We start from the raw sequence: 112,819 nt of genomic DNA, 5'->3' as shown, positions 1-112,819 counted from the left end.
GAAGCGGACGGGGCCGTCGGCGAGCGCGGCGACCGGCGGCAGGAACCGCATCACCGTGCCGGCGTTGCCCACGTCGACCGTGGCCGGACCGCGCAGCCCCGCGGGCAGGACCCGCCAGGCCTCGCCGCTGCCGCCGGGACCGCCGCCGACGGACGAGCTGGAGGACACCGTCTCCTCGATGCCGACGCCCATCGCGCGCAGGGCGCCCGCCATCAGCAGCGTGTCGCGGGAGCGCAGCGGGCGGCGCAGCCAGCCCGGCTCGGAAGCCAGGGCGGCCAGGACGAGCGCGCGGTTGGTGACCGACTTGGACCCCGGCACGTGGACCGTCGCGTCGACGGCTCCGCTCGCGTGCGGGGCGGGCCAGAGGGCGGTGTGGGCGGAGTTCACGGGCATGCGCCCACTTTAGTCTCCGCGAGGACGGGCCGACGTCAGCCGTTTCGGCGCTGCAGCCCCCGAAACACGCCTTAGAGCCCGAGCAGCCAGCGTCCGCCGCCCAGCAGGGAGCACAGGCTCACCGCGTGGAACAGGAAGAACCACAGGGCGGCCGGCACATGGGTCAGCCGGGACAGCTGGTCGGCGTCCGAGTCGCCCGCCCCGCCGCGCGCCCGCTTCGCCTGCAGCTCGAACGCCGGCCGTACGCCGCCCAGCAGCAGGAACCACACCACCGCGTACGCGAACGCCGCCTGGACCTGGGGTCCCGCCAGCCAGGACACCATCAGGAACGTGCCGCCCGTGACGATCACCGTCAGGGCCCCGTAGGCGTTCCGGATCATCACCAGCATCGCCAGCAGCAGCGCCGTCGCCGCCCACAGCAGCAGCGTGATGCGGCCGGCGCCCAGCAGCGCCGCGCCGCCCAGACCGAGCAGCGGGGGAGCGGTGTAGCCGGCGGCGGCGGTGAGGATCATGCCGAGGCCGTGCGGCTTGCCCCGGCTGACGGTCAGACCGCTGGTGTCCGAGTGCAGGCGTATGCCGGTGAGCGTCCGGCCGGTCAGCAGCGCGACCAGGCCGTGGCCGCCCTCGTGGGCGATCGTGATGGCGTTGCGGGAGATACGCCACAGAGTGTGGGGGACGACTATGGCGAGGGCCGCGCCCATGGTGGCCAGCACCACCCACAGATCGGGGTCGGGCTGGGTGCCGGTGAGCCGGTCCCATAGGTCGGGCAGCGCGGTTATGGCGGTGCTGTCCATATTCCTTGGTGGCTCCCTGTCGTCGTCGGAGTCTGGCAGTGTGGCACGTATGTGCGGACGGTATGCAGCGAGTCGCAGGCCCGAGGATCTGGCCGGAATCTTCGAGATCGAGAAGTGGGAACCCGAGGAGACCCTGGAGCCCGACTACAACGTGGCTCCCACCAAGGAGGTCTACGCCGTCCTGGACCGTCCCCTGAAGGACGTGGCTGACCCGCGTCCGGTTCGCCAGCTGCGCAAGCTGAAGTGGGGACTGGTCCCGTCCTGGTCGAAGAACCCCGAGGGCGCCGCCCGGATGATCAACGCGCGCGCGGAGACCGTCCACGAGAAGCCGTCCTACCGCCGCGCCTTCTCCTCCCGGCGCTGCATCCTGCCCGCCGACGGCTACTACGAGTGGGTCACCGGGCAGCAGGAACGCGACCTCGAGGTCGAGGGGAAGAAGAAGCGGCCCCGCAAGCAGCCCTACTTCGTGCTGCCGGCCGACGGCTCGGTCTTCGCGATGGCCGGGCTCTACGAGTTCTGGCGGGACCGCACCCTGCCGGACGAGCACCCGCTGGCCTGGTGGGCGACCTGCTCGGTGATCACCACGGAGGCCGAGACCGGACCGCTGGCCGTCGCCCCGGCCGAGGGACCCGGCTCCCTGTCCGACATCCACCCCCGGATGCCCCTGATGCTCACCCCCGACCGCTGGGACGCATGGCTGGACCCCGCCCGCACGGACGTCGACGACCTGCGCGCGCTCCTCGCGCCCCCGCCCACCGGGCTGATGCGCGCCTACCCCGTCGCCACGGCCGTCAGCAACGTCCGCAACAACGGACCGGAGCTGCTGAAGGAGCTGGAGGGGCCCGAGGAGGGCACACTCTTCTGACGTGACGAACGACGCGACGAGCGACAAGACCAACGACGTGACGAACGACGTGACGAGCGACGGGACGACCCGCCGGCGGACGACCGAGACCGTCCCCACCGACGCCGGCGAAGCCCGCATCACCTGGTGCCACGCCGAGAACGCCCGCCTCCTGCTCGCCGTGAGCCACGGCGCAGGCGGCGGCATCGAGGCGCGCGACCTCAAGGCCCTCGCCGCCGTCCTCCCCGCGCACGGCGTCACCGTCGCGCTCGTCGAGCAGCCCTGGCGGGTGGCCGGCAAGAAGGTCGCGCCCGCGCCGAAGACCCTGGACACCGGCTGGCGCGGCCTCTGGCCCGCGCTGGCCGCACCCGGACTGCCGGTGGTCTCCGGAGGGCGCAGCGCCGGGGCCCGGGTGGCCTGCCGTACCGCCGCCGAGCTCGGCGCGCACGCCGTGCTCGCCCTGAGCTTCCCGCTCCACCCGCCGGGCCGGCCGGAGAAGTCCCGCGCGGGGGAACTGCTCGGCTCCGGCGTTCCCACCCTGGTCGTCCAGGGCGGCAGCGACCCCTTCGGGAAGCCGGCCGAGTTCCCCGGGGGCGCGTACGAGCTGGTGGAGGTCCCGTATGCGGACCACGGCTTCGCTGTGCCCAAGCTGGCGGTGATCTCGCAGGACGAGGCCGTGGCGGTCGTCACGGACGCGGTCGTGAAGTGGACCGGCTCACTCGGGTAAAGCTTCGGGAATGCCTGGGCGGCCGGCGCTGTTGTGCGGGACGTACGTGCTGGAGACCAGCACCGACGTCGTAGGAGAGGAAGTCCGCCGCATGGGTTCGACCATCTTCCCGACCCGCAGCAGCCGCACTGACCTGGACTGGACGGTGCTGCACGCGGCCAGGACCGCCCCGGTTCGGGCGGCGGGCGGACCGGATCGTCGTCTATCCTCCGATTCGAGTGAGGCCGCTCTCGGTCTCACGAGAACGCTTGAGGAGGTGGGTCAGGTCACTGGGACCGACGCAGGGACCGATCACGGCCAGGCGGAGCAGCCCGAGGGCCAGGGCGGCACGGGTGCGGAGACGGCCGCGGAGCGCAGCGCGCGCTTCGAGCGGGACGCGCTCGAGTTCCTCGACCAGATGTACTCGGCCGCGCTGCGCATGACGCGCAACCCGGCCGACGCCGAGGACCTGGTGCAGGAGACGTACGCCAAGGCGTACGCGTCCTTCCATCAGTTCCGTGAGGGCACCAACCTCAAGGCCTGGCTCTACCGGATCCTGACCAACACCTTCATCAACTCCTACCGCAAGAAGCAGCGCGAGCCCCAGCGCAGCGCCGCCGAGGAGATCGAGGACTGGCAGCTGGCGCGTGCCGAGTCGCACATGTCGACCGGTCTGCGCTCGGCCGAGTCGCAGGCGCTGGACCACCTGCCCGACTCGGACGTGAAGGAAGCGCTCCAGGCCATCCCCGAGGAGTTCCGCATCGCCGTGTATCTCGCGGACGTCGAGGGCTTTGCCTACAAGGAGATCGCGGACATCATGGGGACCCCCATCGGTACGGTGATGTCCCGGCTGCACCGGGGCCGCCGCCAGCTGCGCGGCATGCTCGAGGACTACGCCCGTGACCGCGGACTGGTCCCGGCCGGCGCCGGAGAGTCGGACGAAGCGAAAGGTTCGGACTCATGAGCTGCGGAGAGCCGCACGAGACGGACTGCGGTGAGGTCCTCGACCATCTCTACGAGTTCCTCGACAGTGAGATGCCGGACCTCGACCGCGACAAGTTCAAGCAGCACTTCAGCGAGTGCTCGCCGTGCCTGGAGAAGTACGGGCTCGAAGAGGCCGTGAAGAAGCTGGTCAAGCGGTGCTGCGGCCATGACGACGTGCCGACCGACCTGCGCTCCAAGGTCATGGGCCGGATCGAGCTGATCCGATCCGGCCAGGCCGTGCCCGAGCACGACGTGACGGTCACGCCCCAGGAGTCCTGACCCCGGCGTCCTGACCCCCAGGCCTCCCACGAGGAGGCCGTGCCGTCACCCGAATGTGCTAATCGACGGGTGATGAGCCCCCGTTGCCGTCCCTCGCCGCCCTAGGCTCCGGTGCCCGGACCAAGGTGTGGTCGGGGGAGGGCGACATGGAGGCAGTTCCGGCGCGGGCGCGCGGCTACGTCGTCTGCGCCGCCTTCGGCGCCCTGCTCTGTCTGACGCCGCCGCCCCTGGCGTGGACGCCTTGGTGGACGGTCCTGCCGCTCGCCGCGCTCTACGCCGGCGGGGAGCGGATCGCCCGCCGCCGGTTCGCCGGCGCCTTCTACCCCGTACTGCTCGCCGGGGCCTTCCTGCTGCCGCCGTCCGCGGCCGCGCTCGTGCCCCTCCCCGGGGCGCTCTGCTCCCCGGACGGGCGGCACCCCTCCCCGCTGCGGCGGATCCGGCGGGCCGCCCACCTCGCGACCGGAGTGTGGGCCGCCGCCTGGGTCCACCGGGCGCTGGGCGGAGCCGAGGCGGTCGTGGACGCGGACCTCCCCGCGGCCCTCGCTCCGGCCGGGGCCGCCGTCTTCGTGTTCTGCCTGGTGCTCGCCGCCGCGGACGGCAGGACGCCAGTGCCCCGGCAGGCGACGTTCGCCCCGTCGCGACGCCCGGCACTCCCCCGGAGGGGGGACCCCCGTCTCGCCGCACCGGCCGAAAGTTCGAGTGCATCCAGTACGAGGACTTCCGGCCGGCACGCCGAGAGCACGCACCGCAGTGACACAGCCGCTCCGCGGCGGGCGCTCCTTCACGGGCGAACATCGCCTGCCGCGGCACAAGCGCCCGCCGAACGGCTGCCGCCGCGCCCGCCGGCACGGGGGCTGTTCCTGCGCTCCCTCGCCCCCGTAGGGGTGCACGGGCTCGCCGGGCTGATGATGGCCCTGCTGTGGCGCAGCCCCTACGGGCCGGTCGCCGCGCTGCTCGTGCTGTTCCCGATGGGCGTGTCCTGGTGGGTGTTCGCCCAGTACCACCAGGAGCGGACCGCCCATCAGGCGACCATCCGCGCACTGGTGCAGGCCGTCGACATCAAGGACGGCTACACCCGCGGGCACAGCGAACGCGTCGGACAGGCCTCGATGATGATCGCGCGCGAGCTGGGGATGGACGAACAGCGCGTGGAGACCCTGCGGTTCGCCGGAATCCTGCACGACGTCGGCAAGCTCGGCGTCCCCACGCGGCTGCTGCGCAAGAACGGGCCGCTGACGCCCGAGGAGCGCCGCGTCATCGAACTCCACCCCGAGTACGGGCACGAGATCACCCGGGGCATCGCCTTCCTCGGCGAGGCCCGCTCGGCCATCCTCCACCACCACGAACGGATGGACGGCAACGGCTACCCCTACGGGCTGGCGGGCGCTCAGATCCCCGAGTCGGCCCGGGTGGTGGCCGTCGCGGACGCCTTCGACGCGATGACCTCCACCCGCAGCTACAGCCGGGCCCGGCCGGTCGCCGCGGCCCTGGAGGAGCTGAACCGCTGCGCGGGCGAGCACTTCGACCCCCGGATGGTGTCCGCCCTGACCGAGGTGATCACCCGCGAGGGCTGGCACCCGGTGGTCACCGCCGACACCCCCCACCCCCCGCAGCAGCAGCCGTCGCCGCCCTCCGCAGTCGACACCGCCTCCACCACGACCACACCCCCCGCCCCCGTCCCGGCCCCCGGCCGGTCCGGCGCGCCTCAGACGGAGTCGCGGTGAAGGGCACCCGGTGGTATCTCGGCGTGGTGCGGACCGGGGCCGCGCTGCTCGTGGCGGGCTCCCTGTTCGTCACCCTGCGCGCCGGCGTCGAGGAGCGGGGCGTCGCGCTCGCGTTCGGGGCGCTCGTCGCCGTGGGGGAGTCGGCGCTGCCCCGGTGCCGGCCGCGCTCGCCGGGGCTGCGGGAGGGCGCGCCGCTCGGGGCCGCCGGCTCGCTGTCGTACGCGCTGCTCGGGGAGCACGCCGGGCACGCCACGCACCACGGGCTCGCACAGGCCGTCTCGGTGGTGGCCGCCGCCTCGCTGCTCGGCAGCGTGCCGCGCATCGCGCGCGGGGAGGGACCGGTCCTCGACCACCTCGCCCGGCGCGTGCTGGCCGTCGGGTTCGCCGCCGCCTGCTTCCAACCCCTTTACAACAGCGGGGCGTTCGACACCTGGAGCGGTCCGGCGTACGCGCTGCTGCTGCTCGCGCTGCTCGTCCTCACGGTCCTGTGCGAGGCGCTCCTCGTCGCCGTGCTCGCCCACGCCCGCACCGGCTGGCCCCTCGCCCCGCTCCTGCGCGACGAACTGCGCGGCCTGCCCGGGATCGGGACCGCCGTGTGCGCGACCGGCGCGGTCATGGCGCTCGCGGTGGCCGTCGTCGGACTGTGGGCGCTGCCCGTTTTCTGCGTGCCGCTGCTGCTCACCCAGCTGTCCCTGCGCCGGTACGCCGCCGTGCGCGCCACCTACCGGCAGACCATCGCCTCCCTGGCCCGCGCCACCGAGATCGCCGGCTGCACCCCGCACGGGCACGCCCGCCGGGTCGCCGCCCTCAGCCAGGCCGTGGGCCGGGACCTGGGGCTGACCGAGCCCGAGCTGACCGTCCTGGAGTACGCGGCGCTGATGCACGACATCGGGCAGCTCAGCCTCGTCGATCCGGTCCCGGCGGGCGCCACGGCCGGGCTGCCGCCGGACCGGCAGCGGCGGATCGCGCTGCTCGGCGGGGCCGTCGTCCGCCAGACCGGGGCGGGCGAGCTGGTCGCGACGGTCGTGGAGCGGCAGGCCGACCCCTATCCCGAGCAGCCGCCCGCCGCCCGGATCGTCCGGGTGGTCAACGCCTACGAGGAGAAGGTGCGCGACGCCGGGCCGGGCGGCCCGCTGTCCGCGCTGGAGGAACTGCGGCTGGGCACGGGCGGGGAGTACGCGCCCGAGGTGGTCGAAGCGCTGGCCAGAGTGCTGTCCAAGGGCTGTCTGACCCTGCCCTTCCCGGGGTAACCCATGGGTAATGAGCGTCCTCGCAGCCACACGTGGTTGGATGCGAGGGACAGGGTGTCCGGGGGCACCGGCCAGCCCACACCACGGAACTGGCAGGCGGGAATCGTGAGGATCTTCGGCAAGGGACGGCACCGGCCCTCCGCCTCCTGGCGGCAGGCCACCGACCGGGCGTTCACGCTCATCGGCGACGGCCGGTACGAGGACGCGGGCGCGCTGCTGACACGTGCCGCCGACCTGGAGCCCTGGCTGTCGGAGTCCTGGTTCAACCTCGCCCTGCTGCACAAGTTCCGGCACGACTGGGAGCAGGCCCGCACGGCCGGTCTGCGCGCGGTCGCCCTGCTCGACCGGGAGACCGGGGCCCCCGACTGGTGGAACGTCGGCATCGCGGCCACCGCGCTCCAGGACTGGCCGCTGGCCCGGCGCGCCTGGCAGGCCTACGGGCTGCGCGTGCCGGGCGACCTGACCGGCTCCGGCGAGCCGGTCGGCATGGAACTGGGCAGCGCGGCCGTACGGCTCTCGCCCGAGGGCGAGGCGGAGGTGGTGTGGGGGCGCCGGCTGGACCCCGCCCGCATCGAGGTGCTGTCGATCCCGCTGCCGTCCTCCGGGCGGCGCTGGGGCGAGGTGGTGCTGCACGACGGCGTCCCGCACGGTGAGCGGACCACGTCCACGGGCCACGCGTACCCGGTGTTCGACGAGATCGAGCTGTGGGCCCCCTCCCCGGTGCCCACCTGGGTGGTGCTGCTGGAGGCGGCGACGGAGGCCGACCGCGACGCGCTGGAGCAGCTCGCCGCCGACGCGGGCTTCGCCGCGGAGGACTGGTCGTCGTCGGTGCGGCTGCTGTGCCGGACGTGCTCGGAGTCCCGGATGCCGTCGGACGAGGGCGACGGCGAGCACCTGGACCCGCACGACCACAGCGAGCCGGGGCACCCCGGGCCGCTGGGGCACCGTACGGACGGGCAGCTGTGGGTGCCGGAGCGCGAGTGCGGGGTCGCGGCGCCGGCCGGGCTGGTGAGGGGCTTGCTGGACGGGTGGGTCGCCGACAGCCCCGATTCGAGGGACTGGCGGGATCTCGAAGAGGTTTGCTGATCCCGGCTCCCGGCTGCGGGCCGTGCGTGGCGGCACGCCCACGTACCCTGTATTCGCAACTTCACCCCGGTTTTGAGGAAGGCATCGTCGGTCATGGCGCAGCAGGACACCGATCAGCAGCACACGGGCGTGCTCCCCGTGGACGACGAGGGCTTCGTCATCGACACCGAGGAGCCGGAGGAGCGCGAGCGGGCCTGGTGCGAGGCGGGCACCTCGCGGCCGATCACCGTCGTCGGCAACCCGGTGCTGCACAAGGAGTGCAAGGACGTCACCGAGTTCGGCGAGGAGCTGCAGCAGCTGGTGGCGGACATGTTCGCCTCGCAGCGCACCGCCGAGGGTGTGGGCCTGGCGGCCAACCAGATCGGCGTCGACCTGAAGGTCTTCGTCTACGACTGCCCCGACGACGAGGGCGTGCGGCACACCGGTGTGGTGTGCAACCCACGGCTCGTCGAACTGCCCGCCGACAAGCGCCGGCTGGACGACAGCAATGAGGGCTGTCTGTCGGTGCCCACCGCGTACGCCCCGCTCGCCCGGCCGGACTACGCCGAGGTGACCGGCCAGGACGAGAAGGGCAACCCGATCAAGGTGCGCGGCACCGGTTACTTCGCTCGGTGTTTGCAGCACGAGACCGACCACCTGTACGGCTACCTGTACATCGACCGTCTCTCCAAGCGCGAACGCAAGGACGCCCTGCGGCAGATGGCCGAGAACGAGCCCCGCTACCCCGTGGTCGCCAACGACTGAGCGACACCGCCCCGCACGAGACGCCTGGCCGAGATCTTCTCCCGGTCGGGCGTCGTTCGTATGTACGTCGGATGTTCGATCGCTTATGCACATCCGCTGATCCATAACCAGTCACGCCGGGGCGTATACGCGGCAGGTTGGGGGAGTGAATGAAGCAAATCCGTTCCCAGAGCGGTCAGTCGTAGTGCTGAATGGGGAGTGCGGGGATACGCAACGGCGCACGCCCGGCACGGCGGGAGGGGTGTGCGTCACCGGCGGCTGAGAGGGGTTGTTCGTGCCAGCTTTCCCATACAGCACCACAAACCGCACCGCAGCGACGGGGACCGCCGTCGCGGTTCCGCCGTCGCTCTCCCTCCCGGTGGTCGAGGCGGAGTTTTCGCGGCGGCTGCACCCGTATTGGCCCCGGCTGCAGGAGAAGACACGCACATGGTTGCTGGAAAAACGACTGATGCCGGCCGACAAGGTCGCGGAATATGCCGACGGCCTGTGCTACACGGATCTGATGGCGGGCTACTACCTCGGGGCCGGTGACGAGGCGCTCCAGGCCATCGCCGACTACAGCGCCTGGTTCTTCGTCTGGGACGACCGGCACGACCGCGACGTGGTCCACGACCGGGCCGGCGCCTGGCGGAAGTTACGCGTCCGTCTGCACGCCGCCCTGGACTCCCCGGCCCGCCACCTGCACGACGACGACCCTCTGGTCGCCGGACTCGCGGACAGTGCGGGCCGGCTCTTCGCCTTCCTGCCGAGGACCTGGAACGCGCGGTTCACCCGGCACTTCCACACCGTGATCGAGGCGTACGACCGGGAATTCAGCAACCGCGTCGAGGGGCGCGTTCCCACGGTCGACGAATATCTCGCGCTGCGCCGCCTCACCTTCGCCCACTGGATCTGGACGGACCTGCTGGAACTCGCCGCGGGCCGTGAACTCCCGGATCAGGTGCGCAAACACCCCGCATTCCGCCGGGCCGCCCTGCTGAGTCAGGAATTCGCCGCCTGGTACAACGACCTCTGCTCACTTCCCAAGGAAATAGCGGGAGATGAGGTCCACAATCTCGGGATCAGTCTCATAACCCATGAGGGGCTGACTCTGGAAGAGGCGGTGGAAGAACTCAGGCGACGCGTCGAGGAATGTGTGTCCGAGTTCCTCGCCACCGAACACGAGGTCCTGTCCCTGGCCGATCGGCTCGCCGACGGGACGGTTCAAGGGAAGGAATTGAGCGTCACCGTCCTGGCCTGTCTGGGAAACATGCGGAACTGGTTCAGTTCCGTCTACTGGTTCCACCACGAGTCCGGCCGGTACCGGGTCGACAACTGGGACGACCGGTCCACGCCCCCGTACGTCAACAACGAAGCGGCAGGTGAGAAATGACCGTCGAATCGATGAAACCCGAAACCCCGGAGACGGCCGGGACCCCCGGGACGGACGGCGTGCCGGCGCCGGCTGAGCCGCCGCTGGCGGGCGGCGGGGTCCCGCTGCTCGGCCACGGCTGGCGGCTCGCCCGCGACCCGCTGGCCTTCATGAGCCGGCTGCGCGACCACGGCGACGTCGTCCGCCTCAAACTCGGCCCCAAGACGGTGTACGCCGTCACCGCGCCCGCCCTCACCGGGGCGCTCGCCCTCAGCCCCGACTACATCATCGCCGGGCCCCTGTGGGAGTCCCTGGAGGGCCTGCTCGGCAAGGAGGGCGTGGCCACCGCCAACGGCCCGCTCCACCGGCGTCAGCGGCGCACCATCCAGCCCGCGTTCCGGCTCGACGCCATCCCCGGCTACGGGCCGGTCATGGAGGAGGAGACGCACGCACTGGCCCGGCGCTGGCGGGACGGGGACGCGGGCGAGACGATCGACTGCACCTCGGAGTCCTTCCGCGTCGCGGTGCGCGTCGCCGCCCGCTGCCTGCTGCACGGGCACTACATGGACGAGCGGGCCGAGCGGCTGTGCGGGGCGCTCGCCAGGGTCTTCGAAGGGATGTACCGCCGCATGGTGGTGCCCCTCGGGCCGCTGTACCGGCTGCCGCTTCCGGCCAACCGCGAATTCAACCGCGCCCTGGCCGATTTGCATCTCCTGGTGGACGAGATCGTCGCCGAACGCCGGGCATCCGGCCAAAGGCCGGACGATTTGCTGACGGCATTGCTCGAAGCGAAGGACGACAATGGGGACCCCATCGGAGAACAGGAGATCCACGACCAGGTCGTCGCGATACTGACCCCGGGCAGCGAAACCATCGCGGCCACGATCATGTCCCTGCTGCTGGTCCTCGCCGACCATCCGGAACACGCGGACAAAGTACGCGAGGAGGTCCACGCCGTAACCGGAGGCAGGCCGGTCGCATTCGGCGACGTACGCAAGCTGACGCACACCAACAACGTGGTCGTCGAGACCATGCGTTTGCTTCCGGCCGTATGGATTCTGACGCGGCGGGCGGTCACCGACACGGAACTCGGCGGGTATCGCATTCCGGCCGGGGCGGACATCGTGTACAGCCCCTACGCGATCCAGCACGACCCGCGCTCCTACGAGCGGCACCAGGAGTTCGACCCAGACCGCTGGCTTCCGCAGCGGTCGAAGGACATCCCCAAGTACGCGATGCGGCCGTTCAGCGTGGGCAACCGCAAGTGCCCCAGCGACCACTTCTCGATGGCCCTGCTCACCCTGGTCACCGCGGCGCTCGCCACGGGGTTCCGCTTCGAGCAGGTCCCCGGGTCCCGGCCTCAGCCCAGGGTCGGCATCACCCTGCGTCCCCAGGGCCTGCGGCTGAGGGCCGTGCCCCGCTGAAAGGCACGCGCAGGCCACCCGTGAGCCACCGGCGTGCGCTCACGCGGCCTCGGGGCCGCGGAACGTGCGCCGGTAGGCGTTGGGAGTGGTGCCCAGTGCCCGCACGAACTGGTGCCGCAGCGCGGCCGCCGTGCCGAAGCCGGTGCGCCAGGCGATCGCGTCGACCGTGTCGTCCGTCGCCTCCAGCAGACGCTGGGCGAGCAGCACCCGCTGCCGCAGGATCCAGCGGTAGGGGGTGGTTCCGGTCTCCTGCTGGAAGCGGCGGGCGAAGGTGCGCGGCGACATGTGCGCGCGGGCCGCGAGCTGCTCGACCGTGACGTCCTCGTCGAGGTGCCGTTCCATCCAGACCAGCACCTCGCCGACGGTGTCGCAGGACGAGCGGGGCAGCGGCCGTTCGATGTACTGGGCCTGGCCGCCGTCCCGGTGCGGCGGCACGACCATCCGGCGGGCGATCCCGTTGGCGACCTCGGGCCCCTGCTCCTTGCGCACGATGTGCAGACAGGCGTCGATGCCGGCGGCCGTGCCGGCCGAGGTGATGACCGGCTCGTCGTCGACGTAGAGCACGTCCGGCTCGACGGTCGTGCGCGGGTACTGCCGGGCCAGCTGCTCCGCGTGCCGCCAGTGCACCGAGCACCGCCGGCCGTCCAGGAGCCCGGCCGCGGCCAGGACGAACGCGCCCGAACAGACGCTGAGCACCCGGGTGCCCCGGTCGACGGCCCGGCGCAGCGCGTCGAGCAGCTCGGGCGGGAACTCCCGGGCGGCGTAGGTCTCCCCGGCCGGCACGGCGATCAGGTCGGCGCTCTCCAGCCGCTCCAGGCCGTGTTCGGTACGCAGGGTGAAGCCCGCGTGGGTCGACAGCGTCGGCCCCTCGGCCGAGGCGACCGCGAAGTCGTAGACCGGCAGCCCGTCGTCGCTGCGGTCGATGCCGAACACCTCGCAGACCACGCCGAGTTCGAAGGGGTGCACACCGTCGAGGAGGACCGCGGCCACGTTCTTCAGCATGCGGCCAGTGTCCCCCGGAACCCGGCCGGAGGGGACGGGAAGTGGCAGGAAATCGAAGTCATGCGGCAGTCCTGCCACTGTCAGGAGTGTCAGCCGCGCACGATGCTTACCTCATGAACGCACTCACCGCTTACCTCCCGGTCCTCGTCCTGTTCCTCCTCCTCGCGGGTCCGGCGCTCGTGGGACTGGCCCACGAACGCCGGATCGACCGTCAGCTGAAGGGTCAGAAGGCTCAGAAGTCTTCGTCGAGGTCGACCGTGCCCTCCACGGCCACCTGGTACGCCGAGGCCCGGCGCTCGAAGAAGTTGGTCAGCTCCTGAACGCCCTGGAGCTCCATGAAGGAGAAGGGGTTCTCCGAGCCGTACACCGGGGCGAAGCCGAGCCGGACCAGCCGCTGGTCCGCGACGCACTCCAGGTACTGGCGCATCGAGTCGGTGTTCATGCCCGGCAGGCCGTCGCCGCACAGGTCGCGCGCGAACTGCAGCTCGGCCTCGACGGCCTCCGACAGCATGTCGGTGACCTGCTGCCTCAGCTCGTCGTCGAAGAGCTCCGGCTCCTCCTTGCGGACCGTGTCCACCACGTCGAACGCGAAGCTCATGTGCATGGTCTCGTCGCGGAACACCCAGTTGGTGCCGGTGGCCAGACCGTGCAGCAGACCCCGGCTGCGGAACCAGTAGACGTACGCGAAGGCGCCGTAGAAGAACAGGCCCTCGATGCACGCGGCGAAGCAGATCAGGTTCAGCAGGAAGCGGCGGCGGTCGGCCTGGGTCTCCAGCCGGTCCAGCTTCTCGACTGAGTCCATCCACTTGAAGCAGAACCCGGCCTTCTCCCGGATGGAGGGGATGTTCTCCACCGCCGCGAAGGCGGCCGCCCGGTCCTCCGGGTCCGGGAGGTAGGTGTCCAGCAGCGTCAGATAGAACTGGACGTGCACGGCCTCCTCGAAGAGCTGGCGCGACAGGTACAGGCGCGCCTCCGGGGAGTTGATGTGCTTGTAGAGCGTCAGCACCAGGTTGTTCGCCACGATCGAGTCGCCCGTCGCGAAGAAGGCGACCAGCCGGCCGATGAGGTGCTGCTCGGCCGGCGACAGCTTCGCGAGGTCGGCCACGTCCGAGTGGAGGTCGACCTCCTCCACGGTCCAGGTGTTCTTGATGGCGTCCCGGTAGCGCTCGTAGAAGTCCGGGTAGCGCATGGGGCGCAGAGTCAGCTCGAAGCCGGGGTCGAGAAGGTTCTGGGTGGTCATCACTGGCAGGCCTCGCAGGACTCGGGGTTTTCCAGGGAGCAGGCGACGGCGTCTTCGGCGGGCGTCTGCTGGACGGGGACGGTCTTCGCGGGGCCCTGGGAGCCGGCCGCGCGGGCGATACGGGTCGCCGGGCGCGAGCGCAGGTAGTACGTGGTCTTCAGACCCGACTTCCACGCGTACGCGTACATCGAGGAGAGCTTGCCGATCGTCGGCGTCTCCAGGAACAGGTTCAGCGACTGCGCCTGGTCCAGGTACGGGGTGCGGGCGGCGGCCATGTCGATCAGGCCGCGCTGCGGGATCTCCCACGCCGTGCGGTACAGAGCGCGCACGTCGGCCGGGATCCACGCGAACTCCTGCACCGAGCCGCCCGACTCGCGCAGCGCCTCACGCGTGCGGGCGTCCCAGACGCCCAGCGCCTTGAGGTCCTGCACCAGGTAGGAGTTGACCTGGAGGAACTCGCCGGACAGCGTCTCGCGCTTGAACAGGTTGGACACCTGCGGCTCGATGCACTCGTAGACGCCCGCGATCGAGGCGATCGTCGCGGTCGGCGCGATGGCCAGCAGCAGGGAGTTGCGCATGCCGACGGAGGCGATCCGCTCGCGCAGGGCCGCCCAGCGCTCCGGCCAGGTGAACTCCACGCCGTAGTGGTCGGGGTGCAGCACCCCGCGTGCGGCGCGGGTCTTGTCCCAGGCGGGCAGCGGGCCGTTCCGCTCGGCGAGGTCGGCGGAGGCCTCGTACGCGGCGAGCATGATCCGCTCGGCGATGCGCGTGGAGAGCGCCTTGGCCTCGGGGGAGTCGAAGGGCAGCCGCAGCTTGAAGAAGACGTCCTGGAGGCCCATCGCGCCCAGGCCCACCGGACGCCAGCGGGCGTTGGAGCGGCCCGCCTGCTCGGTGGGGTAGAAGTTGATGTCGACGACGCGGTCGAGGAAGGTGACCGCCGTGCGGACGGTGCCGTCCAGCCGCTCCCAGTCGATGTCGCCGGTCGCCGTGTCGACGAACGCGCCCAGGTTGACCGACCCCAGGTTGCAGACCGCCGTCTCCCCGTCGTCGGTGACCTCCAGGATCTCCGTGCACAGGTTGGAGGAGTGCACGACGTGCCCCGGCTCCGCCGTCTGGTTGGCGGTGCGGTTGGCGGCGTCCTTGAAGGTCATCCACCCGTTGCCGGTCTGCGCGAGGGTGCGCATCATCCGGCCGTACAGCTCACGGGCCGGGATGGTCTTCTTCGCCAGACCGTCCGCCTCGGCCTTGCGGTAGGCGGCGTCGAACTCGTCGCCCCACAGGTCGACCAGCTCGGGCACGTCGGCGGGGGAGAACAGCGACCACTCGGCGTCCGCGTTCACGCGGCGCATGAACTCGTCCGGGATCCAGTGCGCCAGGTTCAGGTTGTGCGTACGGCGGGCGTCCTCACCGGTGTTGTCCCGCAGCTCCAGGAACTCCTCGATGTCGGAGTGCCAGGTCTCCAGGTAGACCGCCGCCGCGCCCTTGCGCCGGCCGCCCTGGTTGACGGCGGCGACCGAGGCGTCCAGCGTCTTCAGGAACGGGACGATGCCGTTGGAGTGCCCGTTGGTGCCGCGGATCAGCGAACCCCTGGAGCGGATGCGGGAGTACGACAGCCCGATGCCGCCGGCGTGCTTGGAGAGGCGGGCGACCTGGTGGTACCGGTCGTAGATGGAGTCCAGCTCGTCCAGCGGGGAGTCGAGGAGGTAGCAGGACGACATCTGGGGGTGCCGCGTACCGGAGTTGAAGAGGGTGGGGGAGGACGGCAGGTAGTCGAGGCGGCTCATCAGGCCGTACAGCGCGGCGACTTCGTCGACCGCGCGGGGGGTGTCGTCCTCGGCGAGACCGGCGGCGACGCGCAGCAGGAAGTGCTGGGGCGTCTCGACGACCTTGCGGGTGATCGGGTGGCGCAGCAGGTAGCGGCTGTGCAGGGTGCGCAGCCCGAAGTAGCCGAAGCGGTCGTCGGCCTCCGTGTCGACCAGCGCGTCGAGGCGGCGGCCGTGGAGGCGGGCGAACTCGGCGGTGCGGTCGGCGATCAGGCCCTCGCGGTGGCCCACGGCGATCGACTCGGTGAACGAGGTGACGCCCTGGGAGGCGGCCTCCGCGCGGATGCCGATGGTCAGCAGCCGGGCGGCCAGCCGGGAGTAGGCGGGGTCCTCGGAGATCAGGCCCGCGGCGGCCTCCGTGGCCAGTTCGCGCAGCTCCGCGAGGACCTCCTCGTGGCTGCCCCGGGCGGAGCGGCCGCGCAGCGCGGCGGCGGCGACCCGTCCGGGGTCGGCGGCGGGCAGGTCGGCGGTCAGCTCGGTCAGGGTCCGCAGCAGTGCGGCGCCGGGACCGTCGTCCTCCACGGGGGTGACTGCTGAAGCCGGACCGGCTGGCGCGATGGTCACGTGGGGCTCTCCCTCGCTCGGCGGGGCCTGGCGGAGGGCAGGGGGCGGCACACGAGCGCGCACGGCGTCGCGTCCACCGGCCCACTCCGCGAGGCCCGGACGTCGGGCGTCCGGACCGGATGGGCCGGACGCGCTGCCGGCAGGTCCTCGGACTGGACTGGCGTGCGGTGAGGCACGAGTACACCGTTGCGGGACAGTTCCGGATTCGCACCGGATTCCCCTGCGGCGACAGCGAGCACGAGCATACATCTTGTGCTCGCCCGCCACGCCACCCCCAGATGTTGTGTCGTGGCGGCTCCAGAGCGTCAGCCGGCAGGTGAGGAGAGTGATCCGTCCGGGTGGCGTGCGGATTCCGGCGGGGCCGGAGAAGGCGAGCGCCCCCGCCCCGGCACCGCTGCCGGGGCGGGGGCGCTCGCCCCGCGTCAGTGGCTCGTACCCGCCGTCGCCGGCGGGAGCTCCACCTGCACGCCCGGGTCGCCCGCGTCCGCCGTGTAGTCCGCCGGGGACGTCTCGTCGACGCCGTCGGGGGCCTTCACTGCCTTCAGGACGAACGTCAGGACCACCGTGACGACGACGTTGAGCACGAACGCCGTCAGACCGATGTAGCCGATCTCGCCGATGCCGGGGATCTCCTTGGCGGAGCCGCCGAAGTGCTTCTGCGTCGGGGAGGCGACGCCGTACGCGGCGAAGGTGCCGTAGACCATGCCCACCGCCCAGCCGGCGAGCAGCGCCCACCGGTGGAACCAGCGGGTGAACAGACCGCCGACCAGGGCCGGGAAGGTCTGCAGGATCCAGATGCCGCCCAGCAGCTGGAAGTTGATGGCGACCGTCTTGTCCATGGTGAGGACGAAGACCAGCGCGCCCACCTTCACCAGCAGGGACACGATCTTGGAGACCCGCGTCTCCTCCTTCGGCGTGGCGTCCGGCTTGATGAAGTCCTTGTAGATGTTGCGGGTGAACAGGTTCGCCGCCGCGATCGACATGATCGCCGCCGGCACCAGCGCGCCGATGCCGATCGCCGCGAAGGCCACGCCCGCGAACCAGTCCGGGAACATGTCCTCGAACAACTGCGGGATCGCCAGCTGCCCGTTGGTGACCTTGACGCCGGCCGCGATGGCCATGAAGCCCAGCAGTGCGAGCAGCCCCAGCATCAGGGAGTACAGCGGCAGGATCGTGGTGTTGCGCCGGATCACCTCTCGGCTGCGCGAGGACAGCGTCGCGGTGATCGAGTGCGGGTACATGAACAGCGCCAGCGCGGAGCCGAGGGCCAGCGTGGCGTACGTCCACTGGCCCGCCTCGGTCGGCACCAGGGCCCCGCGGGGCTTGCCGGTCGCGGGGTTGGTCTGGCTGAACGCGTCGCCCGCCTTGGCGAACACCTCGTCGAAACCGCCGAGTTTGATCGGGATGTAGATGATCGCCACCGCGATGACGATGTAGATCAGCGTGTCCTTCACGAACGCGATGAGCGCCGGGGCCCGCAGTCCCGAGGAGTAGGTGTACGCGGCCAGCACGCCGAACGCGATCAGCAGCGGCAGGTCCTTGACGAACCAGTTGGTGTCCTCGCCGCCGCCGACGCCCATCACGTCCAGTACGGCCTGGATGCCGACGAGTTGGAGCGCGATGTACGGCATCGTGGCGAGGATGCCGGTCAGGGCGACCGCCAGCGACAGCCCCTTCGAGCCGAACCGGCCGCGCACGAAGTCCGAGGTCGTCACGTACCCGTGCTTGTGGGACACCGACCACAGCCGCGGCAGGAAGGTGAAGATCAGCGGGTACACCAGGATCGTGTAGGGCACCGCGAAGAAGCCCGCCGCGCCCGCCGCGTAGATCGCCGCCGGGACGGCGACGAAGGTGTACGCGGTGTACAGGTCGCCGCCCAGCAGGAACCAGGTGACCCAGGTTCCGAACGACCGGCCGCCCAGGCCCCATTCGTCGAGGCTGTGCTCGTTCTCGGCCTTGCGCCAGCGCGCGGCCAGGAAACCCATGACCGTGACGGCCAGGAAGAAGAAGATGAAGACGGCGAGCGCGACGCCGTTCACGCCGTCGTTCACTTCGCCGCACCCCCGTCCCGGCTCCCGCCGGCGCCGCGGGAGCGCTGGTCACGCTGCCACAGCTTGTACGCGGTCATCGTGAGCGCGGTGGAGATCAGCACCCACAGCATCTGGTACCAGTAGAAGAAGGGGATCCCGGCGACCGCCGGTTCCACCTCGGCGTACGAACCGACCCACAGCATCGCCACGAAGGGCGCGAACAAGCAGAGACCGATGACGACGCGCACGGGCGTCACCACAGGACCTCTCGACACCTCTGGGGCTTCCGACATTCAGGCGACTCCGTCCCCTTGTTGATCACCTGTGCAAACGCGCAGGCAATGTAGGTGACGGATAAAGCCCAGCGGAAGACCCCGTCCGGATATCGGTCCCAGTCTTCCCGCGGCGCCCGCGATCAGTCCTGCGGCCGCTTGAGCCGTGCGACGAACTTGTAGCGGTCTCCCCGGTACACCGAGCGCACCCATTCCACCGGTTCGCCCTCCTTGTCCAGGGAGTGCCGGGAGAGCATCAGCATGGGCAGCCCCACGTCGGTGCCGAGCAGACCGGCCTCACGCGGTGTGGCGAGGGAGGTCTCGATGGTTTCCTCGGCCTCGGCGAGACGGACGTCGTAGACCTCGGCGAGCGCGGTGTACAGGGACGTGTACTTCACGAGCGAGCGGCGCAGGGCCGGGAAGCGCTTCGCGCTCAGGTGGGTCGTCTCGATCGCCATCGGCTCGCCGTTGGCCATGCGCAGCCGCTCGATGCGCAGCACGCGCCCGCCCGCGGTGATGTCGAGCAGGCCGGCGAGGGTGTCGTCGGCGGTGATGTAGCCGATGTCGAGGAGCTGCGAGGTGGGTTCGAGACCCTGGGCGCGCATGTCCTCGGTGTAAGAGGTGAGTTGCAGCGCCTGGGAGACCTTGGGCTTGGCGACGAACGTGCCCTTGCCCTGGATGCGCTCCAGCCGGCCCTCGACGACCAGTTCCTGCAGGGCCTGGCGCACTGTCGTGCGCGAGGTGTCGAACTCGGCCGCGAGCGTCCGCTCGGGCGGCACCGGCGTGCCGGGCTCCTGCGTCTGCGTCATGTCGAGCAGGTGCTTCTTCAGGCGGTAGTACTTGGGCACGCGCGCGGTGCGGACGGTCGCCCCACCCTCGTTCTCCGCACTGCTGACGTCGGTGCTCATGGCCTGCCTTCCGGCTCCGGATGCGGGTCGCATCTGATGCGGCGACGCCGCGCCGTGCGCCGCGTCGATCCGTGATCCCTCTGTATACCGTCGCGACCCTTGCTGGTCTAGTCCATACGGCAAGTGGTCTAGCGGCTCAGCATGCCATGCGAGCCGTGTTTTCAAGGGCTTCTTACTTAAAGGTTCCTTCATATGTAGGTCCCATAACGGCTGGTCAAACGCTTTTCCGCCACCCTTGACACCGCTGTGGGCCTGCGCCAGGCTCGGCGCACTGGTCTACACCATTGGTCCAGGTCCCGGCCCCACGTTCACCACGGGAGGCAGGGGGGTTCGCAGCATCCCTGAGGAGGGTGGCGTGAAGCGCAAGCTGGCAGCCGCGATCTGCATCGCGGGCATGACGGTCTCCGTCGCGGCGTGCGGGGACGGCAAGGACAGCGGGGCGGACAAGGGATCCGAGGCCGGCGAACTGACGGTCTGGCTCACGGTCGACGCCCAGAACAACTGGCCGGACCTGGTGAAGGCCGCCGACGCCGCCGTGGCGAAGAAGCACCCCGGTGTGAAGATCACCCACGAGTACTACGGCTGGCCCGACAAGAACGCCAAGCTCGACGCGGTCCTCGCCACCGACAAGACCCCCGACGTGGTCGAGATGGGCAACACCGAGATGCTCGGCTACATGGTCAAGGGAGCCTTCGCCCCGCTCGACGCCTCCGCGTTCGACAACTCCTCCGCCTGGCTGGACGGCCTCAAGGCCTCGGTCTCCTACGAGGGCAAGACCTACGGCGTCCCGTACTACGCCGGCGGCCGCGTCGGCAACTGGCGCAAGGACCTCTTCGCCTCCGCCGGAGTCAAGGCCGCCCCCAAGACCTACGCCGAGCTGACCGCCGCCCTGGACAGACTCCAGAAGAAGGAGGGCGGCAAGTTCAGCGCCTGGTACCAGCCCACCCGCGACTGGTACGCCGCCATGTCCTTCGTCTACGACGCCGGCGGCTCGATCGCCGTCGAGTCGGGCGGCGAGTGGAAGGCGAACCTGTCCTCCCCCGAGTCCGTCAAGGGCCTCACCGAGTTCAAGAACGTCGTCGACAAGTACATGCACGGCGACAAGACCAAGGACGAGTCCGACCGCTACATCGTCTACGGCCAGGGCAAGTCCGGCATGATCTTCGGCGCTGCCTGGGAGGGCGCGACCGCGGAGGCCCCCGAGAACGACAAGAGCGGCAAGCTCAAGGGCAACCTCGAGAACTTCGTGATGCCCGGCCCGTCCGGGAAGAACCTCCCCGTCTTCCTGGGCGGCTCCGACCTCGCCGTGCCGGTGAAGTCCGACGCGCGGGCCCTCGCCGCCGAGTGGATCAACGCCTTCACCGGACCCGCCGGCCAGAAGGGCCTGATGGCCAAGGGCAACCTGCCCAACAACAAGACCGACCTCGCCACGCTGAAGAACGACGCGGCCACGGCGGTCCCGGCCACCGCCGCCGAGTCCAACTGGTTCGTCCCGATGGCCCCCGGCTGGGGCCAGGTCGAGAAGGCCCAGATCCTCCAGACCATGCTCCAGAGCATCGGCACCGGCAAGAAGACGGTCGAGGAGGCCGCGAAGGAGGCGGACGCCGCCATCGACAAGGTCATCAACACTAAGTGACCGGCGAGAGCGGGGCCCCGCCGCCGGGCAGCGGGCGGGGCCCCGCCTCAGTACGACCGAGGGACCGCTGAGGAGCGCGCCGATGAGTGCCGCAGACACGACCACCACCGCCAAGGCGCCGCCGCCGCGCCAAGCGCCACCACCGCCGGCCGTCGCCGAGCAGCCGCCCGCAGGACGCCGATCCGGCACCGCCGCTCCCTGGCTGCTGCTCGCGCCCTGTCTGCTGGTCCTCGCCCTCGTCATGGGCTATCCGCTGGTCCGCCTGGTCACCCTGTCGTTCCAGAAGTTCGGGCAGTCCCAGCTGTGGGGCTTCCAGCCCGCGGAGTCGGTCGGCTTCGCCAACTTCACGAACGTGCTGGACGACGGGGAGTTCTGGCAGGTCGTCGTCCGCACGGTCGTCTTCGCCGCCGGCTGCGTGATCTTCACGATGGTCGCCGGCATGCTGATCGCGCTGCTGCTCCAGCGGGTCTCCGGCTGGGTGAAGACCCTGGTCAACATCGCGCTGGTGGCCAGCTGGGGGATGCCGATCATCGTCGCCACCACCGTCTTCAAATGGCTCTTCGACGCCGACTACGGCATTCTCAACGCGCTGCTCAGCAAGCTGCCCGGCGTCGAGCTGATCGGCCACAACTGGTTCGCGAGCGGGCCGCAGGGCCTGGCCGTGATCATGCTCCTGGTGGTGTGGGGAGCCGTGCCCTTCGTGGTGATCACCCTGAGCGCCGGTCTCACCCAGGTCCCCGCCGAGCTGGAGGAGGCCGCCCGGCTGGACGGCGCGGGCTCGTGGGGCGTCTTCCGGTACGTCACCCTGCCCGTCCTCAAGCCGATCATCGTGATGCTCACGACCCTGTCGGTCATCTGGGACATGGGCGTCTTCCCACAGGTCTTCGTGATGCGCAACGGCCACCCCGAGGCCGAGTTCCAGCTCCTCACCACCTACTCCTACGACCGCGCCTTCGTCGTCAACGACTACGCGCAGGGCTCCGCGATCGCCCTCATCACCGTGGTCCTGCTGCTCGGTGTGGTCGCCGTCTACATGCGTCAGATGCTGAAGATCGGAGAGGTCGAATGAGCAGCGTCACCGAGACGCGCCGGAGGCCGAAACTCGGCTGGAACCTCCTCGGTCTCCTCGTCTTCGCCGTCGCCGGCTTCCCCGTCTACTGGATGCTCAACACGGCGTTCAAGCCCGCCAAGGACGCCATCGACCCCGACCCGAGCCTGCTGCCGACCGGGCTGACGCTCGCCAACTTCGGCCGGGCGCTGGACATCTCCGACTTCTGGGGCCCGGTCGGCCGCAGTCTGGTCGTCTCCCTCGCGGTCGTGACCATCGGCATCGTGGTCGGCATGCTGGCCGCGCTCGCGATCTCCCGGTTCGCCTTCCGCGGCCGCAAGATCGTGATCGTGGGCATCCTCGCGGTCCAGATGGTCCCGCTGGTCGCCATGATCATCCCGGTCTTCCTGCTGCTGAACGACCTCGGCCAGTACGACCGGCTGACCGGCCTGGTCGTCACCTACCTGACCTTCGTCCTGCCGTTCACCGTGTGGACGCTGCGCGGCTTCATCGTCAACATCCCCAAGGAGCTGGAGGAGGCCGCGATGGTCGACGGCTGCTCCCGCACCGGCGCCTTCCTGCGCGTCGTCTTCCCGCTGCTCGCCCCCGGCATGGTCGCCACCTCGGTCTACGCCTTCATCCAGGCCTGGAACGAGTACCTCTACGCCCTGATGCTCCTCAGCCAGAAGAACCAGACCGCGACCGTCTGGCTCGGCAACTTCACCACCAAGCACGGCACCGAGTACGCCCCGATGATGGCCGGCGCCACCATGATGGCCGTACCCATCGTCGTCCTGTTCCTCCTCGTCCAGCGGAAGATGGCCGCGGGTCTGACCGCGGGCGCCGTGAAGGGATGACGCCCCGATGACGACACTCACGAGCGGCACCGACGCCCTCACCCGGGACGCGCTCACCGTCCTGCAGCCCGGCTTCCCCGGGACCACCGCCCCCGACTGGCTGCTCCGCCGCCTCGGCGAAGGCCTCGCCTCGGTCGGCCTGTTCGGCCGCAACGTCGCCTCGCCCGGGCAACTGGCCTCGCTGACCGCGCGGTTGCGGGCAGAACGCGAGGACGTGATCGTCGCGATCGACGAGGAGGGCGGTGACGTCACCCGCCTGGAAGTGCGGACCGGCTCCAGCTTCCCCGGCAACCTCGCGCTGGGCACGGTCGACGACGTGGAACTGACCCGGGAGGTGGCCCGGGAGCTCGGCCGCCGGCTCGCCGACTGCGGGGTCACCCTCAACTGGGCCCCGTCGGCGGACGTGAACTCCGACCCCCGCAACCCGGTCATCGGCGTCCGCTCCTTCGGCGCCGACCCCGACCTGGTCGCCCGGCACACCTCCGCCTATGTCACCGGCCTGCAGTCCGCGGGCGTCGCCGCCTGCGCCAAGCACTTCCCCGGCCACGGCGACACGGCCGTCGACTCCCACCTGGCACTGCCCCGCGTCGACGCCGCCCCCGAGGTGCTGGCCGGGCGTGAGCTCGCCCCCTTCCACGCGGCCGTCGCCGCCGGCAGCCGGGCCGTGATGAGCGCCCACATCCTCGTCCCCGCCCTGGACCCGGACCGCCCGGCGACACTGTCCCGGCGCGTCCTGACCGATCTGCTGCGCGGCGAACTCGGCTACGACGGCCTGATCGTCACCGACGGCATGGAGATGCGGGCCGTCGCCGCGACGTACGGGATCGAGCGCGGCAGCGTCCTCGCGGTCGCGGCCGGCGCGGACGCGATCTGCGTGGGCGGCGGCCTCGCCGACGACGCGACGGTACGGCGCCTGCGCGACGCCCTCGTCACGGCCGTCCGCGCGGGAGAGCTGCCCGAGGAACGCCTCGCGGACGCGGCGGAACGGGTGCGGGCGCTGGCCCGCTGGACGGCTTCGGCGCGGGCCGTGCCCCCGTCCCCGCGGGAGGTGACGCGCGCCGGCGTCGGCCTGGACGCGGCCCGCCGCGCGCTCCGCGTCACCGGGGCGGAGGGCTTCACCCCGCTCACCGAGGCGCCTTACGTCGCCGCCCTCACCCCGGTCGCCAACATCGCCGTCGGCGACGAGACGCCCTGGGGCCTGGCCGCGGAACTGGCCCGGCTGCTGCCCGGCACCCGGACGGGCGGCTTCACCGGCGAGGACGCGGGGCGGGCGGCGTCGGCGGCGGCGGGGGAGCGCCGGATCGTCGCCGTGGTGCGCGACGAGCACCGCCACCCCTGGATGGCGAAGGCCCTGGACGCCCTTCTGGCAGCCCGCCCGGACACGATCGTGGTGGAGATGGGCGTGCCCCAGTCCCCGCCGCGAGGAGCCCTCCATGTGGCCACCCACGGAGCGGCGAGGGTGTGCGCCCAGGCGGCCGCCGAGGCCCTGACGGGCCCCCGCTGACCGGGCGGCAGGGTCAGATCCCCTGCCAGGACGGCTTGTCGGCGTAGGTGTGGCGGAAGTAGTCCGCCAGTTTCAGCTTGGACGCCGCGGGCTCGTCCGCGACCACCGTGGCGTGCGGGTGGAGTTGCAGCGCGGAGGCCGGGCAGACCGCCGCGAGCGGGCCCTCGACGGTCGCCGCCACCGCGTCCGCCTTGCCCTCGCCCGTGGCCAGCAGCACCAGATGCCGTGCCTCCAGGATCGTCCCGATGCCCTGGGTGATCACATGGTGCGGGACCTGCTCGACGTCGCCGCCGAAGAAGCGCGCGTTGTCGATCCGGGTCTGCTGGGTCAGCGTCTTGATCCGGGTGCGCGAGGCCAGCGAGGAGCACGGCTCGTTGAAGCCGATGTGCCCGTCGGTACCGATCCCGAGCAACTGCAGATCGACCCCGCCCGCCTCGGCGAGCGCCCGCTCGTAGGCCTCGCACGCCCCCGGCACGTCCTCGGCCGTGCCGTCGGGGCCGAGGAACGCGTCCATCTCGATGCCGAGCGGCTCCAGCACCTCCCGGCGCAAGACCGAACGGTAGGACTCCGGGTGGTCGGCGGGCAGCCCCACGTACTCGTCGAGCTGGGCGATCCGGGCCCGCGAGGCGTCCACGGCTCCCGCGCGCACCTTCGCCGTCAACGCCTGGTAGACCGGCAGGGGGGTGGAACCGGTGGCCACGCCCAGCAGGGCGTCGGGTTTGCGCCGCAGGAGTCGCGCCATGGCCTCGGCGATGAGCTCGCCGCCCGCGGCGGCGTCCGGAACGATGACTACTTCCACGCTGGGCCTGCCGTTCTGGGGAGATCTGACGTGGTGTGACATGTGGTTTAGACCAATTTATCAGAGGGGCGTGCCGCGCGACACGGCCGCGAGGGGTGCGTCCGGAGAAATTGCCCCGCACATCCGGCCCGCTCGGGAACCCGCACAGGCTAGGCTGCGGGGTGGGCACACCATTGCCACAGCTTCCGCCTTCCCCGCACAGGAAGGCGGACCGAGGACCGGAGCTCTCTGCCCTGACTGCCCCGGATCCTCACCTTCGGCCGACCGGGACCGCACACCCCAGCGGCCGAGATTGCTCCGGGCTGCGGTGCCGGGAGGGTTGAGGGTCCCTCCCAGGCGCCGCGGCCCGCGGGTGTTTTCCGGGCCCTCCACTCCCGCGGGTACGCTCGCACACGTGCCCTCCATGAACGAACTCGTACGCCAGCACACCGCACTCGACGACTCCGACCTCGAGTGGCTCCACCTGCTGGTCTCGGAGTGGCAGCTGCTCTCCGACCTCTCCTTCGCCGACCTGGTCCTGTGGGTCCCCACCCGAGACGGCACCCGCTACGTCTCCGTCGCCCAGATGCGCCCCAACACCGGCCCCACCTCCTACCAGGACGACATGGTCGGCCACCTCGTCCCGCGGGGCCGCCGCCCCCTGCTGGACGCCGCCCTCGACGAGGGCCGGATCGTGCGCGAGGGCGACCCGGAGTGGCGCGAGGAGGTCCCCGTCCGCGTCGAGTCGATCCCGGTCCGGCGCGACGGCCGCGTCCTCGGCGTCATCGCCCGCAACACCAACCTGCTCACCGTGCGCACCCCGAGCCGGCTGGAGCTCACCTACCTCCAGAGCGCCTCCGACCTCGCACAGATGATCGCGGCCGGCGCGTTCCCCTTCCCCGACCAGCAGATGGACATGGACGCCGCGCCCCGCGTCGGCGACGGACTGATCCGCCTGGACGCCGACGGCATCGTCCAGTACGCCTCCCCGAACGCGCTCTCCGCCTACCACCGGATGGGGCTCGCCTCCGACCTGGTCGGCCAGCACCTCGGCCGGACCACCGCCGAACTCGCCCCCACCCGCGGCCCGGTGGACGAGGCGCTCGCCAAGGTGGCCAGCGGCTGGGCGCCCCGCGAGTTCGAGATCGAGGCCCACGACGGCGTCATCCAGTTCCGCGCGATCCCCCTCAAGCCCAAGGGCACCCGCATCGGTTCACTGGTCCTGCTCCGGGACGTCACCGAACTGCGCCGGCGCGAACGTGAGTTGATCACCAAGGACGCGACCATCCGGGAGATCCACCACCGGGTGAAGAACAACCTCCAGACGGTCGCGGCCCTGTTGCGGCTCCAGGCCCGGCGCATCGAGTCGGAGCGGGGGAGGGAGGCCCTGGAGGAAGCGGTCCGCCGCGTCGGCTCGATCGCCATCGTCCACGAGACGCTGTCCCAGAACCTGGACGAGCGCGTGGAGTTCGACGAGATCGCCGACCGCGTCCTCGCGATGGTCGCGGAGATCTCCCCGGGCAAGGTCGTCGGCCGGCGCACCGGGCGCTTCGGCATCCTGGACGCGGAGGTCGCCACCCCGCTGTCCATGGTGCTCACCGAGATCCTCCAGAACGCCCTGGAGCACGGCTTCCGCGAGGGCGAGACCGGCACGGTCGAGGTCACCGCGGTGCGCGGCGGCACCACCAAGGAGGCCCGCCTCCTGGTCACCGTCCAGGACGACGGCGTGGGCCTGCCCGCCGGGTTCGACCCGCACACCTCGGGCAACCTCGGCCTGCAGATCGTACGGACGCTGGTGGAGGGGGAGTTGGGCGGCGCCTTCGACATGGTCCCGGCGCCGGAGCGCGGCACGCGGGTGATCCTGGACATCCCGGTGCAGGCGCAGAAGTGAGCTGCCGGGGGTGAACTCCCCCCTGGGTGGGCGCTGCTGACGGAATGTGAGCGCCCTGAACCGCACTGGCCGTGCACAGCAAGAAGCCCCGGACCGCTCAGGGGTCCGGGGCTCGAATGCTCGTTGCCAGCTTGTGCTGCGCATCGGGGGTACTGCGCGCTGCGGCTCGGGGGCGGGAGAAGCGTACGCGGTGTACGCGCCGCCAAGCTCAGGCTGTGCGGGGCGGGTGTTGTCAGGCGGAGGCCTGACGGGCCCGGTTGCGGGCGGCGCGGCGCTTCATGGCACGGCGCTCGTCCTCGCTGAGACCACCCCAGACGCCGGAGTCCTGGCCGGACTCGAGCGCCCACTGCAGACACTGCTCGATAACGGGGCAGCGACGGCAGACGGCCTTGGCTTCCTCGATCTGCAGCAGCGCAGGACCGGTGTTGCCGATGGGGAAGAACAGCTCGGGGTCTTCCTCGCGGCAAACGGCGTTGTGACGCCAGTCCATGGCTGCTACCTCTCCTTGGTATTACGTGCAGGTTGCTTGTGAATGTGAACGCTTTCACGAATCCCTCAACAAGTGAAGGGCCACCAGCCGGGTTTCCCCGGCGTGGGTCCTGGTGTTTGTAGAGGGGTTCCGGTGATCAGTGGATGCCGGTGTTGCGGGCTGTCCCGATCGCCACGTAGAGACTCGCAAACCTCAGCGGCGGATACAACCCCTTCCGGAAAGTTTTTTTTGATTCCTCGGTGTCGACTAGGTCACAGCCGTACTTCCATGGGGTGGATCCTGGCCTAAACGTTCGAGTGAAAGGACTTTAGCCAGTTCTGCTCACACAATCACACGCAGTGCACGGCGTACGCCTGTGAACGTCACGCTGGTTCGCAGCCCCAGGTGGTCACCGTCCATCTGCAGGGGCAGAGGCGCCTTCGAATGCAAGGTGAAGCGGTCCAGATCGTGCAATGAGACGGCGTGCTTGCCATGGGGGCCCCGCTCGGGGGACGAAGTGAGCAACTGGGTGCCATACCGGACAACCGCGGCGGTGGACAGACGGCTGAGACCGAATACGTCGAGCCCGCTGTCGAACGAAGCCTTAGGCGACGCGTACACCGGGCGATTGCCCAGATAGGTCCACGGAGCCGTGTTGCAGACGATGGACAGCACCAAATCGGTCACCGGATCCGCGCCCGGCCGTTCCAGAGTGATCGTGCCGTGCCGGCGCTGCGGTTCGCCGAGAAGCTGGCGCATGGCCTGGCGCACGTAAAGAGCGTGTGTGGATTTCTTGCCGCGTTCGCGGTGCTGTTCCACACGGCCCACGACCCCGGCGTCGAATCCGAGCCCGGCGTTGAAGGTGAACCAGCGGGCCGGCACCGCCTCGTCCTCGGTACCCGGGGTTCCGGAGGTCAGGCCCAGGCCGACCGTGCGCTCCCTGCCCTCGCGCAGCGCGTCCAGCAGTACGCCGGTGGCCTCCACCGGGTCGTTGGGCAGGCCGAGGGCGCGGGCGAAGACGTTGGTGGAGCCGCCGGGGACCACGGCGAGGCCGGGCAGGCGCTCGGGAGCGGGCCCGTCGTGCAGCAGGCCGTTGACCACTTCGTTGATCGTGCCGTCGCCGCCCAGGGCGACGACCATGTCTATGTCCTCGCTGCGCGCCGCCTGCCGTCCGAGATCCCGGGCGTGCCCGCGGTACTCGGTGGTGACGGCGTCGAGTTTCATCTCGCTGGCGAGCGCGTGGATGAGGACGTCACGCGTCCGTGCACTGGTGGTCGTTGCAGCCGGATTGACGACGAGAAGTGCACGCATGGTCCGCAGCGTACCTACTGGGTGGTACCGGGGCACAGGCCGATCAAGGGATCGGTGAGAGTTCCCGCCGTGACCCTCACCACGGGCCCGGGTCCGCCGCGGATACGCTTCGGGGGTGAGTGGTGAGCAGAAGCCCGTCGTGCCGGAAACCGCAGGCCCGCGCCCGCGTCGTCTGACGTATGCCGCCGGCCTCGTCGCCCTGGAGGGATTGGCGCTGCTCGTCGGCGGGGTGTGGATCCTCGTCCTCGGGGTGGCCGGCGATCCCGACGACCGGAGCCAGGCGGTCACCGGCGGGGTGACGCTGGCGGTGCTCGCGCTGCTGCCGCTGCTGGCCGCCCGCGGGCTGCTGGGCCGCCGGGGCTGGAGCCGGGGCCCGGCCGTGATCACGCAGATCCTGGCGCTGCCCGTCGCCTACAACCTGCTCCAGGCCGAGAGCATGGCGATCCCGGCGGGCATCGCCCTCGCCGTCGTCGCCGTCTCCGCTCTCGTCCTGCTCGTCAACCCCGAGACGACCCGGGCCCTCGGGATCCGGGGGCCCGGCAAGAACGCCGGTGGCGGCGACGAGGAGAAGTAGTCCTCACTCCTCGACGAGGAGCTTCTCCCGCAGCTGGGCCAGTGTGCGCGCCAGCAGACGCGAGACGTGCATCTGCGAGATGCCGACCTCCTGCGCGATCTGCGACTGCGTCATGTTCCCGAAGAAGCGCAGCAGCAGGATCCGCTTCTCGCGGGGCGGGAGGTCCTCCAGGAGCGGCTTCAGCGATTCCCGGTACTCCACGCCCTCCAGCGCCTCGTCCTCCGCGCCGAGCGTGTCGGCGACCGCCGGGGACTCGTCGTCGGTGTCGGGGACGTCCAGCGACAGCGTGGAGTAGGCGTTGGCGGACTCCAGGCCCTCCAGCACCTCCTCCTCCGAGATCGCCAGCTTCTCGGCCAGTTCGTGGACGGTGGGGGAGCGGCCGTGCAGCTGCGACAGCTCGGCGGTCGCCGTCGTCAGCGCGAGGCGCAGCTCCTGGAGCCGGCGCGGCACCCGCACCGCCCAGCCCTTGTCGCGGAAGTGCCGCTTGATCTCGCCGACCACCGTCGGGGTCGCGTACGTGGAGAACTCCACGCCGCGGTCCGGGTCGAAGCGGTCGACCGACTTGATCAGTCCGATGGTGGCGACCTGGGTGAGGTCGTCCAGCGGCTCGCCGCGGTTGCGGAAGCGGCGGGCGAGGTGCTCGACGAGCGGCAGGTGCATGCGGACCAGCCGGTTGCGCAGCTCCGCGTACTCCGGGCTGCCGTCCTTCAGTCCGCGCAGCTCGACGAAGAGCGCCCGCGCGCCGCTGCGGTCCTGCGGCTCGCGCTGGTGGGGCTCGCGGCGCTGAGGCTCGTGCCGCGCGCCTGGCACGCCCTGTTCGTCGTCTCGCTCGTGCTCGCTCATCGTCCCGCCCGTCGCCCTCTGTCGAGCCTTTGTCTCAGCCCGGCCGGGGGTACCCCCGATCCGCCTCTCCCGAGACGGCTCCTGCACGGCACCGCCCGCCAGGCCGGCCCCCGCGGAGGGCTGGTCGTCCTCCGGATGCGGCCGTGCCTGCTCGGGAATGCCGTCGACACCCATGCGCCGGGAGCCGTCCGAGGAGACAGGCGCCCCGGCGCCCTCGGCAGGCAGCCCCCGTGTGCCGCGCTCTTCGTCCCGCACCGGCCCGTCCCCGTTCCTCACGCCGGCCCGGGTCCCGCGCCGCGTTGTTTGTAGAGGCTGATCGAAACGGTCTTGTCCTCGTCCACGGCGGAGGAGACCTTGCCCGCGAGGGCGGACAGCACGGTCCAGGCGAAGGTGTCCCGCGAGGGGGCGTGGCCGTCCGTGGTCGGGGCCGAGACGGTGACCTCAAGTGAGTCGTCGACCAGGCGGAAGACACAGCTGAGGACGGAACCCGGCACGGCCTGCTGGAGCAGGATCGCGCACGCCTCGTCCACCGCGATGCGCAGGTCCTCGATCTCGTCCAGGGTGAAGTCCAAACGGGCCGCGAGGCCGGCCGTGGCCGTCCGCAGCACCGACAGGTAGGCACCCGCAGCCGGCAGCCGGACTTCCACGAAGTCCTGGGTCGCGGGCTCGCCTGCGATCTGGGACACCCTCACCTCCAAGGTGGTACAAGCTTTTCAGGGCCGAGGGTCACCCCCCGGGGTAACGCGTGTGTGGTGCAGCGGTGACGCTATCGCGCTCTCAAGTCTCCTGTCCCGGGACCCCAACCCCATGGCGTCACTCACAGTAAACCTGTGAACACGCTCCGTGTCTAGGGGTCTGCCCGGCCCAAATGGGAACAGGGCGCGCCGGGTTGACGTACCCATGCGTCAGATGCTCGAACCGTACCCGCTGGACGGCCCGGCCGCCGAGGGGCGGATCGGGCCACGACCTGCGAGGTTCGACGGGCATGCTGCGCTCACACGAGGACGTGGTCGACGAAGCACCAGCGCCAGTTCTCACCCGGTTCGAACGTCCGCATGATCGGGTGGCCCGACTCCTTGTGGTGCTCCGTCGCGTGGCGGCCCGGCGAGGAGTCGCAGCAACCGACGTGCCCGCACGTCAGGCACAGCCGCAACTGCACCGGGTGGGTGCCGTCGTGCAGGCACTCCGGACAGGTCTCGCCGAGCGGGTCCGGTGGGGGGTGCGGCAGCGCGTCGGCGTGCGTGCACTGTTTCATGATTGCCAGGTTACGACGCGCGCGCGGGCGACCGCGCGGAAAATCGAGGGCGGGACGACATGGACGTGATGCCACTGCTGTTGCTGGTGGCGGGCAGTGCGGCGATCGCCGGGGCGGCCCGGCGCACCCCGGTGCCCGCCCCGCTGCTCCTGGTGGCGGTCGGCCTGGCCGCGTCGTTCGTGCCGGGCGTCCCCGACTACACCCTCGACCCGCACATCGTCCTGCCGCTGCTGCTGCCCCCGCTGCTGTACACCTCCGCCACCGACAGCTCCTACCTGGACCTGCGCGCGCAGCTGCGGCCGGTGGCGCTGCTCTCGGTCGGATACGTCCTGTTCGCCACGGTCGCCGTCGGCTACGCCGCCCACCTGCTCATCCCCGGCCTGCCGCTGGCCGCCGCGCTGGTGCTGGGCGCGGTGGTCGCCCCGCCGGACGCGGTCGCGGCGACCGCGGTGGCCCGCAGGCTCGGACTGCCCTCGCGGATCACCACCATCCTCCAGGGCGAGTCCCTGCTGAACGACGCCACCGCGATCACCGCCTACAAGGTGGCCCTCGCGGTCGTCGTCGGCACGGGCGCGTCCTGGGCCGGCGGCATCGAGGAGTTCCTGGTCGCGGCGGTCGGCGGCACCGCCGTAGGGCTCATCCTGATGGTGCCGCTGCACTGGCTGCGCACGCACCTGAAGGACCCGCTGCTGCAGAACACGCTGTCCCTGCTGATCCCGTTCGTCGCGTACTCCGCCGCCGAGCAGTTCCACGCCTCCGGCGTCATCGCCGTGGTCGTCGTCGCCCTGTACCTCGGCCACCGCGCGTGGGAGGTCGACTTCGCCACCCGCCTCCAGGAGGAAGCGGTGTGGAAGATGGTCGCCTTCATCCTGGAGTCGGCGGTCTTCGCCCTGATCGGCCTGCAGCTCCAGGTCGTCCTGAAGGGGCTCGACGCGTACGAGGGCCCGGACGCCGCCTGGTACGCCGTCGCCCTCTTCCTCGTCGTCGTCGCCACCCGCTTCCTGTGGGTGTACCCGGCGACCTTCCTGCCGCGGCTGCTGTCGGCGCGCATCCGCGCGCGTGAGGAGAACCCGACCTGGCGGGGACCGATCGTCATCGCCTGGGCCGGCATGCGCGGCGTGGTCTCCCTCGCCATCGCCTTCTCCATCCCGCTCACCATCGCCCACGGCACGGAGCCCTTCCCGCACCGCAACCTGATCCTCTTCCTGACGTTCACCACCGTCATCGGCACCCTGGTCGTGCAGGGGCTGACCCTGCCCCCGCTGATCCGGCTGCTGAACTTCCCCGCGGTCGACCCGCAGGCCGCCACGCTCGCCGAGGCCAACGCGCAGGCGCAGGCCTCCCGGGTCGCCGAGGAACGCCTGGACGCCCTCCTCGCCGACGAGCGCAACGCCCTCCCCCCGCCCCTCGCCGACCGTCTGCGCATGGTCCTGGAGCGCCGCCGCAACGCCGTCTGGGAGCGCCTCGGCCAGGTCAACGAGGTCACCGGCGAGACCGTCGACGACACCTACCGCCGGCTGTCCCGCGAGATGATCAGCGCCGAACGCGAGGTGTTCGTCCGCCTCCGCGACAGCCGCCACATCGACGACGAGATGCTGCGCACGCTGCTGCGCCGGCTCGACCTGGAGGAGGCGGCCGCCTTCCGCGAAGCGGGATGACGTCAGGCGGGGAACGGGGAGCCCGTGACCACCGCCGTGACCTGGGCGCCACGCGGGAAGGCGCCCTCCTCCGCGAGGGCGGTCAGGGCGTACAGCGCCTTGGCGACGTAGAGGCGCTCGACCGGCAGGGCGTGCCGTTGCTCGAAGTCGTCGGCGAAGGCGTCGAGGGCGGCCGGCACGCGCGCGTAGCCGCCGAAGTGGAAGCGCTCGTCGAGCCGCCACCGGCCGCGCGGCCCGCCGAACGCCTCCGCCTGCAAGGCCCGGACCTCGTCGCCGAGGAAGCCCCCCTTGAGGACGGGTATGCCCAGCGCCGACTGGCCGGGACCGAGGCCGGCGGCCAGCCCGGCGAGGGTGCCGCCGGTGCCGCAGGCCAGGGCGACGACGTCGCCGCGCCCCCGCAGCTCCTCGCCCAGCGCCAGGCAGCCGCGGACGGCCGCCGCGTTGCTGCCGCCCTCGGGGACGACGTAAGCGTCCTCGGCGCCGACGGCGCGCAGAAGGGCCGTGAGGGCGTCCGGCTCGTTCTTGCGGCGGTAGGCCGCCCGGTCGACGAAGTGCAGCCGCATCCCGTCGGCGGCGCAGCGGGCCAGGGAGGGGTTGAGCGGGCGGTCCGCCAGCTCGTCCCCGCGCACCACCCCCACCGTGGGCAGGCCGAGGAGCCGGCCGGCGGCGGCCGTGGCCCGCAGATGGTTGGAGTACGCGCCGCCGAACGTCACCACCGTCCGCCCCCGCGCCGCGGCCAGGTTCGGCGCCAGCTTGCGCCACTTGTTGCCGATCAGCTCCGGATGGATCAGGTCGTCCCGCTTGAGCCGCAGCCGCACTCCGCGCCGGGCGAAGCGCTCGTCGGACACCTCCTGCACGGGCGAGGGCAGCCGGGGGCGCAGCGCGGCGGGATCGAACGGAAGGGAGCTGGTCACCAGGCCATTGTCGAACATCGTTCGGGCGGAGAAAGCGCTCTTCCCAGGCCCCCGGTGATCCATTCCCCCTCGTTCGTGTAATAGCACGAGCACCCTGCGTGATGGAAGGCTTGCGGACGAAACAGTGCATCGGCGCATCACGGCGTCCGTGCATGACCGGGAGGGCAATTCCTTATGTCGGTAGGCGAAGAGGTCCGCGCCGAGCAGGGCAAGCCGCAGCAGAGCCTCGGCACCGCGGCCGCGCGGAACCTGGCCACCACGACCAAGTCCGCACCGCAGATGCAGGAGATCAGCTCCCGCTGGCTGCTGCGGACGCTGCCCTGGGTGGACGTGCAGGGCGGCACGTACCGGGTGAACCGGCGACTGACGTACGCGGTCGGCGACGGCAGGGTCACGTTCGTCAAGACCGGCGACCGCGTCGAGGTCATCCCCGCCGAACTGGGCGAACTGCCGGCGCTGCGCTCCTACGAGGACGAGCAGGTGCTCGGCGAGCTGGCCCAGCGCTGCCGCCAGCGCGAGTACGCCCCGGGCCAGGTCATCGCCTCCTTCGGCAGCCAGACCGACGAGGTCCATCTGCTGGCGCACGGCAGGGTGGAGAAGATCGGCACCGGCCCCTACGGCGACGACCAGGTCCTCGGCGTCCTCGCCGACGGCGCGTACTTCGGCGACCAGGCACTCCTGGACGGCGAGTCCATCTGGGAGTACACCGCGCGCGCCGACACCACCTGCACGGTGCTGACGCTGACCCGCGCCGACTTCGAGCAGGTCGCCGAGCGCGCCGACTCCCTGCGCGCGCACCTGCGTTCGCTGCTCTCCATCCCCGCGCAGCAGACCAACCGCTACGGCGAGAAGTCCGTCGACCTCGCCGCCGGCCACGCCGGAGAGGCCGACATCCCGCACACCTTCGTCGACTACGACGCCCGGCCGCGCGAGTACGAACTGAGCATCGCCCAGACGGTGTTGCGCATCCACACGCGGGTGGCCGACCTCTACAACCAGCCCATGAACCAGACCGAGCAGCAGTTGCGGCTGACGGTCGAGGCGCTCAAGGAACGCCAGGAGCACGAGCTCGTCAACAACCGGGAGTTCGGACTCCTGCACAACTGCGAGTACGACCAGCGGCTCCAGCCGCACGACGGCGTGCCGAGCCCGGACGACCTGGACGAACTGCTCAGCAGGCGGCGCGGGACGAAGATGCTCCTCGCCCACCCGCGCACGATCTCCGCGATCGGCCGCGAGCTGAACAAGCGGGGGCTCGTCCCCGAGACGATCGACATCGCCGGCAACCGCATCCCGACCTGGCGCGGGGTGCCGATCTATCCGTGCAACAAGATCCCGGTCACCGAGGCCCGGACCAGCTCGATCATCGCGCTGCGTCTCGGCGAGCAGGAGCAGGGCGTGATCGGGCTGCGCCAGTCCGGCATCCCGGACGAGATCGAGCCCAGCCTGTCCGTGCGGTTCATGGGCATCAACGAACAGGCGATCATCAAGTACCTGGTCACGGCCTACTACTCGGCCGCGGTGCTGGTGCCGGACGCGCTGGGCGTCCTGGAGAACGTCGAGATCGGCCGCTGGCGGTGACCACGCCGGCCCTGACGCGCCGGGGGCGGGGGCGTCCGGGGGGCACGCGTTGCGCGGCCGTAGCGCCGCCACCGTCCGCGGACCCTGCGAGGGGGACCTCATGACCGAAGTGACGGAGACCAGGCCCCATCCGGGCGGGGCACGGCAGCGGCGTTCCTCCGCCGCGAGCCGGCCGGGCGGCGGCCCACCGGGCGTGCCCGGCGCCGCACCGGCGGCCGCCGCCGAGGGGCAGGAGGCGGCGGCGATCCTGGAGGACGCGCGGGCCGTCGTCGACCCCGCCCTGCGCACGGCACTGGAATCGCTGCCCGGCTCGATGCGCCGTATCGGGCTCTACCACTTCGGCTGGGAGCACGCCGACGGCACTCCGGCCGCGGGCAACGCCGGCAAGGCGATCCGTCCCGCGCTGGTCCTCGCCGCGGCCGCCGCGCTCGGCGGCCCGGCGGCCCGTGCGGCGGCCGTCCGCGCGGCCGCCGCGGTGGAACTGGTCCACAACTTCACGCTGCTGCACGACGACGTGATGGACCGGGACGCCACCCGCCGGCACCGCCCCACCGCCTGGACCGTGTTCGGCGACGCCGACGCGATCCTCGGCGGGGACGCCCTCCAGGCGCTCGCCCTCGGCATGCTCGCCGAGGACCGGCACCCGGCGTCACCGGCGGCCGCCGCCCGCCTCGCGGCCTGCGTGGTCGAACTGTGCGCCGGGCAGCAGGCGGACACGGCGCTGGAGAAGCGGCACCCCACCGAGGTCACCCTCGACGAGGTGCTCGTCATGGCCGAGGCGAAGACGGGCGCGCTGCTCGGCTGCGCCTGCGCGATGGGCGCGCTGTACGCGGGGGCGTCCGGGGAGGACGTCGAGGCGCTGGACTCGTTCGGCCGGCAGGCCGGGCTCGCCTTCCAGCTCATCGACGACGTGATCGGCCTGTGGGGCGACCCCGGGCGCACCGGCAAGCCGGCCGGCGCGGACCTGGCCGCCCGCAAGAAGTCCCTGCCCGTGGTCGCCGCGCTCACCTCGGGCACCCCGGCGGCCGCGGAACTGGCCGAGCTGTACGCGAGGCCGTACGACCCGGCGGACCTGGAGCGCACCACGCGGGCCGTGGAGCGGGCCGGCGGGCGCGAGTGGGCGCAGGAGCAGGCGGCCGACCGGATGGCCCGGGCGATGTCCGAGCTGGCCCGGGCGGTCCCGGAACCGGAGTCCGCGACGGGCCTGCTGTCCCTGGCGGAGTTCGTCACCCGGCGCAGCACCTGACGGCGGGAGCGGTGCCCGCCGACACCTACTCACGCCGGCGGGAACCGTCCTACTCTGAGGACATGGACAGGGAAAACCACGTCTGTCCCGACTGCGGGCAGGCCGTAGACACCGTCGTCCGGCGTCACAAGACGCTGGGCGCCTGGGTCCCGCGATGGGTAGCGGGTCCGTGCCGCAACCCCGGCTGCGCGTCGTACGAAGAGGGAGGCGTCGAACTGCACGGTCACCCCGAGAACACTCACCCCACCTCCGAACCGGACCCGGCCGACACTCCAACGGCCCCCACGACCTGACCCGATATCCGTCACGTCCGACCACCGCCGGGCTCGCGTACACGCGGGGCCCGGCCCTCACGTCTGGGGGTCGCGGGCGGTCAGGCAGTACAGCCCGCCCGCCGGGTCGCGCAGCACCGTCCAGTGCGGGTGGACGGCGACGAGGGTCGCGCCGAGCGCCTCGTGACGGGCGCGCACGGCGTCGATCCCGCCGCCGCACGCCAGGTCGAGGTGCGCGGACACGTCCCGCTCCTCGCCGAGCCGCTGGAGCAGGATCCTGATCGGCAGGCCCGCGGGCGGGGCGACCACATGGAAGCCGGGCAGCGAGCCCGGCCGGGACGTCCAGCCCTGGTCGGCCAGGAGGCCGCTCCAGAAGGCGACTTCGGTGTCGTAGGCGGACGGCGGGACGTCGACGCAGACCTGGTCCAGCCGGCTGCCGGCCACCGCGGGCGGCCGCGCGGACTCCCCGTGCCAGGGCACCGCGCAGAACAACTGCCCGGCGGGCGACCGCAGTACGGACCACCCGTCGTGCGCCGCGACGGTCTCCGCGCCCGACGCGCACGCCGCTTCCACGAACGCGGGCACGTCCTCCGCGCAGAAGTCGAGATGCGCCCCGCCGTCACCGCCGGTGACGCCCTGCGCCTTCACACATGCGTCGGCGCCCTCCGGGAGCAACGTGACGAACTCGCCGTCCTCGCCGCGCGGCGGGGACACCCGCGTATCCGTGACGGCGGCCCAGAAGGCACACGCCCGCTCGAAACCCCCGGCGGGCCGGTCGACGAAGGCGTACGTCCAGCGGACGAGGGCGGCGGGAGCGAGTGAACTCATCCGCCGATCGTAGATCGGCACGTGAGCGGCCCCACACGACCGCACCCGGACCGCGAAGGACGCCGGATCGGCGCCCCGCGGACCGGGTGCGGTCACGAAGACTCTGCGACGACAGCGGTCGGGCGCAGGTCGAACGGCGTGATCGTCAGATCAGGCCTTCTTGGTCTCCCAGAAGATGCGGTCGATCTCGGCGATCAGCTCCAGGGCCTTCTCGCCGGTCTTCGGGTCCGTGGAGGCCTTGGCGGCCGACAGGGCCTTCAGGGTCTCGTTGACCAGCTCGTGCAGCTGGGGGTACTTCTCGAAGTGCGGGGGCTTGAAGTAGTCGCTCCACAGCACGGAGACGTGGTGCTTCGCGAGCTCGGCGCGCTGCTCCTTGATGACGGTGGCACGCGCCTGGAAGTGCGGGTCGTCGTTGGCGGCCATCTTCTCCTGCACGGCCTTCACCGACTCCGCCTCGATGCGGGCCTGGGCCGGGTCGTACACGCCGCAGGGCAGGTCGCAGTGGGCGCTGACCTTCACCTTGGGGGCAAACAGGCGGGAAAGCATGGAGCGTTCCTTCCTCGTGATCGTCTTCTCAGGTGGGACATTACTCCTCGCCGGACAGGTTTTCGCGAGTGCCCCCTAGGGCTTGGGACAAAAGTAGGAGGCGGGACCGAGACTGGTGGGGGAACAACCAGGGGAGGTGCCGGGATGCCGGAGCTGTCGCGTGAGACCGAGCGCACGAGGGCGGCCGCGCCCTTCGGGCTGGCGGAGGTGACCGGCCCGTCGATGGTGCCCACGCTCCGCCACGGCGACCAGCTGCTGGTGCGGTACGGGGCCAGGGTGAGGGCCGGTGACGTCGTCGTGCTGAGGCATCCCTTCCAGCAGGACCTGCTGGTCGTCAAGCGGGCCGTCGAGCGCCGCGCGGGCGGGTGGTGGGTGCTCGGGGACAACGCCTACGCCGGCGGCGACAGCACCGACTACGGCGCCGTGCCCGACGAGCTGATCCTGGGCAGGGTGCGGTTCCGCTACCGGCCGCTCGGGCCGGATCAGCGCTCGCCGCTGGCGCTGGTGCGCTGGGCGCTCTCCGCGGCCAGGCCGGTGCCGGCCGGCCGGTCGGCCTCCAGGCGCTTGCGGGCGCGGTAGGCGGCCACGTTGGCGCGGGTGGCGCAGCGGTCGGAGCAGTAGCGCCGCGAGCGGTTGGTCGAGGTGTCGAGGTAGGCGTTGCGGCAGGGCGCGGCCTCGCACAGGCCGAGCCGGTCGACGCCGTACTCGGTCAGGTGGAAGGCCAGGCCCATCGCGGCGATGGCGGCGTAGCCGGCGGTCGCGTTGGAGGGGTGGTCGGCGAGGTGCATGTGCCACAGCGGGCGGTCGTCCTCGTCCCGGGTGTCGTGCCCGGAGATCTGGGGGCTGACCGGGAACTCCAGCAGCAGCGAGTTGAGCAGGTCGACCGCGAGGGTCTCGTCGCCGGCGTCGGCCGCCTCGAACACCGCGCGCAGCCGTCCCCGTACCGCGCGGAAACGGGTCACGTCCGCGTCGGTGGCCCGGCGGGCCGCCGACCCGTTGGCGCCGAACAGGTCCCGGACGGCCTGGACCGAGGTCAGCGAGTCCTTGCCCTGCGCCGGCGCCTCGCTGTTGACGAGACGGACGGCGTAGTCCGAGTAATGGGCCAGTTCCACTTGTAGTCCTTACGGGAGGGCTCTATGGTCGTGGTGCGGTCAGGTAACGACTGATCGTGCTTTCAGGGTATTACGTGTCGACCGACGAGGGGGCTCTCATGGCCATGGACACCGGGACCGACTGGCAGCGCTGGCAGCAGAGCTGGGACCGGCAGCAGGAGTGGTACATGCCGGACCGGGAGGACCGCTTCCGCGTCATGCTCGACATGGTGGAGGCGCTCGTCGGAACCGCCCCGCGCGTCCTGGACCTCGCCTGCGGCACCGGCACAGTCACCGCCCGGCTGCTTGCCCGCTTCCCCGACGCCACCAGCACCGGCGTCGACCTCGACCCGGCCCTGCTCACCATCGCCGAGGGCACCTTCGCCGGCGACGACCGCGTCGGCCTCGTCACCGCCGACCTCAAGGACCCGCACTGGACGGCGAAGCTGCCGTACGACTCCTACGACGCCGTGCTGACCGCCACGGCCCTGCACTGGCTGCACAGCGAACCCCTCGCGGAGCTCTACGGCCGGATCGCGGGACTCGTCCGCGACGGCGGCGTCTTCATGAACGCGGACCACATGATCGACGACACCACGCCTCGCATCAACGCCGCCGAACGGGCCCTGCGGCACGCCCACATGGACCGGGCCAAGGAGGCCGGCGCCGTCGACTGGGCCCAGTGGTGGCAGCTCGCCGCCGCCGACCCCGTCCTCGCCGGACCCACCGCCCGCCGCTTCGAGATCTACGGCGAGCACGCCGACGGCGACATGCCCTCCGCCGCCTGGCACGCGCGCGTACTGCGCGAGAAGGGCTTCGCCGAGGCCCGGCCGGTGTGGTGCTCGCCGTCGGACACCCTGCTGCTCGCCCTCAAGTAGGACCCCGCACACGCGAAGGGGGCGGTACGAAGGATCTCGTACCGCCCCCTCACCCGGGTCGGGTCACAGCACCTTGGACAGGAACGCCTTCGTCCGCTCGTGCTGCGGGTCCGTCAGGACGTCGCGCGGGTTGCCGGACTCGACGACCACGCCGCCGTCCATGAACACCAGGCTGTCGCCGACCTCGCGGGCGAAGCCCATCTCGTGGGTGACGACGACCATCGTCATCCCGGACTCGGCGAGGTCGCGCATGACGTCGAGGACGTCACCGACCAGCTCCGGGTCGAGGGCCGAGGTCGGCTCGTCGAACAGCATCAGCTTCGGGTCCATCGCCAGCGCGCGGGCGATGGCCACCCGCTGCTGCTGGCCGCCGGAGAGCTGCGAGGGGTAGTTCCCGGCCTTGTCGGCCAGACCCACCCGGTCCAGGAGCTGCGTCGCGCGCTCCTTGGCCTGGGCCCTGCTCGTGCCCTTGACCTGGACCGGCGCCTCCATCACGTTCTCCACCGCCGTCATGTGCGGGAAGAGGTTGAACCGCTGGAACACCATGCCGATGTCCCGGCGCTGCAGCGCGACCTCGCTGTCCTTGAGCTCGTGGAGCTTGTCGCCCTTCTGCCGGTAGCCGACCAGGTTCCCGTCGACGTACAGACGGCCGGCGTTGATCTTCTCCAGGTGGTTGATGCACCTCAGGAAGGTCGACTTGCCGGAACCGGACGGGCCGATCAGGCAGAACACCTCGCCGGACTGGACCTCCAGGTCGATGCCCTTGAGGACCTCGACCGCGCCGAAGGACTTGTGGACGCCCTCGGCCTTCACCATCGCGGTCATGCCACGCTCCTCGATCCGAACAGGTTCGCCTTGATCTTCTGGAAGACCGTCGGCGGCAGGCTCCGGCTGGAACCCCGCGCGTAGTAGCGCTCCAGGTAGTACTGGAAGACGCTGAACACGCTGGTCATGACCAGGTACCAGATCGACGCGACGAAGAGCATCTCCATCACGGCGTACGACTGGGAACCGATCACCGAGGTCGAGCGCAGCAGTTCGTTGTAGGTCACCGCGTACACCAGCGCCGAGGTCTTCAGCATGTTGATGAACTCGTTGCCGGTGGGCGGCACGATCACCCGCATGGCCTGCGGGATCACGATCCGGCGCAGCGTCTTGCCGTGGCTCATGCCGAGCGCGTGAGCCGCCTCCGTCTGCCCCTCGTCGACGGCCAGCAGGCCGGCGCGGCAGATCTCGGCCATGTACGCGGCCTCGTTCAGGCCGAGGCCCAGCAGGGCGCACATGAACGGCGTCATGACGTCCGTCATCTCGTCCTTGTAGATCGGACCGAGGTTCAGGATCGGGAAGATCAGCGCCAGGTTGAACCACATCAGCAACTGGACGTAGACCGGGGTGCCGCGGAAGAACCAGATGTACAGCCAGGCCACGCTGTTGGTGACCGGGTTCTTCGACAGCCGCATCACGGCCAGCAGCACGCCCAGCGCCACGCCGAGCACCATGGACAGGAGGCTGATCAGCAGCGTCCGGCCGGCGCCCGCGATCACGGTCGAGTCGAACAGCTTGTCGGACACCGACTGCCAGCGGATGTCGCCGTGCGCGAAGGCGTTGACCAGCAGCGCGAGGAGTGCGAGAACGACGACGGCGCTGACCCAGCGGCCGTAGTGGCGCACGGGTACGGCCTTGATGGCCTCCGGCGGGCCGGCGAACGCCGAGTCCTTCGTCACCGGAGGCTGGTCGGCCGGCGGTGCGCCCGCGGCGGACTTGTCGAGCTTGTCAGTCATGGGGACTGCCCTTCAGTGGTGCTGGGGTCTTACTTGCCGCCGTTGATCTGGGCGGCCTTGATCGCGCCGCTCTGGGCGCCCCACTTCTCCAGCACCTTCTGGTACGAACCGTCCTTGATGATCCCGTCGACGGCCTCCTTGAGGGCGTCGCGCAGCTGGGTGTTCTGCTTGTCGACGACGATGCCGAAGGGGCCGGCGTCGTACTGCTCGCCGATGACCTCGAAGGCGTTGCCGCCGTCGGCCTTGCGGGCCATGTCCACGGCGACCGGGTAGTCGTTGACGCCGGCCACGGCGCCGCCCGACTTCACGCGGGTCTGGGCCTCGGTGTCGTTCTCGAACGACTCGATCGTGATGGCCTTCTTGCCGCCGTCCGTGCACTTCTTGGACTGCGTCTTCAGGGCCTCCTCGTAGGTGGTGCCCCGCTGCACGGCCGCCGTCTGGCCGCAGAGGTCCTCGATGGACTTGATGCCCTTCGGGTTCCCCTTCTTGACGTAGACGGCGGTGCCGGCGGTGAAGTAGTCGACGAAGTCGACGCCCTCGCCCAGCTTCTTGCCCTTGTCGTCCAGGCCCTCCTGGCGCTGCTTGTTGTCGGTGATCGACGACATGGCGATGTCGTAGCGGCCGGTGTTGACCGCGGTGATCAGACCGTCGAAGGAGCCCGAGGTGAACTTGAACTCGACACCGAGCTGCTTGCTGAGCGCGGCGGCGATGTCGGGGTCGACGCCCACGATCTTGCCGCCCTCGACGTACTCCATCGGCGCGTACTCGGCGTTGGTGCCGACCTTGATGACGCCCGCGTCCTGGATCTTCTTCGGCAGCTTGGCGAAGAGGGGCGCCGTGCTGGCCTTGCCCGAAGCGTCTACGTCGCCGCTGCCGCTGCCGCCGGCGGTCTGGTCACCGCAGGCGGTGAGCAGCAGGGCGCCCGCGACCGCGAGGGAACCGACCGCGGCTAGCCGGGTGCGCGCGGCGGTGGTAGGGCGGATGGAACGTGCGGACATGGTGAGTGCCTCCGGCGGATGGAATGGAGATGCCGATGGGTCGACGAGAACACACACCTTCGGGTGTCGCGACCTCGTGTGATTACCGCATCTTGCCATTCGGACTGCGCCATTCGAGGGGGCGGCTATGTCAAAATCGGATAACGGGCGACCCCCGAACCGCATCAGTCCGGTACATCACGGCCGCGCTGGGCCGCACCTTCTCCTGGAATCTATTCCTCCGGCCGAAAGATCTTCGGTTCATCTCACGATGCGGTCGTCGGAGATACGGCGTGTACGCCGACTTGAGTGCGTGTCAAGAGTTTGTCCGGTCCTCGCCCTCGGGTTTCGGCATGAGAGCCATGTCACTGAGATGATCACCGAGGGCCCGCCGGAGCGGTCGGCGGCGTGCGGTTGTCGCTGTGACGTGCGAGGGCTGTGGGACTCCTGCAAGATGCGGCATGTGACCTTGCACGGATTGGACTCGTCCTGGGGCGCATCCGTCCGGTAAGAAGGTTCTTCACACCCCTCATCCGGGGCTCAGGGCGCGTGTGCGGCGCGCCCGACGCGCAGGCCCGTACGTATCACCGCCTGGGACCTGTGCGATGCCCGCCCACTTCTCAACCAGGAGTGGCCACCCTCATCCATGAACACCTAAGGGGTAAGACACAGTGGCAGCGGAGATCGTCAATCCTCGCAGCGAAAGCGAAGCGGACAATACGGCCACGGAGGGCGGTGCGGAGCCCCTCGACTCGTTCGATCCGGCGTTCGCGCTGCACCGCGGCGGCAAGATGGCCGTGCAGGCCACCGTCCCGGTTCGCGACAAGGACGACCTGTCCCTCGCCTACACTCCCGGCGTCGCTCGCGTGTGCACCGCGATCGCGGAACAGCCGGAGCTGGTGAACGACTACACCTGGAAGTCGTCCGTCGTGGCCGTCGTCACCGACGGCACGGCGGTCCTTGGGCTCGGTGACATCGGGCCCGAGGCGTCTCTTCCGGTGATGGAGGGCAAGGCGATCCTCTTCAAGCAGTTCGGCGGTGTCGACGCGGTCCCGATCGCGCTCGCCTGCACGGACGTCGACGAGATCGTCGAGACCGTGGTGCGCCTCGCGCCCTCGTTCGGCGGCGTCAACCTGGAGGACATCTCGGCGCCGCGGTGCTTCGAGGTGGAGCGCCGGCTTCAGGAGGCGCTGGACATCCCGGTCTTCCACGACGACCAGCACGGTACGGCGGTCGTGACGCTGGCGGCGCTGCGCAATGCGGCGCGGCTGAGCGGGCGGGCCATCGCCGACCTCAGGGCCGTCATCTCGGGCGCCGGCGCGGCCGGTGTCGCCATCGCCAAGATGCTGGTCGAGGCCGGCATCGGGGACGTCGCGGTCGCCGACCGCAAGGGCGTCGTCTCGGCGGACCGGGAGGACCTGACCGACGTCAAGCGCCAGCTGGCCGGGTTCACCAACAAGGCGGGGCTGACCGGCTCGCTGGAGGACGCGCTCGCGGGCGCCGACGTCTTCATCGGCGTCTCCGGCGGCACGGTCGCCGAGGAGGCGGTGGCCTCGATGGCCGAGGGCGCGTTCGTCTTCGCCATGGCCAACCCCAACCCCGAGGTGCACCCCGAGGTCGCCCACAAGTACGCGGCGGTCGTCGCGACCGGGCGGTCGGACTTCCCGAACCAGATCAACAACGTGCTGGCGTTCCCGGGCATCTTCGCGGGCGCGCTGCAGGTGCGGGCGTCCAGGATCACCGAGGGCATGAAGATCGCCGCCGCCGAGGCGCTCGCCGGCGTCGTCGGCGACGACCTCGCCGCGGACTACGTGATCCCGTCGCCGTTCGACGAGCGGGTCGCCCCCGCCGTGACCGCGGCGGTCGCCGCGGCCGCGCGGGCGGAGGGCGTGGCCCGTCGCTGACGCGGCTTCCACGGACGGCCCCGCCCGCATGGGCGGGGCCGTCCGGCTGTGTGCGCCCCTCCCTCGGCGAGTTGGCAAGAGGGCATGTCTCACAGCGGCGTCCGGTTTCGCCCGCCGGGCGCGGACCCTATCGTCGGCTGCATGTTCGCCGTCTACGCCGCTCGCATCGATCGTGACCAGCCGCTGAACGGACTGGAGTCGGGGGAGCGCCCCGCCCCCGAGCGCCGGCCCGGCTGGAGCACCGTCAACGTCCGCGCCGCCTCCCTCAACCACCACGACCTGTGGTCCCTGCGCGGGGTGGGCCTCGCCGAGGACAAACTGCCGATGATCCTCGGGTGCGACGCCGCCGGCGTCGACGAGGACGGCAACGAGGTCGTCCTGCACTCCGTGATCGGGCAGACCGGGCACGGCGTCGGACCCGACGAGCCCCGCTCCATCCTCACCGAGCGCTACCAGGGCACCTTCGCCGAGCAGGTCGCGGTGCCGACCTGGAACGTCCTGCCCAAGCCGAAGGGGCTCTCCTTCGAGGAGGCCGCCTGTCTGCCCACGGCCTGGCTGACGGCCTATCGCATGCTCTTCACCAACGCCGGCGTACGGCCCGGTGACTCCGTGCTCGTTCAGGGGGCCGGCGGCGGGGTCGCCACGGCCGCCATCGTGCTCGGCCGGGCCGCCGGGCTGCGCGTCTTCGCGACCAGCCGGGACGAGGCCAAGCGCAAGCGTGCGCTGGAGCTGGGCGCCGTCGAGGCGCTGGAGCCGGGCGCACGGCTGCCGCAGCGGGTGGACGCCGTCATCGAGACCGTCGGCGCGGCCACCTGGTCCCACTCGGTGAAGTCCCTGCGGCCCGGCGGCACGCTCGTGATCTCGGGCGCGACGAGCGGGGACCGGCCCTCGCACGCCGAGCTGACCCGGATCTTCTTCCTGGAACTCAAGGTCGTCGGCTCCACGATGGGCACCAAGGAGGAACTGGAGGACCTGCTCGCCTTCTGCGCCGCGACCGGCGTCCGCCCCGTCATCGACGAGGTCCTTCCCCTCGACCGAGCCCGCGAGGGCTTCGAACGCCTCGCGTCCGGCGACCTGTTCGGGAAGGTCGTCCTCACACACTCCTGACTGACGCTGAAGCACCCCTTGTGTGTCAACCACGGTTGACACACCTCTCGTGTCAACGTAAGTTGACGGCATGACCGAAGCAACGGATCTCGCCGCACGCGCCGGCGACCGCGATCCCCGGGTCGGACTGCGCGCCGTCGCCGCCCTGCGCAGGCTGCTGGAGCAGCTGGAGGCGGTGCAGGTGCGCAGCGCCCGCGACCAGGGCTGGTCGTGGCAGGAGATCGCGGCGGAACTCGGCATCAGCAGGCAAGCCGTCCACAAGAAGCACGGGAGGCAGTGATGTTCGAACGGTTCACGAAGGACGCCCGGGACGTCGTACGGGACGCCGTCGAGCAGTGCCAGGACTCGGGCGTGCGGACGGTGGGCGCCGAGCATCTGCTGCTCGCCCTGCTGGACCGGACGGCGAGCCGGGGATCGTTCGCACTGACCGCTCTGGGGCTGACGGAGGAGCGTCGGAGGTCCGTACGGCTGGCGCTGGAGGAGGCACGGCGCAGGGCGGGCCTCTCCCGGGCCGACGCCGACGCCCTCGCCGGCCTCGGCATCGACGTCGCGGAGATCGTCTCCCGGGTGGAGGAGACCCACGGCGTCGGAGCGATGGCCGGTGGGCGCCGGGGCGGTTCAGGCGCCGGCCGGAGCGGGCGTCCCCGCTTCGGCCGCGACGGCAAGGACGTCCTGGAGCAGTCCCTGCGCATCGCCCTGGCCCACCGCGACCGGCACATCGGCGACGAGCACCTCCTGCTCGCCCTCACCGCCCGCCCCGGCCCGCCCGCCGAGACCCTCGCCGACCACGGCGTCACCCACGCGGCCCTGACCCGGGTCCTCTACGGCGGGAACCAGGCCCAGGCGGGCTGAACGAACCGCCGCCGTCTCCCGGCCCCCGGTGCTCAGGGCTTCGGGATCCTGAGAGCGGCGCCGATGTGGGCCGCCGCCGCTGACAGGTGGCGGCGGGCCAGCCGGAGCTGGTCGGGGGTCACGCCGTTGTCACGCGCCGCGTCGCGGATGTCGTCGCGGAAGCGGTCCAGCAGGCGCTCCAGGTCGCGGGCCGGGTCGCCGCCGGCCTCCTCGTGAGCCCAGGCCGGCTCGTACTCGGCCGGGAAGTCCTCCGGCGTCTGCGAGTACGCCGGAGGCGCGGTCGCGGTCTCCTTGCCGGCGCGGCCGAAGCCGAAGTCGCGCCCGAACTCCCTGCCGTAGTCCTTGCCGAACTCGCCGAACTCCTTGGCCAGTTCGGTCAGGCCCTCCCGCACGCCCGTCGGCCAGTCGCCCCGGGCGAAGTGGCTCTGGACCTGCTCCTGGACGCGCCGCGCTATGCGCTGCACCTCCTCCTGGGCCTGGGCGCGGGCCTTGTCCTGGGCCTCCTTGGCCTGCCGTTGGGCCCGCTGGGCCTCCTCGCGGGCCCGGCGGCTCTCGTCCTTGGCACGGCGGGCCTGCTCCTTCCACTCCTGCTTGGCCCGGCGCATCTCCTCCTTGGCGGCCCGCCACGACTCGTTGTCGCCCGGGTACGCGTGCGCGTCCCCGCCGGCCGTCGGGTCGCGCCGGGCCTCGGTGGCCGCCGCCCGCATCTCGCGCCGCAGATCGCCCGCGGCGCCGCGCACATCAGCACGGATCTCCGCGGCGAGCTCCGCGACGGACTCGCGGATCTCCAGCTCCAGGTCGGCCAGCTCACCGCTGCGGTCGGCCAGCTCGGCCCGCCCGGCGTCGGTGATGGCGTACACCTTGCGGCCGCCCTCGGTGGTGTGGGTGACCAGGCCCTCGGCCTCCAGCTTGGCCAGCCGGGGGTAGACGGTGCCCGCCGACGGCGCGTACAGCCCCTGGAAGCGCTCCTCCAGGAGGCGGATCACCTCGTAGCCGTGGCGCGGGGCCTCGTCCAGAAGCTTCAGCAGGTAGAGGCGGAGGCGGCCGTGGGCGAAGACGGGGGGCATGTCAGAGCACCTTCTTGTCGGTCGTGCTGTCGGCCGGGGCGTCGGAGGAGTCGTCCGAGGGGGGCGAGGGCGCGTCACCCGGGCCGGAAGTCGCATTGTGCCCTGTGCGGGGCTCGGAGCCGTCGGGTGACCCGGCGGCGCGCCCCTGCGTCGTCCCGGAGTCCTCCTCCGCCTCCCAGGGGCCGTCCTCCTCGGCCGCCGGGCGGCGCAGCAGGGCGATCGAGCCGGAGACCGTGGTCGCCTTCAGCCTGCCGCTGCCCGCGCCGAGCCGGCCGGTGATCCGCTTGGCGCCCCACTGGCCGCTGACCCGCAGGTCCTCGAAGGCGTTGGACACCGTGCCGCTCGCCGTGTTCGCCTCGACCTCGGCGTCCGCCGGGTGGGGCAGCCGGATCGCGATCTCACCCGAGACGCTGGTCAGGCCGATGTCGGTGGGACGGCTCGCGGGATCGAGGTCGACGATCATCGACCCGCTCACCGAGTCGGCCTTCACCGAGGAGCCCGCCTCCACGACGGTCAGGTCCCCGGAGACCGAGTTGAAGCGCAGATCGCCGGTGAGGGCCTGAGCCTCCACGCTCCCGGAGACGGTGTCCGCGCGCACCGGCCCGGTCAGCCGCACCAGCGTGGTGTCCCCGGAGACGCCCCTCACCTCGGTGCGTCCGTCGATTCCGGAGACGACCGCCCCGGCGCTCACGGCGCCCACCTCCACGCGCGTGCCCGCCGGCACGGCGAGCGAGACGACGGCGCTGCGGCGCCACCCCTTGCGGTCGAGCCACTTGAGGAACCCCTTCCAGGGCAGGTCCTCGTAGGCCACGGTCAGGATGCCGTCGCGATGGGTGACCACCAGGGGTGGTCCCTCGATGTGCGACACCTCCAGGCGGGCGGGACCGCCGTCGTCCGTGCCCACGACGTTCACCGTGCCGTTGACCACGCGTACGTGCAGCTCGCTGACCGGCTCGTCGAAGGCGAGCTTGCGCGGCTCGGCGACGGACCACTCGGACATGGCAGACCTCCCAGGCATGGGACAGAGGCGGGTGACACGCCATATCGCGTCTCCCTCCAAACACGATATATCGCGGTCACGGAAAGTCAAGACACACGAAAGGGGCGCCCCGAAGGGCGCCCCTGGACGAGGACGGCGGCGAACCGAGGACGGCGGCCGCCGGCCGGACCTACTCATCGTCCTCGTCGAACTCGTCGTCCAGCCGCGCCAGCCAGGTCGCCAGACGCTCCACCGGCACCTCGAAGTCGGGGTTCAGGTCCACGAACGTCCGCAACTGCTCGGCGAGCCACTCGAAGGTGACCTCCTCCTCGCCGCGCCGCTTCTCGAGTTCTTCGATGCCACGGTCGGTGAAGTACATGACGAGTGCTCCGTGTGTCGGTCGCAGGGAGGGGACAGCAAAAGGATAGGCGGCCCCCGCCGGCACGCCGAAGGGCGGTCTTCGGGGACCTGCACGCCGCACAGCGGCCTCCGGACCCGCACGCCGGAAGGCCGGCCTCCGGGCCCGCACGCCGAAGGGCCCGCCCCGGAAGACTCCGGGGCGGGCCCTTCGACCTGTACGGCAGGGCGTTCAGAGGCTCACGCCTCGAACACCTCGCGCACCAGCTGCTCCTGCTCCGCCTGGTGCCGCTTGGCCGAGCCGACCGCCGGCGACGAGCCGTGCGGGCGCGAGATGCGGCGCAGGCGCTCGCCGTGCGGGACGTCCGCGCCGACGGCCAGGTCCAGGTGGTCGATCAGGTTCAGGGCGATGAACGGCCAGGCGCCCTGGTTGGCCGGCTCCTCCTGGGCCCACAGGTACTTCTCGGCGTTCGGGTACTTCTTGATCTCCGCCTGGAGCTCCGCGCCCGGCAGCGGGTACAGGCGCTCGATGCGGATGATCGCCACGTCCGTCGCACCGCGCTTCTGACGCTCGGCCTCCAGGTCGTAGTACACCTTGCCGGCGCAGAAGACGACCTTGCGGACCGCGGCCGGGTCCACCGACGCGTCGCCGATGACCGGGCGGAACTGGCCCGTGGTGAACTCCTCCGCCTTCGACGCGGCGGCCTTGAGGCGCAGCATCGACTTCGGGGTGAAGACGACCAGCGGCTTGTGGTGCGGGTTGTGCACCTGCCACCGCAGGAGGTGGAAGTAGTTCGACGGCAGGGTCGGCATCGCGACCGTCATGTTGTTCTGGGCGCAGAGCTGCAGGAACCGCTCCGGGCGGGCCGACGAGTGGTCGGGGCCCTGGCCCTCGTAGCCGTGCGGGAGCAGCAGCGTGACGCCGGAGGTCTGGCCCCACTTCTGCTCCGCCGAGGAGATGAACTCGTCCACGACCGTCTGCGCGCCGTTGACGAAGTCGCCGAACTGCGCCTCCCACATCACGAGCGCGTCGGGACGGGCCAGCGAGTAGCCGTACTCGAAGCCCATCGCCGCGTACTCCGAGAGCAGCGAGTTGTAGACGTTCAGGCGCGCCTGGTCCTCGGAGAGGTACATCAGCGGCGTGAACTCCTCGCCGTTCTCACGGTCGATGATGACCGCGTGGCGCTGGCCGAACGTGCCGCGCTGGGAGTCCTGGCCGGCCAGGCGGACCGGGACGCCCTCCAGGAGGAGGGAGCCGACGGCGAGGGTCTCGCCCATGCCCCAGTCGATGGTGCCGTCCTCGACCATCGACGCACGGCGCTGGAGCTGCGGCAGCAGCCGCGGGTGCGCGGTGATGTGGTCGGGGATGTTGACCTGGGACTCGGCGATCCGCTTGACGACCTCGGCGGAGACGGCGGTGTTCACCTCGACCGGGAAGTTGTCCTGCCCGTCGCGGGAGTCGACGGCGACCGGCTGCGCGGTGGCCTCGCGGACCTCCGTGAAGACCTTCTCCAGCTGGCCCTGGTAGTCCTGGAGGGCCTGCTCGGCCTCTTCCAGGGTGATGTCGCCGCGACCGATGAGGGACTCGGTGTAGAGCTTGCGCACCGAGCGCTTCTTGTCGATCAGGTCGTACATCAGCGGCTGGGTGAAGGCCGGGTTGTCCGACTCGTTGTGACCGCGGCGGCGGTAGCAGATGAGGTCGATCACCACGTCCTTGTTGAACGCCTGGCGGAACTCGAAGGCCAGCCGCGCGACGCGGACCACGGCCTCCGGGTCGTCGCCGTTCACGTGGAAGATCGGGGCCTCGATCATGCGGGCCACGTCCGTCGCGTACATGGAGGAACGCGAGGACTCGGGGGCCGCGGTGAAGCCGACCTGGTTGTTGATGACGATGTGGACCGTGCCGCCGGTGCGGTAGCCGCGCAGCTGCGACATGTTCAGGGTCTCGGCCACCACGCCCTGGCCCGCGAAGGCCGCGTCGCCGTGGAGGGCCACCGGCAGGACGGTGAAGTCCGTGCCGCCCTTGTTGATGATGTCCTGCTTGGCGCGGGCGACGCCCTCCAGGACCGGGTCCACCGCCTCCAGGTGGGAGGGGTTCGCGACCAGGGAGACCTTGATCTGCTCGCCGTCCAGGCCGGTGAAGGTGCCCTCGGCGCCCAGGTGGTACTTCACGTCGCCGGAGCCGTGCATCGACTTCGGGTCGAGGTTGCCCTCGAACTCGCGGAAGATCTGCGCGTACGACTTGCCGACGATGTTGGCGAGGACGTTCAGGCGGCCGCGGTGGGCCATGCCGATGACGACCTCGTCCAGGCGCGACTCGGCGGCCGAGTCGATGACCGCGTCCAGCAGCGGGATGACGGACTCGCCGCCCTCCAGGGAGAAGCGCTTCTGGCCGACGTACTTCGTCTGCAGGAAGGTCTCGAAGGCTTCCGCGGCGTTCAGGCGGCGCAGGATGCGCAGCTGCTCCTCGCGCTCCGGCTTGGAGTGCGGGCGCTCGATGCGGTCCTGGATCCACTTGCGCTGCTTGGGGTCCTGGATGTGCATGAACTCGATGCCGGTGGTGCGGCAGTACGAGTCGCGCAGCACGCCGAGGATGTCGCGCAGCTTCATCAGGGACTTGCCCGAGAAGCCGCCGACCGCGAACTCGCGCTCCAGGTCCCACAGCGTGAGCCCGTGCTCGGTGATGTCCAGGTCGGGGTGCTTGCGCTGGCGGTACTCCAGCGGGTCGGTGTCGGCCATCACGTGGCCGCGGACCCGGTAGGAGTGGATCAGCTCGAAGACGCGGGCGGCCTTGGTGACGTCGTCGTCGTGGCTGGCGTCGATGTCCTTGAGCCAGCGGACCGGCTCGTAGGGGATGCGCAGGGCCTCGAAGATGTCGTCGTAGAAGCCGCTCTCGCCGAGCAGCAGGTTGGCGACCTGGCGGAGGAACTCGCCGGAGGCGGCGCCCTGGATGACCCGGTGGTCGTAGGTCGACGTGAGCGTCATGACCTTCGAGATGCCGAGCTTGTTCAGGGTGTCCTGGGAGGTGCCCTGGAACTCCGCGGGGTAGTCCATGGAGCCGACGCCCATGATGACCGACTGGCCGGGCATCAGACGCGGCACGGAGTGGACGGTGCCGAGGCCGCCGGGGTTGGTCAGGGAGACCGTGACGCCGGTGAAGTCGTCCATCGTCAGCTTGTTGTCGCGGGCGCGACGGACGATGTCCTCGTAGGCCTGCCAGAACTCGAAGAAGTTCAGCGTCTCGGCCTTCTTGATGGCCGCCACGACGAGCTGGCGGTCGCCGTTGGGCTTCACCAGGTCGATGGCCAGGCCGAGGTTGACGTGCGGCGGCTTGACGAGGGTCGGCTTGCCGTCCTTCTCGCCGAACGACCAGTTCATCGACGGCATGGCCTTGATGGCCTGCACCATCGCGAAGCCGATCAGGTGCGTGAAGGAGATCTTCCCGCCCCGGGCGCGCTTGAGGTGGTTGTTGATGACGATGCGGTTGTCGAACAGCAGCTTCACCGGGACCGCGCGCACGGACGTGGCCGTGGGCAGCTCCAGGGAGGCGTTCATGTTCTTGGCGACCGCGGCGGACGGGCCGCGCAGCGTCACGTACTCGGGTCCCTCGGAGGAACCGGCGGACCCGTCGGCGGGAGCGGCCTTCGCGGCCGGCTTGGCGGCCGGCGCGGCCTTGGCGGGCGCCGGAGCGGCCTTCGCCGGAGCCGCGGCGGCCGGGGCGGCGGCGGGCTTCGGCGCGGCGGCCGGGGCCGGCGCGGGAGCCGGGGCGGCGGGAGCCTGGGCCTGGGCCGGGGGCGTGGTGGTGGTCCCTGCGGCCCCCGCGGCCGCAGTACCCGCCGGAGCCGGAGCGCTGGCGGCCCCCGGCTTGTAGTCGGCGAAGAAGTCCCACCAGGCACGGTCTACCGAGTTCGGGTCCTGGAGGTACTGCTGATAGATCTCGTCGACGAGCCACTCGTTCGGACCGAACGCGGCAGCGGGGTTCTTACCCGCTTGGTCTGCGTCGGTCGAGATGCTCGAGTTACTGGGGGACTGTGGCGACACGGCGGCAACCGCCCTCTTCCGCTTCACAAGGTGATGGACAGCGGGAATAAAGGCTACGCCCCTCGGCGGGTGAAGGTCAGGCCGGGCTGCCGCATCGTCACGTAAGTCACATCTTCAAGCGTGTTTCAGGGGTTGAAACGGCGGGAAACAAGCGCAGTTGCGCTGCAAAAGGAAACGTTTGAAGCAGGGTGCGCGCACCGACCGCGCGACCCTCAGGCCGGTCCTTCACGAACCCCGGGCCCACCCGCGCCGACCTGCGTCGGCGCATGCCTGATCGCACCGGTCCGGCTCGCCGCCACAGGGGCGGCGGCAGCGGGAAACGCCAGTGGATCTTGTGGCTCCGGTCGGCACTTTACGTCAACTTGGCAGAGAAGGCTCTCCCGGAAGAGTGATAAGAATCCGGCAACCACGCTCGGATTCGGCCACTCCGATCCGGCCTCCGTGAAGATCGACCGCCCAGCGGGCGATCGCCAGTCCCAGTCCCGTGCCGCCGTCGCTGCCCGGACCGTGCGGCCGGCTGACGGCGCCCCGGTTGAAGCGCTCGAAGACCCGGTGCCACTCCGACCGCGGAATGCCGGGCCCCTCGTCCAGCACCTCCAGCTCCAGCGACTCCGGCAGCGGGCCCCGGCGCGCCCTGACCGTCACCCGGCCGTGCGGCGGACTGTGCTTGACCGCGTTGTCGATGAGGTTGGCGACGACCTGGTGGATGCGCTCCGGGTCCGCGTGCGCGGTCAGCTCCGGCGGGGTGACGTCCAGGTGCAGATGGACGTCCGTACGCGTGTGGCTGCCGCCCGAGCCCATCGTCGCGCGCGCGGAGGCCACCATGTTGGCCTCCTTCAGCACTCCCGACAGATACGGCCACACCTCGAACCGCCGCCTGCGCAGCGGCACCACGCCGTTGTCCAGCCGGGAGAGGTCGAGCAGGGTCTCCACCAGCCGGCCGAGCCGCTCGGTCTGCTTCAGGGCGGTGCGCATGGTCTCCGGGTCCGCCTCGGCGATCCCGTCGACCACGTTCTCCAGGACGGCGCGCAGCCCCGCGATGGGCGTGCGCAGCTCGTGGGAGACGTTGGCCACAAGCTCCTTGCGCTGGTTGTCCTGCGCCTCCAGCTCGTCCGCCATGACGTTGATCGTCTGGGCCAGGTCGCCCAGCTCGTCACGGCGGTTCTCGCTGACCCGGCGAGTGTAGTCGCCGTGCGAGATGGCCCGCGCGACCGTGTTCATCTCGTCCAGCGGCGCGGTGAGCGAATGCGCGACGAACTGCGTGATGAGCAGGGTGGCGATCATCGAGAAGACGGTGATGAAGCGCAGCTCCGTCTCGGTGCGCATGGCGATCATCATCAGTCCGGTGGTGATCAGCACCGAGATGACGACGAGCGCACCCAGCTTCGTCTTGATCGAGAACGGTCGCACTCCGCCCCAGGGTTCCCTGGAAACTCTCGGTCCGGCCGGCCCGCCGCTCATGGCGTCGGGGTCTCCAGCGCGTAGCCCACGCCGTGCACCGTGCGGATCCGCTCGGCGCCGATCTTCCGGCGCAGCGCCTTGATGTGGCTGTCGACGGTCCGGGTGCCGGAGGCGTCCGCCCAGTCCCACACCTCGGCGAGCAGCTGCTCACGCGAGAGCACCGCGCGCGGGGTGTTCGCCAGGCACACCAGCAGGTCGAACTCGGTGGGCGTCAGGTGCACGTCCTCCGAGCGCACCCGCACCCGGCGCTGCGCGTGGTCGATCTCCAGCTCGCCCAGGCGCAGGATGCCGGAGCGGGGCGTGGTGGCCGCGACCGCGGCCCGCTCCACACGGCGCAGCAGCACGTGCACGCGTGCCGCGAGCTCCCGCATGGAGAACGGCTTGGTCATGTAGTCGTCGGCGCCCACGCCGAGGCCGACGAGCATGTCGGTCTCGTCGTCGCGGGCGGTGAGCATCATCACGGGCACCGGGCGGGCGGCCTGCACCCGGCGGCACACCTCGAGGCCGTCGAAGCCGGGCAGCATGATGTCGAGGATCAGCAGGTCGGGCTGCCAGGCCTCGGCGGTGTCGACGGCCGCGGGACCGTCGCTCGCCGTTTGCACGAGGAATCCCTCGGCGCGAAGGCGGGCCGCGATGGCGTCGACGATGGTCGGGTCGTCCTCGACCACGAGGACGCGCCGCTGCGCGCCCGGGGTCGCCGTCGCCGTGCCGTTGTGTGCGGTGTGTGTCTGCTCCATCGCCCGCCCCTGGGGTGCTGTGCCGGGATCCGTGGGGTGATCCCTTGTCTGCCGTCTGCGCATGACTGCGGTTGACGCGTGAATCATTCGCGTCAGGGCAGCAGCGTACGGGGAGCCGGCGCGGCTTTGCTATCCAGGTCGGACGGCGAGATGCACGATGTCGGGTGCTCCTCGGGCAACCGGGACCTCTTCGGTACGCACCTGTTGGAACCCGGCATTCCTCAGGGTTCGCTCGAATTCGCCGGAGGGCTGTGCGGACCACACCGCGAGAACCCCACCAGGTATCAACACCCGTGCACAGCCTGTGAGTCCGGCCGGTGTGTAGAGGTCCCCGTTGCCCTCCGTGACCGTCCAGTCGGGGCCGTTGTCGATGTCGAGGCACAGCGCGTCGAAAGTGGCGTATGTCTCATTGACGTACTCCAGCAGGTCCGCTTCCGCGATCTCCGTGCGCGGGTCGGCGAGCGCGGGGCCCGAGATCGCGGCGAGCGGCCCGTCGCGGTGCCAGTCCACGACGGCGCGTTCGCGCTCCACGACGGTGATGCGGCCCCAGCGGGCGTCGGCGGCGGCGTGCGCCAGCGAGAAGCCGACGCCCAGGCCGCCGATCAGGACGCGCGGCGCGGGGCGGCCGTCGAGCGCGGCCAGCGCCGCGTCCACGAGCAGCCGCTCCGAGCGGCCGTCGGAAGTGTCCATCAGGAAGCAGCCGTTGGCGATGATCTGGAGGACCTCCCCTTGCCGGCGCAGCACCACCTCGCCGTAGGGGCCCGTGCGACGGTCCAGCACCTCGGGAAGCTCGTGGAAGACGGACATCGGTCCATCCTGGCACTCGGCCGGCCGTCCGGCGGCGGAACGCGCAAGACAGCCCGGCACCCCCGCGCGTCGGCTCGTCAGGAAGCGGCGGCTCATTCCGCGGGCGGCACGAAGGCGCCGTAGCCGCCGGCCTCGTCCAGAGCGGCGGGCGTGCCGTGGAACACGACGTTCCGCCGGTACAGGATCGTCGCGTCCGCACAGACGTCCCGAACGTCCTCGGTCAGCAGATGAGTCGACAGCAGGACACATGACGTGCGGCCCAACTCCCGCACCAGGCGGTGGAAGCGGTCCCGCTGTTCCGTGTCCAGGCCGGCCGTCGGCTCGTCAAGCAGCAGCAACTGGGGTGAGTTGACGACGGCTTGGGCGATGCCGACGCGCTGTTTCTCCCCGCCCGACAGACGGCCCAGCCGCTGCCCGAGCCGGCCGTCCAGCCCGACCGCCCGCGCGGCCCACTCCACCGCGGCCGGGATCTCCTCGCCCGGCATCTCCCGCAACCAGGCCGCGTACACCAGGAACTCACGCACGGTGTAACCGCGGAACAGGCCGAACTCCTGCGGGAGGTAGCCCAGTCGGCGCCGGATCTCCTGCCGCTGCACCGGGACGCGCGGGTCGCGGCCCAGCAGGGTGACGCTGCCCTCGGTGGCCGCCGCGGCCGTCGCCAGGATCCGCAACAGGGTCGACTTCCCTGCCCCGTTGGGCCCGAGCAGGGCGTGCACCCCGGGCCCGAGACGCAGGTCGACGCCGTCCAGGACGAGGGCACGCCGGCGTCGTACGCACAGACGCTCCGTGTGGATCACCGCCGGGCCCCCAGCCGTCCGAAGGCGTGCCGGCGCAGCACGAGCAACTCGGCGAGCACGGCGGAGACCACACCGAACACGAGCGCGCCGCCCGCCTGCACGAACTGCTCCTGGACGTCCCGCAGGGCGAGCACCAGCCGCTGGGAGCCGTCGCCCCGGTACTGCTGGGTCAGCGGCTTCGCCAGGGCGTACACCAGCAGGAACCAGCCGGCCCCCGTCGTCAGGGCGGCCGCCCAGCTGCCCCAGTAGGAGCTGAGCAGCAGCGTCGCCAGCGTCACCGTCAGGCACGGCAGCAGCCAGCTCGCCGAGGTGTACGACGACAGCCCCGCGCGCGGCATCGCGGCCGCCGCGCCCGTCAGCAGGGGCACGCACACCACCAGCGTCTGCGTGGTGCGCACCAGCAGGATGCGCAGACCGCCGGCCGGGGTGGTCCGGGTGACCTCGGCGAACGGGTCGGCCCGGCCCCCGTAGCTGCCCGCCACGCACAGCACCGGCAGCACCGGGGCGAGGAACAGCAACGCCAGACGGGGCGCGGGGGAGTGGCTGAGATGCCCGAACAGCACGCCCAGCCCGGACACGCAGGCCACGGCCACGAGCCAGGGCAGCCGCAGCACCTGGGTGGCGGCGAGCCACGGCGGCCGGTGCAGCCGCAGCCACGCGGAGACGGTGGGCCGTGCGGGCGGGCGCGCCGGTACCGGCGGGGGAACGGCGGGCGGGTCCGGCGCGGGGAGCGGGGGCGGGCCGCCGGTGACGCGGTTCAGCAGGGCCGTGTGCAGGGCGTCGAGCCGGGCCGCGTGCCCGCCCCGCCGTACGGCGGCCTCCACCGCGTCCGCGCAGCGGCGGCAGAGCAGCAGATGGGGCTCGGCCAGTCCGCGCAGCCGGGGCGCGAGGCGGCCCTCGGCGTAGGCGGCGACCCAGGAGGCGGGCAGGTGCTGCGAGAGCACCCAGGGCTCGGCGGGTGCGGGCGGGACGATCCGGGGTTCGCTCATGACGTGGTCTCCATCGGCGCAGGGGTGAGGCGGGCCTGGGTCCGGATCGCCACGAGGTACCGGCTCAGCCAGTCGGCGCGGTCGGCGGGCGACATGGAGTCGAGCCGGAAGATCACGGCCCGGGCGAGCGGATCGAGCCGCCGTTGCCGGTACTCGGCCGGCAGGAGCCACTGGATGACGGCGTCGACGATGGCCTGGTCGGGGTCGGGCCGGCAGCACCGCGTGCCCGCCAGGTACAGGGCGATGGCCCGGAAGCGCTGCTCGCGGGTGGAGTCGAGGGGAACCTCGATCGCCCATGCGCCGTCCTGCGGCAGGTCGCCCAGCAGCGTCTCGGCGGTGCCCAGGAAGTGCGTGGGCGCGCCCCGCACGCCGGCCAGGAGCCGTCCGAAGTGGGCGGCGACCTCGGTCAGCTCGTCCTTCCGCGCCGCGCGGTCGTCGGACAGGCAGACCGCCGGCACGCCGGTGGAGCAGCGGACGGCGATGGTTCCGACGCCCGCGCCGACGGCGCCCATGCGCAGCGGATCGAGCAGGGTGAGCGGCAGCAGACAGGCGACCAGGAAGACGGCGGACCCCCACAGTCTCGCCCGCAGCGCCAGGATCGTCGCCGCCGAGAGCCCGAGCGCCCCCAGGGTGACCCAGGGCAGCCAGCCCGGGACGAGCCCGTCCGTCCAGCCGGACCAGGGGTGCCCGGGCACCTCGGGCCCGACGTAGGGCCGGTCGGAGGGGAAATCGAAGCCGAGCACGTCACCGCCGTTGGAGACCATGAGCGGCCACAGGGCCGCCACTCCCACGAGCAGCGGCACGATCCGCAGCGGCAGGAGCGCGCCCAGGATGTGCGCCGTGCCCGTGGCGCCGGCCAGCACGAGCAGCGCGTGGAGCGCCGGCGCGAACGGCGGACGCCCTCCGGTGGCGGTCGGCCAGGTCACGGCCAGCATGCCCACGATGCCCAGGCCGAGGACGGCGGTCGGCCACAGCAGGGACGGCGCGAGGGACAGCAGGGCCCTGGTCCAGGGTCCGCGCGCGGCGCTGTCCCCGACCCATTCGGCGCCGGCCCGCGGTTCCGTGCCGCCGTGCCAGCAGCCGATCGCCATGGCGAAAGGGGTGAGCTGGAGCAGGCTCATATGGATGGTCCGCGCCGCTCCGAACCAGTCGCCGTCGAGCCGGCCGGACGAGTCGGTGACCAGGAGGCACAGCAGCGCGGCGAGGACGGCCGCGCCCACGGGCCAGATCCCGCGCACCAAACGCACGCGTACGACATCACGCCGGCCGCCGCCGGCAGCGGTGCGGGACGCCGGGGTCGCCGCGTCCTCCTTCGTCGTCGTCACTCCGCTCCCTCCCAGTGACCGCTGTCGGGCGAGGCCGCGTCCCGGGGCGCTTCCCCGGTCCCCGTCAGCAGCCGGGTGCGCATCCCCTCCCGGCCGCGGTGGGCCAGGGCCTTGACCGTGCCCTCGGGCACGTCGAGGTGCCGGGCGGTCTGGGCGACGGTGAGCTCGTGGACGTAGCGCAGCTCCATGACCAGGCGTTGCCGCGCCGGCAGATCGGCCAGCGCGGCGTCCAGGTCGGTCCAGCGCACGGAGGAGGCGAGCAGGCAGTCCTCCGCGGACGGGGCCACGGCGGCGTCCGGGGCGAGGCCGTCGCGGGCGGCACGGGCGGCGAGCGCCCGGGACCGCCCGCGGGCGCGCACCAGGTCGACGGCACGGCACACGGCGATCCGCAGCAGCCAGCCCGCGGCGTTGCCCTCGCGGAAGCAGGAGGCCGTCCGCCACGCGGACAGGAACGCGTCCTGCACCGCGTCCTCCGCCGTCTCGACCGGGAAGCCGTGGTTGACGAGGTACGTGAACAGGAAGCCGGCGTGACGGGCGAACAGCTCGGAGAGCGCCTCCGTGCTGCCCTGCGCCATGGCCCGCACCAGGCGGGCGTCACAGTCGGAGGGACCGCCCGGGGCGGGTGCCTCCACCGGGGCGGGAATGTCGCCCGAGCCGGCGGCTTCCGGTTCTTCGCCCGCGGAGGGACCTTCAGGTGGCAGCGGGGGGCCGGTGCAGAACCGGCACCCGGGGCAAGCGGTCATGCGCCCTCGGCGGTGGTCGTGGTCGTCAGTCAAGGCCGTTGCGTTCCCGGAGGCGGCCGCCCGTGGCATCACACGACCTACACCGATGCGCGAGGCACATGAGGTTGCGGTCGGAGGGGAACGGCGTGCGGGCAGTGGGAGCATTCGGCCGGCGCGCACGCGCCCGCGCACCACCCCTCGCGTCGCGCACGCCCCCCGACGCCCAGCGCACGCCCGCTCTTGTCCCGTCCCGGCGGACGTCAGTCGTCGTGCACCACCGTCCCGTCCTCGTGCAGGGTCGGGTGCAGCTTCATCGGGCCGTAGTCGTCGAGGTCGGACGAGCGGGGCGGCTCGGGGCCGTCCGGGCCCATGCGGACCATCCGCTCCACCCTGCAGATCCGGAACAGCCGGTCCTCCACACGGGCCTCGTCGGCGCGGCCCGCCGCCCGGTACGCCTCGGCCGCGCGCGCGTACACGGCCTTCCTCGCCTCGTCGAAGCCGTACAGCAGGGCCCAGAAGCGGGCCATCCCGTCGTGCAGCAGCCGGCGGGCCTCGTGCGGGGTGGCCATGAGGGCGCCGTGCGGGGTCCAGCCCGTGCCGTCGTGCTCGGCCACCGAGAAGCCGACGGGAAGACAGACGACGTCGGGGTGCGTCAGCACCGCGCGCGCGGAGCCCTCCCGCACGTCGGCCGGGTAGCGGGAGCCCGTGTAGGCGAAGTCCCGCAGCCCCAGCCGCAGGGCGCCCGCCATCGGCCCCTCGTCGCGGGCCGGGTCGAGGACGAACCCCAGGTCGGGGGAGGGGGTGTCGTCCCGGCCGTCCCACAGGGGCGCGGCCGGCTCCGGGTCGGTCGGGCGGGGCGGCTCCAGCCCGTCGTCCCCCATGCGCGCGAACTCGTCGCCGCGCACGACCCGGTAGCGCACGCCCAGCGCCGTCACCTCGTCGGCCGGCTCCCGCTCCAGCACCCGCACCGCGCTCAGCAGTTCCCGGCGGACGGCCGGGTCGTCGGTGTCGTCCTTCGCCTTGAACCACAGGTGGGAGTTGAGGCCGTCACGGGCCTGCTGCGGGGTGCCGTTCACGACCGGCTTGAGCAGCCGCCAGCGCGGGTCGCCGGCGGAGGTGTCCTGCGCCGCGACACCGAAGACGGGCCCGCGCGGGGCGAGGTCCGGGTAGCGCCGGGACGCCTCCACGGCGTCCGCCTCCATCACCCAGGCGACGGGGTCGTCCCGGCGGACCAGCTCCGCGTGCAGGGCGTCGAGCCGTTGCTTCCAGTCATCGGTCATGTGCGCATTGTGCTGTCGGGGCGGGTCCGGTTCGGCGGGAACGCCGGAAATGGGGGCGGGGGAGGCGGGGGAGGTGATCGCCCACAGCGAACGCGGGCCGGTAGGGGGAACATCCGGGGGCCGCCGTGCATTGAGTCGGCATAACTCAACTTGACTGCCGAAGGGGAGATCATGGCTGCTGAGTCCACAGCGTTCACACCGCTCACCCTGCCCGTGCTGCCGCTCGACGACGAAGTGGTGCTGCCCGGGATGGTGGTTCCGCTCGACCTCAACGACGCCGACGTGCGCGCCGCGGTGGAGGCCGCCCAGGCCGCCGCCCGGTCCGAGCCCGGCAAGCCCAGGGTCCTGCTGGTGCCGCGCATCGACGGGACCTACGCGAGCACCGGCGTGCTCGGCACCGTCGAACAGGTCGGCCGGCTGGCCGACGGAGACCCGGGCGCACTGATCCGGGGCCGCGGCCGCGTGCGCATCGGCGCCGGCACCACCGGCCCCGGGGCGGCGCTGTGGGTCGAGGGCACCCGCATCGACGAGCAGACGCCCGAGCCGCTCCCCGGCCATGTCACGGAACTGGTCAAGGAGTACAAGGCCCTGGCCACCGCCTGGCTGCGCAAGCGCGGCGCCTGGCAGGTCGTCGACCGCGTCCAGGCCATCGACGACGTCTCCGCGCTCGCCGACAACTCCGGGTACTCGCCGTTCCTCACCACCGAGCAGAAGGTGGAGCTGCTGGAGACCGCGGACCCCGTGGCCCGGCTGAAGCTGGCCGTACGCCAGCTGCGCGACCACCTCGCCGAGCAGGACGTCGCCGAGACCATCGCCAAGGACGTCCAGGAGGGCGTCGACAAGCAGCAGCGCGAGTTCCTCCTGCGGCGGCAGCTGGAAGCCGTGCGCAAGGAGCTGCGCGAGCTGAACGGCGAGGAGCAGGGCGAGGAGTCCGACGACTACCGCGCGCGCGTGGAGGCCGCCGACCTGCCCGAGAAGGTCCGCGAGGCCGCCCTCAAGGAGGTCGACAAGCTGGAGCGGGCGAGCGACCAGTCGCCCGAGGGCTCCTGGATCCGCACCTGGCTGGACACCGTCCTCGAACTCCCCTGGAGCAAGAGGACCGAGGACGCCTACGACATCCAGGGCGCCCGGGCCGTCCTCGACGCCGAGCACGCCGGCCTGGACGACGTGAAGGAGCGGATCACCGAGTACCTCGCGGTGCGCAAGCGGCGCGGCGACCGCGGCCTCGGCGTCGTCGGCGGGCGGCGCGGGGGCGCCGTCCTCGCGCTCGTCGGCCCGCCCGGCGTGGGCAAGACCTCGCTCGGCGAGTCCGTCGCGCACGCCATGGGGCGCGAGTTCGTCCGGGTCGCCCTCGGCGGCGTCCGGGACGAGGCCGAGATCCGCGGCCACCGGCGCACCTACGTCGGCGCGCTGCCCGGCCGGATCGTCCGCGCCATCAAGGAGGCCGGGTCGATGAACCCGGTGGTCCTGCTGGACGAGATCGACAAGGTGGGCTCGGACTTCCGGGGCGACCCGGCCGCCGCCCTCCTCGAGGTCCTGGACCCGGCGCAGAACCACACCTTCCGCGACCACTACCTGGAGGTCGAACTCGACCTCAGCGACGTGGTGTTCCTCGCCACCGCCAACGTGCTCGAAGCCATCCCCGAGGCCCTGCTCGACCGGATGGAGCTGGTCCGCCTCGACGGCTACACCGAGGACGAGAAGGTCGTCATCGCGCGTGACCACCTGCTCCCGCGCCAGCTGGAGCGGGCCGGCCTCGACGCCGACGAGGTGACCCTCGACGAGAGCGCGCTGCGCAAGCTGGCCGGCGAGTACACGCGCGAGGCGGGCGTGCGCAACCTGGAGCGGTCCGTTGCGCGGCTGCTGCGCAAGATCGCCGCCCAGCACGAACTGGGCGAGCGGGAACTGCCCTTCACCGTCACCGAGGGCGACCTGCGCGGCCTCATCGGCCGGCCGCACCATGTGCCCGAGTCCGCCCAGGACCCGGCCGAGCGGCGGACGGCGGTGCCCGGTGTGGCGACCGGCCTCGCGGTCACCGGCGCGGGCGGCGACGTGCTGTACGTGGAGGCGTCCCTCGCCGACCCGGAGACGGGCGCGGCGGGACTGACCCTGACGGGACAGCTGGGAGACGTGATGAAGGAGTCGGCGCAGATCGCGCTGAGCTTCCTGCGCAGCCACGGGGCCGAGCTGGAACTGCCGGTGGCCGACCTGAAGGACCGGGGCGCGCACATCCACTTCCCGGCGGGCGCGGTCCCCAAGGACGGCCCGAGCGCGGGCATCACCATGACGACGGCCCTCGCGTCGCTGCTGTCGGGGCGGCTGGTCCGCACGGACGTGGCGATGACCGGCGAGGTCTCCCTGACCGGGCGGGTCCTGCCGATCGGCGGTGTGAAGCAGAAGCTGCTCGCCGCGCACCGGGCGGGAGTGACCACCGTGATCATCCCCAAGCGCAACGAGCCCGACCTGGACGACGTCCCCGCGGGGGTGCTGGACAAGCTCGACGTCCACACCGTCACCGACGTCCGCCAGGTCCTGGAACTGGCGCTCGCGCCCGCCGTGGACGGCGCGACGCCCGAGGTCCCGGTCGCGGCGTGACGGACGCGGCCGGACGAGGCGGGCCCGGCTTCCTGAGGGAGGTCCGGGTCCGTCCGGTACGGCGCGGGTCCCGGCTTCCTGAGGGAGGCCCGGGCCCGTCCGGCGCGGCGCGGCCAGGAGGCAACTACGCACGTAGAATCAGGTCCGAGACCGGATCAGGAGTGCTGACGTGCACGAGGACGGACACGCGATCGGACACACGAACGCGGAAGCAGACGCGAAGGCGGGCGCGGGCGGGAGCACCGGGCGCCCCGAGGACGCGGTGGACCCGGGACACCCCGGAACCGGCACACCGCCGCGCGGGGTGGACCAGGAGTTCCTGTCCCTGGAGCGCGAGCTGACGGTCCTGCTGCGCCGCGCCCGCGCCAGCCAGGGGGAGATGGCCCGCGAGGTCCACCCCGACCTGGAGTCCGCCGCGTACGGCCTGCTGGTGCGGCTGGAGGAGTGCGGCCGGCAGCGCGCGACCGAGCTCGCCGCCTACATCGGCATCGGCAAGGCCACCATGTCCCGGCAGCTGCGCGCCCTGGAACACCTCGGGCTCGTCGCCCGCGAGCCCGACCCGGCCGACGGGCGCGCCTGGCTGGTCGACCTCACCGAGGAGGGCCGCACCCGGGTCGGCCGCGTCCGCGAGGCCCGCCGCGGCCGGTACGTCACCCAGCTGTCCCACTGGGAGCGCGCCGAGGTGGCCGAACTGGCCCGCCTCCTCAACCAGCTCAACCGGGGCATGGCCAGGTAGCCCGCCGCCGGGCCGCCGTTCACAGCTCCGCGTACACCGCCGTGGCGTCGTCATGGCGCTTGCCGCGGCCGAGGAAGACGCGTTCCTCGGCCGCGCGTTCCAGTTCCCGCACCCGCCGCACCAGGGCCGCGGGCCCCTCTTTACGGAGACGGGCGAACAGGTCCGTCCAGTCGCCCTCGCGGAACGTCTCCGTCCAGCGCGCCGCCCCGTCGCTCAGCGCCGCCAGGGCCGACACGTCCGCGCGCGGGACGCTCCCGGTGACCGCCCGCGAGGCCACGGCCGGATCGGCGGCGGCCGTGAAGAAGCCGCCCTCCTTGTTGCGGGCCTCGGCGTCGCAGATCTCCGCGCTCGCCAGCAGGGCCCGGGGCAGCCGGTCCAGCCGGTCGTCGAGGACCGCGGTGACCGTGCCGTCGGGAGCGGCCAGCAGCAGGACCGCGTCGGAGAGGACCAGGTACTCGACGGTCTCCGGCGACCAGCGCGCCAGGGCGACCGTCGCCTGAGGAGTGCGCGGGTGAGAAAGGTCACAGGTTTCGGCGTGGGCGGCGGAGGTACGCGCGACTGCGGCGGCCAGTGTCTCGGCCAGAGGAACATCCGGGTGTGAAACGGTCAGTTCGGTCAGTGCCCCGCCCAGTCGAGCGGTGAACCAGGGGACCGAATGCAGACAGCCCGTACCGCCCCGCGGCGGCGTCACCCCGTCCAGGAGGACGAGCGAACCGCCCTGCCCGGAGGCGGGAAGCCCGACACTTGCGAAGTCCTCGTTGGGGCAGGCCTGATCGCCGGGCTCCGAGACAAGTTCCGTACGCATCAAGCCAGTCTGCACGACCCCTGCACACCCTTCGCGAAAGGCCGGCATCCATCGCGGTCCGGACACGCCGACGCAGGTCAGACGCCTGTTTTGGGAGGGAATGAAGCGCTCCGGGAAGACGTGGCGGCGAATCCTGCCAAAGCCCGCCGTCCACGTCCAACCGGCCCCGCGCGCAAGGCCGTCGCACACGCCAGAGGAACTTGCCCGCTAACTCCTCTCCGAGGTTCACTCCTTCGGGTGGCGGGGCAGGCGATGCGCGAACCCCGCCCACCGGCACTGGGAGGGTCGGGGACCGAACCGGAAGGGCGCGCCGACTGACGGAGCGTCACCTTTGGCCCATGGGTATACACGAGTCAGGAATGCGAGCACCGGTGCAGAAGACGCGGCCTCGGCGCACAGGCAGGCAGACGGCCTCCGAGCAGGGCGCGGAGCGCACCCCTGTCGGCAAGGGCCGTCCCGCCCACGTACGCAACCGGCTGATCGTCGCGGTGGCCGTCGTGGCCGCCGCCATCGCGGGAGCCGGCGCCCCCTCCGTCATCGCCGCCTCAGGGCAGCTCAATGACTCCCAGAACCTGGTCACCCTGGCCGAGCAGACGCAGGACGCCCTCGTCCTCGCCCAGTCCCTGGCCGACGAACGCGACGAGGTCACCACCTACGTCGCGGCCGGCCGGACCAAGAGCAAGGCGCCCTCCGGGGAGAGCAGCGCACGCGTCGACCGCCAGGTACAGGAACTGACCGCCGACACCGACGCCCCCGCCGAACTCCGCAAGGACCTCGGCGGCATCGCAGCCGTCCGCCAGGCCGCCCTCACCGGCCGGAGCACGGCCCTGGAGGCGCACCGCGCGTACTCGGCGGCCATCACCGAGCTGCACGGGCTCGCCGAGCAGCTCGCCCAGCAGATGCCGCCGCGCGCCGGCGCCGGCGCGTACGCCCTCGCCGAGCTCGACACCGCCGTCCAGCAGGCCACCGCCGCCCGCGGACTGCTCCTCGCGGCGCTGAACATGCCGACGGACACCGAGGACGTCACCGACCCGGTCACCGGCCGGTCCGAGTCCAAGAGGGTCTCCTCCGACGCCGACACCCGGCAGCGCGACGAGCTCACCGCCGCCGCCCAGCAGGCCCGGCTGCGCTCCGACGCGGCCCTGGCCTCCTTCCGCGACCGCGCGCCCGAAGAAGCCGTCGACGCCTACGACTCCACGGTCACCGGCACGGACGTCACCACCGCCCAGAAGTACCTGGCCGCCCTCACTGACCAGCCCACCCTGAGCGACGACGAACTCGGCTTCAACGCCAAGAAGGTCGACGCCGCGCTCACCGCACGCGTCGCCCTCATGCGCGGAGCCGAGTCCTCCGCCTACGACCGCCGCGTCAAGGAACTCGCCCAGCTGCGCGACGACGACGTCACCGCGCTGGAGCTGCGCGTCGCCCTCCTCGGCGCGCTGATACTGATCGCCGTCGGCATCGCCACCGCCATGGCCCGCAGTCTCACCCGCCCGCTGGCCGTGCTGCGCCTCGGCTCCGCCCGGCTGGCCGGCGCCGAGAACCCGGCCGCGGAGGAGGCGGTCCGCTTCACCGGCCGCAACGACGAGTTCGCGCAGGTCGTGCGCTCCGTCAACGCCCTGCACGAGCACGCCGTCGCCCTCCATGAGCGCATCGCCACCCTGGAGTCCGACCGCAAGCACCTCGTCGGGCAGCGGCAGAAGATGGCCGACGCACGCGAGGAACTGCGCGCCGAACTCGCCGACGCCGCCGAGCGGCTGGGGCAGCTGCGGACCAGCATCAGCGGCACGTTCGTCAACCTCTCGCTGCGCACCCTCGGACTCGTCGAGCGCCAACTCGCGGTCATCGAGGGCCTGGAGGAGCGCGAGCACGACCCCGAACGGCTGGCCACGCTCTTCAAGCTCGACCACTTCGCCACGGTCATGCGCCGCCACAGCGAGAACCTGCTCGTCCTCGCGGGCGAGGAGCACGTGCAGCAGCACGCGGGGCCCATCCCGCTGGTGGACGTGGTCCGCGCGGCGGTCAGCGAGATCGAGCGCTACGAACGCGTCCGCATCTCCGCGCTGCCCCCGCACGCGCACGTGGCCGGTTTCGCCGCCGACGACCTCTCCCACCTTCTGGCCGAACTCATGGAGAACGCCACCTCGTTCTCCCCGCCGGACCTGCCCGTCGAGGTCTCCGGCTGGCTCCTGGAGAACGGCGAGGTCATGCTCTCCGTCCAGGACGAGGGCATCGGCATGACCGGCGACCGGCTGACCCGCCTCAACTCCCGCCTCACCGACTTCGACCCGGACACCCCCTACGACCAGGAGGGCGAGGACGGGCTCGGGCTCGGCCTGTACGTCGTGGCCCGCCTGGCCCACCGGCACGGTGTGCGGGTGCAGCTGCGCGAGCAGAAGCAGGGCGGTGTGGCGGCGGTCGTGGTCCTGCCCACCTCGCTGCTGGCCTCACCCCCGACCGCCTCCGTCCCCGCCGCCCCGCCGACCACGGCCGCCACGCCCGCGGTCACCCTCCCCGGCGCGGACGCGGAGTCCAACGGCAACGTCCTCCCCGCCCGGACCAAGTCCACGTCGCTCCCGGAAACCCCGGCCGAATCGACGATGGAACTCCTGCTCCCACTGTCCGCCGACCCATCGGCCTCGACGGACTCCGCTGAAACGCCGGCGGCTGAGGCGGAAGCGCCGGCGGGCGACGCGTCAACGCCGGTCGCCCCGGACTCGTCCGGCACCGGCGCCACGCCGGGTTCGCCGGGCGAGGCTGACACGTCGGCCACGACGGTCCCGTCGGGTGTGCAGCCCTCGGCTGCCACGCCGGCCGACGCCCCGTCCGGCTCCCCGGACATGCCCTACGCGGCAAGCGCTGCCGACGCAGGGGACACGCCGACGACCGCGACCCCGTCGGACGCCGACAGCGTGCCGCCCGCAACCGACCCCGCAGGCAACGCGGACGCCAGGACGGCTCGCCGCGCCTCGGACGACTGGCCGACGGGCGACGCCACGACGGCCGGCAGCACGTCCGACGCGGTGGCCGAGGCCGCAGGCACCTCCGACGCCAGGACGGCCCGTCGCGCGGCCGACGACTGGCCGGGCACCGCCCCCGCAGCGGACGGCGGCACGCCGAACGCCGGCGGTTCCCGTCGCACCCGCCGCGCGGCGGACGACTGGCCGGGCAGCGATGTCGCGGCAGCCGACGCCATGGCGCCCGACGACCAGTCCGCGCCCGGCGGCATGCCGGACGCCGGCACACCGACCACCCCGGACACCGCCCCCGGCGGAACGTCGGCCCCCAACGCCCCCACGCCGGACGCCGGCACACTGACCACCCCGGACACCGCCCCCGGCGGCACGCCGCCCACCGCCCGCTCCCCGCGCGCCCGTCGCGCGGCGGACGACTGGCCGACGACGGCGCCGACGGCCGACGGCGGCACGCCGGAGACCGCCGCCCCGGCGGTCGATGCGGGCACGCCGCCCACGGCTGGGTCCCCGCGTGCCCGTCGGATGGCGGACGACTGGCCGACGACGGCGCCGACGGCCGACGGCGGCACGCCGGAGACCGCCGCCCCGGCGGCCGATGCGGGCACGCCGCCCACGGCTGGCTCCCCGCGTGCCCGTCGGATCGCGGACGACTGGCCTACGACCACGCCCGCGACCGACGGCGGCACGCCGGACACCGCCGCCCCGGCAGCCGATGCGGGCACGCCGCCCACCGCCCGCTCCCCGCGTGCCCGTCGCGCGGCGGACGACTGGCCGACGACCGCCCCCACGACCGACAGCGGGACGCAGGCCGCCCCCGCCTCCCCGGCCGATGCCGGCACGCCGCCCACCGCTCGCTCCCCGCGCGCCCGTCGCGCGGCGGACGACTGGCCGACAGCCGCCCCCGCGGCCGACGCCGGCACGCCGGGCGCCACTACCCCCGCGACTGAAGGCGGCACGCCGAACCGTGCCCCCTTCGCGCCCAGCGGCTCCGCCAACCCCGGCGCCACGCCGACCGCCGCCGCATCCCGGCGCGCCCGTCGCGCGGCGGACGACTGGCCGGGCGGGGACGTCCCGGCGGCCGAGGCCATGCCGGCCGAGGACCGCACCGCCCCCGACCACAGGCCGGACACCGACGCCCCCGCACCTCACGGCGGCAGGCCGACCCGAGCCCCCTTCGCCCCCGGCGCCGCGCCGCACCCCACCCCCGGCGGGGCCCGCAGGGCCGCCGACGACTGGCCCGGCACGGCTCCCGCGGCCGCCCCCGCCGGTCGTCCGACGCACGGGCACGCGGGCGGTGCGCAGACGCACCCGACGGGCGGGCCCGCCGGTCACGGCGAGGCCGAGGCCGAGCACGGGCGGGCAGCCGACGCCCCCGAGGAGCTCGTCACCGACAAGGGCCTCCCCAAGCGCACACCCAAGCTCACCGCACCCACCCCCACCCCCCGCCGCCACAGCGGCAGCGTCGACGCGGAGGCCCTCCGTCGCCGTCTCGGCGGCTTCCGCAGCGGAGCGCAGGCCGGCTACCGCGACGTGGAAGCCGAGCTGGCCGAACAGACGGCGCCGGCGCCGAACGCCGCACCTGACGCACCTCAAGATGCACACGCACACGCCGAAGAAGACACGGGGGGCACCGTCGAGGAGGCAAGCAGTTGACCGCGCCCAGTACCTTCGGACTGAGCAGTGAGGCCCGCAACCTGCACTGGCTGCTGACCAACCTCGTGGAGGAGGTCCCCGGCATCCAGTCCGTCGCAGTGGTCTCCTCCGACGGCCTGCTCCTGCTGTCCTCCGACCCTGGTCTCAACCAGGCCGCCCGCCACTCCGGCGGAGCACAGCGCAACGGCCCGCGAGGCTCCTCCGCCGACCTCGCCACCATCGTCTCCGGCATCGGCAGCCTCACCGTCGGCGCCGCCAGGCTGATGGCGTTCGGCGGGGTGAAGCACACCATGGTCGCCATGGACGAGGGCAGCCTCTTCGTGATGTCGATCAGCGACGGCTCCCTGCTCGGAGTCCACGGCTCCGCCGACTGCGACATGAGCGTCGTGGCGTACCACATGGCCCTGTTCGTGGGCCGCGCCGGCCACGTCCTGACCCCCGAACTGCGCACCGAGCTGCGGCAGTCACTGGAGTCCGCGACGGCGGGGAGCCCCCGATGAGCACGCCCCGGCGCAACGCGCCGAGCCCCCGCAACGCGCCGGCCCCTCGCGGCGCGGCCGGCCCGCTCCCCGTCCGGGGCGGCGACCGCAAGCCCGCGCGCGTGCGCCCCTACTCGCTGACCGGCGGCCGTACCCGCTTCGGTCACGTCCTCCTCGTCGAGACGTTCGTGGCGACCACGGCCGAGCTCGAAGCGCCCGAGGAGCGCAAGGAGTTGACGAACGGCTCGCTCACCACCCGGGTCATGCCGGAGCTGCGGGCCATCGTCGAGCTGTGCCGCCGCATGCGTACGGTGGCCGAGATCGCCGCGCTGCTGAAGATGCCGCTCGGCGTGGTCCGCGTGCTGCTCAGCGACCTCGCGGACCAGGGAAAGATCCGTGTGTACGGCACCGGTACCGCCCACGGTACGGGCCGTCCCGACCGAGCTCTGCTGGAAAGGGTGCTCAGTGGACTCCGTCGTCTCTGACGCCGACGCCCCGTTCGGTGTCTCCCCCCTCGTCGACGAGCCCGACGAGGACCTGAAGTCCTGGCAGACGGACCGGACCCGGGCCCCCATCGCCACCAAGATCGTGGTGGCGGGCGGCTTCGGCGTCGGCAAGACCACCCTCGTCGGCACCGTCTCGGAGATCACCCCGCTCCAGACCGAGGCGCTGATGACGGAGGCCAGCGAGGAGACCGACGACCTCAGCGGCACCCCGGAGAAGCTCACCACCACGGTGGCGATGGACTACGGCCGCATCACGCTCGACGACGACCTCGTCCTGTACCTCTTCGGCACCCCGGGCCAGCAGCGCTTCTGGTTCATGTGGGACGACCTGGTGCGCGGCGCGATCGGCGCCGTCGTCCTCGCCGACACCCGCCGCCTCAGGGACGCCTTCCCCGCGCTGGACTACTTCGAGAGCTGCGGACTGCCGTACGTCGTCGCCGTGAACCACTTCGACGACAGCGAGCTGTTCGACCCGGAGGACGTCCGGGAGGCGCTGACCATCCCGAAGCACATACCCGTCATGATCATGGACGCGCGCCGCCGGATCTCGGTGATCGAGACCCTGCTGTCCCTCGTCGGCCACGCGCTGGACGAAACCCCCGAGTAGGGCCACCCCCCACCCCCACACCCTGCCCAGGCCACCTAGGAGACACCCCCCGCATGCGGAAGATACTCGTCGTCGGAGCCGGCCAGTCCGGTCTCCAGCTCGCCCTCGGCCTCCAGTCGCACGGGTACGAGGTCACCCTGATGTCCAACCGGACCGCCGACGAGATCCGCTCCGGGCGGGTGATGTCGACGCAGTGCATGTTCCACACCGCACTTCAGCACGAGCGCGACCTCCAGCTGAACTTCTGGGAGTCGCAGGCGCCGAAGATCGAGGGGCTCGGCGTCTCGGTGGCGGCACCCGGCTCGCACGACCCCGGCCCCACGCAGCGGGCGATCGACTGGGTGGGCAAGCTCGACGGGTACGCGCAGTCCGTCGACCAGCGGGTGAAGATGGCCGGCTGGATGGACGTCTTCGCCCAGCGCGGCGGCCAGCTGGTGATCCACGGCGCGGCCGTCTCCGACCTCGACTACTTCTCCCGCGCCTACGACCTCGTCCTGGTCTCCGCCGGCAAGGGCGAGCTCGTCCAGATGTTCGGCCGCGACGCCGAGCGCTCCCCGTACAGCGAGCCGCAGCGCGCCCTCGCGGTGGCGTACGTCCACGGCCTCGGCCCCCGCCCGGAGCACCCGGACTACGACGCGGTCCGCTGCAACCTGGTGCCCGGCGTCGGCGAGCTGTTCGTCATGCCGACGCTGACCACCTCGGGCCGTGCCGACATCCTCTTCTGGGAGGGTGTGCCCGGCGGCCCGCTCGACGTCTTCAAGGGCGTCAAGGACCCGGCGGAGCACCTCTCCCTGACGCTGGAGCTGATGGAGAAGTTCACGCCCTGGGAGTACGCGCGGGCCACGCGCGTCGAGCTGACCGACGCCGGCGGCACCCTGGCCGGCCGCTACGCGCCCACCGTGCGCAACCCCGTCGGCCGGCTCCCCGGCGGCGGCCTGGTGCTCGGCGTCGCCGACGTGGTCGTCGCCAACGACCCGATCACCGGGCAGGGCTCCAACTCGGCCTCCAAGTGCGCGGCCGCCTACCTCGCGTCCATCCTCGAACAGGGCGACAAGCCGTTCGACGAGGAGTGGATGCGGGCGACGTTCGACCGCTACTGGGACACCGCCCAGCACGTCACGAAGTGGACCAACGCGATGCTGGCCCCGCCCCCCGAGCACATCCTGAACCTCATCGGCGCAGCCGGCCAACTCCAGCCGGTAGCCGACCGCTTCGCCAACGGCTTCAACGACCCCGCGGACTTCGAGAACTACTTCTACGACCCGGAGAAGACGGGCGCCTACCTGTCCTCGGTAGCCCCCTGACCGACCTCCACCACCAGACCGACCCCTGACCTGGGGAACAGGTCAGGGGCCAGGGCACGCCGCTTCTCCGGCTATCTCTTCGCGATGGGGGCAGGGGCTTCAATCCCCTTCGGTGCTGCGGGAGTCGGGGGCGTGGTTTTTGTGAGGTCCAGGGGCTTGTAGTCGGGTAGGGGCTCGGATCCGGGGTCCGGGCGGACCGCGCCCAGGATCGGGTTGGCCGCGATGGGGGAGAGTTTCACCGGCTCGCCGGGTCTCGGGGCCTGTACCACCATTCCCTTGCCGGCGTAGAGCGCCACGTGTGTGGCGTCGGGGAAGTAGACGATCAGGTCGCCCGGGCGGAGCCGGTCCAGCGGGACGCGGTTCAGGCGGGCCCACTGCTGCTGGCTCGTCCGAGGGATCGGGGTGCCCGCGTGCAGCCAGGCCCGGGAGGTCAGCCCCGAGCAGTCGTATGAGGCGGGCCCTTCCGCGCCCCACTCGTACGGCTTGCCGAGCTGGCCCACGGCGTAGCGCAGGGCGCGGTCGCCCTGCGGCGACGGCGCCCGCTCCTCGCCCAGCGCGCCCGACGCCACCAGCGTGGCCTGGGCCTCGGCCGTCTCGGCGCGTTCACGGTCGGCGAGGGCGGTGAGCTGGCCGGCGCTGAGTGAGGCGAGGAGCCGCTCGACGTCGTCCAGCCTGCGGCGTACGTCGTCGCGCTCCTTCTTCTTCCGCTCGGTCAGGGTGAGTTGCGCGTCGAGGGTGGCACGCGCGCGGCGGGCGAGGGCGTCGGCCTTGCGTTCGCTGCCCTCCAGCCGGCCCACCGTCTCGGCCCGCTCCCGCGCCAGCTGTCCGATCACATGCCCCTGGTCGAGTGCGCGCTGCGGGTCCCGGGCGAGCAGCAGCCGTACGTAGGGGGAGATGCCGGTGACGTTCTGGTACTGCTGCCGGGCCAGGCGTCCGGCGGCGCCCCGGCTCTCCTGGAGGGACAGCCTCGTCCTCGCCAGTTCGGCGTCGACGCGCTCGGTCTCGGCCCGGCGTTCCCTCAGCTTCTCCTCGGTGGTGTTGTAGGCCTCGGTGGCCTTCTCCGCCTCCCGGTACAGCCGCTGAAGGTCCGTCAGCAGCTCGGCCACCGAGCGCCCGCCGGGCTCCGGCGGCTCGGGGACGGCCCGGGCGGCCGCCGGAGCCAGCAGTACGGCCTGCGCGGCCAGCATCGTCGTCGTGCAGGCCGTGCACACCCGACGCAGCAGCCTTCCTGACACGTCATCACCTCCCGCACGGGGCGGCCCTTCCACCCCGCAGGGCGAGCATCAGGTGCGGTAGTGCGACAAGTGCGGTAAGACTGCGCGGTTCGGCGCAACGAAGTCACCCGTGCGCGTCATCCGGCTTGCCTTCCGGCCCGCCTTCAGCCTTGTCCCCCGGCGCGGTGTCGGGCTTCGACCAGGGCCAGCGGAGCCGGCTGTCCTTGCGCCCCTCGGGGTCGTACACGTACTTCCATCCCCGGGGCAGGCCCAGCTTCGCGCTGTGCCCCCGGGGCTCCCGGCGGTAGACCAGGACCGTGGGCGGGCCGCCGTCCGCGTCGGGGACGGGGATGCGGTACGTCTTCGGGGGGTGGCCGGTGGGGCCCAGCAGGACGGGGAGGACACGGCCCTCCATCGGGCCGCCCTCGAAGGGGGTGTCTTCGCTCTTCACACCACCAGTGTCGATCAGGGCCGCTCCGCGAGCGCACCCCGGACCGCCTCGGCGGTCTGCGGATCGCGCCCGGCGGTCACCGTCATGACGGCGACGAACTGTTCCATCAGCCAGTCCCGCAGCTCGCCGGCCGGCGGCTGCTTGCCCTCGTCGAGCCAGATCAGCGAGGCCGCCTCCACGGCGGTGATCCACATCCGCACCGTCATCCGCAGCCTGGGGCCGGGCTCGGCCACGCCGAGGTGGCTGTGGATGTGCTCGGCGGCGGCGCGGCGCACACCGTCCACGATGGCGGTCGTCCGGGACGTCTCCACGACGCTGCCGCCCTGGAGGAGGGCGCTGAACCCGGCGTCGTGCTGGTCGACGAAGGCGAGGTAGCGGTCCAGGGCGCGGGCGAGCCGGGGGAGCATGGGGCCGTCGTGGGGCTCGTCGAAGCAGTGCCGGAGCTCCTCGGCGGCGGAGCCCAGCGCGGCCTCGTACAGCTGCTGCTTGCCGCCTGGGAAGTACCGGTACACCAGCGGCCTGGACACCCCGGCGGCCTCCGCCACGTCGTCCAGCGAGACGTCCTCCGGGAGACGGTGGGCGAACAGCCCGAGCGCCGCGTCGAGCAGCTGCCTGCGCCGCTCCTCGACGCTCAGGCGACGGTAGGCGGGGGCGGCGGGGCTCATGCGTGCAGCGTAATCGCTTGCCCCACCCGACCACCGCCGACCGCGGACGCCCACCGCAAGAACACCCACGCCGGCAGCCCCGCCCACGCGGGCAGCGACCGCGCCCGCGGCCCCGCCCGCGCGGGCAGCTCCGCCCGTGCGCGCAGTGACCAGCCCGGCAGCCCCGCCCGCGCGGGCAGCGATCGACCGCGCCCGCAGCCCCGCCCGCGCGGGCAGTTCCGCCCGTGCGTGCAGCGACTTGGCTGCAGCCCCAACCACGCCGGCAGCCCGCGCCCGCGGCCCCGCCCGCACCCGCGGCCCCGCCCGCGCGGGCAGTTCCGCCCGTGCGCGCAGTGACCAGCCCGGCAGCCCCGCCCGCGCGGGCAGCGATCGACCGCGCCCGCAGCTCCGCCCGCGCGCGCAGCGACCGAGCGCGCCCGCAGCTCCGCCCGAGCGGGCGGCGGCGACCACGCGCACAACCCCGCCCCCGCGTGCAGCGACTACGCCAGCAACCCCGACGACTTCCAAAGCCGTCGCCCGACTCCCCGCAGCACCCCGATGTCGTCCAGGAAGTCCGTCAGCCGCTTCGCCCCGGTCTGCATGACCTCGCGCCGGTGCCCGCTGGCCCGCACCTGTGCCACGGCCTCCCGCTTGTCCAGCCCGGCGTTCGCGTACACCTCGGGGTTGACGAACGCGACCGAGAAGACGCGGGCGAACTCACCCGAGGTGACCCGGGTGAACTCCTGCGACCACCGCGGCGCGGTCACCATCTGCCGCCGCAGCTCCTCCCGCGCGTAGCGCACATGCCGCGCCTCCTCCACCACATGGATCCGGGTGACGCCCCGCACCAGGGTCTGCACCCGCTCGTCGGGGAAGGTCAGCCGCTGCATCCAGTCCAGCACCTCCTCGCCGAGCAGTGTCGCGGTGAAGGACCCCGGGGTGGTGGAGACCGTCTTGAACAGCCGGCCGAGGTGCTGGTGCGCCCTGCCCACCGGGTACCAGGGCGTGCCGCCCCGCGCGATCAGCCGGGCGAACATCTTCGAGTGCCGGCACTCGTCCTCGATCTCGGTCAGCGCGTACCGCACATGCGCGCTGGTCGCCGACTTGTCGTAGATGTGCCGCACCAGCAGCTGCATCAGGATGATCTCGAACCAGATGCCCAGCGAGGCCAGCGCCGCCGCCTCGTGCTGCGACAGCAGGATCCGCTGCTCCTCGCCCATCCGCTTCCACAGCGGCGTGTCGTACAGCGACACCAGCTCCGGCGGCCAGAACCACTTGCCCTCCTCGAAGGGCGAGTCCCAGTCGAGCTCCTTGTCCGGGTCGAAGGAGTGCTTGGCGGAAGAGACGAGCAGCCGCTCGGCCACCTGCTCGCGGTCCTTGAGCAGGCCGAGCGCGTCCCGCAGCCCGTCGAGCGCGTCGGCTTCCGTCTGGGTCGTCATCGCTGTTCCACCTCGTCGCACGGGGGCGTGTCCTGTTACCCGGGATTCACTCGCCTCCTTATGAGACTGCCTGTCAGCAAGGCCGTCAATCCCTCGCGCGGGACTTGTTCGGGACTCCTTCGCGGTCCGGTCGGCGGCCGGGGGGACCGGCTAGGCGGGGCAGCCCAGGCCGTCGGGGACGTCCAGGGTGACGGGCTCGGCGGCCCCGGGCGGGAAGGACGCGCGCAGGGTGAAGGCGTACGGCGTCGGGCCGTTGGTGCGCAGGTGCAGCAGTCGGGCCTCGGCCTCGGCGACGGTGGGCCGGTGTCCGGCCGGGACCCACCACAGCGTCGCCATCGCCTCCTGCACCCGCTCGAACCACTCACGGCGGCGGGCCAGCATCTCCCGGTGCCGCCCCCGGTACATGAAGGCGGTCAGGGCGTCGGCGTCCCGCCACACCGACATGTTGATGATGAGCCACTCGTCGCCGAAGACCGCGATCTCGGTCGCGTCACCGCCGTCGTCCTGAAGTCGCCAGACGAAGCCGTCGGCCGCGTCGGCGTCGGCGTTCACGGGGTCGAGGCTGTCGACGAAGTCCTTCAACTGCGCCGAGTCCAGAGGGGCCTTGAGGCGGGCGATGTTGACCTGGGCGAGTTCGAATGCGGCTGCGTCAGTCATGACCGAACGTTAGGTCGGTCGTGATCGTCCGCGGTAGCCGTGTCTCACGAAGTGAGCACTCGTCAAGAGCTGAGCGGGTTTCAGGAGTTGAGCACCGCCTCCATCACCGCCCGGGCGATCGGCGCCGCCATCCCGCCCCCGGTGATCTCCCCCCGGTTGCCCGAGGCGTCCTCCACCACCACCGCGACCGCGACCTTCGACTGGAGGTCGCGGTCGCCCTGCGCCCACGACACGAACCAGGCGTACGGCGTCCCGGCGTTGCCGATGCCGTGCTGAGCGGTGCCCGTCTTGCCGCCGACCGTCGCGCCCCGGATCGCCGCGTTCCTGCCGGTGCCCTCGCGCACCACGTCCGTCATCAACTCCCGCAGCCGGTACGCGGTCGAGGGCCGCATCGCCTGCCGCGCCGCACGCGCGCCGCCCGCCGCGAGGGTCGCCCCGCTCCACCGCGTCGTCCGTTCCACCAGGTACGGCGTGCGCACCAGCCCCCCGTTGGCGACGGCCGCCGCGACCATCGCCATCTGCAGCGGAGTGGCCCGCGTGTTGTACTGCCCGATCGAGGACAGGGCGAGCTGCGCACGGTCGACGGAGGTGTCGAAGGTGCTGCGCGCCACGGAGAACGGCACCCGCACGTCGGTCGCGTTGAAACCGAACGCCTCCGCCGTCGCCGCCATGCCCCGAAGCCCCGTGTCGACTCCCAGCTTGGCGAACACCGTGTTGCACGACCACACGAACGCATCCCGCACTGTGGCGTCCCGGCACCCTTCGGCGGCGTTCACCAGACGGGTCGTCGTCCCGGGCAGGGTGTAGGGCGCGGGGGAGCGGGTCGGCGTGTCGAGGTCGCGGACCACGCCCGCGTCCAGCGCCGCCGCCGCGGTGACCACCTTGAAGGTAGACCCCGGCGGATACGTCTGCCGCACCGCCCGGTTCAGCATCGGCTTGTCCGGGTCGGCGTTCAGCCGCGCCCAGGCCCGCTCCGCCCCCGGGTCGTTCCCCGACAGCAGCGCCGGGTCGTACGAGGGGGCCGACACCAGCGCCAGGATCCGCCCCGTCGACGGCTCCACCGCGGCCACCGCCCCCTTGCGCCCGGCCAGCCCCTGGTACGCCGCCCGCTGGGCCCGCCCGTTGAGCGTCGTCACCACGTTCCCTGCGGGCGGCCGGGACCGGGTGAAGTCGTTCCATAGCGGGAACGCCCCGAGCAGCGGATCGACCCCCGAGAGGAGACCGTCCTCGGCGTGCTCCAGGAACGTCGTCCCGTACTCCTGCGAGGAGAACCCGGTCACCGGGGCGAACAACGGCCCGTCCGCGTAGGTGCGTTCGTAGCGCAGCTGCTCCCCGGTGTCCCGCGACCCGGTGACCGGGGCGCCGTCGACCAGGATGTCGCCGCGCGGCTGCCCGTAACGGGCGATCGACGCACGCCGGTTGCCGGGGCTGTCGTCATAACGGGCGGCCTGGACGATCTGCACGCGCGCGGCGTTGACCAGCAGGGCGGCCAGCAGCAGCGCGCAGAAGACGGCCGCGTGCCGGATGTGCCGGCCCATCACCGGCGCCTCGTGCCGGCGGCTCACCGGAACCCGGGGCCCGCTCAGGTTCACGGCGCCGCCTTCCCGTCGTACTGCCGCCGCGCCGAGTCGCTCACCCGGATCAGCAGCGCCACGATCGCCCAGTTGGTGACGACCGAGGAGCCGCCCTGCGCCAGGAACGGCATCGCCATGCCTGTCAGCGGGATCAACCCGGTCACCCCGCCCGCGATCACGAACACCTGGAGCGCGACGATCGAGGCGAGGCCGATCGCCAGCAGCCGGCCGAACGGGTCGCGCAGGGCCAGGCCGGCCCGGTAGCCGCGCTCCACCAGCAGGCCGTACAGCAGGAACAGCGCGGACAGTCCCGCCAGGCCCAGTTCCTCGCCGGCCGTCGCGAGGACGAAGTCCGACTTCACGGCGAACCCGATCAGGGTGGAGTGGCCGAGGCCGAGACCGGTGCCCAGCAGCCCGCCGGCCGCGAACGCGAAGAGGGACTGGGCGAGTTGGTTGGGCCCCCGGCCCGCCTCGATCGACGCGAAGGGGTGCAGCCAGTCCTCGACACGGCTGTGCACGTGCGGCTCCAGCCAGCCGACGGCGACCGCGCCGAGCGCGGCCAGCAGCAGCCCCACCGCGATCCACCCGGTGCGGCCCGTGGCGACGTACAGCATGACGACGAACAGGCCGAAGAAGAGCAGCGAGGTGCCCAGATCGCGTTCCAGGACGAGTACGACCACGCTCAGCAGCCAGATCGCGACGACCGGGCCGAGAACCCGCCCCGCGGGCAGCTGCACGAACCAGATCCTGCGCCCCGCGTACGCGAGCGCCGTGCGGTTGGCGGCCAGGTACGCGGCGAAGAACACCGCGAGCAGCACCTTCGCGAACTCGCCCGGCTGGATGGAGAACCCGGCGATCCGGATCCAGATGCGGGCCCCGTTGACCGCCGGGAAGAGGATCGGCAGGGTCAGCAGGGCCAGCGCGCCGACCACGCTCACGTACGCGTACCGCTGGAGCACCCGGTGGTCGCGCAGCGCGGCCACCACGAAGGCGAACAGCGCCACGCCGAGTGTGGACCACACCAGTTGCGTCGGGGCCGCCCGGTCGCCGGGTGTCTCCAGGTCAAGCCGGTAGATCAGCACCAGGCCGATCCCGTTGAGCAGCACGCCGATGGGCAGCAGGAGGGGATCGGCGTAGGGGGCGCGCATCCGGACGGCCCCGTGCGCCAGCAGTGCCAGCACGCCGAGCCCGGCGCCGTAGCCGGCGGCGCCGGGCGGGACGGCCCCGGTCCTGGCGAGGCCCACGGCGCAGTAGCCGTAGACCGAGAGCAGGACGGCCATCAGGATGAGCGTGAGTTCGACCCCGCGACGCCGGGCGAGGCGTGCGGCGGGGGCCGGGGCGTCAGCCGCCGGCGCGATGGCTTCGGCTCCGGCTCGCGTCATGTCCGGAACTTACCCAAATGGGGCTCCTTGTGAGCCTTGAACTGATCTTCGGTTCAGCACCAGCGCGGCGACGAGCCGCGGGTGTCGATGTAGCGGGCGGCGCCCCAGGCCCAGGTGCCGTCGGTGAGCAGGTACCAGTAGCGGTTGCCCTGGACGGGCTGGCCGACGGTCTTGCAGTAGATGGAGACGACCTGGCCGCGGCGGGCGACCCGGATCACCTGGCTGCCGCGGGTCGGGGCGCTGTGCAGGAGGAGCTGGCTGATGGTGACGACGCCTCGGGTGAAGCGGTGTCCGCCGGCCTGGTTGCCCTGGTTGTTGCCGTGCCCGTTGTTGTTGCCTTGGCCGCCCTGGTTGTTGCCGCCGTTGTTGTTGCCCTGGCCGCCTTGATCGTTGCCGTCACCACGGCCGCCCTGACCGTTGCCGTTGCCGTCGCCACGGCCGCCTTGGTTGTTGCCGTTCCCGTTCCCGTTCCCGTTGTCGCCCCGCCCTCCGCCACCGTTCCCTGCGTTCCCCGCGGTGCCACCGTTTCCGCCGCCGTCGAAGCCTCCCCTGTTCGACGCGAAGCCAGAACCGGTGTCGGAGGCCGAGCCGAAGCCGTCGTCCGCGCCGGCCGGGGTGACGACGGCGGCGGTGGCGAGGGCGCCTGCGGCGGTCACTATGGCCAGACGGGTGAAGGCGGTGCGCAGGGACATCGGGTACCTCCATGAAGGCGGCGAAGCTGACTTATCGCCACATTAGGAGCGACGCACGGGGCTCGCCCGTCACGCTGCGCCATCGGGGAGACCGCCCGGAGGGCTCTGAGGCAGCGTCAGCGTGGCCACCGCTCCGCCGTCCGGCGCGTTCGCGAACGTCAGCCGCGCGCCCAGCACCTCCGCCTGGCCCACCGCGATGGTCAGCCCCAGCCCGTGCCCCTTCGCGCCGCCCTCCGTACGGAACCGCTGCGGCCCGTGCGCCAACAGGTACTCCGGATAGCCCTGACCGTGGTCCCGGACGGTCACCACCGGGCCGTCCACCGACAGCTCCACCGGAGCCCGGCCGTGCCGGTGCGCGTTGGCGACGAGGTTGCCCAGCACCCGCTCCAGCCGCCGCCGGTCGGTCTCCACGCGCGCGTCGTGGACCACCCTGACCTCGGTGCGCGCCCCCGACGCCCGCACCACCCGCCCGGCCACCGCGCCCAGTTCCTCGGCGTCCAGCTCCAGCCGCTCCCGCCCGATGTCCAGCCGGGAGATCTCCAGCAGATCCTCGGTGAGCGTGCGCAGCGCCGCCACGCGGTCGCGCACCAGCTCCGTCGGCCGGCCCGGCGGCAGCAACTCGGCCGCCGCGTGCAGACCGGTGAGCGGGGTGCGCAGCTCGTGCGCGACGTCGGCGGTGAACCGCTGCTCGCTCTGGAGCTTGCCCTGGAGCGAGGACGCCATCGAGTCCAGCGCGACGGCCACGGCGGCCACCTCGTCCTGCGGGCGCGTCGGGTCCTTCGTCCGCGCGTCGTCCACGCGCGCGTCCAGATCGCCGGCGCTGATCCGCCTGGCCACCCGGGCGGTGGTGTGCAGCCGCCGGGTCACCCGGCTCACGGCGAACGCGCCGACCAGCAGCGTCGCCCCGATCGCCGGCACCGACGACCACAGGATCGCGTTGTCCAGCCCTTCGATCGTGCGCGCCTGCTGGTTGTAGTCGACGGCCACGGCCAGTGTCCGCCCGCCGTCGGCCGGGCCCGCCGCCCACATCACCGGGCGGCCCCGGTGGACGGCGACCATCGTGCCGCGCTCCCCGTGCGCCGCGAGCTCCCGCAGCGCGGTGGGCAGGCCCGCCGGGTCCACCCCGGCCCCCGGCCGCAGCGCGTCCCCGGCCTCGTACGCCGCCGTGGCGTCCGTCAGCCGGGACAGCGCCAGGTCGCGGGCCTGCCCCACGGTCTGGTCGGTGACCTGCACGTGCACCAGGACGCCGAGCAGCGCGGCCAGCGCGCAGCACATCACCGTGATGAAGACGGCCGCCTTCACCGCCAGCGTGCCGGCCCACTGGGGGAGCAGGGGTCTCATCGCCCGCTCGCCGAGGAGGACGCGGACGCCGGCGGGGTGACGCCGGGCGCGGGCTGCCCGGAGGGCACGGACGTCGACGGCGAAGCCGACGAGGCGGGCGACTTGTGCGCGCGGGTGCCGGGGGTGCGCTTCGCGCCGTCGGACCGCAGCATCTCGTCGTGGGTGAGGAGCATCGCCTTCTGCTCCGGGTCCCAGGTCCACTGGAGCCGGTACTCGTAGTCGGCGAGGTCGGAGGGCGAGCGGATGATCACCGACCGCCCGGCCAGCTCGACCGCGCTCACCGCGTCCTCCCACGCCATCACCCGCACCAGCCGGTCCCGCTCGACGGTGTACACGCGTACGGCGGTCAGGTCGCCCGGCAGCAGCCGGAAGCCGAGGGTCAGCTCGGGGCGGCCGTCGCCGGTGAGGTCGCGGTAGTAGGGCGCGAGGACAGGGCAGCGACTCGCGGCGTCGCTCGCGCCCCCCGCGCGGTCGGCGCAGTCGGCCATCCGGGCGGTGGTCCCGCGGTAGGACGCCGAGTCGCCCTGGTACTCGCCGGGATGCGCGGCGATCTCGGCGCGGACGACGGCGACCGGGTCCACCTCGCGGATGTCGCCGTGGGGCACGGCCACGCCCTTGATCGTCTCGGTGTCCGCCTCGTCTATGGCCCAGGCGGGACTGGACGCCGGCTTCAGCGTCGGCCAGAGCCGGGCCGGGCTGATGGCGGTCGGCGTCGCGCCCGCGCCGCGCAGCCCGCCGGCGTCGCCGCAGGCCGCGGTGACCGACGCCAGCAGGGCGACGGACGCGACGGCGAGAGCGGGACGTCTGAGGGACACGGGGCTCCTGTGATCATGCGGTGATGCCCCGTCCACCTTATTCGTATTATTCGTACGAACGTGTGGGAGACCTTCGGCGGGCGCTGCCGCTGGAGTCGCCTGAGGCGCCGCCGGAGAAACGATTACTCGGCGAGCTCCTCCAACAGACGAGCGGTCGACAGCCCCGCCTTGAGGTACTCGACGAACAGCTCGTTGTGCAGAGCCCACGGCGAGCGCCGCGACCGTATCAGCCGGATCGCCGCATCGGCCGGCTCCCCCCGCAGCATCAGAGCGTGCGCGACGACCAGCCCCGACCGGTTGTAGCCGTGCCAGCAGCGGACGAGGACCGTACGCCCGCCGTCCAGCGCCTCGCACGCCGCCTGAGCCAGCCGCATCACCCCGGCGAGCTGGGTGCCGTCCAGCGGCCCGTCGGGGATCGGCCACACCTGGTGCGCGACACCCGGGTCCGGGCCGTGTCCGGGCAGCCGCAGCAGCGTCTGGACGAGATCGAACTCGTCCCGCACCACCGCGAACTGCCGTTGCCCGGCACGCCCGCGGAACTCGTGCCCGCCCATCCACAGACCGGGCACGATCTCGTTCCACGGGGCGTCCGGCGAAGGCACTCCGGACTGGTTCCTGCGGGTCCGCAACGACGCCTCCCCAACCTCGCTCCGTCCCGTCACGGGTGACTGCCCCGCCCCGCCCGGAGGTATGCGCCTTCTTGCCCCTGAAGCGCCCCTCCTGTTCCCATGGTCATGGGGTGATGGTGCATGAGCGGACTGCGTGTCGTACCGACCTGGCGGCACGGCCGGGAGCGGCTCTACGTCTGCCTGGCCGACGGCCGGAACATCGCCTGGTACGACCGTGAGGCCGGCCGGGTGAACGTCCTCGCCGACGACCGCCGCGAGGACGTCCTGGAGGTGCTCGGCCCCTTCCTGAGCGGCTCGGTCACCGTGGGCCCGCCCCCGGTCCCCACCCCCGCCGAGCTGGCCCGCCTCGCCCTGCCGCCCGACGACGACCTGGCCCCCAACCGGCCCGGCGAGGCCCTGCTCATCGACCTCGACCGCGACCCCGGCCCCGCCCACCGGCTGCGGCCCGACCCGCGCCGGCGCGCGCTCGCCGCCGAGCAGGCCGTCGGCGACGCGCTGGACCGGCTGGACGGCGCGGGCTGGCACACCCTGCACTCCGTCCCGCTGCCCGGCGGCGACCGCATCCACCACCTCGTCATCGGCCCCGGCGGCCTCTTCGCCGTCCACGCGCTGTATGCCCGCCGGCAGCGCGTGCTCGTCGCCGACCCGGAGGTCGCCGTGGGCCGGCGCGACCCGCGGCCCCTGCTGCGCCGCGTCCGCGCCGACGCCGACCGCGCCTCCCACGCCCTGACGGCGGAGGTCCGCCCGGTCCTCGCGCTGGTCGAACCGGCGGACGTCCGCGTCACCACACCCCCGAGACAGGTCCGCGTCCTGACCGCCACGGAACTGCGGAGCCTGACCCGCACCGGCGCGACCCTGAAACCGGCGGACATCGAGGCCCTGCACGCCATGGCCCGGGCCAGACCCACCTGGACCTGAAGCACCCGCGCAGCCGCGCACTCGGGGGCTGTCGTGCCGCAGGCGGCACGGGCGGTCGCGACGGCACCCCGCCCACGCCGGCCCCAGCCACCCCGGCCCCCGCTCAGGGCACCTCCGCCGCCCCCGCCTCGAACAGCGGCCCCAGCAGATCCCCGTGCTCACGGACCCGCGCGCTCACGTCCTCCGCCCGGAACACCAGCTCCTCCGGCCGCCCGCACGCCTCCACCTCCTCCCACCCCACCGGCGCGGACACCGTCGGCTCCGCCCGCGCCCGCAACGTGTACGGCGTGGCCGTGGTCTTGCGGGCCGCGTTCTGGCTCCAGTCCACGAACACCTTCCCCGGGCGCAGACTCCGCGTCATCCGGTGCACCACCAGCCGGGGCATCTCCCGCTCCGCCTCCACCGCGAGCCGCTTGGCGTACTCCGTGACCCGTTCGGACGACGCCCCCCGCACCGACGCCACCAGGTGCAGCCCCTTCGACCCCGACGTCTTGGCGTACGCCTCGATCCCGTCCCGCGCCAGCCGCTCCCGCAGCCACAGCGCGACCTCGCAGCACTCGACCACGGTCGCGGGCGCGCCGGGATCGAGGTCGAAGACGATCCGGTCGGCCTCCCCGGGGTCCTGGATCACCCACTGGGGCGTATGGAACTCGGTGACGAGGTTCGCCGCCCACATCAGGCTCGCCAGGTCCTGCACGAGCACCATCCGCGCCGGCCCCTCCGCCCGGGGCACCCGCGCCGTGGCGACCCACTCGGGGGTGCCCGGCGGCACGTTCTTGGCGAAGAACAGCTGTCCGTCGGGCCCGTCCGGGTAGCGCAGGAAGGACACCGGCCGGTCGCGCAGATGGGGCAGCAGGGCCCCGGCGACCGTGGCGTAGTAGTGCAGCACCTCGCCCTTGGTGAAACCGGTCGCCGGATACAGCACCTTGTCCAGGTTGCTGAGCGCCAGCCGTCGCCCCTCCACCTCTGTGATCGGCGTCATACCATGAGAATCACACGAAACCGGTACATATCGGTACAGGCAGGCGGTGCACCTCGCGCCCGTCAGGAAGGTGCTGCACGTGCGATCCATCTGGAACGGCGCCATCTCCTTCGGACTCGTCAGCATCCCCATCAAGCTGGTGAACGCCACCGAGAGCCACTCCATCTCCTTCCGCCAGATCCACACGGAGGACGGCGGCCGGATCCGCTACCGCAAGGTGTGCGAACTGGAGGACCGCGAGGTGAGCCAGGGCGAGATCGGCAAGGGGTACGAGGACGCGGACGGCACGATCATCCCGATCACCGACGAGGACCTGGCCCACCTGCCCATCCCGACGGCGAAGACGATCGAGATCGTCGCCTTCGTGCCGGCCGACCGGATCGACCCGCTCCAGATGGACGCCGCGTACTACCTCCAGGCGGGCGGCGCCCCGGCCGCCAAGCCGTACACCCTGCTCCGGGAGGCGCTCAAGCGCAGCCACAAGGTGGCGATCGCCAAGTACGCGCTGCGCGGGCGGGAGCGGCTGGGCATGCTCCGCGTGGTCGGCGACGCCATCGCCATGCACGGCCTGCTGTGGCCGGACGAGGTCCGCGCCCCGGAGGGCGTCGCCCCGGACACCTCCGTCACCGTCCGCGACAAGGAACTCGACCTCGCGGACGCGCTGATGGACACCCTCGGCGAGGTCGACCTCGCCGACCTGCACGACGAGTACCGCGAGGCGATCGAGGAGGTCGTCGCCGCGAAGGCCGCGGGCGAGACCCCGCCCGAGGCCCCCGCTCCCGAGACCGGCGGCCGGGTGCTGGACCTGATGGCGGCCCTGGAGAACAGCGTGCGGGCGGCGAAGGAGTCCCGGGGCGAGTCGACCGCGACCGAGAAGGCCGAGGTCAGACACCTGCCGCCGGGGAAGTCGGCCCGTACGGCGCCGAAGCAGACGGGCGGCAAGAAGTCGACGTCGACGGCGAAGAAGACGACGGCGGCCAAGAAGACGGCGGCCGCGAAGCAGACCAAGTCGGCCCAGGCCGCCGGCGGAGCGAAGAAGTCCACGTCGACGGCGAAGAGCGCGGCCGCCAAGAAGACGGCGGCGAAGAAGACGACGTCGACGGCGAAGAAGGCGGCGGGCCGCAAACGCACGGCGTGACCTGGCCCCGTCGGCGGGGCCGGGCCCCACCCGAGGTCACGCGGCCTCCTCCAGCCCTTGCGCCCGTCCTTGTGCGGTCCGCCCCCGCACCCCCGTCACCCCGCCCCCGGCTGTCAGCACCAGCACCGCCCCCACGGACAGCCCCGCCGCGCCCCACAGCGGGAACCTCCCCCCGTACGCGAACCCGTGCCCCGCGAAGTACGTCAACGCCCAGACGCTCAGGCCGAGACCGGCCCAGAGCCGCCAGGCCCGCCGGGGCCCGGCGGCGGCGCGAGGCCCGCCGGCCTCCGGTGAGGCTGCCCGGCGCTCCGGTGAGGCTGCCCGGCGCTCCGGTGAGGCCGCCCGGCGCTCCGGTGAGGCCGCCCGGAGCTCCCGTGAGGCCGCCCGGAGCTCCCGTGAGGTCAGCCGGCGCTCCAGTGAGGCCAGCCTGCGCTCCAGGGGGACGAGCAGCCGCACCACGCCCACCAGCACCACCACCAGCACCAGCAGCCAGGGCCCCCGCCACCCCCACCACGCCGCCGAACCGAAAGCGGGCTGCGGGGCGAGCCCGGTCAGATAGAAGGCGGCGGCGATCACCAGCACCGGCACCATGTGCCACAGGTACAGCGTCATGCTGACGGCCCCCGTCGCCCGCACCGCCCGCCACAGCCGCTCCCGCTCCAGCAGCCGCCGCATCACCGGCGCGACGAGCAGACACGCGCCGACCTGCCCGACCGCCCACGCCAGCATGGCCGCCGAGGGCGGGTTCGTGTTGCTCGGATCCTGTCCCGTCACCAGGATCAGACTGACCGGGAACGGACCGAACCCGACGAGCGCGGCGAACGCGGACCACCCCCCGACGGTCATCGCCACCGCCACCCGCCGGCTCCCGCCGGCCACCAGCCCGTCCCGCAGGCAGAACCCGAGCTGGTAGACCACACCCCACACGAGCACGTAGTCGAGGGCCCCGACGTACGGCACTCCCGCCGCGAGATCCAGCACCCCGACGAGCAGCGCCAGACCGGCCGTCCCCGCCGGAGCGAGCGGACCCCACCGCAGATGCAGGGCGTACAGCGCCGGAGTCAGCGCGCTGACCAGCAGATACACCGGCAGGAACCAGAACTGCATGGCCAGCGCCCATCCCACCAGCGCCAGCGTGACCGGATCCACGCCGAGCGCGGCGCACACCGCGACGGCGACGAGCACGAGCCCGCTGTAGACGCCGGTCGGCAGCAGCAGCCGCACCGCCCGCCGCCCCACCCACTCCGCGACGGTGGCCCCCCGCTCCCGCGCCCGAGCCCAGGACCCGCCCGCCGCACAGCCGCCGGCGAAGAAGAACAGCGGCATGATCTGGAACCCCAGCGTCAGCCACTGGGTCCACGGCACGGTCGCCAGCAACTCCGGCGCGGTGATCGCCCCGTCCGGCTGCCGGACCAACCCGGTGATCACCCAGTGCCCGAGCACGACGAGCACGATGGCCCACGCCCGCAGAAAGTCCACGTACCGGTCCCGTTCCATGCCCCGGATGCTCCCCGCTCCCCAACTCCCCGTCCCTGGAAAGCCCTTGTCGCAACCAACCCGTGGCCGGGACGACACCGTCGGCGCTCTTTCCCGATTCACGTCACGCTGAGTGTTCGCTCGGCTCTACTCTGTACGCGGCGTGGGGATCCTTCGGACGGAGAGTGAGGGGTCGCGGTGACCTTGTCGGAGCAGGTGGAAAGCACGGGGACCGAGGAGGCCTACGACGAGGTCGAACAGGTCAACGACCTGAACCGGGCCGTCGGCAAGCAGTTGAGGCTGCTGCGGGAGCGAGCCGGCCTGACCCAGAAGGAGTTGGGCGACCGCCTCGGGTACGGCCCCGACCTGATCTCCGCACTGGAGAGGGGCGTACGGACGCCTCAACGGGAGTTCCTGGAAGCGGCGGACGAACTCCTCGACGCGGGCGGGCTGTTGAAGGCGCTGATCGAGGACGTGGAGCGGGCCAAGGCGAAGGCGAGGGTTCGGCATCCGGCGTGGTTCAAGGACTATGCGCGGCTGGAGCGCAGCGCGGTCGAGATCAACTTCTACAACAACCATGACGTGCCTGGTCTGTTGCAGACCGAGCGACGAACCCGAGCGCTGTACGTGATGCGCAAGCCGGTGCTGGACCAGGACACCATCGAGCAGCGCGTGGCCTCCCGGGTGGACCGGCAGGAGATCCTGACCCGCTGGCCCCTTCCCATGGTGACCGCGGTGATCGAGGAGGTGGTGCTGCGACGCCCCCTCGGCGGCTGGGACATCCACCGGGAGCAGCTGGAGCATCTGCTCAAGCTCGGTCGGCTGCCCAGTGTCGAGCTCCAGGTGATGCCCTCGGAGCGAAGTGAACACGCGGGAATGGGCGGGCCGTTCGTGCTGCTGACGCCCAAAGGGAAGCCGCAGGTCGGGTACACCGAGGCGCAGAGCAGCAGTAGTCTCATCACGGACCCCGAGGAGGTGCGGATGCTTGCCGCGCGGTACGGGAGCATCAGGGCCCAGGCGCTTACGATGCAGGAGTCCCTTGTCCTGATCGAGAGCTTGCTGGGAGAACGATGAGCACCGCTGAGCCCGCACCCCACGCCTGGATCAAGAGCAGCTACAGCGGCAACGAGGGCGGCGAGTGCCTGGAGGTCGCTGCGGCGCCCGGCACGGTCCACATCCGCGACTCAAAGGCCCCCGCCCGCGCTCAACTCGCCTTCTCCGAGGCCGAATGGGCCGCGTTCGTGACGTACGCGGCCCGCCGGGACTGACCGCCGCCCATGGACGACAACGTGTACGTCGGCAACGCCGGCAAGGACGCCGCGGTCGACCGGGGTTGGCTGCTCGGGCACTTCAAGCCGGACGGCGATCCCCGGCACAGCGACGACCTCGAGATCAAGTGGGGCGTCCACCCGCGGGGCGACCGGCGTGCGCAGTGGGTCCGGGGCGAGGAGCGCACCGCGCTGCAGGTGCTCGTCAGCGGCCGGTTCCGGGTCGAGTTCCCGGGACGCAGCGTGGTGCTGGAGGAGCAGGGCGACTACGTCGTCTGGGGCCGCGGGGTGGACCACTCCTGGGTCGCCGAGGAGGAGTCGGTGGTGCTGACCGTGCGCTGGCCGTCCGTCCCGGGCTACGCGGTGCCGCAGGAACGCCCCGAGGAGTGACGGGATCGCCCGCGTACGACCGGTACGCGGGCGAAGCGCGCCCCCGACACGGGATCGGTCCCGCTCACGTGTCCTTTTCGGCGCTGTCGTGCTTGCCGGCGCCGGGCCGGTCGCCGCGGTGCCGGCTGCCTGGGAGCATCTCCTGCACCTTGGCCTTGATGCCCTGCCGGACCATGCCCGCGCGGTCGCTGTCCCCTTGGAGGATCGCCGAGGCGGCGGCCTCGATCTGGTCCAGGGAGGCGTGCGGCGGGATCGGCGGGACGGCGGGGTCGGTGCGGAAGTCGATGACGAAGGGCCGGTCCGCCGACAGGGCCCGGTCCCAGGCCGCCTCGACGCCCTCGGGCTTCTCCACGCGCACGCCGTCCAGGCCCATGCGCTGGGCGATCTCGGCGTAGGGAAGGTCGGGGATGTGCTGGGACTCCTCGAACTGCGGCGCGCCCGACATGGCCCGCATCTCCCAGGTGACCTGGTTGAGGTCCTGGTTGTTCAGCACGGCGACGACCAGCCGCGGATCGGACCACTCACGCCAGTACTTGGCGGCCGTGATCATCTCCATCATGCCGTTCATCTGCATGGCGCCGTCGCCGACGAGGGCGATGGCAGGCCGGTCCGGATGGGCGAACTTCGCGCCGATCGCGTACGGCACACCGGGCCCCATCGTCTCCAGCGTCCCGGAGAGGGAACCGCGCATCCGGCCGCGCAGCCGGAGATGACGGGCGTACCAGTTGGCGGAGGAGCCGGAGTCGGCGGCGATGATGGCGTCGTCGGGCAGCTTGCCGTCGAGGGCGTGCACCACGTACTCGGGATTGACCGGATCGGCGTCCACGGCCGCCCGCCGCTGCATGACCTCCCACCAGCGGGAGACGTTCTTCTCGACCTTCTCCCGCCAGGCCCGGTTCTCCTTGCGGCGCAGCAGGGGCAGCAGCCGGCGCAGCGTCTCGCGGGAGTCGCCGACGAGGTTCACCTCGAACGGGTAGCGCAGGCCGATCATGTGCGGATCGATGTCGATCTGCACGGCGCGCGCCTGGTCCAGCTCCGGCATGAACTGCGTGTACGGGAAGCTGGAGCCGATCATCAGCAGCGTGTCGCAGCCCTGCATCAGCTCGTGCGAGGGGCGCGTGCCCAGCAGCCCGATGGACCCGGTGACGTAGGGCAGGTCGTCGGGGAGGGCGTCCTTGCCCAGCAGGGCCTTGGCCACACCGGCGCCGAGCACGTCGGCGAGCTGCTCGACCTCGGCGCGGGCCCCGCGCGCGCCCTGCCCGATGAGCACGGCGACCTTCTCGCCGGCGTTCAGCACCTCGGCGGCCCGCTGGACGTCCTCGTCGGCGGGAACGGGCGCGTAGCGGCCCATCCCGAGGCTGGAGGGCACCATCTTGAAGGCGTGCGTGGGCGGGCTGTAGTCCAGCTCCTGCACATCGGCGGGGAGGATGATCGCGGTGACGGTGCGTTTGGCGTACGCGGTCCGAATCGCGCGGTCGATCAGGTTGGGCAGCTGCTCCGGCACCGTCGCCGTCTCGCAGAACTCGGAGGCGACGTCCTTGTAGAGGCTATGAAGGTCGACTTCCTGCTGGTAGGAGCCGCCCATGGCGCTGCGGTTGGTCTGCCCGACCAGCGCGACGACGGGAACGTGGTCGAGCTTGGCGTCGTAGAGCCCGTTGAGCAGATGAATGGCCCCGGGCCCGGAGGTGGCGGCGCACACCCCGACCTTCCCGGAGAACTTGGCGTACCCCACCGCCTGGAAGGCGGCCATCTCCTCGTGCCGGGCCTGCACGAACCGCGGCTGGTTGTCGGCCCGCCCCCATGCGGCGAGCAGCCCGTTGATGCCGTCACCCGCGTAGCCGAACACATGCTCGACATCCCACTCCCGCAACCGCTGCAGCACGTAGTCGGACACCTTCACGCTTCCCATGAACCCACTCCGTTCCGCCTCGACCCACCCCCGCGCAAGGCTTTCTGGGTAACCGTGGGGGGCGGGGGGAAACGTCGGGGGGTGGGGCGGGGCGGCACGAGCCGGGAACGGCGAGCGAGCTCGGAGCAAGGACGAAGCCGAACGCATCGAGCGACATGCGGAGCGGGCGGGCATGGACGTCTCGGCGCACCTGGTCCATGCCGCGACGCGCCAGCTGGCCGAGAGCGACGGAGTAAGCGCACGGGTGTGGCCGTACGACACCGGCATGCTCAACGCACTCGCCGACCGCAAGGCGAACGCGGTCGCTCTGCACGAGGGACTGCGCACGGCGCCGCACCGGGCGCTGATGCTGGGACCGGTCCTGGCCCAGGTGTGGCGGCCCCAGCCGGCACTGGTGCACGCGCTGGCAGCGCGGTCATCTTCACCACCGCCCCGGGGACATCCACGCCTTGGGAGCGGTGCTAGCGTCCGGCACCATGTGGGCTCAGGAGATCGTGGCCGGACGACCGGCTTGGCGGCACACCCCTTCCGGCGTGGTCTTTCGGGCTGTTCCCGGTGGGACGTTCCGGATGGGCCTGTCCGACGCGGAGTTGGACGCCGTCCGTGCCATTGAACGGGCCGGCGGAGCCGAAGACGACCTTGAGGCGTTCTTCGCCGAAGCTGTCCAGGCCCGACCGGTGCGAGAAGTGCACGTCGAGCCGTTCCTGATAGCCAGGCATCCGCTTACGGTGGCGCAAGCACGGCACTGGCTGCCCGAGTACGAGGACGCGTACACCGAGTCGGATTCGGGCACGGCCCGGTTCGAGGACGACCTGGACGACCTGCTCGACGCGTTGCCCTTCCGGCTGCCCAGCGAGGTGGAGTGGGAGTACGCCGCCCGGGCGGGCACGACCACGCTGACCTTCCGCGGGGACGGGAAGCCGGACGAGGACCAGGTGCTCGACGACTTCGCCGACGACGAGCGCACCGCTGCGGCCGAGAACGCCTTCGGGCTGGCGGCGATGGGGTCGGCGAACGAGATCTGCGCCGACGTGTGGATCCCGCACTTCACGGACGCGCCTGCGGACGCCCGCCCCCGCACGGGGGACGGGCCGCGGGCGGTGCGCGGAGGCGCCGCCGACCTCTATCCCTGGCAGGGCTGCGACGAGTGGCTGCTGCTCTCCGCCACCCGCGACGAGTCCCACGACTTCACCGCCGTCCGCCCGGCCGCGTCGCTGCCGACCGATTAGGGACTCCATCCGCCCCCGGGCGTAGGTCCCTCGCCCCATGCGCGCATCGAGCCTGCCAACTATGTTCGGCACTCATGCAGAGCACGGGGATTGCTCGCCGCGAGACGGCGGAGCGCAGACGCGACACCCTGGAACGGCTCGTCACCGAGCGGGATGTATGGGTGTCGACAGCACACCCCGATCACGGGCCGCACCAGGTGCCGCTGTGGTTCATGTGGGACGGGCAAGCGGTGTGGATGTGCACCAGCGCCACTTCCGCGACGGCGCGGAACGTCCGCGAGGAGCCGCGCGTGCGCCTGGCGCTGCCGGACACCTTCGACGTAGTGCTTCTCCAGGGCGAGGCGGAATGCTTCCTCGACCAGGACGTGCCCGGAGACGCGGCCGAAGCGTTCGCCGCCAAGTTCGGTTGGGACCCGCGCGCGGAGGAAGGTTCCTTCCTGTACATGCGCGTGGTGCCGAAGAGCGTCCGCGCCTGGCGCGGCGAACCGGAACTCCGCGGCAGAGTCATCATGCGCGACGGGAAGTGGCTGGAAGGCGCCCATCCGTAAGTCGCGACTGACGACCCTCTATGGGCTGGGGTGTCAGAACGCCCCCGTCAACGCAGCGGCGATAAGAAGGTAAGTGAGTGTGGCGCCGACGATGACGCCCACCATGGAGAGACCCTTCCAGGCGGGGGCGAGCGCGCTGCGGGCTATTTTGAGGTTGGCGACCAAGCCGACCCCACCGATGAGCCCGCCGATCAGCCCACCGACGAAGAGCAGCCCCAGGGGGAGGGCAGCGAGGATGCCTTGCCATCTGGGAAGGCTACGGATCTGAGCAGCCCAGTCACCCTTCTTCGGGGCATCTGAGCGAAGATCGGGACCGGCCATGTGAACTTCCTTGCTGGAACGAGAGTTGAGGGAGTGAAGATTCTAGAACTGCCCAACCACGAGCAGAGCCGCCGGGACGATCAAGCGAAGTCGGGAGTCCTGCTGGGCTGCTTGTCGACGTCACATGGTTCCTGGAGAGTCGCAGTGAGGGCGAAGTAGATCCGGACGCAGACCAACGCGACCGGGTCCTGCAGGTACCTACCGACCCGGCGGAAACCGAACCGGATCCCTCACAGCGGGGTTTCCGGGGTCGTTCCCCCGAAGGCGCTCTCATCCATCCCGCCCGTGTCATGCAGGCGCCGCCCTTTCACGACGACGCTGCATCCAGCGGCACACTATCCGTGCGTCGTATCGGATGCCGCCCCGGGCGCATGCCGGCCACCCTGCCTGATGCACCGTCATCCCTGTGCGGGCGGTCGACGTGCACTGTCAGACCTTGATCACCGTGGCGCGCCCGCCGCACAGAGCGGCGATGTCCTCAGGATCGGAGGTGAGGACCGTGACGGGGCCGGGTGCGGTGAGGGCGGTGGCGCTGAGCATGGCGTCGACGGCGTACTTGTGCCCGTGCAGGCCGGCGTCGGCGAGGAGGGCTGCGGCGTGCCGGGCAATCGGCTCGGTGACCGGTTCGACCACCAGGCGGGAAAGAGTCCACTCCAGGGCCGGGCGGTTGATCCGAGGATGAACCACTTCTACGAGGGTGGCTGCCGAAGTGATCACCCGCAGATCATCGGCGCGTGCCAGGGCAAGCCAGCCGGTCACTGTGCGGTCACGCAGGACAGCCTTGGCCAGCCCTTCGCTGTCGAGGACCAGGGTGCCGCCGGGGGTGGCGACGGAACGGCTCACGCTGCGCTCGCTCCGCCCTGCGTCTGCTTCTCGCGTGCCTGGTGGAGCTGCTCCCGCAGGGACTGGATCTCTTCGTCCGTGATGGGCCCGTGCTCGGCCTCGGCCACCTGGATCAGCTCGTTGAGGTTGTCCCGTTCGATCTGACGGGCCACGGCCGCGGCCACATAGGCGGACAGCCCGGAGGGTCCGCTGCGGGCCTTGGCGGCTTCGGCGATGTCACGAGGCATGGTGATCGAGTACTTGCCGGTAGGCTCACTCATGCCACTAATCCTACCGTTCATCCTCCCTGTGCGGCGGGATTCACGGCACTCTGCCTCTTGTGCGCCGGCGGAGTAGGCGATGCGGTGGCCCGTAACCAGAGCGTTGATCAAGGAACAGTGCGCCCCCCCCCCACAGCATCCGAGCCCCTGGAACTCCCCACGGCCTCGCCGTTCGCGCCTCCGGCCAGGGTGATGTGCTGACCCCACCCACTTGGTGATCCGCTTACGGCCGTTCCGCTGTCCCACCTGCACATACACGAAGACCCCGGCTTCAGCGTTCCCGCTGGTGGCGGGGTCTTTGGGCACCTCATGCCCACGGCAGGATTCGAACCTGCGCACTCGGCTCCGGAGGACCCTTGGTGGCCGGACAACGCACCAGGTCACGGTCCTGCGCGTGGAAGGCCAAGTAGACGAGTCCACAGATAGTTCGCGGCCTACAGACATGCGAGGGCACGCACCAGCCTCGATTTCCCCTTGCAGTCACCCCGCTGACGGTGGCGTAGCGACCTGGCTACACCTTGGCGCGCGCTGGCGGATCACCACCGGCCGTTGCATGCACCCCACTTCAACATTTGACGTAATCCTCCTATTTGCACTGGTTTGAGTGGAACCATCTTGATGGTGTCCCGCGTCGGGGAAACTGCGACCGGCGTCAACTGCCCTGAGAAGGGACGTCAATGGCACCGAACCACAACAAGCGGCCAGCTCAGATTCGCGCGGCGATCATCGCAGGTGTTCTCGCCATCGTCGGAGCCGTCCTCGCCGCGATCATCGGTGTCCTCCCCGCTTGAGGGCTCAACTGGCTGCGTTCTGCCATCACTTGGACTTACTCTCGTCGAGTGCGCGCTGGGGCACCTGCAGACTGAGGAACGGGCACTTGACAATCATCGTTGACACGCAAATTGTTTCCTATGTATTTAAAGGATCCTCGATAGCTGGAGAAGGCCTGTCGGGCTTCTCTGTCGCTTCTACGGTCGCACACGAATTCCTGCGAGTGCGAAACGTGGCGACGGGTGAAGCTCGGTACTTCACCCCGCCGCCGCACACGTTAAGCCCAGCGGCAAGGGAGGCTTACATAACTCAACGGAAGATTCACGGGGATAGGCCGAGCGATAGGCCGCTGTTCAAGCGAGCTACGGATAAGCTCATCATGGACTTCAATAACGAATTCCCGTCCGTGGTGGAGTATGGACACCTCGGCATATCTCATCTGCTAGACAGCGCCAACCGGGTCATATTTAGCGAGTCGGTAAACCATCTGCCGAAGCGTGAACGCAAGGAGCTGGTAGGTAAGTTCACCTTCCTCGCCGGACAGCGAGTCGGCTGTGTCCCGGTCGGGGCGGAATGTGTCCCCATCGCCTTTGGTCTCTTGAAGCGTCTGATCGCACGCGGATTCAACCTCAAAGCTGACTTCCGAAACAGCCTGAATGACATGTTGATCCTAGGTGCTGCCATCACGCGCGGTGCGGACCTGTGGACCCAAGATGAATTGCTGGCGCAGTTCGCTGCGGAAGAACTCACTTTCAAAGTCAAGCATCGCGATACTCACTATGAAATCCCCATTCAGGCATCTGAGGACTCCATTCGGCGTGTCTCGCGTGAGAGTAAGGGCTACATCAACACGGGCTGGCGTTACGCGCTGCGCTGACTGTCATCGTCGGCCATCCTCGGGCGCCCCGCAGGCATCTTAGGGTCGACCACTGGTCTGCCGTGGGAGTGCCTTCACCTACATTGAAAGCTGATCGCAAATCATCAGGTGAAGCTCAGTCGAGGCTTCCGCAATTTCCTCCGCGATCTCCGTCGGCCTGCTGTTGGTGGCGGCCTGGCGACGACTGCGCTCCGGTGGGTCGAAGGCGGCCGGGTGGTGCTTGTTCTCGTCGCGCTGATCGCGTCGCTCGGGCCCAACGTCGCCACGGCCGGACTGCTCGACCTGGACGCCGTGCCGGCCTGGCTGCGGATCCTTCTCGCCGGGTGGCCCGCGGTCGCCTTCCTCGGCGGCACGCTTCTCGCCCATGGCTGGACGGCAGAGCATGAAACGGCCCCGCCCGAACAGGACGTCGCTAACCGGCGTATCGAGGACCTCCTGCGCTAGTGCCGCATCAGGCAACATTTGCCCTTTAGTCGACGGCGCGGGGATGTTGTGATCCTGGGGCTGCTGGTCGCGCTGCGATGTGCGGACGCCGTGGTCAGATCCCAGGTCCGTAACCGGGGTCCGGCTGCCGGCGGGGGGTCCACCACTCGGTGAGCCCCCACACCGCGAGCGCGAGCGTGGCCAAGGCTACGAGTGCCGCGACCCAGGAGCGGTTCACCCATCTGGTGGCCAACGCCCAGGCGAAGAGCGGAACCAGTGCGCCGCCGAGCACGATGAGCGGCAGGTCGATGAAGAGTACGCTCAGATCGCGGGCATGGCCCTCGAATCCTCCGTCGATACTGACCGCGGCGCGCGGTGCCCAGACAAGCGGCGCGGCTGTCGCACCGAGGCCGGCGAGTAGGCATCCGGCGCCGCCCTCAGTCTTCGGGTTCATACCCGTGGCCCGTTCCGCGGTTCTCTCGCCCATGCCCGTGATAGACGCGGCGGCGTGGTGCACGGTTCCGGCAGAGCGGCCGCGTGTTGTAACAGCGAACGTTTGGCCTGTTGTGATGTGACGCGCCGTCCGGGTGCTGTACCGGGTGGCAGGGGGCGGCCACTCCGTGCTGATGGCGATACGCGTACAGGTCCGAGAGATCGCCGATGCCGAGGGCCAGCGGTTACTGCGGATCATCCGCAGGAGCACTGGATCGGTGGTGACCTGGCGGCGGGCCCAGATGGTACTGCTGTCCGCGCAGGGCATGCCGGTGGCGAAGATCGCCGGGGTGACCTTCACCAGCGCCGACCGGGTTCGCGATGTGATCCACAACTTCAACGCCGACGGCTTCGACTCGCTCTACCCGAAATACAAGGGCGGTCGGCCGAAGACGTTCACCCTGCCCGAGCGCCGCGAGATCAAGAAGATCGCCAAGTCCAAACCCGTCGAGCACGACCTGCCGTTTTCCACCTGGAGTCTGTCCAAGCTGGCGGATTTCCTGGTCGCCGAGGGGGTGGTCGACGACATCAGCCACGAGGGCCTGCTCATCCTGCTCCGCGAGGAAGGCGTCTCCTTTCAACGCCTGAAGACCTGGAAGACCTCCCGTGACCCCGACTACGCGGCCAAGAAGGCCCGCGTCGAACACCTCTACGCGATCGCCGACGGCGAGGTCATACCCGAGGAGGGCGAGCCCGAAGTCATCTTCTGCATGGACGAGTTCGGGCCGCTCAACCTGATGCCGCACCCTGGACGGCAGTGGGCCGAACGCGGCGGCAGGCACAAGGATCAAGGCCGTGAACCTCGCCGTAGACGCCGGGCCACCTACAACCGCTACGGCGGCGTGCGACACCTGTTCGCCGCCCTGGACCTGGCCAAGGACAAGCTCTACGGCCACATCAAGCCCATCAAGAGGCGCACCCAGTTCCTGGAATTCTGCCGCTACCCGCGCACGCTCTATCCTCCGACCGTGCGGATCGCGATCGTGTGCGACAACTTCTCCCCGCACCTGACCACGAAGAAGTGCCAACGGGTGGGCACCTGGGCGGCGGCAAACAATGTCGAGATCGCCTACACACCGACCAACTCCTCCTGGCTCAACCGCATCGAGGCCCAGTTCACCGCCCGGCGCTACTTCACCCTCGACGGCACCGACCACGCCACCCACAAGGAGCAGGGCAGCATGATCCGCCGCTACATCATCTGGCGGAACCGCAACACCGACGACCGGCGCCTACGGACCGTCGTCGACAGGGCAAACGTTGCCTGATGCGGCACTAGTACGAGTGAGACCCCCTGCACCCACCCCCCACCGAGGCCCCGGGCATCTTGTCCGGGGCCTCTCTCGTTTTGAGCGCTACCTGCTGCGATGCTTCGAGCCGAGAGCGGACGAGGGGGGCTCGTGGAGTTGAGGGTGAGGCGCTGGAAGCGGTTCGGACAGGATCGCCTGTACGCGAACCTGCCGGATGGCACCGCGGTCGGCTGGGCGGATATCAGGACGGGGCACGTTACGGTCCTGGTCGCCGAGTACCGCGATGACGTGGTTGCCGTGCTGACACGCCACTTACGGAACAACTCCGAGTCGGTCATGCCACAGAGGGCCCCTGAGGTTGAAGCGCGCCCGATGCTTCCGCCTTTGACGTCGGCCGACGACCTGTCCACCAACCGTCCTGGTGAGTCTCTCCGGGACCTGCTCGACAAATCCGGCGTGGGTCTGACTGAGCGGCTCGTCTCAAAGCTCTTGCGTCGTCGCACAGAGGGGGATTCCTGGCGCAAGGGGCTGGCGGGGGAGAGGCGAGTGGGAGCCGAGCTGAACCGTTTGGCGAGTCACGGCTGGCGGGTCCTGCATTCCATCCCCCTGGCCGACAAGGTGGACGTCGATCACTTGCTGGTCGGACCCGGCGGCGTGTTCAGCATCAACACCAAGCACCACCACAAAAAGGCTGTGTGGGTCGGCGACGATTCCGTGAAGGTCAATCATGGAAAGCCAGCGCCCTACGCGCGCAAGAGCCGGGCGGAAGCGAAGCGGGTAGCTCGAGTGCTTGAGCACTATTGCGGCTTTCCTGTCCCGGTGGAGCCCGTGCTCGTCTTCGTCGGCGTGACCGATGTGAAGGTGGTTGCCACACAGCTCAGCGTGCGCGTGTACCAGGAGCGTCAGGTGGCGGCACTGGCGCCGCTCTCCGGGGTGCTGACGGCCGAACAGGTCGAGCAGGTGTACAGCGTCGCTCGCCATCGACAGGCCTGGCGCCAGTTCCCGCCGACGGCGACACCAAAGGTTTGAGCACGTGGGCGTCTCCGACGCTCCCGAATGCCTCGGGAGCCTCGTCGTTAACCCGCCTATGCAGGCCGCGCGGCTTGGGCCTGTTCGGAGGAGAGTAGGCGCTCGAGGCTCCTTCGCTCGCTATTGAGCACAGCGAGCATTTGAGTACGTGTGTGCTCGAAGTCAGGCTCGACCTCGACGCCGAGGTCATGACGCAGGGTGACCCGCAGCAGATACACCCCGTCGGACAGGGGGCCGCTGAACCAATCTTTGGCCCGGTTGTACGACCTGTCTGGGGCAGGGCTGCTCGCCAATTGCTTCACCACGGTGTACCCGACTCCGAGCGCCCTATTGAGGGAAGAGGCGATCTCGTTGACGTCCTTCGGTAGAGCCATCTGAGCCAAGGAGTATTGCTCTGCCCAGGCTTCCTTCGCGGCATCGAGGACTGCTGGTTCAGCGCTTTCACCGCGCTCGGCCGCTAGGACTGCGTCTCGGGCAGCGACCCGGTAAGCGCGAGCCGTGGTATTCAAACGGGCATAGAGATCCCGCCTGGCTTCCTGCGCTCGGTCGTGGCGGTCCTCTGCCCGTTCACGATCGGCGCGCTGGTTCTGCTCCCGGGTGACGCGCTGGCTGAGCAATGCCCCACCCAGGGTTCCACCCAACGTTCCTCCGACGCCGATGAGCGCAGCTGCAAGCGTGGTCACGTCCACGAGATCCCCCACCTCGTCCGGTCATTTGCCCGCCGGCGGCGGTCGTCAGTCTTCCCACCCTCGACGCCGTCTACTACCGGGACGACGATAGCGAGCAGCGCGGCTGCTCGACTTCGATGCGCTGCGCCACCTGCGGGAATGCCTCAAGATCCCGTCCACGCCTCGTCCACGGACCCCGACATACACCCGCTCCGGGTCGCACATGGCTGCACATACGCGAAGACCCCGGCCTCAGCGTTTCCGCTGGTGACGGGGTCTTTGGGCACCTAATCCAAGGTGCCCCCGGCAGGATTCGAACCTGCGCACACGGCTCCGGAGGCCGTTGCTCTATCCCCTGAGCTACGGGGGCGTGTTCGTCGCGTTGCTCGCGGCGACGGGTAGAACACTACCAGCTCGGTCGGGGTGATCAGGAACGGGTTTCGGGGGCGTGGGGTGGAAGTGGGGAAAACCCGGACGCGGTGGCCGGTGTCGACCTACTCTCGAGTTGTGTCAGGCGCGTCGGGCCGGGTGCTTGTGGTCGATGACAGCAAGGTCATCCGGCAGCTGATCAGGGTCAATCTCGAGCTGGAGGGCCTCGAGGTCGTGACCGCGTCCGACGGTGCCGAGTGTCTGGAAGTCGTTCATCAGGTGCGGCCCGACCTCGTGACCCTCGATGTCGTCATGCCCCGGCTGGACGGGCTCCGCACCGCCGCCCGGCTCCGTGCCGATCCGCTCACCCGCGACCTTCCCCTCGCCATCATCAGCGCCTGCACGCCCTACGAGGTCGACGCCGGTCTCGACGTCGGCGTCGACGCCTTCCTCGGCAAGCCCTTCGAGCCCGCTGAACTCATCGCCGTCGTGAGGAAGCTGATCGAGGGGAGAGAGGGCAGGTTAGAGCGGGTGCCCCGTCCTCCGGGGCGGGAGCGGTCCGCCTGAGCGGACCCTGCCGGCGGCGACCCGTGTGCGGCGCCGTCCATATCCCGGACCCCCGGCCCCGGCCGCTCGCCTCCCCACCCCGCTCCTCCCCTACGCTTGTGCCGTGACCCCCGTCGAGCTCTCCCGCACCGTCGTGCACGCGGTGCGCCGTGCCGTGGACGCCGGTGAGATCAGCGTGGACGTCCCCTCGCGGGTCGTCGTCGCGCCGCCCGGGCCCGGAGGATGCGGGGACTACGCGACCAACGTCGCCCTCCAACTCGCCCGCCCCGCCGGGCAGCCTCCCCTTCGCGTCGCCGAAGTGCTCCAGGGCTACCTGTCCGACGCCGCCGGCGTCGTCGACGTCGAGATCACCGGGCCCGGGTTCCTCAACATCAGCCTCGATCCCGCCGCCGTCTCCGCCGGCCTCGGGGAACTGGTGCGCCGCGTCCTGGACGAGGGACTGCGGTACGGGCACACCGACGCCCTCGCCGGGCGGGTCTTCGAGCTGCGCGTGCCCTACGAGGTGCGTGCCGAGGTTCTCGCCGACGCCCTCGGGCGGATCGTCGCGACCCAGGGCGGCCGCGTCGACGTACTGCACCGGGAGCCCGTGAACCTGCGGCCCGTGCCCTCGCCGGAGGACCCCGCCCCCCTCGGACTCGACGCCGCCCGCTGGGCCCTGCTGCACCCCGCCCCGCACGACCGGCCCCGCATCACCGCCGACCACCTCGTCCAGCGCGAGGCGAACCCCCTCTTCCGCGTCCGGTACGCCCACGCCCGCGCCCGCGCCCTCCGGCGCAACGCCCGCGCCCTCGGCTTCGCCGCCGACGTCCACACCCCCCAGCCCGCCGACACCCCCGGCACCCGCCCCGCCGACGGCCAAGCCCCCCGCCCCGCCGACGGCCGCACCCCCCACCCCGCCGACACCCCCGGCGCCCACCCCCTCCTCACCCTCCTCGCGGACTACCCCCGCGTCCTCGGCACCGCCGCCTCCCTTCCGCACCCGGACGGCATCGGCGCGCCTTCCCGCCTCACCAGGTATCTCCTCGACCTCGCCGACACCGCGCTCCCCTTCTTCGCCACCGTCCTCCCCAGCGGGGACGAGAAACCCACGGCCGCCCACCGCGCCCGGCTCGCGCTCGCCGAAGCCGTCGGGACGGTGCTCGCCGGTGGCCTCACCCTCCTCGGCATCGACGCTCCCGATCACCTCTGAGCCACAGAACCCCGACCAGCCCCGGTCAACGTTCACACCGCGACTCGCCCCGAAAGAGCACTCCCAAGATGAGCCGTTCCGCACACCCCGCCGGGCCCCGTCACGCCGACGTCTATCCCGAGGGCCACTACTCCGCCCCGCCCGCCGACCTCAACGCCCTCGACCCGAAGGTGTGGGCCCAGACCGTCAGCCGGGACGCCCAGGGCGTCGTCACCGTCGGCGGGGTCGACGTGAAGACGCTCGCCGAGCAGCACGGCACCCCCGCCTACATCCTCGACGAGGCCGACTTCCGGGCCCGCGCCCGGGCATGGCGCAGCGCCTTCGGGACCGACGCCGACGTCTTCTACGCCGGCAAGGCGTTCCTGTCGCGTGCCGTCGTGCGGTGGCTGCACGAGGAAGGGCTCAACCTCGACGTGTGCTCGGGCGGCGAGCTCGCCACCGCGCTGTCCGCCGGCATGCCCGCCGAGCGCATCGCCTTCCACGGCAACAACAAGTCCGTCGGAGAGATCGAGAGGGCCGTGCGCGAGGGGGTCGGGCGGATCGTGCTCGACTCCTTCCAGGAGATCGTGCGGGTCGCGCACATCGCGCAGTCGCTCGGCAAGCGGCAGCGTGTGCAGATCCGGATCACCGTCGGCGTCGAGGCCCACACCCACGAGTTCATCGCCACCGCACACGAGGACCAGAAGTTCGGCATCCCGCTCGCGGGCGGCCAGGCCGCCGAGGCCGTACGTCGGGCCCTCCAGCTCGACGGGATCGAACTCATCGGCATCCACAGCCACATCGGCTCGCAGATCTTCGACATGTCCGGGTTCGAGGTCGCCGCGCACCGGGTGGTCGGCCTGCTGAAGGACGTCCGGGACGAGCACGGGGTCGAACTGCCCGAGATCGACCTCGGAGGCGGCCTCGGGATCGCGTACACGAGTGACGACGACCCCCGCGAGCCGCACGAGATCGCCAAGGCGCTGACCGAGATCGTCACCCGTGAGTGCGATGCCGCCAAGCTGCGCACGCCGCGCATCTCCGTCGAGCCGGGCCGCGCCGTCGTCGGGCCCACCGCCTTCACGCTCTACGAGGTCGGCACCGTCAAGCCGCTCGACGGGCTGCGCACCTACGTCTCCGTCGACGGGGGCATGTCCGACAACATCCGTACGGCGCTGTACGACGCGGAGTACAGCGTCGCCCTGGTGTCGCGCACGTCCGACGCCGCGCCGATGCTGGCGCGCGTGGTCGGAAAGCACTGCGAGAGCGGTGACATCGTGGTGAAGGACGCCTTCCTCCCGGCGGACCTGGCACCGGGTGACCTGATCGCCGTGCCGGCCACGGGCGCGTACTGCCGGTCGATGGCCAGCAACTACAACCACGTGCCCCGGCCGCCGGTGGTCGCCGTCGCGGACGGCCAGGCCCGGCTCATCGTGCGGCGGGAGACCGAGGAGGATCTCCTGCGGCTCGACGTCGGGTGAGAAAGGCCAGGCCTTGAGTGAGCAAGGCCAGGCGTGGGGTGAGAGACGCCCGCGCCCGGGCGGAAGATCTCCTGTCCGCCACCGCCGAGAAAATGAAATAAACGTCTCACGATCCGGACCCTGGCCAGAAAGTCCGGTTCGGTGGGTGAGACTGGTCCAACCGAAGACGGTAAGAGGAAACGAGGTCGGATGATGCGTACGCGTCCGCTGAAGGTGGCGCTGCTGGGCTGTGGAGTGGTCGGCTCAGAGGTGGCGCGCATCATGACGACGCACGCCGACGACCTCACGGCCCGGATCGGCGCCCCGGTGGAGCTCGCGGGCGTCGCCGTGCGGCGGCCGTCCCGGGTGCGCGAGGGCATCGACCCGGCCCTCGTCACCACCGACGCCACCGCCCTCGTCAAACGCGGGGACATCGACGTCGTCATCGAGGTCATCGGGGGCATCGAGCCCGCCCGCACCCTCATCACCACCGCCTTCGAGCACGGCGCCTCCGTCGTCTCCGCGAACAAGGCGCTCCTCGCCCAGGACGGCGCCGCCCTGCACGCGGCCGCCGAGGAGCACGGCCGGGACCTCTACTACGAGGCCGCCGTCGCCGGCGCCATCCCGCTGATCCGCCCGCTGCGCGAGTCCCTCGCCGGCGACAAGATCAACCGGGTGATGGGGATCGTCAACGGCACGACCAACTTCATCCTCGACAAGATGGACACCACGGGGGCGGGCTACCAGGAGGCCCTCGACGAGGCGACCGCGCTCGGGTACGCCGAGGCCGACCCGACCGCCGACGTCGAGGGCTTCGACGCCGCCGCCAAGGCCGCCATCCTCGCCGGCATCGCCTTCCACACGCGGGTGCGTTTCGACGACGTCTACCGCGAGGGCATGGCCGAGGTCACCGCGGCCGACTTCGCCTCCGCCAAGGAGATGGGCTGCACCATCAAGCTGCTCGCCATCTGCGAGCGGGCCGCCGACGGGGGTTCCGTCACGGCGCGCGTGCACCCCGCCATGATTCCGCTGAGCCACCCGCTCGCCTCCGTGCGCGGCGCGTACAACGCCGTGTTCGTGGAGTCCGACGCGGCCGGCCAGCTCATGTTCTACGGCCCCGGCGCGGGCGGTTCGCCCACCGCCTCAGCCGTGCTCGGCGACCTCGTCGCCGTCTGCCGCAACCGGCTCAGCGGGGCGACGGGGCCCGGCGAGTCGGCGTACGCCGCCCTGCCCGTGTCGCCGATGGGGGACGTGGTCACCCGCTACCACATCAGCCTCGACGTCGCGGACAAACCGGGTGTTCTCGCCCAGGTGGCGACCGTGTTCGCGGAACACGGCGTATCGATCGATACGGTTCGTCAGCAGGGCAAAGACGGTGAGGCCTCCCTCGTCGTCGTCACCCACCGGGCCTCCGACGCCTCCCTCACCGGGACCGTCGAGGCGCTGCGCAAGCTCGACACCGTGCGGGGTGTCGCCAGCATCATGCGGGTTGAAGGAGAGTAACCAGCAATGACCCACCAGTGGCGCGGAATCATCGAGGAGTACCGGGACCGGCTGCCGGTGTCCGACAGCACGGTCGCCGTGACGCTCCGCGAGGGCGGCACGCCGCTCGTGCCCGCGCAGGTGCTCTCCGAGCGCACCGGCTGCGAGGTCCACCTCAAGGTGGAGGGCGCCAACCCCACCGGGTCCTTCAAGGACCGCGGCATGACCATGGCCATCACCCGGGCCAAGGAGGAGGGCGCGAAGGCGGTCATCTGCGCCTCCACGGGCAACACGTCCGCCTCCGCCGCGGCGTACGCCGTGCGCGCCGGCATGGTTTCGGCCGTTCTCGTGCCGCAGGGCAAGATCGCGCTCGGCAAGATGGGCCAGGCCCTCGTCCACGGCGCCAAGATCCTCCAGGTCGACGGCAACTTCGACGACTGCCTCACGCTGGCCCGCGCGCTGAGCGACAACTACCCGGTGGCGCTGGTCAATTCGGTCAACCCGGTGCGTATCGAGGGTCAGAAGACGGCCGCGTTCGAGATCGTCGACATGCTGGGCGACGCCCCCGACATCCACGTCCTGCCGGTCGGCAACGCGGGCAACATCACCGCGTACTGGAAGGGGTACCAGGAGTACGCCGCCGACGGCGTGGCCGGAAAGAAACCCCGGATGTGGGGGTTCCAGGCCTCTGGCAGCGCGCCGATCGTGCGCGGCGAGATCGTCAAGGACCCGGCGACCATCGCGACCGCGATCCGGATCGGCAACCCCGCCTCCTGGAAGTTCGCGCTGGCGGCGCGGGACGAGTCCGGCGGCCTCATCGACGAGGTGACGGACCGTGAGATCCTGCGCGCCTACCGGCTGTTGGCCGCGCAGGAGGGCGTCTTCGTGGAGCCCGCGTCGGCCGCGTCCGTGGCCGGTCTGCTCAAGGCGGCCGAGCAGGGCAAGGTCGACCCGGGGCAGCGGATCGTGTGCACCGTCACCGGCAACGGCCTGAAGGACCCCGACTGGGCCGTGGCCGGCGCCCCGCAGCCGGCCGCCGTCCCGGTCGACGCCGTGGTGGCGGCCGCCCGCCTCGGCCTGGCCTGACCGGCGTTCCGCGTCCCGGCCGGCGGGCACCGACGCCCGCCGGTCCGGCCGCGGACCGGCGTCGCGAGGTGCACTCCCGGCCGATCGCGGCCGGGCCGCAGGGGGTTACCCCCGTCGGGGGTGCACGAGGGGCTTGCGACACGCATCGTGCGCCTCCTGTGCGCCCTATGTCGCCGCAGAACCTTCCTTCGATAGGCTGTAGCGAACCCGCCTACCGCATATGCCTTCGCATATCGCGTCGTGCGGCCGGCAACGGCGCCGCGCCGTGCCGTCGGCCCGAGGGTCTTCGTACGTCATCGAATCGTCATCGAATGTCATTCGACCATCACGCAGCTCAAGGAGAGTCAACGAGCGATGGCCGGTCCAGCGTTCCGCGCCGCCGCCGTCCGGGTGCGCGTCCCCGCCACCAGCGCCAACATCGGCCCGGGCTTCGACGCCCTGGGCCTCGCGCTGGGGCTCTACGACGACGTCGTGGTCCGGGTGGCCGACTCAGGGCTGCACATCGACATCGCGGGTGAGGGCAGCGAGACCCTGCCGCGCGACGAGCGGCACCTCCTCGTCCGCTCCCTGCGCACCGCCTTCGACATCCTGGGCGGCCAGCCGCGCGGCCTGGAGATCGTCTGCGCCAACCGCATCCCGCACGGCCGGGGCCTCGGCTCCTCCTCCGCCGCCATCTGCGCCGGCATCGTCGCCGCCCGGGCGGTGACCATAGGCGGCGAGAACAAGCTCGACGACACCGCCCTCCTGGAGCTCGCCACCGAGATCGAGGGCCACCCCGACAACGTCGCCGCCTGTCTGCTCGGCGGGTTCACGCTCTCCTGGATGGAGGCCGGCGCCGCCCGCGCCATCAGGATGGAGCCCGACGATTCCATCGTTCCGGTGGTTTTCGTGCCCGGCAAACCGGTGTTGACCGAGACCGCGCGCGGACTGCTCCCGCGCACCGTGCCGCATGTCGACGCCGCCGCCAACGCGGGCCGCGCCGCCCTGCTCGTCGAGGCGCTGACCAGGCGACCCGAGCTGCTGCTGCCCGCCACCGAGGACCGCCTCCACCAGGAGTACCGCGCGCCGGCGATGCCGGAGAGCGCCGCGCTGGTGGAGCGGCTGCGCGCCGACGGGATCCCCGCCGTGATCTCCGGCGCCGGACCCACCGTGATGGCGCTGGCCGACGTGGCGACGGCCGACAAGGTCGAGGCCCTGGCCGGCCGGGAATGGGCGGCGAACAGGCTGGTCCTCGACCTGCAGGGAGCGAGCGTTCTGCCGCTCGCTGCCACCGGCGACCTCCAGTAACGCGTGGTTGCCGGATTTCGAGAGGGGGAATGTTTGTTGGATCCGGTAGTGTTAACCTCAAGTCTGCACCCGACCCCACCATGGCGAGGTGCTTCGTGTCCCCGTCCGGGACAGACATTCTTCCGGGAGCTCCCCACGCCGCACTGCGTTCCGTACGTCGTACCTGGGCAGTACGCCGTACAGCGACGCTGAGCGGTCCGACGGGCACGCTCCGGAATCGGTGCGACCAGGCTGCGTGACACCGCGTGTCACGCCTCGTCGAGGAAGCGCCATCACCAGAAATCTCTTCCGCCGCTTAGGCGGACCACCGCCCCGGCTTCGCCACATCAAGGCACGAAGCCGGACAGCACAACCGGTCGCCGAGCCAGACAGGCCGACGTCCGCTCCAGGGAAGGACCCTTCGTGAGCGACACCACCGATCTGATGGGCGCACGTGTCGAGGAGACCGCTGCCGCGCCCGCCACGGACGCCTCCGCGCCTGCCACCGGTGCCGGCTCCCGGCGGCGCCGCGGTACCGGCCTCGAGGGCATGGTGCTGGCCGAGCTGCAGCAGGTCGCATCCGGCCTCGGCATCAGGGGCACCGCGCGCATGCGCAAGAGCCAGCTGATCGAGGTCATCAAGGAGGCGCAGGCAGGATCCGGCGCACCGGCCGCGAAGGCCGACGCCGCCGCCGAGACCAAGCCCAAGCGCCGCGCCACCTCCAAGGCCCGTACGGGTGAGGCCCCCGCCGAGAAGAAGGCGGACGCCGCCCAGGCCGAGGCCCCCGCCGAGAAGGCCGTGGCCCAGCAGCAGATCGAGATCCCCGGCCAGCCGGCCGGAGCCGACGCGCCCACCGAGCGCCGTCGCCGCCGCGCCACCGCCGAGGCGGGCAGCCCCGAGACCGTGACGGCCGAGGCGAAGAGCGCGGCCAAGACCGAGGCGCCCGCCCCGGCGCAGAACGACCAGGGCCAGCCGCAGGGCGACGCCAAGGGCGACGACGGCGAGGGCCGCCGCCGCGACCGCCGTGAGCGCGGACGTGACCGCGACCGCCGCGGCAAGGGCGACGACCAGCAGGGCCAGGGCGGTCAGCGCGACCGCGGCCAGCAGCAGGGCGGCCAGCAGCAGGGCGGCGGCCGTCAGGACCGCCAGCAGCGCGACAACGGCCCGCAGGACGACGACGACTTCGAGGGCGGCCGGCGCGGTCGCCGCGGCCGCTACCGCGACCGCCGGGGCCGTCGCGGCCGTGACGAGATGAGCGGCCCCGAGCCGCAGATCGCCGACGACGACGTCCTGATCCCCGTCGCGGGCATCCTGGACATCCTCGACAACTACGCCTTCATCCGCACCTCGGGCTACCTGCCCGGCCCCAACGACGTGTACGTCTCCCTCGCCCAGGTCCGCAAGAACGGCCTGCGCAAGGGCGACCACCTCACCGGCGCCGTGCGTCAGCCGAAGGAAGGCGAGCGCCGCGAGAAGTTCAACGCGCTGGTGCGGCTCGACTCGGTCAACGGCATGGCCCCCGAACACGGCCGTGGACGCCCGGAGTTCAACAAGCTGACCCCGCTGTACCCGCAGGACCGCCTCCGTCTGGAGACCGACCCGGGCGTCCTCACCACGCGGATCATCGACCTCGTCTCGCCCATCGGCAAGGGCCAGCGCGGTCTGATCGTGGCCCCGCCGAAGACCGGCAAGACCATGATCATGCAGGCGGTCGCCAACGCGATCACCCACAACAACCCCGAGTGCCACCTGATGGTCGTCCTCGTCGACGAGCGTCCGGAAGAGGTCACCGACATGCAGCGGTCGGTGAAGGGCGAGGTCATCTCCTCGACCTTCGACCGCCCGGCCGAGGACCACACCACGGTCGCCGAGCTCGCCATCGAGCGCGCCAAGCGTCTCGTCGAGCTGGGCCACGACGTCGTCGTGCTGCTCGACTCGATCACCCGTCTGGGCCGTGCGTACAACCTCGCCGCGCCCGCCTCCGGCCGCATCCTCTCCGGTGGTGTCGACTCGACGGCGCTGTACCCGCCGAAGCGCTTCTTCGGTGCGGCCCGCAACATCGAGGACGGCGGCTCGCTCACCATCCTCGCCACCGCGCTGGTGGACACCGGGTCCCGCATGGACGAGGTGATCTTCGAGGAGTTCAAGGGCACCGGCAACATGGAGCTCAAGCTCGACCGGAAGCTCGCCGACAAGCGCATCTTCCCGGCGGTGGACGTCGACGCGTCCGGCACCCGCAAGGAGGAGATCCTGCTCGGCAGCGAGGAGCTGGGCATCGTCTGGAAGCTGCGGCGGGTGCTGCACGCGCTCGACTCGCAGCAGGCGATCGAGCTGCTGCTCGACAAGATGAAGCAGACGAAGTCGAACGCCGAGTTCCTGCTGCAGATTCAGAAGACGACGCCTGCGCCGGGTAACGGGGACTAAAGCTCCGCTGGAGGCGCGGTCACTTCTCGTCGTCGGTTCACCGCGGCGCCGTGGTGGCTGGTCGCGCAGTTCCTCGCGCCCCTTTAGGGCGTGGACCCTCAGGTGAGTCAGGGCCGTCCCCGGGTGGGGGCGGCCCTTTGCCTTGTTCGTCGGGTGCGGCTGCGTCGTGGCTGGTCGCGCAGTTCCCCGCGCCCCTTAGGGGCGTTGCCCCTCAGGCTGGTCAGGGCCGTCCCCTTCCGGGGGGGGGGCGGCCCTTTGCCTTGGGTGAGACGTTTGCCACAGGGGGCCGGGGGCGGTCGGGGTGGCGGCCCCCGGGAAACGTGCAGGTGAGCGGGGGGCTCGGGGTGCGGGTTGCGGGGTTCGGTGGTATGGGGCGGTGTCGGGTGTTGTGCAACCCTTTCCCGAGTTTCGCCGTCTGGTCGGGCGGAGCGACGATGGTGCGGTGAGGGTCCGATCGGACCGAGCCGGACGAGGGGGTAACCGAAACCGGACGAGAACCGAGGAGAGCATGTCCGCCGAGAGCACGCCGGATCCCGCCATACCGGGGCAGCCCGTCACGCCGGGAGCGGCCGGCGCACAGGACGCCGCCGCCACCCGCCCCAGAGGCAAGGGGCGCCGCCGCAAGCCGCGCGCCCGCCGCAAGGGCCTCGTCGTCGCGGCCTGGACCGCCGCGGGCATCGCCGTCCTCGGCGGCACCGGCGCCGGATACGTGTTCTTCAAGCTCAACGGCAACATCAAAAGCGTCGACATCGACCAGGCCCTCGGCGCCGACCGGCCCGACAAGGCGGACAACGGCTCCGAGAACATCCTCGTCCTCGGCTCCGACACCCGCGCCGGCTCCAACAGGAAGCTCGGCGGCGGTGAGGACGACGGCAGCGCCCGCTCCGACACGGCGATGATCGTGCACGTCTACAAGGGGCACAAGAAGGCCAGCGTGGTCTCCATACCCCGCGACACCCTCGTCGACCGGCCCGCGTGCACCGACGCCGAGGGCGGCGCGCACGACGCCGCCAGGGACGTGATGTTCAACTCGGCGTACAGCACGGGCGGCGCGTCCTGCGCGGTGAAGACGGTCGAGTCGCTGACCGGCGTCCGTATGGACCACTACCTGGAGGTCGACTTCTCCGGCTTCCAGAAGCTCATCGACGAGCTCGGCGGCGTCGGCATCACCACCACGAAGGACATCGACGACCCCGACAGCCACCTGAACCTCAAGGCCGGCAGGCATACGCTCGACGGCCGGCAGGCCCTCGCCCTCGTGCGCACCCGGCACGGCGTGGGCGACGGCTCGGACCTCGGCCGCATCCAGCTCCAGCAGGCCTTCGTCAAGGCGCTCGTCGCGCAGGTCAAGCACATCGGCCTCTTCTCCGGCGGCACCCGGCTGTACGACCTCGCCGACACCGCCACCAAGACGGTGACCACCGACTCCGACCTCGGCTCGCTGAACTCCCTGATGTCCTTCGCCGAGGGCCTCAAGGGCATCGGCGCGGGCAACATGGACATGGTCACCACGCCGGTGCAGTACGACCCGGCGAACCCCAACCGCGTCCTGCTGCAGAAGCAGAAGGCGCAGTTGATCTGGAAGGCCCTCAAGGACGACCGGCCGATCCCCGGGGCGGCCACCGAGGGCAACGCCAGCGGCGAGGCGGCGGGCGTCGTCACCCCGTGACCCCAACCCCCGTGACCCCAACCCCCGTGACCCCAACCCCCGTGACCCCAACCCCCGTGACCCCCACCCCGTGACCGTCACCCGGGAGCCCTCCCCGGCCCCCGTCGACGGCCACGGGAATACAACGGCGCCCCCTCCGGTTTGGGGGGATGGCACCAGTCCTGGCAGACTGGTACGTCGGCTCCGGTTCACGCATCCGCATCCCGCGGCGGCGACCCGGCGCCCTCCCGAAACCTAGGAGACACCTTGAAGCGCGA

General features: G+C 71.5%; 105 protein-coding genes, 1 tRNA gene and 1 riboswitch (2 of these 107 cut by a window edge). Of the genes, 52 read left to right on the top strand and 54 right to left on the bottom strand.

All coding sequences use genetic code 11. The annotated features are described in order from the left end of the window. Both aroA and ACFYXA_RS18065 read right to left on the bottom strand, forming a co-directional pair. Positions 1–393, bottom strand: partial view of a 3-phosphoshikimate 1-carboxyvinyltransferase gene (gene aroA, locus ACFYXA_RS18070; RefSeq protein ID WP_130443692.1) — the 5' end (the start) only. The gene continues 948 nt to the left of window position 1, outside the view; the window shows 393 of its 1,341 coding nt (coding positions 1–393); the start codon lies at positions 391–393; its stop codon lies off the left edge, out of view. Between the two features lie 71 nt (positions 394–464). Continuing rightward, positions 465–1,187, bottom strand: a complete 723-nt coding sequence (locus ACFYXA_RS18065; RefSeq protein WP_351095035.1) for a M50 family metallopeptidase — start codon at positions 1,185–1,187, stop codon at positions 465–467. Between the two features lie 49 nt (positions 1,188–1,236). Here ACFYXA_RS18065 and ACFYXA_RS18060 point away from each other — a divergent pair, with 49 nt between their 5' ends. From ACFYXA_RS18060 to ACFYXA_RS18015, 10 genes are all read left to right on the top strand, one after another. Beyond that, positions 1,237–2,052 carry an SOS response-associated peptidase gene (locus tag ACFYXA_RS18060; RefSeq protein WP_389033757.1) on the top strand — a complete coding sequence of 272 codons (816 nt, stop codon included), beginning with the start codon at positions 1,237–1,239 and terminating at the stop codon, positions 2,050–2,052. A 49-nt stretch (positions 2,053–2,101) separates the two neighbouring features. After that, positions 2,102–2,758: an alpha/beta family hydrolase gene (locus tag ACFYXA_RS18055; protein WP_389035056.1), complete on the top strand. Its 657-nt coding sequence runs from the start codon at positions 2,102–2,104 to the stop codon at positions 2,756–2,758. A 256-nt stretch (positions 2,759–3,014) separates the two neighbouring features. Next, positions 3,015–3,701: an RNA polymerase sigma factor SigR gene (gene sigR, locus ACFYXA_RS18050; RefSeq protein ID WP_352250410.1), complete on the top strand. Its 687-nt coding sequence runs from the start codon at positions 3,015–3,017 to the stop codon at positions 3,699–3,701. Continuing rightward, positions 3,698–4,000, top strand: coding sequence for a mycothiol system anti-sigma-R factor (gene rsrA / locus ACFYXA_RS18045; RefSeq protein ID WP_130443686.1), 303 nt, complete (start codon positions 3,698–3,700; stop codon positions 3,998–4,000). Before sigR ends, rsrA begins: the two co-directional genes overlap by 4 nt. A gap of 146 nt (positions 4,001–4,146) precedes the next feature. Then, positions 4,147–5,724 carry an HD-GYP domain-containing protein gene (locus tag ACFYXA_RS18040; protein ID WP_389033752.1) on the top strand — a complete coding sequence of 526 codons (1,578 nt, stop codon included), beginning with the start codon at positions 4,147–4,149 and terminating at the stop codon, positions 5,722–5,724. Then, a complete protein-coding gene (locus ACFYXA_RS18035; RefSeq protein ID WP_389033749.1) occupies positions 5,721–6,974 on the top strand; it encodes an HD-GYP domain-containing protein in 1,254 nt (417 codons plus the stop codon). Before ACFYXA_RS18040 ends, ACFYXA_RS18035 begins: the two co-directional genes overlap by 4 nt. Positions 6,975–7,079: 105 nt before the next feature. After that, positions 7,080–8,060, top strand: coding sequence for a hypothetical protein (locus ACFYXA_RS18030; RefSeq protein ID WP_130443680.1), 981 nt, complete (start codon positions 7,080–7,082; stop codon positions 8,058–8,060). A gap of 93 nt (positions 8,061–8,153) precedes the next feature. Then, positions 8,154–8,804, top strand: coding sequence for a peptide deformylase (gene def / locus ACFYXA_RS18025; RefSeq protein ID WP_389033746.1), 651 nt, complete (start codon positions 8,154–8,156; stop codon positions 8,802–8,804). Positions 8,805–9,078: 274 nt separating this feature from the next. Beyond that, entirely contained in the window at positions 9,079–10,176 is a 1,098-nt protein-coding gene (gene cyc1 / locus ACFYXA_RS18020) for an epi-isozizaene synthase (RefSeq protein ID WP_389033744.1), read from the top strand. Further along, the gene (locus tag ACFYXA_RS18015; protein ID WP_389033742.1) at positions 10,173–11,579 is read left to right on the top strand and encodes a cytochrome P450; all 1,407 of its coding nucleotides are present in this window, start codon (positions 10,173–10,175) and stop codon (positions 11,577–11,579) included. The genes cyc1 and ACFYXA_RS18015 overlap by 4 nt, the downstream gene beginning before the upstream one ends. A gap of 39 nt (positions 11,580–11,618) precedes the next feature. Here the strand turns inward: ACFYXA_RS18015 and ACFYXA_RS18010 are convergent, their stop codons facing one another. From ACFYXA_RS18010 to ACFYXA_RS17985, 6 genes are all read right to left on the bottom strand, one after another. Beyond that, complete coding sequence (locus ACFYXA_RS18010; protein ID WP_352250397.1) at positions 11,619–12,581, bottom strand: helix-turn-helix domain-containing protein; 963 nt, start codon at positions 12,579–12,581, stop codon at positions 11,619–11,621. Positions 12,582–12,813: 232 nt separating this feature from the next. Beyond that, on the bottom strand, positions 12,814–13,821 hold the full coding sequence (locus ACFYXA_RS18005) for a ribonucleotide-diphosphate reductase subunit beta (protein ID WP_352250395.1): 1,008 nt from the start codon (positions 13,819–13,821) through the stop codon (positions 12,814–12,816). Then, positions 13,821–16,208: a ribonucleoside-diphosphate reductase subunit alpha gene (locus ACFYXA_RS18000; RefSeq protein ID WP_389033737.1), complete on the bottom strand. Its 2,388-nt coding sequence runs from the start codon at positions 16,206–16,208 to the stop codon at positions 13,821–13,823. Before ACFYXA_RS18000 ends, ACFYXA_RS18005 begins: the two co-directional genes overlap by 1 nt. A 120-nt stretch (positions 16,209–16,328) precedes the next feature. Beyond that, positions 16,329–16,466, bottom strand: a riboswitch (cobalamin riboswitch). Positions 16,467–16,630: 164 nt separating this feature from the next. Further along, positions 16,631–18,259, bottom strand: coding sequence for a monocarboxylate uptake permease MctP (gene mctP, locus ACFYXA_RS17995; RefSeq protein WP_389033734.1), 1,629 nt, complete (start codon positions 18,257–18,259; stop codon positions 16,631–16,633). Continuing rightward, the gene (locus ACFYXA_RS17990; RefSeq protein ID WP_130443663.1) at positions 18,256–18,531 is read right to left on the bottom strand and encodes a DUF3311 domain-containing protein; all 276 of its coding nucleotides are present in this window, start codon (positions 18,529–18,531) and stop codon (positions 18,256–18,258) included. The genes mctP and ACFYXA_RS17990 overlap by 4 nt, the downstream gene beginning before the upstream one ends. Before the next feature lie 122 nt (positions 18,532–18,653). Further along, complete coding sequence (locus ACFYXA_RS17985; RefSeq protein WP_352250388.1) at positions 18,654–19,418, bottom strand: GntR family transcriptional regulator; 765 nt, start codon at positions 19,416–19,418, stop codon at positions 18,654–18,656. Between the two features lie 355 nt (positions 19,419–19,773). Between ACFYXA_RS17985 and ACFYXA_RS17980 the strand changes: the two genes are divergently transcribed. The 4 genes from ACFYXA_RS17980 to ACFYXA_RS17965 all read left to right on the top strand — a co-directional run bounded on the left by ACFYXA_RS17980 (position 19,774) and on the right by ACFYXA_RS17965 (position 24,463). Beyond that, positions 19,774–21,054, top strand: a complete 1,281-nt coding sequence (locus ACFYXA_RS17980) for an extracellular solute-binding protein (RefSeq protein ID WP_389033729.1) — start codon at positions 19,774–19,776, stop codon at positions 21,052–21,054. An 82-nt stretch (positions 21,055–21,136) separates the two neighbouring features. Further along, positions 21,137–22,123 (top strand): carbohydrate ABC transporter permease, encoded by a 987-nt coding sequence (locus ACFYXA_RS17975; protein ID WP_389033726.1) that lies wholly within the window; start codon positions 21,137–21,139, stop codon positions 22,121–22,123. Continuing rightward, complete coding sequence (locus ACFYXA_RS17970; RefSeq protein ID WP_352250382.1) at positions 22,120–22,959, top strand: carbohydrate ABC transporter permease; 840 nt, start codon at positions 22,120–22,122, stop codon at positions 22,957–22,959. Before ACFYXA_RS17975 ends, ACFYXA_RS17970 begins: the two co-directional genes overlap by 4 nt. Positions 22,960–22,966: 7 nt before the next feature. Continuing rightward, positions 22,967–24,463, top strand: coding sequence for a glycoside hydrolase family 3 protein (locus ACFYXA_RS17965; RefSeq protein WP_352250380.1), 1,497 nt, complete (start codon positions 22,967–22,969; stop codon positions 24,461–24,463). A 13-nt stretch (positions 24,464–24,476) separates the two neighbouring features. Here the strand turns inward: ACFYXA_RS17965 and nagB are convergent, their stop codons facing one another. Beyond that, on the bottom strand, positions 24,477–25,262 hold the full coding sequence (gene nagB / locus ACFYXA_RS17960) for a glucosamine-6-phosphate deaminase (protein ID WP_352250378.1): 786 nt from the start codon (positions 25,260–25,262) through the stop codon (positions 24,477–24,479). A 403-nt stretch (positions 25,263–25,665) separates the two neighbouring features. Here nagB and ACFYXA_RS17955 point away from each other — a divergent pair, with 403 nt between their 5' ends. Beyond that, positions 25,666–27,132, top strand: a complete 1,467-nt coding sequence (locus ACFYXA_RS17955; protein ID WP_352250440.1) for a PAS domain-containing sensor histidine kinase — start codon at positions 25,666–25,668, stop codon at positions 27,130–27,132. A 232-nt stretch (positions 27,133–27,364) separates the two neighbouring features. Here ACFYXA_RS17955 and ACFYXA_RS17950 read toward each other — a convergent pair whose 3' ends face one another. Then, positions 27,365–27,622 carry a WhiB family transcriptional regulator gene (locus ACFYXA_RS17950; RefSeq protein WP_003992873.1) on the bottom strand — a complete coding sequence of 86 codons (258 nt, stop codon included), beginning with the start codon at positions 27,620–27,622 and terminating at the stop codon, positions 27,365–27,367. 321 nt (positions 27,623–27,943) lie between these two features. Then, positions 27,944–28,912 carry a diacylglycerol kinase family protein gene (locus ACFYXA_RS17945; RefSeq protein ID WP_352250376.1) on the bottom strand — a complete coding sequence of 323 codons (969 nt, stop codon included), beginning with the start codon at positions 28,910–28,912 and terminating at the stop codon, positions 27,944–27,946. A gap of 115 nt (positions 28,913–29,027) precedes the next feature. Between ACFYXA_RS17945 and ACFYXA_RS17940 the strand changes: the two genes are divergently transcribed. After that, complete coding sequence (locus ACFYXA_RS17940; RefSeq protein ID WP_351095074.1) at positions 29,028–29,486, top strand: hypothetical protein; 459 nt, start codon at positions 29,028–29,030, stop codon at positions 29,484–29,486. 3 nt (positions 29,487–29,489) lie between these two features. Here the strand turns inward: ACFYXA_RS17940 and ACFYXA_RS17935 are convergent, their stop codons facing one another. The 3 genes from ACFYXA_RS17935 to ACFYXA_RS17925 all read right to left on the bottom strand — a co-directional run bounded on the left by ACFYXA_RS17935 (position 29,490) and on the right by ACFYXA_RS17925 (position 31,584). Continuing rightward, the gene (locus ACFYXA_RS17935; RefSeq protein ID WP_352250374.1) at positions 29,490–30,605 is read right to left on the bottom strand and encodes an RNA polymerase sigma factor SigF; all 1,116 of its coding nucleotides are present in this window, start codon (positions 30,603–30,605) and stop codon (positions 29,490–29,492) included. After that, on the bottom strand, positions 30,602–31,015 hold the full coding sequence (locus ACFYXA_RS17930) for an anti-sigma regulatory factor (protein ID WP_004925829.1): 414 nt from the start codon (positions 31,013–31,015) through the stop codon (positions 30,602–30,604). The genes ACFYXA_RS17935 and ACFYXA_RS17930 overlap by 4 nt, the downstream gene beginning before the upstream one ends. Before the next feature lie 308 nt (positions 31,016–31,323). Then, positions 31,324–31,584 (bottom strand): UBP-type zinc finger domain-containing protein, encoded by a 261-nt coding sequence (locus tag ACFYXA_RS17925; protein WP_352250372.1) that lies wholly within the window; start codon positions 31,582–31,584, stop codon positions 31,324–31,326. Between the two features lie 59 nt (positions 31,585–31,643). Between ACFYXA_RS17925 and ACFYXA_RS17920 the strand changes: the two genes are divergently transcribed. Continuing rightward, positions 31,644–33,242, top strand: coding sequence for a Na+/H+ antiporter (locus tag ACFYXA_RS17920; RefSeq protein WP_352250370.1), 1,599 nt, complete (start codon positions 31,644–31,646; stop codon positions 33,240–33,242). A 2-nt stretch (positions 33,243–33,244) separates the two neighbouring features. On the opposite strand, the gene ACFYXA_RS17915 is transcribed toward ACFYXA_RS17920, so the two are convergent. Then, complete coding sequence (locus tag ACFYXA_RS17915) at positions 33,245–34,174, bottom strand: 1-aminocyclopropane-1-carboxylate deaminase/D-cysteine desulfhydrase (protein ID WP_389033716.1); 930 nt, start codon at positions 34,172–34,174, stop codon at positions 33,245–33,247. Between the two features lie 156 nt (positions 34,175–34,330). On the opposite strand from ACFYXA_RS17915, the gene ACFYXA_RS17910 reads away from it, so the two are divergent. Together ACFYXA_RS17910 and ACFYXA_RS17905 are read left to right on the top strand one after the other, a co-directional pair. Further along, positions 34,331–35,737, top strand: coding sequence for a family 2B encapsulin nanocompartment shell protein (locus tag ACFYXA_RS17910; RefSeq protein ID WP_352250366.1), 1,407 nt, complete (start codon positions 34,331–34,333; stop codon positions 35,735–35,737). A 109-nt stretch (positions 35,738–35,846) separates the two neighbouring features. Next, positions 35,847–36,983 carry a family 2 encapsulin nanocompartment cargo protein polyprenyl transferase gene (locus ACFYXA_RS17905; protein ID WP_389035052.1) on the top strand — a complete coding sequence of 379 codons (1,137 nt, stop codon included), beginning with the start codon at positions 35,847–35,849 and terminating at the stop codon, positions 36,981–36,983. Positions 36,984–37,333: 350 nt separating this feature from the next. Here the strand turns inward: ACFYXA_RS17905 and ACFYXA_RS17900 are convergent, their stop codons facing one another. Both ACFYXA_RS17900 and sodN read right to left on the bottom strand, forming a co-directional pair. Further along, positions 37,334–38,083, bottom strand: coding sequence for a VOC family protein (locus ACFYXA_RS17900; protein ID WP_389033711.1), 750 nt, complete (start codon positions 38,081–38,083; stop codon positions 37,334–37,336). A gap of 150 nt (positions 38,084–38,233) precedes the next feature. Beyond that, positions 38,234–38,629, bottom strand: a complete 396-nt coding sequence (sodN, locus tag ACFYXA_RS17895; RefSeq protein WP_351095090.1) for a superoxide dismutase, Ni — start codon at positions 38,627–38,629, stop codon at positions 38,234–38,236. A gap of 144 nt (positions 38,630–38,773) precedes the next feature. On the opposite strand from sodN, the gene sodX reads away from it, so the two are divergent. After that, positions 38,774–39,208 (top strand): nickel-type superoxide dismutase maturation protease, encoded by a 435-nt coding sequence (gene sodX / locus ACFYXA_RS17890; RefSeq protein ID WP_352250358.1) that lies wholly within the window; start codon positions 38,774–38,776, stop codon positions 39,206–39,208. Here the strand turns inward: sodX and ACFYXA_RS17885 are convergent. Then, positions 39,112–39,741, bottom strand: a complete 630-nt coding sequence (locus tag ACFYXA_RS17885; protein WP_352250356.1) for a CGNR zinc finger domain-containing protein — start codon at positions 39,739–39,741, stop codon at positions 39,112–39,114. The genes sodX and ACFYXA_RS17885 overlap by 97 nt on opposite strands. Before the next feature lie 98 nt (positions 39,742–39,839). Here ACFYXA_RS17885 and ACFYXA_RS17880 point away from each other — a divergent pair, with 98 nt between their 5' ends. Continuing rightward, positions 39,840–40,598 carry a class I SAM-dependent methyltransferase gene (locus ACFYXA_RS17880; RefSeq protein WP_389033705.1) on the top strand — a complete coding sequence of 253 codons (759 nt, stop codon included), beginning with the start codon at positions 39,840–39,842 and terminating at the stop codon, positions 40,596–40,598. 63 nt (positions 40,599–40,661) lie between these two features. On the opposite strand, the gene ACFYXA_RS17875 is transcribed toward ACFYXA_RS17880, so the two are convergent. From ACFYXA_RS17875 to ACFYXA_RS17865, 3 genes are read right to left on the bottom strand one after another with little or no spacing between them, the layout of a single operon-like run. Then, a complete protein-coding gene (locus ACFYXA_RS17875) occupies positions 40,662–41,423 on the bottom strand; it encodes an amino acid ABC transporter ATP-binding protein (RefSeq protein ID WP_130443626.1) in 762 nt (253 codons plus the stop codon). Then, on the bottom strand, positions 41,420–42,379 hold the full coding sequence (locus ACFYXA_RS17870; protein ID WP_352250352.1) for an amino acid ABC transporter permease: 960 nt from the start codon (positions 42,377–42,379) through the stop codon (positions 41,420–41,422). Before ACFYXA_RS17870 ends, ACFYXA_RS17875 begins: the two co-directional genes overlap by 4 nt. 29 nt (positions 42,380–42,408) lie before the next feature. After that, the gene (locus tag ACFYXA_RS17865; protein ID WP_352250350.1) at positions 42,409–43,377 is read right to left on the bottom strand and encodes an ABC transporter substrate-binding protein; all 969 of its coding nucleotides are present in this window, start codon (positions 43,375–43,377) and stop codon (positions 42,409–42,411) included. Positions 43,378–44,027: 650 nt separating this feature from the next. Here ACFYXA_RS17865 and ACFYXA_RS17860 point away from each other — a divergent pair. The 4 genes from ACFYXA_RS17860 (at position 44,028) to ACFYXA_RS17845 (ending at position 47,219) form a co-directional block, all read left to right on the top strand. Next, positions 44,028–45,260, top strand: coding sequence for an NADP-dependent malic enzyme (locus ACFYXA_RS17860; RefSeq protein WP_351095101.1), 1,233 nt, complete (start codon positions 44,028–44,030; stop codon positions 45,258–45,260). A 141-nt stretch (positions 45,261–45,401) separates the two neighbouring features. After that, complete coding sequence (locus ACFYXA_RS17855; RefSeq protein WP_130443618.1) at positions 45,402–46,367, top strand: zinc-binding dehydrogenase; 966 nt, start codon at positions 45,402–45,404, stop codon at positions 46,365–46,367. A 70-nt stretch (positions 46,368–46,437) separates the two neighbouring features. Beyond that, entirely contained in the window at positions 46,438–46,647 is a 210-nt protein-coding gene (locus tag ACFYXA_RS17850; RefSeq protein WP_351095105.1) for a helix-turn-helix domain-containing protein, read from the top strand. Further along, the gene (locus tag ACFYXA_RS17845; protein WP_389033696.1) at positions 46,647–47,219 is read left to right on the top strand and encodes a Clp protease N-terminal domain-containing protein; all 573 of its coding nucleotides are present in this window, start codon (positions 46,647–46,649) and stop codon (positions 47,217–47,219) included. Before ACFYXA_RS17850 ends, ACFYXA_RS17845 begins: the two co-directional genes overlap by 1 nt. Before the next feature lie 32 nt (positions 47,220–47,251). Here the strand turns inward: ACFYXA_RS17845 and ACFYXA_RS17840 are convergent, their stop codons facing one another. From ACFYXA_RS17840 to ACFYXA_RS17785, 12 genes are all read right to left on the bottom strand, one after another. Next, entirely contained in the window at positions 47,252–48,286 is a 1,035-nt protein-coding gene (locus ACFYXA_RS17840) for a helix-turn-helix transcriptional regulator (RefSeq protein WP_389033693.1), read from the bottom strand. Position 48,287: 1 nt separating this feature from the next. Then, on the bottom strand, positions 48,288–49,286 hold the full coding sequence (locus ACFYXA_RS17835) for a DUF4097 domain-containing protein (RefSeq protein ID WP_389033690.1): 999 nt from the start codon (positions 49,284–49,286) through the stop codon (positions 48,288–48,290). A gap of 169 nt (positions 49,287–49,455) precedes the next feature. Beyond that, positions 49,456–49,644, bottom strand: a complete 189-nt coding sequence (locus ACFYXA_RS17830; RefSeq protein ID WP_130443608.1) for a DUF6104 family protein — start codon at positions 49,642–49,644, stop codon at positions 49,456–49,458. A 218-nt stretch (positions 49,645–49,862) separates the two neighbouring features. Continuing rightward, the gene (locus ACFYXA_RS17825; RefSeq protein ID WP_389033686.1) at positions 49,863–53,663 is read right to left on the bottom strand and encodes a multifunctional oxoglutarate decarboxylase/oxoglutarate dehydrogenase thiamine pyrophosphate-binding subunit/dihydrolipoyllysine-residue succinyltransferase subunit; all 3,801 of its coding nucleotides are present in this window, start codon (positions 53,661–53,663) and stop codon (positions 49,863–49,865) included. A 357-nt stretch (positions 53,664–54,020) separates the two neighbouring features. Next, positions 54,021–55,124, bottom strand: a complete 1,104-nt coding sequence (locus ACFYXA_RS17820; protein ID WP_352253382.1) for an ATP-binding protein — start codon at positions 55,122–55,124, stop codon at positions 54,021–54,023. Continuing rightward, a complete protein-coding gene (locus tag ACFYXA_RS17815; protein WP_130443602.1) occupies positions 55,121–55,861 on the bottom strand; it encodes a response regulator transcription factor in 741 nt (246 codons plus the stop codon). Before ACFYXA_RS17815 ends, ACFYXA_RS17820 begins: the two co-directional genes overlap by 4 nt. A gap of 129 nt (positions 55,862–55,990) precedes the next feature. Further along, positions 55,991–56,668 carry a spermidine synthase gene (locus ACFYXA_RS17810; RefSeq protein WP_389033682.1) on the bottom strand — a complete coding sequence of 226 codons (678 nt, stop codon included), beginning with the start codon at positions 56,666–56,668 and terminating at the stop codon, positions 55,991–55,993. 92 nt (positions 56,669–56,760) lie between these two features. Next, on the bottom strand, positions 56,761–57,465 hold the full coding sequence (locus ACFYXA_RS17805; RefSeq protein ID WP_389033679.1) for an ATP-binding cassette domain-containing protein: 705 nt from the start codon (positions 57,463–57,465) through the stop codon (positions 56,761–56,763). After that, complete coding sequence (locus tag ACFYXA_RS17800; RefSeq protein WP_352253388.1) at positions 57,462–58,454, bottom strand: hypothetical protein; 993 nt, start codon at positions 58,452–58,454, stop codon at positions 57,462–57,464. Before ACFYXA_RS17800 ends, ACFYXA_RS17805 begins: the two co-directional genes overlap by 4 nt. Further along, positions 58,451–59,779: a hypothetical protein gene (locus ACFYXA_RS17795; RefSeq protein WP_389033674.1), complete on the bottom strand. Its 1,329-nt coding sequence runs from the start codon at positions 59,777–59,779 to the stop codon at positions 58,451–58,453. The genes ACFYXA_RS17800 and ACFYXA_RS17795 overlap by 4 nt, the downstream gene beginning before the upstream one ends. Then, positions 59,776–60,411: an RNA polymerase sigma factor gene (locus ACFYXA_RS17790; RefSeq protein WP_389033671.1), complete on the bottom strand. Its 636-nt coding sequence runs from the start codon at positions 60,409–60,411 to the stop codon at positions 59,776–59,778. The genes ACFYXA_RS17795 and ACFYXA_RS17790 overlap by 4 nt, the downstream gene beginning before the upstream one ends. 350 nt (positions 60,412–60,761) lie before the next feature. Beyond that, a complete protein-coding gene (locus ACFYXA_RS17785) occupies positions 60,762–61,781 on the bottom strand; it encodes a DUF5954 family protein (RefSeq protein ID WP_389033668.1) in 1,020 nt (339 codons plus the stop codon). A gap of 171 nt (positions 61,782–61,952) precedes the next feature. Here ACFYXA_RS17785 and lon point away from each other — a divergent pair, with 171 nt between their 5' ends. Next, positions 61,953–64,376, top strand: coding sequence for an endopeptidase La (gene lon / locus ACFYXA_RS17780; protein WP_389033665.1), 2,424 nt, complete (start codon positions 61,953–61,955; stop codon positions 64,374–64,376). Between the two features lie 262 nt (positions 64,377–64,638). Continuing rightward, positions 64,639–65,112, top strand: a complete 474-nt coding sequence (locus tag ACFYXA_RS17775; protein ID WP_389035049.1) for a MarR family winged helix-turn-helix transcriptional regulator — start codon at positions 64,639–64,641, stop codon at positions 65,110–65,112. A 19-nt stretch (positions 65,113–65,131) separates the two neighbouring features. Here the strand turns inward: ACFYXA_RS17775 and ACFYXA_RS17770 are convergent, their stop codons facing one another. Further along, positions 65,132–65,917 (bottom strand): protein phosphatase 2C domain-containing protein, encoded by a 786-nt coding sequence (locus ACFYXA_RS17770; RefSeq protein ID WP_389033662.1) that lies wholly within the window; start codon positions 65,915–65,917, stop codon positions 65,132–65,134. A gap of 371 nt (positions 65,918–66,288) precedes the next feature. Between ACFYXA_RS17770 and ACFYXA_RS17765 the strand changes: the two genes are divergently transcribed. The 5 genes from ACFYXA_RS17765 to ACFYXA_RS17745 are packed head-to-tail and all read left to right on the top strand — an operon-like array spanning position 66,289 to position 73,441. After that, the gene (locus ACFYXA_RS17765; protein WP_389033659.1) at positions 66,289–70,545 is read left to right on the top strand and encodes a nitrate- and nitrite sensing domain-containing protein; all 4,257 of its coding nucleotides are present in this window, start codon (positions 66,289–66,291) and stop codon (positions 70,543–70,545) included. Beyond that, positions 70,542–71,045, top strand: a complete 504-nt coding sequence (locus ACFYXA_RS17760) for a roadblock/LC7 domain-containing protein (RefSeq protein ID WP_130443593.1) — start codon at positions 70,542–70,544, stop codon at positions 71,043–71,045. The genes ACFYXA_RS17765 and ACFYXA_RS17760 overlap by 4 nt, the downstream gene beginning before the upstream one ends. Next, a complete protein-coding gene (locus tag ACFYXA_RS17755; RefSeq protein WP_352249319.1) occupies positions 71,042–71,509 on the top strand; it encodes a DUF742 domain-containing protein in 468 nt (155 codons plus the stop codon). The genes ACFYXA_RS17760 and ACFYXA_RS17755 overlap by 4 nt, the downstream gene beginning before the upstream one ends. Further along, positions 71,490–72,137: an ATP/GTP-binding protein gene (locus ACFYXA_RS17750; RefSeq protein ID WP_352249317.1), complete on the top strand. Its 648-nt coding sequence runs from the start codon at positions 71,490–71,492 to the stop codon at positions 72,135–72,137. Before ACFYXA_RS17755 ends, ACFYXA_RS17750 begins: the two co-directional genes overlap by 20 nt. A gap of 53 nt (positions 72,138–72,190) precedes the next feature. After that, a complete protein-coding gene (locus tag ACFYXA_RS17745; RefSeq protein WP_352249315.1) occupies positions 72,191–73,441 on the top strand; it encodes a styrene monooxygenase/indole monooxygenase family protein in 1,251 nt (416 codons plus the stop codon). 71 nt (positions 73,442–73,512) lie between these two features. Here ACFYXA_RS17745 and ACFYXA_RS17740 read toward each other — a convergent pair whose 3' ends face one another. The 11 genes from ACFYXA_RS17740 to ACFYXA_RS17690 all read right to left on the bottom strand — a co-directional run bounded on the left by ACFYXA_RS17740 (position 73,513) and on the right by ACFYXA_RS17690 (position 84,279). Beyond that, the gene (locus ACFYXA_RS17740) at positions 73,513–74,676 is read right to left on the bottom strand and encodes a C40 family peptidase (protein WP_352249313.1); all 1,164 of its coding nucleotides are present in this window, start codon (positions 74,674–74,676) and stop codon (positions 73,513–73,515) included. Between the two features lie 103 nt (positions 74,677–74,779). Further along, entirely contained in the window at positions 74,780–75,106 is a 327-nt protein-coding gene (locus ACFYXA_RS17735; protein WP_351095143.1) for a hypothetical protein, read from the bottom strand. A 14-nt stretch (positions 75,107–75,120) separates the two neighbouring features. Beyond that, the gene (locus tag ACFYXA_RS17730) at positions 75,121–75,771 is read right to left on the bottom strand and encodes a helix-turn-helix domain-containing protein (protein ID WP_352249309.1); all 651 of its coding nucleotides are present in this window, start codon (positions 75,769–75,771) and stop codon (positions 75,121–75,123) included. Between the two features lie 479 nt (positions 75,772–76,250). Then, entirely contained in the window at positions 76,251–77,189 is a 939-nt protein-coding gene (locus ACFYXA_RS17725; RefSeq protein WP_389033650.1) for a diiron oxygenase, read from the bottom strand. A 150-nt stretch (positions 77,190–77,339) separates the two neighbouring features. After that, on the bottom strand, positions 77,340–77,846 hold the full coding sequence (locus tag ACFYXA_RS17720) for a DUF3291 domain-containing protein (protein ID WP_389033647.1): 507 nt from the start codon (positions 77,844–77,846) through the stop codon (positions 77,340–77,342). 80 nt (positions 77,847–77,926) lie between these two features. Beyond that, positions 77,927–79,384, bottom strand: a complete 1,458-nt coding sequence (locus ACFYXA_RS17715; protein ID WP_389035046.1) for a penicillin-binding transpeptidase domain-containing protein — start codon at positions 79,382–79,384, stop codon at positions 77,927–77,929. 50 nt (positions 79,385–79,434) lie between these two features. Beyond that, entirely contained in the window at positions 79,435–80,802 is a 1,368-nt protein-coding gene (locus ACFYXA_RS17710; RefSeq protein ID WP_352249303.1) for an FtsW/RodA/SpoVE family cell cycle protein, read from the bottom strand. A gap of 53 nt (positions 80,803–80,855) precedes the next feature. Next, positions 80,856–81,494: an SH3 domain-containing protein gene (locus tag ACFYXA_RS17705; RefSeq protein WP_389033644.1), complete on the bottom strand. Its 639-nt coding sequence runs from the start codon at positions 81,492–81,494 to the stop codon at positions 80,856–80,858. Positions 81,495–81,563: 69 nt separating this feature from the next. Next, on the bottom strand, positions 81,564–82,835 hold the full coding sequence (locus ACFYXA_RS17700) for an ATP-binding protein (protein WP_352249299.1): 1,272 nt from the start codon (positions 82,833–82,835) through the stop codon (positions 81,564–81,566). Then, complete coding sequence (locus tag ACFYXA_RS17695) at positions 82,832–83,650, bottom strand: hypothetical protein (protein ID WP_389033640.1); 819 nt, start codon at positions 83,648–83,650, stop codon at positions 82,832–82,834. Before ACFYXA_RS17695 ends, ACFYXA_RS17700 begins: the two co-directional genes overlap by 4 nt. 122 nt (positions 83,651–83,772) lie before the next feature. Next, entirely contained in the window at positions 83,773–84,279 is a 507-nt protein-coding gene (locus ACFYXA_RS17690) for a protein phosphatase (protein ID WP_389033637.1), read from the bottom strand. Positions 84,280–84,399: 120 nt separating this feature from the next. On the opposite strand from ACFYXA_RS17690, the gene ACFYXA_RS17685 reads away from it, so the two are divergent. After that, positions 84,400–85,197 (top strand): nuclease-related domain-containing protein, encoded by a 798-nt coding sequence (locus tag ACFYXA_RS17685; RefSeq protein WP_389033634.1) that lies wholly within the window; start codon positions 84,400–84,402, stop codon positions 85,195–85,197. A 103-nt stretch (positions 85,198–85,300) separates the two neighbouring features. Here ACFYXA_RS17685 and ligD read toward each other — a convergent pair whose 3' ends face one another. After that, positions 85,301–86,179 (bottom strand): non-homologous end-joining DNA ligase, encoded by an 879-nt coding sequence (gene ligD / locus ACFYXA_RS17680; protein WP_352249291.1) that lies wholly within the window; start codon positions 86,177–86,179, stop codon positions 85,301–85,303. Between the two features lie 79 nt (positions 86,180–86,258). Here ligD and ACFYXA_RS17675 point away from each other — a divergent pair, with 79 nt between their 5' ends. Continuing rightward, positions 86,259–87,317, top strand: a complete 1,059-nt coding sequence (locus tag ACFYXA_RS17675; RefSeq protein ID WP_389033631.1) for a Ku protein — start codon at positions 86,259–86,261, stop codon at positions 87,315–87,317. Positions 87,318–87,353: 36 nt separating this feature from the next. Here the strand turns inward: ACFYXA_RS17675 and ACFYXA_RS17670 are convergent, their stop codons facing one another. Then, positions 87,354–88,814, bottom strand: coding sequence for an acyltransferase (locus tag ACFYXA_RS17670; protein ID WP_389033628.1), 1,461 nt, complete (start codon positions 88,812–88,814; stop codon positions 87,354–87,356). Positions 88,815–88,997: 183 nt separating this feature from the next. On the opposite strand from ACFYXA_RS17670, the gene ACFYXA_RS17665 reads away from it, so the two are divergent. From ACFYXA_RS17665 to ACFYXA_RS17655, 3 genes are read left to right on the top strand one after another with little or no spacing between them, the layout of a single operon-like run. Then, positions 88,998–89,867 carry a helix-turn-helix domain-containing protein gene (locus ACFYXA_RS17665; RefSeq protein ID WP_389035043.1) on the top strand — a complete coding sequence of 290 codons (870 nt, stop codon included), beginning with the start codon at positions 88,998–89,000 and terminating at the stop codon, positions 89,865–89,867. Then, positions 89,864–90,061 carry a DUF397 domain-containing protein gene (locus ACFYXA_RS17660; RefSeq protein ID WP_389033625.1) on the top strand — a complete coding sequence of 66 codons (198 nt, stop codon included), beginning with the start codon at positions 89,864–89,866 and terminating at the stop codon, positions 90,059–90,061. The genes ACFYXA_RS17665 and ACFYXA_RS17660 overlap by 4 nt, the downstream gene beginning before the upstream one ends. A gap of 9 nt (positions 90,062–90,070) precedes the next feature. Next, positions 90,071–90,451 (top strand): signal peptidase I, encoded by a 381-nt coding sequence (locus ACFYXA_RS17655; RefSeq protein WP_352249283.1) that lies wholly within the window; start codon positions 90,071–90,073, stop codon positions 90,449–90,451. Between the two features lie 64 nt (positions 90,452–90,515). Here ACFYXA_RS17655 and ACFYXA_RS17650 read toward each other — a convergent pair whose 3' ends face one another. Further along, positions 90,516–92,360, bottom strand: coding sequence for a thiamine pyrophosphate-requiring protein (locus tag ACFYXA_RS17650; RefSeq protein ID WP_389033622.1), 1,845 nt, complete (start codon positions 92,358–92,360; stop codon positions 90,516–90,518). Between the two features lie 569 nt (positions 92,361–92,929). On the opposite strand from ACFYXA_RS17650, the gene ACFYXA_RS17645 reads away from it, so the two are divergent. Together ACFYXA_RS17645 and ACFYXA_RS17640 are read left to right on the top strand one after the other, a co-directional pair. Further along, positions 92,930–93,589, top strand: a complete 660-nt coding sequence (locus ACFYXA_RS17645; RefSeq protein WP_389033619.1) for a formylglycine-generating enzyme family protein — start codon at positions 92,930–92,932, stop codon at positions 93,587–93,589. Between the two features lie 74 nt (positions 93,590–93,663). Further along, positions 93,664–94,137, top strand: coding sequence for a pyridoxamine 5'-phosphate oxidase family protein (locus ACFYXA_RS17640; RefSeq protein ID WP_389033616.1), 474 nt, complete (start codon positions 93,664–93,666; stop codon positions 94,135–94,137). Positions 94,138–94,170: 33 nt separating this feature from the next. On the opposite strand, the gene ACFYXA_RS17635 is transcribed toward ACFYXA_RS17640, so the two are convergent. The 3 genes from ACFYXA_RS17635 to ACFYXA_RS17625 form a co-directional block, all read right to left on the bottom strand. Further along, on the bottom strand, positions 94,171–94,458 hold the full coding sequence (locus ACFYXA_RS17635) for a hypothetical protein (RefSeq protein ID WP_389033613.1): 288 nt from the start codon (positions 94,456–94,458) through the stop codon (positions 94,171–94,173). A gap of 429 nt (positions 94,459–94,887) precedes the next feature. Then, entirely contained in the window at positions 94,888–95,301 is a 414-nt protein-coding gene (locus ACFYXA_RS17630) for a PIN domain-containing protein (RefSeq protein WP_389033610.1), read from the bottom strand. After that, positions 95,298–95,561: a CopG family transcriptional regulator gene (locus ACFYXA_RS17625; protein WP_389033607.1), complete on the bottom strand. Its 264-nt coding sequence runs from the start codon at positions 95,559–95,561 to the stop codon at positions 95,298–95,300. Before ACFYXA_RS17625 ends, ACFYXA_RS17630 begins: the two co-directional genes overlap by 4 nt. Positions 95,562–96,711: 1,150 nt before the next feature. On the opposite strand from ACFYXA_RS17625, the gene ACFYXA_RS17620 reads away from it, so the two are divergent. Both ACFYXA_RS17620 and ACFYXA_RS17615 read left to right on the top strand, forming a co-directional pair. Then, complete coding sequence (locus tag ACFYXA_RS17620) at positions 96,712–97,209, top strand: hypothetical protein (protein WP_389033604.1); 498 nt, start codon at positions 96,712–96,714, stop codon at positions 97,207–97,209. A gap of 213 nt (positions 97,210–97,422) precedes the next feature. Next, positions 97,423–97,653 carry a hypothetical protein gene (locus ACFYXA_RS17615; protein ID WP_389033600.1) on the top strand — a complete coding sequence of 77 codons (231 nt, stop codon included), beginning with the start codon at positions 97,423–97,425 and terminating at the stop codon, positions 97,651–97,653. Positions 97,654–97,747: 94 nt separating this feature from the next. Here ACFYXA_RS17615 and ACFYXA_RS17610 read toward each other — a convergent pair whose 3' ends face one another. After that, positions 97,748–98,149 (bottom strand): hypothetical protein, encoded by a 402-nt coding sequence (locus ACFYXA_RS17610; protein ID WP_358940290.1) that lies wholly within the window; start codon positions 98,147–98,149, stop codon positions 97,748–97,750. Between the two features lie 109 nt (positions 98,150–98,258). On the opposite strand from ACFYXA_RS17610, the gene ACFYXA_RS17605 reads away from it, so the two are divergent. Both ACFYXA_RS17605 and ACFYXA_RS17600 read left to right on the top strand, forming a co-directional pair. Continuing rightward, positions 98,259–99,392, top strand: coding sequence for an IS630 family transposase (locus ACFYXA_RS17605; protein ID WP_389033597.1), 1,134 nt, complete (start codon positions 98,259–98,261; stop codon positions 99,390–99,392). Positions 99,393–99,491: 99 nt separating this feature from the next. After that, entirely contained in the window at positions 99,492–100,403 is a 912-nt protein-coding gene (locus ACFYXA_RS17600) for a nuclease-related domain-containing protein (RefSeq protein ID WP_389033594.1), read from the top strand. A gap of 56 nt (positions 100,404–100,459) precedes the next feature. Here the strand turns inward: ACFYXA_RS17600 and ACFYXA_RS17595 are convergent, their stop codons facing one another. Together ACFYXA_RS17595 and ACFYXA_RS17590 are read right to left on the bottom strand one after the other, a co-directional pair. Continuing rightward, complete coding sequence (locus ACFYXA_RS17595; protein ID WP_389033591.1) at positions 100,460–101,092, bottom strand: hypothetical protein; 633 nt, start codon at positions 101,090–101,092, stop codon at positions 100,460–100,462. A 277-nt stretch (positions 101,093–101,369) separates the two neighbouring features. After that, positions 101,370–101,441: transfer RNA gene (locus tag ACFYXA_RS17590), tRNA-Arg, on the bottom strand. An 89-nt stretch (positions 101,442–101,530) separates the two neighbouring features. On the opposite strand from ACFYXA_RS17590, the gene ACFYXA_RS17585 reads away from it, so the two are divergent. The 9 genes from ACFYXA_RS17585 to rpmE all read left to right on the top strand — a co-directional run. Continuing rightward, positions 101,531–102,007: a response regulator gene (locus ACFYXA_RS17585; RefSeq protein WP_389033589.1), complete on the top strand. Its 477-nt coding sequence runs from the start codon at positions 101,531–101,533 to the stop codon at positions 102,005–102,007. Positions 102,008–102,110: 103 nt separating this feature from the next. Continuing rightward, positions 102,111–103,196: an ArgS-related anticodon-binding protein NrtL gene (nrtL, locus tag ACFYXA_RS17580; protein WP_389033586.1), complete on the top strand. Its 1,086-nt coding sequence runs from the start codon at positions 102,111–102,113 to the stop codon at positions 103,194–103,196. A 68-nt stretch (positions 103,197–103,264) separates the two neighbouring features. After that, on the top strand, positions 103,265–104,656 hold the full coding sequence (lysA, locus tag ACFYXA_RS17575) for a diaminopimelate decarboxylase (protein WP_352249265.1): 1,392 nt from the start codon (positions 103,265–103,267) through the stop codon (positions 104,654–104,656). 189 nt (positions 104,657–104,845) lie between these two features. Further along, positions 104,846–106,138 (top strand): homoserine dehydrogenase, encoded by a 1,293-nt coding sequence (locus tag ACFYXA_RS17570; protein WP_165430471.1) that lies wholly within the window; start codon positions 104,846–104,848, stop codon positions 106,136–106,138. 6 nt (positions 106,139–106,144) lie between these two features. After that, positions 106,145–107,203, top strand: coding sequence for a threonine synthase (gene thrC, locus ACFYXA_RS17565; protein ID WP_352249262.1), 1,059 nt, complete (start codon positions 106,145–106,147; stop codon positions 107,201–107,203). Between the two features lie 354 nt (positions 107,204–107,557). Beyond that, the gene (thrB, locus tag ACFYXA_RS17560; RefSeq protein WP_352249260.1) at positions 107,558–108,490 is read left to right on the top strand and encodes a homoserine kinase; all 933 of its coding nucleotides are present in this window, start codon (positions 107,558–107,560) and stop codon (positions 108,488–108,490) included. 402 nt (positions 108,491–108,892) lie between these two features. Then, a complete protein-coding gene (rho, locus tag ACFYXA_RS17555; RefSeq protein ID WP_352249258.1) occupies positions 108,893–110,893 on the top strand; it encodes a transcription termination factor Rho in 2,001 nt (666 codons plus the stop codon). Positions 110,894–111,401: 508 nt separating this feature from the next. Continuing rightward, entirely contained in the window at positions 111,402–112,562 is a 1,161-nt protein-coding gene (locus ACFYXA_RS17550; RefSeq protein WP_389033579.1) for an LCP family protein, read from the top strand. 246 nt (positions 112,563–112,808) lie between these two features. Continuing rightward, on the top strand, positions 112,809–112,819 hold the start of the coding sequence (gene rpmE / locus ACFYXA_RS17545; RefSeq protein ID WP_189942647.1) for a 50S ribosomal protein L31. Its footprint extends 211 nt past the window's final position; only the first 11 of its 222 coding nucleotides appear in the window; it begins with the start codon at positions 112,809–112,811; the stop codon falls past the right edge of the window.

Origin of the sequence: Streptomyces sp. NPDC002566 (genome assembly GCF_042889585.1) — a bacterium.
Lineage (GTDB): Bacteria > Actinomycetota > Actinomycetes > Streptomycetales > Streptomycetaceae > Streptomyces.
This window is presented reverse-complemented; position numbering and strand designations above follow the sequence as displayed.

Bases quoted from the DNA above. Each gene is read 5' to 3' on its own strand.
- ACFYXA_RS17875 (WP_130443626.1), bottom strand. From the start codon at position 41,423: ATGACCGCGATGGTGAAGGCCGAGGGCGTCCACAAGTCCTTCGGCGCG.
- ACFYXA_RS17620 (WP_389033604.1), top strand. From the start codon at position 96,712: ATGGACTTCAATAACGAATTCCCGTCCGTGGTGGAGTATGGACACCTC.
- ACFYXA_RS17970 (WP_352250382.1), top strand. From the start codon at position 22,120: ATGAGCAGCGTCACCGAGACGCGCCGGAGGCCGAAACTCGGCTGGAAC.
- sodN (WP_351095090.1), bottom strand. From the start codon at position 38,629: ATGCTTTCCCGCCTGTTTGCCCCCAAGGTGAAGGTCAGCGCCCACTGC.
- ACFYXA_RS17785 (WP_389033668.1), bottom strand. From the start codon at position 61,781: ATGACCGATGACTGGAAGCAACGGCTCGACGCCCTGCACGCGGAGCTG.
- ACFYXA_RS17645 (WP_389033619.1), top strand. From the start codon at position 92,930: ATGGGCCTGTCCGACGCGGAGTTGGACGCCGTCCGTGCCATTGAACGG.
- ACFYXA_RS17705 (WP_389033644.1), bottom strand. From the start codon at position 81,494: ATGTCCCTGCGCACCGCCTTCACCCGTCTGGCCATAGTGACCGCCGCA.
- ACFYXA_RS17635 (WP_389033613.1), bottom strand. From the start codon at position 94,458: ATGGCCGGTCCCGATCTTCGCTCAGATGCCCCGAAGAAGGGTGACTGG.
- ACFYXA_RS17845 (WP_389033696.1), top strand. From the start codon at position 46,647: ATGTTCGAACGGTTCACGAAGGACGCCCGGGACGTCGTACGGGACGCC.
- ACFYXA_RS17840 (WP_389033693.1), bottom strand. From the start codon at position 48,286: ATGCCCCCCGTCTTCGCCCACGGCCGCCTCCGCCTCTACCTGCTGAAG.
- ACFYXA_RS17910 (WP_352250366.1), top strand. From the start codon at position 34,331: ATGTCGGTAGGCGAAGAGGTCCGCGCCGAGCAGGGCAAGCCGCAGCAG.
- ACFYXA_RS17655 (WP_352249283.1), top strand. From the start codon at position 90,071: ATGGACGACAACGTGTACGTCGGCAACGCCGGCAAGGACGCCGCGGTC.
- ACFYXA_RS17550 (WP_389033579.1), top strand. From the start codon at position 111,402: ATGTCCGCCGAGAGCACGCCGGATCCCGCCATACCGGGGCAGCCCGTC.
- ACFYXA_RS17685 (WP_389033634.1), top strand. From the start codon at position 84,400: ATGAGCGGACTGCGTGTCGTACCGACCTGGCGGCACGGCCGGGAGCGG.
- ACFYXA_RS17625 (WP_389033607.1), bottom strand. From the start codon at position 95,561: ATGAGTGAGCCTACCGGCAAGTACTCGATCACCATGCCTCGTGACATC.
- ACFYXA_RS17755 (WP_352249319.1), top strand. From the start codon at position 71,042: ATGAGCACGCCCCGGCGCAACGCGCCGAGCCCCCGCAACGCGCCGGCC.
- ACFYXA_RS17720 (WP_389033647.1), bottom strand. From the start codon at position 77,846: ATGACTGACGCAGCCGCATTCGAACTCGCCCAGGTCAACATCGCCCGC.
- ACFYXA_RS17745 (WP_352249315.1), top strand. From the start codon at position 72,191: ATGCGGAAGATACTCGTCGTCGGAGCCGGCCAGTCCGGTCTCCAGCTC.
- ACFYXA_RS18065 (WP_351095035.1), bottom strand. From the start codon at position 1,187: ATGGACAGCACCGCCATAACCGCGCTGCCCGACCTATGGGACCGGCTC.
- ACFYXA_RS17945 (WP_352250376.1), bottom strand. From the start codon at position 28,912: ATGCGTGCACTTCTCGTCGTCAATCCGGCTGCAACGACCACCAGTGCA.
- ACFYXA_RS17830 (WP_130443608.1), bottom strand. From the start codon at position 49,644: ATGTACTTCACCGACCGTGGCATCGAAGAACTCGAGAAGCGGCGCGGC.
- ACFYXA_RS18040 (WP_389033752.1), top strand. From the start codon at position 4,147: ATGGAGGCAGTTCCGGCGCGGGCGCGCGGCTACGTCGTCTGCGCCGCC.
- def (WP_389033746.1), top strand. From the start codon at position 8,154: ATGGCGCAGCAGGACACCGATCAGCAGCACACGGGCGTGCTCCCCGTG.
- ligD (WP_352249291.1), bottom strand. From the start codon at position 86,179: ATGACGCCGATCACAGAGGTGGAGGGGCGACGGCTGGCGCTCAGCAAC.
- ACFYXA_RS17710 (WP_352249303.1), bottom strand. From the start codon at position 80,802: ATGACGCGAGCCGGAGCCGAAGCCATCGCGCCGGCGGCTGACGCCCCG.
- thrC (WP_352249262.1), top strand. From the start codon at position 106,145: ATGACCCACCAGTGGCGCGGAATCATCGAGGAGTACCGGGACCGGCTG.
- ACFYXA_RS17865 (WP_352250350.1), bottom strand. From the start codon at position 43,377: ATGTCCGCACGTTCCATCCGCCCTACCACCGCCGCGCGCACCCGGCTA.
- ACFYXA_RS17955 (WP_352250440.1), top strand. From the start codon at position 25,666: ATGAACGAACTCGTACGCCAGCACACCGCACTCGACGACTCCGACCTC.
- ACFYXA_RS17965 (WP_352250380.1), top strand. From the start codon at position 22,967: ATGACGACACTCACGAGCGGCACCGACGCCCTCACCCGGGACGCGCTC.
- sodX (WP_352250358.1), top strand. From the start codon at position 38,774: ATGCCGGAGCTGTCGCGTGAGACCGAGCGCACGAGGGCGGCCGCGCCC.
- ACFYXA_RS17920 (WP_352250370.1), top strand. From the start codon at position 31,644: ATGGACGTGATGCCACTGCTGTTGCTGGTGGCGGGCAGTGCGGCGATC.
- ACFYXA_RS17570 (WP_165430471.1), top strand. From the start codon at position 104,846: ATGATGCGTACGCGTCCGCTGAAGGTGGCGCTGCTGGGCTGTGGAGTG.
- ACFYXA_RS18060 (WP_389033757.1), top strand. From the start codon at position 1,237: ATGTGCGGACGGTATGCAGCGAGTCGCAGGCCCGAGGATCTGGCCGGA.
- ACFYXA_RS17975 (WP_389033726.1), top strand. From the start codon at position 21,137: ATGAGTGCCGCAGACACGACCACCACCGCCAAGGCGCCGCCGCCGCGC.
- ACFYXA_RS17870 (WP_352250352.1), bottom strand. From the start codon at position 42,379: ATGACTGACAAGCTCGACAAGTCCGCCGCGGGCGCACCGCCGGCCGAC.
- ACFYXA_RS17600 (WP_389033594.1), top strand. From the start codon at position 99,492: ATGCTTCGAGCCGAGAGCGGACGAGGGGGGCTCGTGGAGTTGAGGGTG.
- ACFYXA_RS17900 (WP_389033711.1), bottom strand. From the start codon at position 38,083: ATGAGTTCACTCGCTCCCGCCGCCCTCGTCCGCTGGACGTACGCCTTC.
- lon (WP_389033665.1), top strand. From the start codon at position 61,953: ATGGCTGCTGAGTCCACAGCGTTCACACCGCTCACCCTGCCCGTGCTG.
- ACFYXA_RS17715 (WP_389035046.1), bottom strand. From the start codon at position 79,384: ATGGGCCGGCACATCCGGCACGCGGCCGTCTTCTGCGCGCTGCTGCTG.
- ACFYXA_RS17810 (WP_389033682.1), bottom strand. From the start codon at position 56,668: ATGTCCGTCTTCCACGAGCTTCCCGAGGTGCTGGACCGTCGCACGGGC.
- ACFYXA_RS17660 (WP_389033625.1), top strand. From the start codon at position 89,864: ATGAGCACCGCTGAGCCCGCACCCCACGCCTGGATCAAGAGCAGCTAC.
- ACFYXA_RS18010 (WP_352250397.1), bottom strand. From the start codon at position 12,581: ATGCTGAAGAACGTGGCCGCGGTCCTCCTCGACGGTGTGCACCCCTTC.
- ACFYXA_RS17915 (WP_389033716.1), bottom strand. From the start codon at position 34,174: ATGTTCGACAATGGCCTGGTGACCAGCTCCCTTCCGTTCGATCCCGCC.
- ACFYXA_RS17605 (WP_389033597.1), top strand. From the start codon at position 98,259: ATGGCGATACGCGTACAGGTCCGAGAGATCGCCGATGCCGAGGGCCAG.
- ACFYXA_RS17835 (WP_389033690.1), bottom strand. From the start codon at position 49,286: ATGTCCGAGTGGTCCGTCGCCGAGCCGCGCAAGCTCGCCTTCGACGAG.
- ACFYXA_RS17800 (WP_352253388.1), bottom strand. From the start codon at position 58,454: ATGAGCGAACCCCGGATCGTCCCGCCCGCACCCGCCGAGCCCTGGGTG.
- ACFYXA_RS17700 (WP_352249299.1), bottom strand. From the start codon at position 82,835: ATGAGACCCCTGCTCCCCCAGTGGGCCGGCACGCTGGCGGTGAAGGCG.
- ACFYXA_RS17985 (WP_352250388.1), bottom strand. From the start codon at position 19,418: ATGAGCACCGACGTCAGCAGTGCGGAGAACGAGGGTGGGGCGACCGTC.
- ACFYXA_RS17850 (WP_351095105.1), top strand. From the start codon at position 46,438: ATGACCGAAGCAACGGATCTCGCCGCACGCGCCGGCGACCGCGATCCC.
- ACFYXA_RS17670 (WP_389033628.1), bottom strand. From the start codon at position 88,814: ATGGAACGGGACCGGTACGTGGACTTTCTGCGGGCGTGGGCCATCGTG.
- ACFYXA_RS17650 (WP_389033622.1), bottom strand. From the start codon at position 92,360: ATGGGAAGCGTGAAGGTGTCCGACTACGTGCTGCAGCGGTTGCGGGAG.
- ACFYXA_RS17925 (WP_352250372.1), bottom strand. From the start codon at position 31,584: ATGAAACAGTGCACGCACGCCGACGCGCTGCCGCACCCCCCACCGGAC.
- ACFYXA_RS18015 (WP_389033742.1), top strand. From the start codon at position 10,173: ATGACCGTCGAATCGATGAAACCCGAAACCCCGGAGACGGCCGGGACC.
- ACFYXA_RS18005 (WP_352250395.1), bottom strand. From the start codon at position 13,821: ATGACCACCCAGAACCTTCTCGACCCCGGCTTCGAGCTGACTCTGCGC.
- thrB (WP_352249260.1), top strand. From the start codon at position 107,558: ATGGCCGGTCCAGCGTTCCGCGCCGCCGCCGTCCGGGTGCGCGTCCCC.
- ACFYXA_RS17640 (WP_389033616.1), top strand. From the start codon at position 93,664: ATGCAGAGCACGGGGATTGCTCGCCGCGAGACGGCGGAGCGCAGACGC.
- ACFYXA_RS17815 (WP_130443602.1), bottom strand. From the start codon at position 55,861: ATGGAGCAGACACACACCGCACACAACGGCACGGCGACGGCGACCCCG.
- ACFYXA_RS17990 (WP_130443663.1), bottom strand. From the start codon at position 18,531: ATGTCGGAAGCCCCAGAGGTGTCGAGAGGTCCTGTGGTGACGCCCGTG.
- ACFYXA_RS17880 (WP_389033705.1), top strand. From the start codon at position 39,840: ATGGCCATGGACACCGGGACCGACTGGCAGCGCTGGCAGCAGAGCTGG.
- ACFYXA_RS17770 (WP_389033662.1), bottom strand. From the start codon at position 65,917: ATGCGTACGGAACTTGTCTCGGAGCCCGGCGATCAGGCCTGCCCCAAC.
- lysA (WP_352249265.1), top strand. From the start codon at position 103,265: ATGAGCCGTTCCGCACACCCCGCCGGGCCCCGTCACGCCGACGTCTAT.
- ACFYXA_RS17820 (WP_352253382.1), bottom strand. From the start codon at position 55,124: ATGAGCGGCGGGCCGGCCGGACCGAGAGTTTCCAGGGAACCCTGGGGC.
- ACFYXA_RS17730 (WP_352249309.1), bottom strand. From the start codon at position 75,771: ATGAGCCCCGCCGCCCCCGCCTACCGTCGCCTGAGCGTCGAGGAGCGG.
- ACFYXA_RS17725 (WP_389033650.1), bottom strand. From the start codon at position 77,189: ATGACGACCCAGACGGAAGCCGACGCGCTCGACGGGCTGCGGGACGCG.
- ACFYXA_RS17950 (WP_003992873.1), bottom strand. From the start codon at position 27,622: ATGGACTGGCGTCACAACGCCGTTTGCCGCGAGGAAGACCCCGAGCTG.
- rsrA (WP_130443686.1), top strand. From the start codon at position 3,698: ATGAGCTGCGGAGAGCCGCACGAGACGGACTGCGGTGAGGTCCTCGAC.
- ACFYXA_RS17855 (WP_130443618.1), top strand. From the start codon at position 45,402: ATGTTCGCCGTCTACGCCGCTCGCATCGATCGTGACCAGCCGCTGAAC.